Origin of the sequence: Streptomyces sp. NPDC048361 (assembly GCF_040651795.1) — a bacterium.
Lineage (GTDB): Bacteria > Actinomycetota > Actinomycetes > Streptomycetales > Streptomycetaceae > Streptomyces.
Genome location: NZ_JBEZKW010000008.1, coordinates 1 through 114,350, shown reverse-complemented (window position 1 = coordinate 114,350; position 114,350 = coordinate 1). Strand labels below are relative to the sequence as shown.

96 protein-coding genes, 2 tRNA genes and 4 pseudogenes (1 of these 102 running past the window's edge) are annotated in these 114,350 nt (G+C 70.6%); 44 read left to right on the top strand and 58 right to left on the bottom strand.

The genetic code is table 11. The annotated features are described in order from the left end of the window. Window positions 1-2,553: the 5' portion of an AAA domain-containing protein gene (locus AB0D31_RS07030; RefSeq protein ID WP_362718128.1), read on the bottom strand. Its footprint begins 3,264 nt before the window's first position; the window shows 2,553 of its 5,817 coding nt (coding positions 1-2,553); its start codon is at window positions 2,551-2,553; its stop codon lies off the left edge, out of view. A gap of 328 nt (window positions 2,554-2,881) precedes the next feature. On the opposite strand from AB0D31_RS07030, the gene AB0D31_RS07025 reads away from it, so the two are divergent. The 4 genes from AB0D31_RS07025 to AB0D31_RS07010 all read left to right on the top strand — a co-directional run bounded on the left by AB0D31_RS07025 (window position 2,882) and on the right by AB0D31_RS07010 (window position 10,153). Beyond that, complete coding sequence (locus AB0D31_RS07025) at window positions 2,882-5,428, top strand: DUF262 domain-containing protein (protein WP_362718125.1); 2,547 nt, start codon at window positions 2,882-2,884, stop codon at window positions 5,426-5,428. A gap of 76 nt (window positions 5,429-5,504) precedes the next feature. Further along, complete coding sequence (locus AB0D31_RS07020) at window positions 5,505-6,596, top strand: MerR family transcriptional regulator (protein ID WP_362718122.1); 1,092 nt, start codon at window positions 5,505-5,507, stop codon at window positions 6,594-6,596. Between the two features lie 258 nt (window positions 6,597-6,854). Continuing rightward, window positions 6,855-8,816, top strand: coding sequence for an N-6 DNA methylase (locus tag AB0D31_RS07015; protein ID WP_362718119.1), 1,962 nt, complete (start codon window positions 6,855-6,857; stop codon window positions 8,814-8,816). Beyond that, window positions 8,813-10,153, top strand: coding sequence for a type ISP restriction/modification enzyme (locus AB0D31_RS07010; protein WP_362718116.1), 1,341 nt, complete (start codon window positions 8,813-8,815; stop codon window positions 10,151-10,153). The genes AB0D31_RS07015 and AB0D31_RS07010 overlap by 4 nt, the downstream gene beginning before the upstream one ends. On the opposite strand, the gene AB0D31_RS07005 is transcribed toward AB0D31_RS07010, so the two are convergent. From AB0D31_RS07005 to AB0D31_RS06995, 3 genes are all read right to left on the bottom strand, one after another. Next, on the bottom strand, window positions 10,148-10,570 hold the full coding sequence (locus tag AB0D31_RS07005) for a hypothetical protein (protein WP_362718113.1): 423 nt from the start codon (window positions 10,568-10,570) through the stop codon (window positions 10,148-10,150). The genes AB0D31_RS07010 and AB0D31_RS07005 overlap by 6 nt on opposite strands. A 163-nt stretch (window positions 10,571-10,733) precedes the next feature. Next, on the bottom strand, window positions 10,734-11,993 hold the full coding sequence (locus AB0D31_RS07000) for a hypothetical protein (RefSeq protein ID WP_362718110.1): 1,260 nt from the start codon (window positions 11,991-11,993) through the stop codon (window positions 10,734-10,736). A 171-nt stretch (window positions 11,994-12,164) separates the two neighbouring features. Further along, window positions 12,165-12,608 (bottom strand): ATP-binding protein, encoded by a 444-nt coding sequence (locus AB0D31_RS06995; RefSeq protein WP_362718107.1) that lies wholly within the window; start codon window positions 12,606-12,608, stop codon window positions 12,165-12,167. Between the two features lie 324 nt (window positions 12,609-12,932). Between AB0D31_RS06995 and AB0D31_RS06990 the strand changes: the two genes are divergently transcribed. From AB0D31_RS06990 to AB0D31_RS06980, 3 genes are all read left to right on the top strand, one after another. Continuing rightward, window positions 12,933-13,700, top strand: a complete 768-nt coding sequence (locus AB0D31_RS06990) for a helix-turn-helix transcriptional regulator (protein ID WP_362718104.1) — start codon at window positions 12,933-12,935, stop codon at window positions 13,698-13,700. Next, window positions 13,697-13,903, top strand: a complete 207-nt coding sequence (locus AB0D31_RS06985) for a DUF397 domain-containing protein (RefSeq protein WP_362718101.1) — start codon at window positions 13,697-13,699, stop codon at window positions 13,901-13,903. Before AB0D31_RS06990 ends, AB0D31_RS06985 begins: the two co-directional genes overlap by 4 nt. 432 nt (window positions 13,904-14,335) lie before the next feature. Next, the gene (locus AB0D31_RS06980; protein WP_362718098.1) at window positions 14,336-16,321 is read left to right on the top strand and encodes an N-6 DNA methylase; all 1,986 of its coding nucleotides are present in this window, start codon (window positions 14,336-14,338) and stop codon (window positions 16,319-16,321) included. Between the two features lie 60 nt (window positions 16,322-16,381). On the opposite strand, the gene AB0D31_RS06975 is transcribed toward AB0D31_RS06980, so the two are convergent. From AB0D31_RS06975 to AB0D31_RS06955, 5 genes are all read right to left on the bottom strand, one after another. Further along, window positions 16,382-17,935, bottom strand: a complete 1,554-nt coding sequence (locus AB0D31_RS06975) for a GMC family oxidoreductase N-terminal domain-containing protein (RefSeq protein WP_362718095.1) — start codon at window positions 17,933-17,935, stop codon at window positions 16,382-16,384. Between the two features lie 58 nt (window positions 17,936-17,993). Beyond that, a complete protein-coding gene (locus AB0D31_RS06970; protein ID WP_362718093.1) occupies window positions 17,994-19,556 on the bottom strand; it encodes an APC family permease in 1,563 nt (520 codons plus the stop codon). A gap of 67 nt (window positions 19,557-19,623) precedes the next feature. Continuing rightward, complete coding sequence (locus AB0D31_RS06965) at window positions 19,624-21,093, bottom strand: aldehyde dehydrogenase family protein (RefSeq protein ID WP_362718090.1); 1,470 nt, start codon at window positions 21,091-21,093, stop codon at window positions 19,624-19,626. Window positions 21,094-21,451: 358 nt separating this feature from the next. Then, complete coding sequence (locus AB0D31_RS06960; RefSeq protein ID WP_362718087.1) at window positions 21,452-21,745, bottom strand: hypothetical protein; 294 nt, start codon at window positions 21,743-21,745, stop codon at window positions 21,452-21,454. A 151-nt stretch (window positions 21,746-21,896) separates the two neighbouring features. Further along, window positions 21,897-22,112, bottom strand: coding sequence for a hypothetical protein (locus AB0D31_RS06955; protein WP_362718084.1), 216 nt, complete (start codon window positions 22,110-22,112; stop codon window positions 21,897-21,899). 271 nt (window positions 22,113-22,383) lie between these two features. Between AB0D31_RS06955 and AB0D31_RS06950 the strand changes: the two genes are divergently transcribed. Both AB0D31_RS06950 and AB0D31_RS06945 read left to right on the top strand, forming a co-directional pair. Beyond that, a complete protein-coding gene (locus tag AB0D31_RS06950) occupies window positions 22,384-23,439 on the top strand; it encodes an ABC transporter substrate-binding protein (protein WP_362718081.1) in 1,056 nt (351 codons plus the stop codon). Window positions 23,440-23,711: 272 nt separating this feature from the next. Continuing rightward, complete coding sequence (locus AB0D31_RS06945) at window positions 23,712-25,085, top strand: histidine-type phosphatase (protein WP_362718079.1); 1,374 nt, start codon at window positions 23,712-23,714, stop codon at window positions 25,083-25,085. 60 nt (window positions 25,086-25,145) lie between these two features. Here the strand turns inward: AB0D31_RS06945 and AB0D31_RS06940 are convergent, their stop codons facing one another. From AB0D31_RS06940 to AB0D31_RS06925, 4 genes and pseudogenes are all read right to left on the bottom strand, one after another. Then, window positions 25,146-26,324, bottom strand: a complete 1,179-nt coding sequence (locus AB0D31_RS06940) for a cytochrome P450 (RefSeq protein ID WP_362718076.1) — start codon at window positions 26,322-26,324, stop codon at window positions 25,146-25,148. Window positions 26,325-26,600: 276 nt separating this feature from the next. Beyond that, the gene (locus AB0D31_RS06935; RefSeq protein WP_362718073.1) at window positions 26,601-27,131 is read right to left on the bottom strand and encodes a DoxX family protein; all 531 of its coding nucleotides are present in this window, start codon (window positions 27,129-27,131) and stop codon (window positions 26,601-26,603) included. Between the two features lie 66 nt (window positions 27,132-27,197). After that, window positions 27,198-28,199, bottom strand: coding sequence for a M56 family metallopeptidase (locus tag AB0D31_RS06930; protein ID WP_362718070.1), 1,002 nt, complete (start codon window positions 28,197-28,199; stop codon window positions 27,198-27,200). Window positions 28,200-28,402: 203 nt separating this feature from the next. After that, window positions 28,403-28,777: pseudogene (locus AB0D31_RS06925) on the bottom strand (BlaI/MecI/CopY family transcriptional regulator); the annotation flags it as partial. A gap of 122 nt (window positions 28,778-28,899) precedes the next feature. On the opposite strand from AB0D31_RS06925, the gene AB0D31_RS06920 reads away from it, so the two are divergent. Beyond that, complete coding sequence (locus AB0D31_RS06920) at window positions 28,900-29,574, top strand: DedA family protein (RefSeq protein ID WP_362718067.1); 675 nt, start codon at window positions 28,900-28,902, stop codon at window positions 29,572-29,574. Window positions 29,575-29,713: 139 nt separating this feature from the next. Then, window positions 29,714-30,433: a phosphatase PAP2 family protein gene (locus AB0D31_RS06915; protein WP_362718064.1), complete on the top strand. Its 720-nt coding sequence runs from the start codon at window positions 29,714-29,716 to the stop codon at window positions 30,431-30,433. Window positions 30,434-30,572: 139 nt separating this feature from the next. Here the strand turns inward: AB0D31_RS06915 and AB0D31_RS06910 are convergent, their stop codons facing one another. Next, entirely contained in the window at window positions 30,573-30,773 is a 201-nt protein-coding gene (locus AB0D31_RS06910) for a hypothetical protein (protein WP_362718061.1), read from the bottom strand. A gap of 323 nt (window positions 30,774-31,096) precedes the next feature. Further along, entirely contained in the window at window positions 31,097-32,329 is a 1,233-nt protein-coding gene (locus tag AB0D31_RS06905; protein WP_362718058.1) for a hypothetical protein, read from the bottom strand. A 308-nt stretch (window positions 32,330-32,637) separates the two neighbouring features. Here AB0D31_RS06905 and AB0D31_RS06900 point away from each other — a divergent pair, with 308 nt between their 5' ends. The 3 genes from AB0D31_RS06900 to AB0D31_RS06890 all read left to right on the top strand — a co-directional run bounded on the left by AB0D31_RS06900 (window position 32,638) and on the right by AB0D31_RS06890 (window position 34,928). Next, entirely contained in the window at window positions 32,638-33,642 is a 1,005-nt protein-coding gene (locus AB0D31_RS06900; protein ID WP_362718055.1) for an SPFH domain-containing protein, read from the top strand. Continuing rightward, window positions 33,639-34,538, top strand: coding sequence for a hypothetical protein (locus AB0D31_RS06895; protein ID WP_362718052.1), 900 nt, complete (start codon window positions 33,639-33,641; stop codon window positions 34,536-34,538). Before AB0D31_RS06900 ends, AB0D31_RS06895 begins: the two co-directional genes overlap by 4 nt. 132 nt (window positions 34,539-34,670) lie before the next feature. Continuing rightward, complete coding sequence (locus tag AB0D31_RS06890; RefSeq protein ID WP_362718050.1) at window positions 34,671-34,928, top strand: hypothetical protein; 258 nt, start codon at window positions 34,671-34,673, stop codon at window positions 34,926-34,928. A gap of 45 nt (window positions 34,929-34,973) precedes the next feature. Here the strand turns inward: AB0D31_RS06890 and AB0D31_RS06885 are convergent, their stop codons facing one another. The 3 genes from AB0D31_RS06885 to AB0D31_RS06875 form a co-directional block, all read right to left on the bottom strand. Continuing rightward, window positions 34,974-35,798: an SAM-dependent methyltransferase gene (locus AB0D31_RS06885; RefSeq protein ID WP_362718047.1), complete on the bottom strand. Its 825-nt coding sequence runs from the start codon at window positions 35,796-35,798 to the stop codon at window positions 34,974-34,976. Window positions 35,799-35,924: 126 nt separating this feature from the next. Next, on the bottom strand, window positions 35,925-36,809 hold the full coding sequence (locus tag AB0D31_RS06880; RefSeq protein ID WP_362718044.1) for an ABC transporter substrate-binding protein: 885 nt from the start codon (window positions 36,807-36,809) through the stop codon (window positions 35,925-35,927). A gap of 266 nt (window positions 36,810-37,075) precedes the next feature. Beyond that, window positions 37,076-37,783, bottom strand: a complete 708-nt coding sequence (locus AB0D31_RS06875; protein WP_362718041.1) for a chaplin — start codon at window positions 37,781-37,783, stop codon at window positions 37,076-37,078. A gap of 336 nt (window positions 37,784-38,119) precedes the next feature. On the opposite strand from AB0D31_RS06875, the gene AB0D31_RS06870 reads away from it, so the two are divergent. Next, on the top strand, window positions 38,120-38,932 hold the full coding sequence (locus AB0D31_RS06870) for a hypothetical protein (RefSeq protein WP_362718038.1): 813 nt from the start codon (window positions 38,120-38,122) through the stop codon (window positions 38,930-38,932). A gap of 9 nt (window positions 38,933-38,941) precedes the next feature. Here AB0D31_RS06870 and AB0D31_RS06865 read toward each other — a convergent pair whose 3' ends face one another. The 7 genes from AB0D31_RS06865 to AB0D31_RS06835 all read right to left on the bottom strand — a co-directional run bounded on the left by AB0D31_RS06865 (window position 38,942) and on the right by AB0D31_RS06835 (window position 47,092). Further along, window positions 38,942-39,661: an MgtC/SapB family protein gene (locus tag AB0D31_RS06865; protein WP_362718035.1), complete on the bottom strand. Its 720-nt coding sequence runs from the start codon at window positions 39,659-39,661 to the stop codon at window positions 38,942-38,944. A gap of 132 nt (window positions 39,662-39,793) precedes the next feature. Next, a complete protein-coding gene (locus tag AB0D31_RS06860) occupies window positions 39,794-41,314 on the bottom strand; it encodes a helix-turn-helix domain-containing protein (RefSeq protein ID WP_362718033.1) in 1,521 nt (506 codons plus the stop codon). A gap of 403 nt (window positions 41,315-41,717) precedes the next feature. Next, window positions 41,718-43,883 (bottom strand): xanthine dehydrogenase family protein molybdopterin-binding subunit, encoded by a 2,166-nt coding sequence (locus AB0D31_RS06855; RefSeq protein WP_362718031.1) that lies wholly within the window; start codon window positions 43,881-43,883, stop codon window positions 41,718-41,720. 188 nt (window positions 43,884-44,071) lie between these two features. After that, the gene (locus tag AB0D31_RS06850) at window positions 44,072-45,058 is read right to left on the bottom strand and encodes a xanthine dehydrogenase family protein subunit M (protein WP_362718028.1); all 987 of its coding nucleotides are present in this window, start codon (window positions 45,056-45,058) and stop codon (window positions 44,072-44,074) included. Continuing rightward, window positions 45,055-45,669 (bottom strand): 2Fe-2S iron-sulfur cluster-binding protein, encoded by a 615-nt coding sequence (locus AB0D31_RS06845; RefSeq protein ID WP_362718025.1) that lies wholly within the window; start codon window positions 45,667-45,669, stop codon window positions 45,055-45,057. The genes AB0D31_RS06850 and AB0D31_RS06845 overlap by 4 nt, the downstream gene beginning before the upstream one ends. Before the next feature lie 338 nt (window positions 45,670-46,007). Beyond that, on the bottom strand, window positions 46,008-46,478 hold the full coding sequence (locus AB0D31_RS06840) for a DNA starvation/stationary phase protection protein (protein WP_362718022.1): 471 nt from the start codon (window positions 46,476-46,478) through the stop codon (window positions 46,008-46,010). A gap of 263 nt (window positions 46,479-46,741) precedes the next feature. After that, window positions 46,742-47,092, bottom strand: a complete 351-nt coding sequence (locus AB0D31_RS06835; protein WP_362718019.1) for a PRC-barrel domain-containing protein — start codon at window positions 47,090-47,092, stop codon at window positions 46,742-46,744. Between the two features lie 504 nt (window positions 47,093-47,596). On the opposite strand from AB0D31_RS06835, the gene AB0D31_RS06830 reads away from it, so the two are divergent. The 5 genes from AB0D31_RS06830 (at window position 47,597) to AB0D31_RS06810 (ending at window position 51,269) form a co-directional block, all read left to right on the top strand. Continuing rightward, the gene (locus tag AB0D31_RS06830; RefSeq protein ID WP_362718017.1) at window positions 47,597-48,118 is read left to right on the top strand and encodes an STAS domain-containing protein; all 522 of its coding nucleotides are present in this window, start codon (window positions 47,597-47,599) and stop codon (window positions 48,116-48,118) included. A gap of 32 nt (window positions 48,119-48,150) precedes the next feature. Beyond that, the gene (locus tag AB0D31_RS06825; protein WP_362718014.1) at window positions 48,151-48,807 is read left to right on the top strand and encodes a response regulator transcription factor; all 657 of its coding nucleotides are present in this window, start codon (window positions 48,151-48,153) and stop codon (window positions 48,805-48,807) included. 131 nt (window positions 48,808-48,938) lie between these two features. Further along, entirely contained in the window at window positions 48,939-50,039 is a 1,101-nt protein-coding gene (locus AB0D31_RS06820; protein WP_362718011.1) for a PAS domain S-box protein, read from the top strand. An 86-nt stretch (window positions 50,040-50,125) separates the two neighbouring features. Next, entirely contained in the window at window positions 50,126-50,482 is a 357-nt protein-coding gene (locus AB0D31_RS06815) for a response regulator transcription factor (protein ID WP_362718009.1), read from the top strand. A 229-nt stretch (window positions 50,483-50,711) separates the two neighbouring features. Then, the gene (locus tag AB0D31_RS06810; RefSeq protein WP_362718006.1) at window positions 50,712-51,269 is read left to right on the top strand and encodes a DUF3291 domain-containing protein; all 558 of its coding nucleotides are present in this window, start codon (window positions 50,712-50,714) and stop codon (window positions 51,267-51,269) included. 104 nt (window positions 51,270-51,373) lie between these two features. Here the strand turns inward: AB0D31_RS06810 and AB0D31_RS06805 are convergent. Beyond that, a tRNA-Pro gene (locus AB0D31_RS06805) sits at window positions 51,374-51,447 on the bottom strand. Between the two features lie 93 nt (window positions 51,448-51,540). On the opposite strand from AB0D31_RS06805, the gene AB0D31_RS06800 reads away from it, so the two are divergent. Further along, entirely contained in the window at window positions 51,541-52,026 is a 486-nt protein-coding gene (locus tag AB0D31_RS06800) for a DUF309 domain-containing protein (protein ID WP_362718003.1), read from the top strand. Window positions 52,027-52,122: 96 nt separating this feature from the next. Here the strand turns inward: AB0D31_RS06800 and AB0D31_RS06795 are convergent, their stop codons facing one another. From AB0D31_RS06795 to AB0D31_RS06770, 6 genes are all read right to left on the bottom strand, one after another. Then, a complete protein-coding gene (locus tag AB0D31_RS06795) occupies window positions 52,123-52,755 on the bottom strand; it encodes an LUD domain-containing protein (protein WP_362718001.1) in 633 nt (210 codons plus the stop codon). Then, entirely contained in the window at window positions 52,752-54,176 is a 1,425-nt protein-coding gene (locus tag AB0D31_RS06790; RefSeq protein WP_362717998.1) for a LutB/LldF family L-lactate oxidation iron-sulfur protein, read from the bottom strand. The genes AB0D31_RS06795 and AB0D31_RS06790 overlap by 4 nt, the downstream gene beginning before the upstream one ends. Further along, window positions 54,173-54,958, bottom strand: coding sequence for a (Fe-S)-binding protein (locus AB0D31_RS06785; RefSeq protein ID WP_362717996.1), 786 nt, complete (start codon window positions 54,956-54,958; stop codon window positions 54,173-54,175). Before AB0D31_RS06785 ends, AB0D31_RS06790 begins: the two co-directional genes overlap by 4 nt. Before the next feature lie 43 nt (window positions 54,959-55,001). Beyond that, a complete protein-coding gene (locus AB0D31_RS06780) occupies window positions 55,002-56,231 on the bottom strand; it encodes a cytochrome P450 (protein WP_362717994.1) in 1,230 nt (409 codons plus the stop codon). A 175-nt stretch (window positions 56,232-56,406) separates the two neighbouring features. Beyond that, window positions 56,407-57,264 carry a class II fructose-bisphosphate aldolase gene (locus AB0D31_RS06775; protein WP_362717992.1) on the bottom strand — a complete coding sequence of 286 codons (858 nt, stop codon included), beginning with the start codon at window positions 57,262-57,264 and terminating at the stop codon, window positions 56,407-56,409. Window positions 57,265-57,420: 156 nt separating this feature from the next. Beyond that, window positions 57,421-58,305 carry an SIS domain-containing protein gene (locus AB0D31_RS06770; protein ID WP_362717989.1) on the bottom strand — a complete coding sequence of 295 codons (885 nt, stop codon included), beginning with the start codon at window positions 58,303-58,305 and terminating at the stop codon, window positions 57,421-57,423. A 157-nt stretch (window positions 58,306-58,462) separates the two neighbouring features. Here AB0D31_RS06770 and AB0D31_RS06765 point away from each other — a divergent pair, with 157 nt between their 5' ends. Further along, complete coding sequence (locus AB0D31_RS06765; protein WP_362718237.1) at window positions 58,463-59,242, top strand: DeoR/GlpR family DNA-binding transcription regulator; 780 nt, start codon at window positions 58,463-58,465, stop codon at window positions 59,240-59,242. 112 nt (window positions 59,243-59,354) lie between these two features. Here the strand turns inward: AB0D31_RS06765 and AB0D31_RS06760 are convergent, their stop codons facing one another. Continuing rightward, on the bottom strand, window positions 59,355-59,954 hold the full coding sequence (locus AB0D31_RS06760) for a TetR/AcrR family transcriptional regulator (protein WP_362717986.1): 600 nt from the start codon (window positions 59,952-59,954) through the stop codon (window positions 59,355-59,357). A gap of 171 nt (window positions 59,955-60,125) precedes the next feature. On the opposite strand from AB0D31_RS06760, the gene AB0D31_RS06755 reads away from it, so the two are divergent. Next, window positions 60,126-61,157, top strand: a complete 1,032-nt coding sequence (locus AB0D31_RS06755; RefSeq protein WP_362717984.1) for a phosphatase PAP2 family protein — start codon at window positions 60,126-60,128, stop codon at window positions 61,155-61,157. Then, window positions 61,154-62,137: a DMT family transporter gene (locus AB0D31_RS06750; protein WP_362717981.1), complete on the top strand. Its 984-nt coding sequence runs from the start codon at window positions 61,154-61,156 to the stop codon at window positions 62,135-62,137. Before AB0D31_RS06755 ends, AB0D31_RS06750 begins: the two co-directional genes overlap by 4 nt. Before the next feature lie 100 nt (window positions 62,138-62,237). Here the strand turns inward: AB0D31_RS06750 and AB0D31_RS06745 are convergent, their stop codons facing one another. Continuing rightward, a complete protein-coding gene (locus AB0D31_RS06745) occupies window positions 62,238-63,347 on the bottom strand; it encodes an FAD-dependent monooxygenase (protein WP_362717978.1) in 1,110 nt (369 codons plus the stop codon). A 213-nt stretch (window positions 63,348-63,560) separates the two neighbouring features. Between AB0D31_RS06745 and AB0D31_RS06740 the strand changes: the two genes are divergently transcribed. Continuing rightward, window positions 63,561-64,646, top strand: coding sequence for a TetR/AcrR family transcriptional regulator C-terminal domain-containing protein (locus AB0D31_RS06740; RefSeq protein ID WP_362717975.1), 1,086 nt, complete (start codon window positions 63,561-63,563; stop codon window positions 64,644-64,646). Here the strand turns inward: AB0D31_RS06740 and AB0D31_RS06735 are convergent. The 3 genes from AB0D31_RS06735 to AB0D31_RS06725 all read right to left on the bottom strand — a co-directional run bounded on the left by AB0D31_RS06735 (window position 64,636) and on the right by AB0D31_RS06725 (window position 69,400). After that, the gene (locus tag AB0D31_RS06735) at window positions 64,636-65,625 is read right to left on the bottom strand and encodes an MDR family oxidoreductase (protein ID WP_362717973.1); all 990 of its coding nucleotides are present in this window, start codon (window positions 65,623-65,625) and stop codon (window positions 64,636-64,638) included. The genes AB0D31_RS06740 and AB0D31_RS06735 overlap by 11 nt on opposite strands. A gap of 193 nt (window positions 65,626-65,818) precedes the next feature. After that, window positions 65,819-68,428: a TIM-barrel domain-containing protein gene (locus tag AB0D31_RS06730; RefSeq protein WP_362717970.1), complete on the bottom strand. Its 2,610-nt coding sequence runs from the start codon at window positions 68,426-68,428 to the stop codon at window positions 65,819-65,821. A gap of 594 nt (window positions 68,429-69,022) precedes the next feature. Next, complete coding sequence (locus tag AB0D31_RS06725; RefSeq protein ID WP_362717967.1) at window positions 69,023-69,400, bottom strand: hypothetical protein; 378 nt, start codon at window positions 69,398-69,400, stop codon at window positions 69,023-69,025. A 687-nt stretch (window positions 69,401-70,087) separates the two neighbouring features. On the opposite strand from AB0D31_RS06725, the gene AB0D31_RS06720 reads away from it, so the two are divergent. The 3 genes from AB0D31_RS06720 (at window position 70,088) to AB0D31_RS06710 (ending at window position 73,169) form a co-directional block, all read left to right on the top strand. Further along, window positions 70,088-70,531 (top strand): NUDIX domain-containing protein, encoded by a 444-nt coding sequence (locus AB0D31_RS06720; protein WP_362717964.1) that lies wholly within the window; start codon window positions 70,088-70,090, stop codon window positions 70,529-70,531. Further along, on the top strand, window positions 70,528-71,067 hold the full coding sequence (locus AB0D31_RS06715) for an NUDIX hydrolase (RefSeq protein ID WP_362717962.1): 540 nt from the start codon (window positions 70,528-70,530) through the stop codon (window positions 71,065-71,067). Before AB0D31_RS06720 ends, AB0D31_RS06715 begins: the two co-directional genes overlap by 4 nt. A 149-nt stretch (window positions 71,068-71,216) precedes the next feature. After that, entirely contained in the window at window positions 71,217-73,169 is a 1,953-nt protein-coding gene (locus tag AB0D31_RS06710) for an ABC transporter ATP-binding protein (RefSeq protein WP_362718234.1), read from the top strand. A gap of 109 nt (window positions 73,170-73,278) precedes the next feature. Here AB0D31_RS06710 and rph read toward each other — a convergent pair whose 3' ends face one another. Next, window positions 73,279-75,921 (bottom strand): rifamycin-inactivating phosphotransferase, encoded by a 2,643-nt coding sequence (rph, locus tag AB0D31_RS06705; RefSeq protein WP_362718231.1) that lies wholly within the window; start codon window positions 75,919-75,921, stop codon window positions 73,279-73,281. A 629-nt stretch (window positions 75,922-76,550) separates the two neighbouring features. On the opposite strand from rph, the gene AB0D31_RS06700 reads away from it, so the two are divergent. After that, window positions 76,551-77,987 (top strand): aminopeptidase P family protein, encoded by a 1,437-nt coding sequence (locus AB0D31_RS06700; protein ID WP_362717959.1) that lies wholly within the window; start codon window positions 76,551-76,553, stop codon window positions 77,985-77,987. Window positions 77,988-78,108: 121 nt separating this feature from the next. Beyond that, window positions 78,109-79,551 carry an aminopeptidase P family protein gene (locus AB0D31_RS06695; RefSeq protein WP_362717956.1) on the top strand — a complete coding sequence of 481 codons (1,443 nt, stop codon included), beginning with the start codon at window positions 78,109-78,111 and terminating at the stop codon, window positions 79,549-79,551. Between the two features lie 235 nt (window positions 79,552-79,786). Here the strand turns inward: AB0D31_RS06695 and AB0D31_RS06690 are convergent, their stop codons facing one another. The 4 genes and pseudogenes from AB0D31_RS06690 to AB0D31_RS06675 all read right to left on the bottom strand — a co-directional run. Next, entirely contained in the window at window positions 79,787-80,587 is an 801-nt protein-coding gene (locus tag AB0D31_RS06690) for a DUF1206 domain-containing protein (RefSeq protein ID WP_362717954.1), read from the bottom strand. Window positions 80,588-80,859: 272 nt separating this feature from the next. Continuing rightward, window positions 80,860-81,507 carry an endonuclease gene (locus tag AB0D31_RS06685; RefSeq protein WP_362717951.1) on the bottom strand — a complete coding sequence of 216 codons (648 nt, stop codon included), beginning with the start codon at window positions 81,505-81,507 and terminating at the stop codon, window positions 80,860-80,862. Between the two features lie 37 nt (window positions 81,508-81,544). Continuing rightward, window positions 81,545-82,222, bottom strand: a complete 678-nt coding sequence (locus tag AB0D31_RS06680; protein ID WP_362717948.1) for a DNA polymerase ligase N-terminal domain-containing protein — start codon at window positions 82,220-82,222, stop codon at window positions 81,545-81,547. Between the two features lie 324 nt (window positions 82,223-82,546). Continuing rightward, window positions 82,547-82,948: pseudogene (locus tag AB0D31_RS06675) on the bottom strand (cytochrome b N-terminal domain-containing protein); the annotation flags it as partial. Window positions 82,949-83,534: 586 nt separating this feature from the next. Between AB0D31_RS06675 and AB0D31_RS06670 the strand changes: the two are divergent. Together AB0D31_RS06670 and AB0D31_RS06665 are read left to right on the top strand one after the other, a co-directional pair. Then, window positions 83,535-84,588, top strand: a pseudogene (locus tag AB0D31_RS06670) (N-acetylmuramoyl-L-alanine amidase); the annotation flags it as partial. A gap of 39 nt (window positions 84,589-84,627) precedes the next feature. Beyond that, window positions 84,628-86,175, top strand: coding sequence for a VCBS repeat-containing protein (locus tag AB0D31_RS06665; RefSeq protein ID WP_362718229.1), 1,548 nt, complete (start codon window positions 84,628-84,630; stop codon window positions 86,173-86,175). Window positions 86,176-86,407: 232 nt separating this feature from the next. Here the strand turns inward: AB0D31_RS06665 and AB0D31_RS06660 are convergent, their stop codons facing one another. Then, window positions 86,408-87,253: a glycoside hydrolase domain-containing protein gene (locus tag AB0D31_RS06660; RefSeq protein WP_362717946.1), complete on the bottom strand. Its 846-nt coding sequence runs from the start codon at window positions 87,251-87,253 to the stop codon at window positions 86,408-86,410. A gap of 326 nt (window positions 87,254-87,579) precedes the next feature. Here AB0D31_RS06660 and AB0D31_RS06655 point away from each other — a divergent pair, with 326 nt between their 5' ends. Then, the gene (locus tag AB0D31_RS06655) at window positions 87,580-88,023 is read left to right on the top strand and encodes a SpoIIE family protein phosphatase (protein ID WP_362717943.1); all 444 of its coding nucleotides are present in this window, start codon (window positions 87,580-87,582) and stop codon (window positions 88,021-88,023) included. 80 nt (window positions 88,024-88,103) lie between these two features. Here AB0D31_RS06655 and AB0D31_RS06650 read toward each other — a convergent pair whose 3' ends face one another. From AB0D31_RS06650 to AB0D31_RS06630, 5 genes are all read right to left on the bottom strand, one after another. Then, window positions 88,104-88,577, bottom strand: coding sequence for a MarR family winged helix-turn-helix transcriptional regulator (locus AB0D31_RS06650; RefSeq protein ID WP_362717940.1), 474 nt, complete (start codon window positions 88,575-88,577; stop codon window positions 88,104-88,106). Between the two features lie 201 nt (window positions 88,578-88,778). After that, window positions 88,779-89,642: an RNA polymerase sigma factor SigF gene (locus AB0D31_RS06645; RefSeq protein ID WP_362717938.1), complete on the bottom strand. Its 864-nt coding sequence runs from the start codon at window positions 89,640-89,642 to the stop codon at window positions 88,779-88,781. A gap of 259 nt (window positions 89,643-89,901) precedes the next feature. Continuing rightward, on the bottom strand, window positions 89,902-90,315 hold the full coding sequence (locus AB0D31_RS06640; RefSeq protein WP_362717935.1) for an ATP-binding protein: 414 nt from the start codon (window positions 90,313-90,315) through the stop codon (window positions 89,902-89,904). A 133-nt stretch (window positions 90,316-90,448) separates the two neighbouring features. Continuing rightward, complete coding sequence (locus AB0D31_RS06635) at window positions 90,449-91,342, bottom strand: SpoIIE family protein phosphatase (protein WP_362717933.1); 894 nt, start codon at window positions 91,340-91,342, stop codon at window positions 90,449-90,451. Between the two features lie 379 nt (window positions 91,343-91,721). Then, a complete protein-coding gene (locus AB0D31_RS06630; protein ID WP_362717931.1) occupies window positions 91,722-92,897 on the bottom strand; it encodes a PP2C family protein-serine/threonine phosphatase in 1,176 nt (391 codons plus the stop codon). 90 nt (window positions 92,898-92,987) lie between these two features. On the opposite strand from AB0D31_RS06630, the gene AB0D31_RS06625 reads away from it, so the two are divergent. Next, window positions 92,988-93,503, top strand: coding sequence for a MarR family transcriptional regulator (locus AB0D31_RS06625; RefSeq protein WP_362717929.1), 516 nt, complete (start codon window positions 92,988-92,990; stop codon window positions 93,501-93,503). 314 nt (window positions 93,504-93,817) lie between these two features. Here the strand turns inward: AB0D31_RS06625 and AB0D31_RS06620 are convergent, their stop codons facing one another. Beyond that, window positions 93,818-94,024 (bottom strand): hypothetical protein, encoded by a 207-nt coding sequence (locus AB0D31_RS06620; protein ID WP_362717927.1) that lies wholly within the window; start codon window positions 94,022-94,024, stop codon window positions 93,818-93,820. A 516-nt stretch (window positions 94,025-94,540) separates the two neighbouring features. Between AB0D31_RS06620 and AB0D31_RS06615 the strand changes: the two genes are divergently transcribed. The 5 genes from AB0D31_RS06615 to AB0D31_RS06595 are packed head-to-tail and all read left to right on the top strand — an operon-like array spanning window position 94,541 to window position 98,537. Next, complete coding sequence (locus AB0D31_RS06615) at window positions 94,541-95,416, top strand: STAS domain-containing protein (RefSeq protein WP_362717924.1); 876 nt, start codon at window positions 94,541-94,543, stop codon at window positions 95,414-95,416. Then, window positions 95,413-95,823, top strand: a complete 411-nt coding sequence (locus AB0D31_RS06610; protein ID WP_362717922.1) for an STAS domain-containing protein — start codon at window positions 95,413-95,415, stop codon at window positions 95,821-95,823. Before AB0D31_RS06615 ends, AB0D31_RS06610 begins: the two co-directional genes overlap by 4 nt. Next, entirely contained in the window at window positions 95,807-96,262 is a 456-nt protein-coding gene (locus AB0D31_RS06605) for an ATP-binding protein (RefSeq protein WP_362717920.1), read from the top strand. Before AB0D31_RS06610 ends, AB0D31_RS06605 begins: the two co-directional genes overlap by 17 nt. Further along, a complete protein-coding gene (locus AB0D31_RS06600; protein ID WP_362717917.1) occupies window positions 96,247-97,269 on the top strand; it encodes a SpoIIE family protein phosphatase in 1,023 nt (340 codons plus the stop codon). Before AB0D31_RS06605 ends, AB0D31_RS06600 begins: the two co-directional genes overlap by 16 nt. Further along, on the top strand, window positions 97,266-98,537 hold the full coding sequence (locus tag AB0D31_RS06595; protein ID WP_362717914.1) for a PP2C family protein-serine/threonine phosphatase: 1,272 nt from the start codon (window positions 97,266-97,268) through the stop codon (window positions 98,535-98,537). Before AB0D31_RS06600 ends, AB0D31_RS06595 begins: the two co-directional genes overlap by 4 nt. A 378-nt stretch (window positions 98,538-98,915) precedes the next feature. On the opposite strand, the gene AB0D31_RS06590 is transcribed toward AB0D31_RS06595, so the two are convergent. The 3 genes from AB0D31_RS06590 to AB0D31_RS06580 form a co-directional block, all read right to left on the bottom strand. Then, window positions 98,916-99,533, bottom strand: coding sequence for an HtaA domain-containing protein (locus tag AB0D31_RS06590; RefSeq protein ID WP_362717912.1), 618 nt, complete (start codon window positions 99,531-99,533; stop codon window positions 98,916-98,918). 144 nt (window positions 99,534-99,677) lie between these two features. Then, on the bottom strand, window positions 99,678-100,652 hold the full coding sequence (locus AB0D31_RS06585) for an SDR family oxidoreductase (protein ID WP_362717909.1): 975 nt from the start codon (window positions 100,650-100,652) through the stop codon (window positions 99,678-99,680). Between the two features lie 58 nt (window positions 100,653-100,710). After that, window positions 100,711-101,823, bottom strand: a complete 1,113-nt coding sequence (locus tag AB0D31_RS06580; RefSeq protein ID WP_362717906.1) for a wax ester/triacylglycerol synthase domain-containing protein — start codon at window positions 101,821-101,823, stop codon at window positions 100,711-100,713. 569 nt (window positions 101,824-102,392) lie between these two features. On the opposite strand from AB0D31_RS06580, the gene AB0D31_RS06575 reads away from it, so the two are divergent. Genes AB0D31_RS06575 through AB0D31_RS06565 form a run of 3 tightly spaced genes read left to right on the top strand, consistent with a single transcriptional unit; the run spans window position 102,393 to window position 105,961 of the window. Then, window positions 102,393-104,225: a fatty acyl-AMP ligase gene (locus AB0D31_RS06575; RefSeq protein ID WP_362717903.1), complete on the top strand. Its 1,833-nt coding sequence runs from the start codon at window positions 102,393-102,395 to the stop codon at window positions 104,223-104,225. Then, on the top strand, window positions 104,222-104,737 hold the full coding sequence (locus tag AB0D31_RS06570; protein ID WP_362717900.1) for an acyl carrier protein: 516 nt from the start codon (window positions 104,222-104,224) through the stop codon (window positions 104,735-104,737). Before AB0D31_RS06575 ends, AB0D31_RS06570 begins: the two co-directional genes overlap by 4 nt. A gap of 3 nt (window positions 104,738-104,740) precedes the next feature. Then, the gene (locus AB0D31_RS06565) at window positions 104,741-105,961 is read left to right on the top strand and encodes a beta-ketoacyl-[acyl-carrier-protein] synthase family protein (RefSeq protein WP_362717897.1); all 1,221 of its coding nucleotides are present in this window, start codon (window positions 104,741-104,743) and stop codon (window positions 105,959-105,961) included. Window positions 105,962-105,981: 20 nt separating this feature from the next. Here the strand turns inward: AB0D31_RS06565 and AB0D31_RS06560 are convergent, their stop codons facing one another. The 4 genes from AB0D31_RS06560 to AB0D31_RS06545 all read right to left on the bottom strand — a co-directional run bounded on the left by AB0D31_RS06560 (window position 105,982) and on the right by AB0D31_RS06545 (window position 110,993). Beyond that, the gene (locus AB0D31_RS06560; protein ID WP_362717894.1) at window positions 105,982-107,418 is read right to left on the bottom strand and encodes an NAD-binding protein; all 1,437 of its coding nucleotides are present in this window, start codon (window positions 107,416-107,418) and stop codon (window positions 105,982-105,984) included. Beyond that, window positions 107,415-108,239: a methyltransferase domain-containing protein gene (locus tag AB0D31_RS06555; RefSeq protein WP_362717892.1), complete on the bottom strand. Its 825-nt coding sequence runs from the start codon at window positions 108,237-108,239 to the stop codon at window positions 107,415-107,417. Before AB0D31_RS06555 ends, AB0D31_RS06560 begins: the two co-directional genes overlap by 4 nt. Before the next feature lie 52 nt (window positions 108,240-108,291). Further along, a complete protein-coding gene (locus AB0D31_RS06550) occupies window positions 108,292-109,737 on the bottom strand; it encodes a prenyltransferase/squalene oxidase repeat-containing protein (protein WP_362717890.1) in 1,446 nt (481 codons plus the stop codon). A gap of 299 nt (window positions 109,738-110,036) precedes the next feature. Further along, window positions 110,037-110,993 (bottom strand): terpene synthase family protein, encoded by a 957-nt coding sequence (locus AB0D31_RS06545; RefSeq protein WP_362717887.1) that lies wholly within the window; start codon window positions 110,991-110,993, stop codon window positions 110,037-110,039. Window positions 110,994-111,484: 491 nt separating this feature from the next. Between AB0D31_RS06545 and AB0D31_RS06540 the strand changes: the two genes are divergently transcribed. After that, window positions 111,485-111,979: a hypothetical protein gene (locus AB0D31_RS06540; protein WP_362717884.1), complete on the top strand. Its 495-nt coding sequence runs from the start codon at window positions 111,485-111,487 to the stop codon at window positions 111,977-111,979. Between the two features lie 62 nt (window positions 111,980-112,041). After that, window positions 112,042-112,410 (top strand): annotated as a pseudogene (locus AB0D31_RS06535) (hypothetical protein); the annotation flags it as partial. A 378-nt stretch (window positions 112,411-112,788) separates the two neighbouring features. On the opposite strand, the gene AB0D31_RS06530 reads toward AB0D31_RS06535, so the two are convergent. Both AB0D31_RS06530 and AB0D31_RS06525 read right to left on the bottom strand, forming a co-directional pair. Next, window positions 112,789-112,862, bottom strand: a tRNA-Pro gene (locus tag AB0D31_RS06530). A gap of 69 nt (window positions 112,863-112,931) precedes the next feature. Beyond that, on the bottom strand, window positions 112,932-114,197 hold the full coding sequence (locus AB0D31_RS06525; protein ID WP_362717881.1) for a Gfo/Idh/MocA family oxidoreductase: 1,266 nt from the start codon (window positions 114,195-114,197) through the stop codon (window positions 112,932-112,934). Window positions 114,198-114,350 lie beyond the last annotated feature (153 nt).

Below are 114,350 nucleotides of genomic sequence, written 5' to 3'. Positions count from 1 at the left end.
GGCGCGGGCCGTGGTGAAGGCGTCGAGCGCCGAGGACAGCCGCCGCTGTTCCTCCTCGCCCAGGCTCCTCACCGCCATGTCGTACTCCGCGCACCGCGGGTCCTGACGCGCCGCCGCGTGTGCTTCCTCGGCCGACCGTACGACGCGAACGGCCTCCTCGAAGTCGCCGGCGCCCGGCAGTTCGGAGGGCCCCGGCACGTCGGCCGCGAGGGACTGATGGTGCGGGGTATACGCACGCGTGGTGTGCAGCAGACGCAGCGCTTCGCCGGGGCTCAGTGCGGGCTGTTCCTGGGGAACGGTTCCCAGCCAGTCGTACGATCCCGCTTCCGCGGTGAGCCGTTCGGCGACCTCCTGGAGGCTGCCGCTGTAGTCACCGATCTCCGCGTCGAAGCGGTGCGTCTCCTGTTCGCGCAGGACGGCGAGGTCGCGCAGCATGGCCTGCTGAGCGGCGCGGGCCTTGGCCAGGCGGCCCTGGAGGGTGCGGATCTGGTTCCGGGAAAATCCCTCGTCGTAGCTCGCGTACTCGCCGAGGATCCGCTGTACGGAGGCCTCCAGCTCCCGCTGGGCGGCGGCGCCGTCCTCGGTGCGGCTCACGCACAGGTCGCGGACGGACTCCGGGAGCTTGTCGCGCAGCACCCGCAGAGCCCGCGGGGTGTGGCTGGTGATGAGCACGCGCTTGCCCTGGGCGAGCAGGTCGGTGACCAGGTTCGCGATGGTGTGCGTCTTGCCGGTGCCGGGCGGCCCCTGGACGACCACGAGCCGGTTGGTGCGCAGGCGTTCGGCGATCGTGCGCTGCTCTTCGTTGGCGGGCAGCGCGAAGTACATCTCGTCGCCGCCCGGGGCCGTCCCGTCGTCCTGCGCTGCCGCGAGGTCCGCGGCGGTCAGCGCACCGTCCCGGCCGGCGATGTAGCGGAGCAGGGCGGTGGGCGGCGTGCCCGCGTCGACCTGCCGGGCGATGGCTTTCAGCGCGTCCATGGTGGAGCGGCGACTGCGCTCCCGCAGGACGAGTGCGGGGGCGAGTCCCACCTGCGGGACGTCGAGGCTGCGCGGCTTGGCGCGCTCGACGGTCGGTGCGTAACTCCCGGCGCTGTGCGCGGCGTTGACCCAGCTTCGCAGTGCGGTGTGGACCGCGCCGAGGTGCTCGGGGTCGGTCACGTCCAAGGCGTCTTCCAGCACCTCGACGATCGACTCGCGCACGGCGCCCGGCACGTGCTGGGCGCCTTCGAGCATGCCCTCTTCGAGTTCCAGGCCCGCACCGGTGGGGTCGGGTGCGGCGGTGAGCGTGCCGGTGAACGGGTCGAGGCGGAGAGTGGCGCGGTGTGTGACCAGGTGCCGTTCCACCCTTTGTCCGGTGCTCGTCTGCCAGGTGAGCCGGCCCAGTCCGAGGACGAGTTCGTACGCCTCTCCGAGGCCCGCGGCGTCCTCGTGCATCTTGTGCAGCCGGTCGTACAGCCTGACCAGGGGGTCGATCGCGCGCCGCCGTTGGGCCCAGGCGAGCCACTCCTGTTCCCAGGCGGTGTAGAGCTTCTCGATCTTCTCCCGCTCGGGGTGTTCGTCCAGCTCGTGGTAGGTCTTCTCGAGCGGGATGCCCCGGGACCAGTCGGGGAATTCGGGCTCCACGCGCCTGCGCAGGTGCGGGGCGCGGGTTGCCTTGAAGTCCCGGATACGGGTCTGGTCCACCCAGGGGGCCAGCAGCGGCTCGGGGTGCGGCGCGTCCTCGCGTTCGGGGCGGGCGACCGTCAGCCAGGCCGGGTCGTCGCCCTGGAGAGCGCCGTCGATCATCACCGCTACGCCGTCGCCGTCCGGCAGTTCGTCGAACCACACGGCGCCGGCCGCGCCTTCGAGTGTCCGCACGGGGCGCGATTTCGACTCTTCGGCCTCGGCGAGGAAGCGGAAGATCTGGCGGACCCGAGCGGCGTCCAGACCGTCGGCGACGGCTTCCGGATCCCGTGGTCGGGGGCTCTCCCGCTCGGGCTCCGGGTCCGGCTCCCACTCGGGCTCCGGGTCGGGTTCCGGGTCGGGTTCCGCGAACAACGAGGGCTGTCGCTCACCGAACAGCACGGACTGGTCGAACGCGATCGGCGCCGGGCGCCGGGCGGCCTCCGTGGCCGCGACCGGCGCCGTGCCGAACGTGACACTTCCCCGGTCGCCCGCGGGGAAGCGGACCTCGATGTCCAGGTCACCGGCGGTTCCGGCCGGAATGCTGTACGCCCACGTGGCGGAGACCTTGCGCCCGGCGCGCAGGGTGCCCTCCAGCACGTCGTCGATGACACCGCTGCGGAAGTCCTGCACCTGACGGGCCGTCTTGCCGTACGGCCCTCCCCGCACCAACAGCGTGATCCCGTCGAGCGGGAGGGACTTTCCGGTTCCGTTGCTCAGGGACAGGGTGCAGCGCACCAGGTCGTCACCCTGCCGCTGCCCGTGACAGTCCCCCGCGTCCGCCGGCGCGTGGGGCACGACGTCGCCCACCCGCACATACAGGCCGTCGGCGTACTGGTAGACAGAATCAACGGGCCGCAGCCCGTCGCTCAGCCCGCGCTCATCCTGACTCACACGCCCACCCCACCACTGCTCCTGAGGGCCATCCGGTGACCCGCCCCGTCATCCCGCTCCGACCACCACGAGCCGATCGCAAGGCGCCCCCCGGCGCGCGAACCCGAGTGTGAACTGAGCACACACCGCGAGCGTAGCAGCAAACGCGGGCCATCGACCGGCCAACAAGGTCCTGGGCGGCGCATCCCCCTCTCCGTCCCGGCCATCGGCGGACGCCGACCCCCGGGACGGCATAGATTTAGCGGTCAACTGGCTCGGGTCCGCGGGGGTTTGTACATGAGCGGGCCGGACCTCGCACCCGCCGGGGGTGCCGTAGGAAAGGAGGCGCATGCGCGCCCAGGAGATCACCTTCCTGAAACTCGTCCAGGGGGACAAGCAGTTCCAGGTGCCGCTCTATCAGCGTACGTACAGCTGGCGTGAGGAGCAGCTCCAGCGCTTGTGGGAGGACATCGGGGAACTCGTCGACCAGCATCTGTCCGGGGAGTCGGCCGCGCCGCACTTCCTCGGCTCCGTGGTGCTCGCGCCCGGCCAGATGCAGGCGGGCGGGGTGCAGAGGTGGCTGGTGGTCGACGGACAGCAGCGGTTGACCACGCTGATGCTGGCGTTCACCGCCCTGCGCGACCACCTGAAGGAAGCGGGTGACGCGCGGGGAGTGGACCGGGTGCACCGGCAGCTCCTGGTCAACGAGTTCCACGAGGGCGCGGACCACTACCGGTTGCTGCCCACGCAGGCGGACCGGGACGCGTACACCGCGTGTGTGCAGTCCCGCGCGGACGCCGGGGGAAGCGACAACGTCGGGGCCGCCTACCGCTTCTTCCGTGGCGCGCTCGCCCAGGGCCACGAGGCCGGAGACGCGCGATGGGCCGCCGCGGTGGAGACGGCGCTCAAGGACCTGCTCTCCATCGTGGAGATCACCGCCGAGCCGGGCGACAACGTGTACCGGATCTTCGAGTCGATCAACAACACGGGCGTCGGGCTCAGTCAGAGCGACCTGTTGCGCAACTACGTGTTCATGCTGCTGCCCAAGCGGGGCGAGCGGATCTACCAGGAGCTGTGGCTGCCCATGCAGCAGAGCCTGGGCCCGAGGAACCTCGAACTCCTGGTCTGGCTCGACCTGGTGGTCCGCGGTCACTACAAGACCAAGCAGAGCGAGATCTACCGCGAGCAGCAGAAACGGCTCCAGCCGCTGGCCGGCGACGAGGAGGCGCTGCAGCACGAGGTCGAGCAACTGGCCGAGCGGGCCGGGCGATTCCTGCGCGTCATCGATCCGGCGCGGGAGGCCTCCCCCGCCCTCCGGGACGTCCTGGAGCGGCTCGGTGCCTGGGGTGGCCAGACCCACTATCCCCTGACGTTGCATCTGCTGGACCTTGTGGACGCCGGCAGGACGACGGCGGACGACGCGGCGGAGGCGCTGGGGTACGTCGAGTCCTATCTGGTGCGGCGACTGATCTGTCAGACGCCGACCAACAACCTCAACCGCATCTTCATGGAAGCGCCGAAGGAACTCGAGACCGACCGGCCCGCCGCCGAGGCGGTGCGGCGGTTCCTGTCCGGCCGGCGGCGGCGTTGGCCCAGTGACGAGGAACTGCGCACCGCGATCCGCACCAAACCGTTCTACTGGTCCGGGCGTCCGCCACAGCGCAGCTACATCCTGCGCCGCCTGGAAGAGAGTTACCGCGCTTCCGAGCCCGTGGACTTCGCCAAGGCGTCCCTCAGCGTGGAACACGTGCTGCCGCAGCGCCCCGCTCCCGCGTGGTTCGAGCTGCTCGCCGAGGAGACCGAGCCGAACCAGACCCCGCAGGAACTGCACGACCTGTTGGTGCACACGCTCGGCAACCTGACGCTGACCGGGGACAACGCCAAGCTCTCCAACCATCCCTTCGAGCGCAAGCAGCAGATTCTCGACTCCAGCGCCCTGCGCATGAACCTGGAGATCTCCTCGGCTCCGCGCTGGGGCAGGACGCAGATCCTGGAACGTGCCGAGCGTCTGGCCGACCGCGCCACCGAACTCTGGCCCGGCCCGATCAGCGGGGCCAAGCCGACCGGTGAGGAAGCACCGGGCCGGCTCGAGCTGCGGGCCGCTCTGGTGGCGATGCCGAGCGGTACCTGGACGACGTACGGGGATGTCGCCGAGCTGATCGGCAGCCGCCCGGATTCCGTCCAGGCCGTTCTGGACGCCCACGCGGGTGTGATGGGCGCCCACCGCGTCCTCACCACGGAGGGCAGGGTCTCTCCCTCGTTCCGCTGGGCGGAGGGCGGTGACCGGCCGCCTCCGCAGGAGCTGCTGGCGAGCGAGGGTGTGCGCTTCGACTCGCTCGGGCGGGCTCACCCCGCTCAGCGGCTGTCCGCCGCCGAGCTGGCCACCCTGCTGGGCCGGGACGTGACGCAGCCCTCCGCGCACGATCCGCTGCCCGAGGAGCAGGACACGGCGGCAGCCGAGCGCTTCCGTGCGCAGCTGCGGGAGAACTGGCCCGCCGCATACCCGGGGGTCGAGACGGCCCTCGGGTTCTGGCGCCGTCAGGGCGGCCATGTGACGTACGGCCGCCATGACGAGACGAGCTGTTTCCCCATGCTGGACGTCGGCACCAGCCGGCACCCGCTCCTGATGTGGCCGGTCGGGATCTATCCCGTCACCGGTACGGTCGAGGTGGCCTTCCAGTACCTGAAGACCCGCAGCCCCTTCGACGCCACGGAGCAGCGCCGGGAACTCCTGAACCGTCTCAACAAGATCGACGGCGTGGACCTGCCCGAGGCGAAGCTGGAGCTGCGCCCCTCCTTCTCGATCGGGGTCTTCGCGGAGCACGCCGACGAGATCTGCTCCGTGCTGGACTGGTTCGTCGGGGTGGCCGCGCTGGATCTGGCGCAGCGGGGTTGAGGTGACGTCTTCGGACGGTGGTCGGGGTTGACCCTCGACCTTGTCGAGGGCTCAGAGTCCGGGTGTGGAGAACGACATGCGCAGTATCGGGGAGATGGCCCGGGACGGCGGACTGAGCGTGAGCGCGCTGCGGTTCTACGACCGGGCCGGTGTGCTGGTCCCTGCCTGGGTGGACCCGGTCAGCGGCTACCGCTGGTACGAGCCCGGCCAGCTGGAAGAGGCCCACCTGCTGGCCCGGTTGCGCCGGGCGGGCATGCCGCTGGCCGACATCCGACTGGTGCTGGCCGGGTGGGCCGGCGCCGACACGGAGCTGGTGCGCGGTCTGCTTCAAGCGCATCTGCGCCGTCTCGAGCTGGGGCTGTCCGATGCCCGCAGCGAGTTCTCCACGCTCCGAGCGCTACTCGACCACAGGGAGACAGACCCCATGACCTCGCACCACACCGCCACCGCCATCGCCCGGTTGACCCTGCCTGCGCCGGAACTGGCCGCCGCGCTGGACGCCGTCCGGTTCGCCGCCAGTACCGACACCGAGCTGCCGATGCTCGGCGGAGTCCTGTTCGACGTCGAGGGCGACGGCCTTCATCTCGTGGCCACCGACCGCTACCGGATGGCCGTCGCGCAAGCGTCCACGACCGGCCACGGCGGCCACCGTACGCAGACCGTCGTGCCGCTCCCGCTCGTCGACGCGATGCGGGCGCTGCTGGCCGGTGAGGCGCCCGTCCATCTCACGCTGGACGGCGACCGCGTGACATTGGAGGCCGGTGACCGGCAGACAGCCGGCCGGAGCATCGGCCACGAGTTCCCCGACTACCGTCGCCTCGTGGCCCTCCCGACCGGCCGGAAGGCCCGTGTCGATGCGGCGGAGTTCCGGCGCGCCCTGGAAACCGGCCAGGTCCGCGCGAGCGAGACACGCGAGCAGGACGGCGAGCCGCACGACCTGAGTGTGCTCAGGGTGACGGAGAACGGAACCGTGGTCGTGTGCGACGACGGTGACGACGACCAGGACAACGTGGCCGTCAACCGCGAGTTCCTCCTGGACGCCGTCGCCGCTGGTGCGTGCGGCGAGCTGATCCTGGAACTGGGCGCGCCCACGGCGCCGCTCGCCATCCGACGGCCCGACGACGAGAGCGCCTACTCGCTCCTCATGCCGGTCCGGCTGGAGAACTAGGGGCCGGTCCGGCTGGAGAACTAGGGGCCGGTCCGGCTGGAGGGCTTGGGCCGGTCCGGTTGGAGAATCAGAGCCGGTCCGCTTGGGGAAACCGGAGCCGGTCCGACAGAGCAGCCCCCGGGAACGGCCGGGGGGCGCACCGCCACCTCGGCCCAACTCCCGCACACCCCTGCCCACTTGGGGTGGTGTTGTCCCATACTTCGCCAGTAGGGGCTGGTCCCGTATCTCGTCCGGGGCCGCGGGGATGGGGGACGATCGATGGCCGACGCACGTCTTCAGTGGCTCCAGGAAGCTGTGTCCGAATTCGGCGGCGCCTGCAAGCGGAACCTGCTGGGCCCGGGTGACCGTGAGGCGGCGATCCGCGGCCCGCTGGAGCAGCTGTTCCGGACGATCGCCGTGCACCATGCCCGCCCGGAGATCGGCTGGTACCCCGAGACACGCATCCCGCACCTGGGGGTGCGACCCGACTACGCCGTACGCGTCAACCAGGACGTGATCGGCTACATCGAGGTGAAGCGGCCCGAAAAGAGCATCGATCCCGCATCCTTCACCGGTCACGACAAGAGGCAGTGGGAACGCCTGCGCGACCTCCCCAACCTGCTCTACACCAACGGCACCCACTGGCGGGTGTTCCAGTACGGCGTGCAGATCGGTGCGGAGGTCGTGCTGGCGGGGGCCTTGAAGAGCGCCGGGAAGAAGCTGACAGCCGGTGACCTCGGAGCCTTCGACGCCCTGGCACAGACCGTGCTCTGCTGGGACCCGCCGCGGATCCGTCGTGTCTCGGCGCTCGTCCAGCACATCGCCCCGCTGTGCCGTCTGTTGCGTGAGGCCGTACGGGAACAGTTGCGGGCCGAGACCGGGTCGACCACGGCTGACTCCGCGGCCGACCGCCCTTTCACCGGCCTCCGAAGCGACTGGCGCCGGCTCCCCTTCCCCACCGCGGACGACGCGACGTTCGCCGACGGCTACGCCCAGACGGTCACCTTCGCGCTGCTGCTCGCCCGCACCGAGCACATCCCCGTCACCGACACGAGCTTCCACGAGATCGGCCGCCGGCTCAACGCGGGCCACGCGTTGATGGGCAAGGCCCTCCAACTGCTCACCGACAACGTCAACGAGCGGTTCGACGTGACTTTGAACCTTCTCGCCCGTACCGTCGCGGCCGTCGACTGGGAGACCGTCCGGCAGGGCAACCGGGACGCCTATCTGCACCTGTACGAGTCGTTCCTGTCGGTGTACGACGACAGCCTGCGTCAGCGCAGCGGCTCCTACTACACCCCGCACCAAGTCGTCGAGGAGATGGTCCGGCTCGCCGAGGAGGTACTGCGTACCCGCTTGGGCAAGGCACGCGGCTACGGCGACGAGAGCGTGCACATCGTCGACCCCGCGATGGGCACGGGCACGTATCTGCACACCGTCATCGAGCGGGTGGCGCGCCAGGCGGCGGAGCGACACGGCTACGCCATGGCACCGGACGCGATCGGCCGGCTTGCCCGGCGCCTCTACGGGTTCGAGCTGCAGATGGGCCCGTTCGCCGTCGCCGAACTCCGCGCGGCCGACCTGCTGAAGAAGCACGGCGCCCCGCTCCCGCCGGGCGGGCTCAACCTCCACGTCACGGACACGCTCGACGATCCCTACGTCCAGGAGGAGCAACTCGCCTCGACGTACGCGACCCTCTCCCTGTCACGCGCCCGCGCCAACCACGTCAAGGCCAACGTCCCGGTGACCGTGGTCATCTCCAATCCGCCGTACGACGACAAGGCGGAGAACCGCGGCGGCTGGATCGAGAAACGCGTGAAGGGGCAGGGCCGCCCTCCCCTGGACGACTTCCGGTATCCGGGCAACGGCCGGTACGAGCACGCGCTGAAGAATCTGTACGTCTACTTCTGGCGCTGGGCGACGTGGAAGGTGTTCGACGCCCACGGAGACGACCGGCACGGCGTCGTCTGCTTCATCCGTCCGCGTTCGCCACCGGTCCCGCCGGGCGGGGCATGCGCGACTATCTGCGCAGGACGTGCGACGAGGGCTGGATCATCAACGTGTCGCCGGAGGGGCAGCGCTCGGACGTCGCCACCCGGGTGTTCCCCCATGTCGCCCAGCCGCTGTCGATCTGCGTGTTCGTCCGGCGGGCCGACCACGACCCGGAACGTCCCGCGCGCGTCCACTACCGGGCTCTCCACGGCAAACGGTCGGACAAGTTCGCCCAGCTTCGGGAAGTGAGCCTGGACGACGGGGGCTGGCGGGACGCGCATGCGGGTGGGGTGCGGCCGTTCACTCCGGCGACCTTGTCGGGGTGGGACGACTATCCGGCACTGGATGAGGTCTTCCCGTGGGGGACCCTGGGAATCACGTCGAACAGGTCCTGGGTGCATTCGCCGTCCGCATCGGTTCTGCAGCAGCGTTCGTCCCGTCTGCAGGCAGAGGAGGACCCGGAAGCCAAAGCCCTGCTGTTCAAGGAAACAAGAGACCGCCACCTCGGCAAACGCGTCGTCGGACTGCCAGGATTCCCGCATCCCGACCGAGGCATCGGCGAAGATCCCCGAACCCGCCCGCCGCGTCTGCGAATTGCCCGGCGCAGCTTCGACCGCCAATGGCTCATCGCCGACAACCGGGTCCTCGACTTTCCCCGGCCCGACCTGTGGGAGTCGTTACAGCCGGGGCAGGTGTTTCTCAACCAGCAGAGCAGCCACGAGATCAGCAGCGGTCCCGCGCTGATGGCGACCGCCCTCTTACCGGACACGCATCACTTCAACGGCCGGGGCGGCCGTGTGCACCCCGTCCTCCATCCCGACGGCAGCGCCAACGTTCCCACCGGGTTGCTGCGGTACCTGGCCCGTGCCCTCGGCCTGGACGAGCTGACCGCGCACGATCTCGCCGCCTACGCCGTGGCGATCGCCGGGCACAGCGGCTTCACGGAGCGCTTCACCGAGGAACTGCTCACTCCTGGCGTCCGGTTACCGCTCACCCGCGATCCCGCGCTGTGGAGCGAGGCGGTCCGCGTGGGCCGCGCGTTCCTGTGGGCGGCGACCTACGGCGACGCCGGCGCTCCTCCCGCCGAGCACGGATCCGGGCGGCCGAGCGTAGCCTTTCCTGCGGGAGACCCACGGCAGGTGCGGTACGAAACGGGGATCGGATCCTGCGTTCCCGACACGCTCGGTTACGACGCGGAGACCGCGACCCTGCGGGTGGGTCCGGGAGCCTTCACCGGTGTCCCGCCCGACGTCTGGAACTTCGAAGTCGGCGGCATGAACGTGATCAAGAAGTGGTTCGGCTACCGCAAGGCCTCGCCCGCCAGCCGGAAGACGAGCCCGCTCGACGACATCCACGTCACGTCCTGGCCGAGCGAGTGGACGGAGGAGCTGATCGATCTGCTCTCCGTCCTGCGGCGGCTGGTCGACCTCGCTCCCGCGCAACAGGCGCTCACGACGAAAATCGTGGGAGCACCGGTCGTCACCGTCGCCGACCTCACCTCGGCGGGCGTGCTCCCGCCCCAGCCGGCGGCATCTCGCGCACGGCGTCGTGTCGCCCTGCAATTCGGCGAGCCGGACGCGTCATGAGCGGTCGGCACCCAACTCCTCCGTCGTACAGACGGAGGCCTTCGCCTGTTCCAGGGTCCATGTTCCCTCCGCGAGCCGCCTCAGGGCGAGGCCGGCGAGGCGGGGCGGCACGCCTGCGGCCACCGTGTCGGCAAAAGCGGCCACGGCGCTCAGGCGAGCCGTCAACTCGCCGCATTCCGCGGCGTGCAGGGCCGCCGAGCCGAGCGCAGTGAGCGCGAAGCCGCCCCGATCGTCGCCCTGTCTCTCCACCAGGCCGGACCACACCAGGGCGGGCAGGGCCTCCCGGGTCTCTTCGACGTCGAGGTCGCGGGCGAGGTAGGTCTCCGGTGCCCTTTCGGGAGCCGGGAGGTCACAGAGATCCAGTTCCTGCAACAGGTGTTGTTGAAGCGGCGAGAGCTGACCGCTGGGAACGAGCATGCCTCCAGTATGGCCCGCGTCGTGTGCGACGAGGGGGGCGATCGCCGGAACCGCGCCTGTTCGGCGGGAAGGGGGAGGGGCCCCGCTTCACGCGGATGCCGGGCCCGGGGGCTTGCGGTCACGGACGCGGTCGGGCTCGGGAGGCGTGGCTGACTGCCGACGCTCACTCGGCCTTGTCCGCTGCTCCCTCCTCGCCCCCGCGCAGACGACGCGCTCGCTCTGCGATGCCGTCGGCGAGTCTGCCCTTGACCGTGCCGGCGCGGTCGAGGGTCAGCTTGCCGCGGCTTCTGGCGGCGTCGACGCCCTTGGCCCCAGTCACGAGCGCCTTGTCCCGCACGTCGGTGGCCGCTTCCACCCACCGCCTCGCCTCCGACGACCGCCGGCCGGACTCGATCCCGAGCCGCTCGTGGAAGTCATGAACGCCGATGGCCATCTGGTTACTCGATGCGACCACAGCCGGGGACTTGGCCGGGTGCAGCAGCACCTTGGCGTTGGCCGTGCCGACGACCGCATCCATCCGCGCCACCAACCGCTCGGTACTCCGTGCGATGAGGTCCCGCCGATCCTGCCGTGCCGCCTTCAGTCCGAGACGGTGAGCGTCCAGCTCCTCGGGGGACGCGTCCAGCACCCGGTCGAGTTCGAGTACGGCGATCGCGTCCTGAAGCTGGAAGCACCGAGCCAGCACGGCGAGCCACTCCTGAACCGGGGACTCCGCTTCCCGGACCGTCGAGGCGAGATCACCGATCTTGGACTGCCGCTCCATCTTCTCGGCGATCGCGTCGAGTTGACGCAAGGCGTACACCTGGGTCTCCGCGATCGTGGTCGGCGCGTCCTGCACCTTCGACCACATGATCTCGTCGACCCTGTCCCGCATTTCGCGGATGGTCATGGTCTCGTCGATGACGACGCCCACGCCGATCATGCGGGACAGCACCGTGTCCTTCTGCGCGCGCAGCACGTCGTCGACCTTCGCGTCGATCGTGGCGAGGTAGTCGGTGATCTCGTCCATGCTCTGCTGCATCGCCACCTGCGACATGAGCTTCGCGGCATTGGCGAGGGCCGCCGGGTTGGTCAGAAACGATCGAGGCCCCTTCACAAACTCCACGAAGCCCCTGATCTGGCCCTTCTGCCCCTTCACCACACCGGTGCCGTACCCGCTCTTCGAGCTTTCCCGCAGCCCGTACTTCTTGACAAGCCGCGCCGACTTCGGAGTCAGCTTCACCCAGCGACCGGAGTTCTCAGCCATCTCCGCACCTGCCTGCGCTGCCGCGGCTCCGGCCCCGAGGGCGGACTTGAGCCATTGCGGTCCGAGCTCCCTCGACGACGTCACTCCCTCCGAGACGAGGAAGCGGTCGACATCCGCGGCATTCCCGATGACCACCAGTCCGTCGTCGTCACTGATCAGCTGAATCTCGACGTCCATGGTCCGCTCCTGAGGCGTTTCTCGCAGTTGTGGGTGGTCGGGGTGGGTCGAGGCCGTTCGACGAAGGGAGTGCGGAGTGAGGTGCCGGCCGGGCGAGAGGGCGGGCGGCAGTTGGTCGCCATCAGTATGAGACCCATGCACTCAGTTCACAAGCTCATCGGACATCGGACGTCACTGCCCACTCCGCCCACACGGTCTTCGTGTACGGGTCTCGGACCGTGCTTCCCAGCGGTCGGAGCAGGCCTGAACGAGCAGCAGTCCGCGCCCCGTTGTGTCATCGGCGGGCTGCGCGGGCACGGCCGGTGGCAGGCGTTCCGGGCGGGTGTCGGTCACTTCGACGCGGAAGCGGTCGGGCGCAAGGAGCAGCGCCAGGCGGAAGTCCCGGCCGGGGAGGCTGCCGTGACGGACCGCGTTGGACGCCAGCTCGGCGGTGACGAGAGCTACGGCATGGACTGGGTCGGCGTCGTACGGGAGGCCCGTCCACTCGATGAGTTGCTGGACGGCGAGTTGGCGGGCGAGGCGAGCACCGCGTCTGGTTCCGCTGAAGCGCAGGGCGAGGTGGCGGGTGGGGATGCGTGAAGGCTGTGCCTGCTCGGTGAGGTGATGGTGGGTCACGGTGTCATCGTGCGGGGCGTGCGCCTCGCTGACCAGGCACGACGGCCGTACGTCCCTCTTGTCGTACGGAGTGGGCGAGCCGCCGTGGGTTGGGTTGTACGGGGCTTGTACGGGCGTTGTACGGGTCCGGCGCGTATCCCGGTTCGCGAGCCTCGCGTTGGACATGAACCGGTGGCGAGCGCGGCCGTGGCGGGGAGCCGAGCGGGATGGGAAGGGCGTGGGACTGTGAGGGCGGTACGGGACGCACGAGAAGCGCGGACGGTACGGGGCACGAAGGCCAAGAACGAGGCAGCCGAGCTGCCGGGGGTGTGGTCGGCGTACGGCGTGCTGTTGCAGTACCTGCGCAAGCGGGCGGGGTTGAGCCAGCAGCAATTGGGTGAAGCCATTGGCTACTCACTGGAGCAGGTCGCCTCGGTCGAGCAGGGGCGGCGGCCGGCGAAGGCGGCGTTCACGGCGGCGGCGGAGCGGGTGCTGGAGGCGGGCGGCGTGCTGGACGCGCTTCAGGGAGAGGTGGATCGGGCGAAGTTGCCCAAGTTCTTCCGTAACTTCGCGTTGATCGAGGCGGAGGTGGCGAGTCGGTTCGAGTACGAACCACTGCTGGTGTCGGGCCTGTTGCAGACGGAGGCGTACGCACGGGCTCTGTTCGCCGGGCACTGCCCGCCGCTGAACGAGGACATCGTCGACCAGCACACGGAAGCGCGGCTGAGTCGGCAGAAACTACTGACGCGAGTGCCGCTCGCGGAGCTGTCGTTCATCATCGGTGAGGAGGCACTGCGGAATCCGGTTGGCGACAGCGACGTTATGCGCGGACAATGGCAACGCCTCTTGCAAGTAGGGGCGTTGCGCAACGTGGATGTCCAGGTCATGCCTACCGCGTGTGGGGTCCACTCCGGTTTGAACGGCTCGTTTGTCGTGCTGGAGACCATGGAGCACCAGCACCTCGGTTACATCGAGTCTCAGGATGTCGGGTGCGTCGTGCATGATCCGGCAGAGGTCAGTGCCTTCGGGTTGCGGTATGGCAAGCTGCGGTCGCAGGCTTTGAACGGCGTCGAGTCTGCGCGGCTCATCGAACGGCTGGCGGGAGAGATATGAGCGTGGAGCAGGTATCCGAGAACGTGGACGAGCTGCGCTGGTTCAAGAGCAGCTACAGCGGCTCGGGAGGTGGCAACTGCGTGGAGGTGGCCGCCGGCCTGGGCGCCGTGTACGTACGGGACTCGAAGGTCGCGGGCGGCGGGCCCGTGCTGCGGGTCGGCCGGGGCGAGTGGGCGGCGTTCGTGGCGCTTGCGGTGGAGTAGGTCCGCGTACGGAACTTGAGCGCAACGACGGGCTCGCTCACGGCACTTGGGGTGGCGTGAGCGAGCCCGTTGTCATGTCGACGGCTCAGAACAGGGCGCCCTCGACGCCCGAGCGCCGCCTCCCTGCCGCTCGTCACGGCCGGCAGCTCCGTGGCGACGGTCTTCACCGCGACGGGCCGGTCGAGAGAGACGTCGCGCCCCCGCCATACCTGCCCCATCACCCCGCGGCCCAGCACGCACTCCAGCCGATAGCGGTCATGGATCACCATTCCGGGGGCGAGACTCCGCATACCTGCCTACCTCCACATTCCCTGCACAACAAGGGAACGGACACGCTGTGAACAAAGTCAATGAGGGTAGTAGCCTTCCAAGCATGAACGGCCGCTGGGAAAGCCGACCAGCCCAGCCGCCAAGTATCTCGGAGACAGAACCATGAGCACCCATGAAGCCGTCCCCGTCAGCCTGGCCGAAATCGCCCGGATCGCCGGCGTCGGCCGTGCCGCCGTGAGCAACTGGCGCCGTCGCCACGACTCCTTCCCCACGCGCATCGGGGGCACCGACGTCAGCCCCCAGTTCTCACTGGCCGAAGTCGAGCAGTGGCTGCGGAGCAACGGCAAGCTCGGGGAGATCGGCGGCCGGGAACTCCTCTGGCCGCGTTTCGAGGCGCTCGGCAGCCGGAACGAGTCGGGGCTCGCCGTCGCCGAGGCGGCACGCCGCATGCGTTCCCCCAAGGCGCGGACCGGCCGCACCCAGCTCTCCGCGCCAGCACGCGCCCTGGTCGCCGAGGCAGCCAGGGTGGGACGGGACGAAGGACCGCGCGAGACCTTCGAATTCCTGCTGCAGCGTTGGCTGGAAACGCATGTGCGGCAGCTCAGCACCACGCCGCCTCAGCTCGCCGCTCTGATGGCCCGTACCGCCCTCGCCGTCCGTCTCGGTCCGGCACGGGGCAGGCTGACCCTCCTCGATCCGGCGTGCGGCACCGGACACCTGGTCGCCGCGGCCGTGCAGGAGTACGACGGCGCCGGATGGGAGGTACTCGCGAGCGAAAGCGATCCGGCGCTGGCCGCGCTGACGGCCGTCCGGCTCGACTTCCTCGCGGAGGACCACGCCATCCGGACCCGGACCATCACCGCCGACGCGTTGCGGGACCACCCGTTCTCCGAGGCGGAGGCCGACATCGCCCTGTGCAACCCGCCGTTCAACGAACGCGACTGGGGCTACGAGGAGCTCGCCACCGACCAGCGCTGGACGCACGGTCTGCCACCGCGCACCGAGCCCGAACTGGCCTGGGTGCAGCATGTGCTGTCCCATCTCAAGCCCGGCGGGGCCGCCGTGGTCGTCCTTCCTCCGGCGGTGGCGTCACGCAAAGCAGGCCGCCGCATCCGCGGCTCCCTGCTGCGCACCGGAGCACTGCGCGCGGTCGTCTCCCTGCCACCCGGCAGCGCCCAACCGCACAGCGTCGCGCTCCAGTTGTGGGTCCTGCGCGCGGCCCAGGTGGGTCCCGCGGCCGCACCCCCGAGCCAGGACGCCCTCCTCGTGGACGCCACCCAGTTCGCGAGGCCGGGGACGCGCGAACCCAGCCCCGACTGGGACAGTCTCGGTTCCTACGTACTCACCGCGATCGCCGCCCTCGACCAGCCGAAAAGGAAGCTGCCGCAAGGCTCCGTCCGCGTGCCCCTGCTCGACCTGCTCGACGACGAGGTGGACGTCACGCCAGGCCGCTACACGGCGGTGACGGCCGAACCATCCCGGCAGGAACTCGCCGCGCAGTGGGGCGAGTTCGCGTCCCTGGTGACCGATCTGGCCGATCAGGCCCGGCACCTGTCCGGGCTCGGCTTCGAGACCGGAACGGCACAGACCACGACGACGGTGGGAGACCTCGTCAAAGCCGGCGCGCTGACCCTGCGTGCCGGCCAGCAGCCCCCGGACGCAGCCGCACCGGCTCGGGGAGCCTCCGTTCCCCTCCTCACCGTCGCCGATCTCCTGCACGACGGCACTCCCAGCGGGTCGGTCCCCGCCGGTGCGGCCCCGGCCATCGCCGAGGAGGGCGACGTCGTGGTCACCGGAGTGGCCCGTGCGTTCAAGGCGTGGGTGCATGAGGGGCCGCCCATGGCCGTCGGCCCCCAGCTCTACGTCCTGCGCGTGGACGCGGAGAAACTGGAAGGCCATTTCCTCGCCGGCTGCCTGTGCGCGCCGGCCAACGGGCGACAGGCCGGCACCCACGCCTCCAGCTCGTCCAGGGTCGACATCCGGCGCCTCCAGGTGCTCCAGCTCCCCCTGGAGAAGCAGACGGTGTATGCCGAAACCTTCCGTCGCCTGCGGACCTTCGAGGGGCTGCTCACCGCGGCCGACGGTTCGGGCAAGGGGTTGGTGCGGGACATGCGCGACCGGCTCGCGGCAGGCGGACTCACCACCTGACGCGTCCCCTCCGGTCCCGGGGCCGCGGCGCCGAGCCGGCCACCCGCCAGCCGTTACCCGTCACCGCCCCGCATCCTCCTTCACCATGTCCGCGCACTTCTCCCCGATCATCATCGTCGTGATGCACGGATTGACGGTGACGAGGTCCGGCATCGCGGAGCCGTCGGCGACGCGCAGGGACTGGATGCCCTTGACGCGCAGGCGGGCGTCGAGGGGGGCGGTCGGGTCGTCGTTCGCGCCCATTTTCACGGTGCAGGACGGGTGGTAGACGGTGTTGTGCGTCGTGGCGATGTAGTCGAGCAGTTCGGCGTCGGTCGTCACGTCGGGCCCCGGCGCGAGTTCGGCGCCCGCCCAGGGTGCGAGGGCGGGCTGGGCGGCGATCTCGCGGGCCAGCCGCAGCCCGTACGTCATCACCCGCACATCGTGCTCGTCCGTGAAGTACCGCGGGTCGACGCGCGGCTTGTCGCGGAAGTCGCGGGTGCGCAGCCGTACGGTGCCGCGGGAGCGGGCCCGGGTGACGTTGGGAGTCAGGCAGAACGCGTTCTCGCTGGTCGGGTAGCCACGCCGGTAGGTGTTCATGTCGAACGGCATGGAGCCAAAGTGGAACATCAGGTCGGGGCGGTCCAGGCCCGGGCGGGTGTCGACGAAGATGCCGATCTCCCACCATTGCTGGGACGTGGTCACCATGGGCCGCTTGGCCTCCCACATGATGACGCCCTCCGGGTGGTCCTGGAGGTTCTCCCCCACGCCGGGTGCGTCGAGGACCACGTCCACGCCCACGTCCCGCAGATGATCGGCCGGCCCGATGCCCGAGAGCATCAGCAGCTTCGGGGTGTCGATCGCGCCGCAGCTGACGATCGTCTCGCGGCGCGCGGTGACCGTACGGGAGTGGACCAGATCCGGATCGAGGTAGGCGGCGCCCGTGCAGCGCCGGTCGGCGTCGATCAGCAGATGCTTGGCTCGGACCCCGGTGCGTACCTCGAGGTTCGGGCGGTTGCCGAGCACGGGGTGCAGATAGGCGACGGAGGCCGACTGGCGCATGTTGCTCTCGTCGGAGTTGATCTGGAACCAGCCGGCGCCGCGCACCACCGTCGTGCCGGTGTTGAAGGCGGTGGTGGGGATGGCGGCCTCGGCGCACGCCTCCAACAGGGCGGCTCCACAAGGGTCGTTGGGCTGTACGGTGCGGATCGTGACCGGGCCGGTGCGGCCGTGGTGGTCGCCGGGCCCGTCGTTGGTCTCCAGGCGCCGGTAGAGCGGGAAGGTGTCGGCCGCGCCCCAGCCCGAACAGCCCGCAGCTTCCCAGGCGTCGAGGTCCTCGGCCGGCGCCCAGAAGGCGATGCAGGAGTTGTGCGAGGAGCAGCCGCCGAGGACGCGGGCGCGGGCATGCCGCATGTAACTGTTGCCGTGCTCCTGCGGTTCGACGGGGTAGTCCCAGTCGTAGCCGGACTCCAGGAGCCCCATCCAGCGCTCCAGGCGCAGCACGTTGTCGTCGCCGACATCGCTCGGCCCCGCTTCCAGGAGGCAGACCGTGACGGAGGGGTCCTCACTCAGCCGGGCGGCGACGACGCAGCCGGCGGTGCCGCCGCCGACCACCACATAGTCGAACTCGTCCACGTCTGCTCCTTAGCTGCGTATGCCCGGGTAAGCCTGCGTGCGTATCGGCCGGGTGCTCCTACGGTGCGCCGTGAGCCATGGGTTCCGAGGGACCTTCGGAGGAGTGCTCGGCGAGCACACCGGTCTGCTTGCGCTGGACGAACCAGTAGTAGAGGAAGCCGCCGACCCCGACGACGCCGACGAACAGGACGCCGCCCCAGCGCAGATACCAGTGCTGCGGCCCGGTCGCGTTGTAGACCTCCGCGCGCGGCCACAGCAGGTTGACGGTCATGGCGGCGCCCCACAGCACGGCCAGGATGTTGATGGGGACCCCGAAACGGCCGAGCGAGAAACGGCCGGGCGTCCAGCGGCCGCGCAGGCGCTGGATCAGGAGCGGGAGCGTCACCAGCAGATAGGCGATGTAGATCATCACGATGGCGATGCTGGTGACGACGGAGAAGATCTGCGGCTGGTTGATGTTGACGACCAGGATGGCGATGGCCACGACCCCGATCAGGCAGGTGGCGAGGACCGGCGTCTGGAACCTCGGGCTGAGCCGGGCCAGTTTCGAGCCGCCCGGCAGGTTGTTGTCGCGGGCCATCGCGAACGCGAGCCGCAGCCCGGCCGTCTGCACGGACAGGGCGCACACGGTGATGGCGATGACGACGCACCACAGCACGACCACGCCGATGGTGTGGCCGAGTGCGGCCTTCACCACGTACTGCAGGCCGTCCACGGACAGCTCCTTCGCGTGCAGATCCGGGGCGGCGAGCAGCGCGAAGAGCAGGATCAGGCCGCCGAGGAGGAAGGAGGCGATGAGGGCGCGCAGGATGGCGCGCGGCGCGTTGCGGGCGGGGTCGATGGACTCCTCGCCGAGCGAGGAGGCGGTGTCGAAGCCGTACATCACGTACGCCGATGCGAGCGAGGCGGTGAGGAACGCGCCGAGGTAGCCGAGCGACTGCCCCTGTCCGTATCCGTCGGTCTGCACGATGGCGCTCGGACCGCGGGTGATGTGCGCGGCGAGCAGCGCGACGAGGACGACGGCCGCGACGAGTTCGATGAAGACACCGGCGGAGTTGATGGTGGCCATCAGCTTGACGCCGAACGCGTTCACGAGGGTGGTGAACAGGATGAGGATGGTGCCGAGCAGCACCGCGTTGGCGGCCTTGTCGTACTTGCCGGTGCCGTCGCCGATGACCTGGAAGAAGCTGGAGATCTGAGGGAGCGTCAGCTGATAGGCGAGGGCGACGGCGGCGAGCGACACCATCGTCGCGACCGTCATCATCCAGCCCGCGAGCCAGCCGACGTGCGGTCCGCCCGAGTGCTTCGACCAGTTGTAGACGGAGCCCGCGACGGGGAAGCGGGCGGCGAGCTCGCAGAAGCACAGGGCCACCATCAGCTGGCCGAGGAAGACCATCGGCCACGACCACCAGTAGGTGGGCCCGCCGAAGCTGACACCGAAGTAGAACAGCTGAAAGGTGCCGGTCAGGATGGAGATGTAGCTGATGCCGGCGGCGAAGGTGTGGAAGTTGCCGAGCGTCCGCTTCAGACCCGGCTTGTAGCCGAGTTCGGTGAGCGCCGCGTCTTGGTCGGAGGACGCGTTGCTGGCCGGTTGGTCCGGGCCGGGCGGGGTGTCCGCCATGACAGTCTCCTCGTTCCGAACGGGCTGGGGCACAGGGCGGTGGCTGAGGGCGGTGGCTGGACTGAGGTCAGTCGAACCAGCGCTGCGGCTCGGCCGCGGTGTTGCGCCAGACGTGCTTGGCCTCGGTGTATTCGGCGAGCCCCGCGGGGCCCAGTTCGCGGCCCACTCCGGACTGCTTCATGCCGCCCCATTCGGCCTGCGGGACATAGGGGTGGAAGTCGTTGATCCAAACGGTGCCGACCCGCAGGCCCGCGGCCACCCGGTGCGCCCGGCCCTCGTCCGTCGTCCACACGGCGCCGGCGAGGCCGTAGACCGTGTCGTTGGCGAGCGCCAGCGCCTCGGCCTCGCCGCGGAACCGCTCGACCGTCACCACCGGGCCGAACGACTCGTCCTGCACGACGGACATCTGCGGGGTGCACTCGTCGAGGATCGTCGGCGGGTAGTAGAAGCCGTTCGCGAGCGCCGGATCGTCGGGCCGGGCACCACCGAGCCGCAGGACGGCGCCTTCGGCGACACCGGCGGCGACATACGCCTCGACCTTGTCGCGGTGCGCGGCCGAGATGAGGGGGCCGGTGCGCGCGTGCTCGTCGAACGGGCCGCCCATGCGGATCCGCCCGGCGCGTGCGGCGAGTTCGTCGACGAACCGGTCGTGCAGCTCGTCCTCGACCAGGAGGCGGGCGCCGGCCGAGCAGACCTGTCCCGAATGCAGGAAGACGGCCATGAGCGCGTAGTCGACGGCGGTGTCGAAGTCCGCGTCGGCGAAGACGATGTTGGGGTTCTTGCCGCCGAGTTCGAGGGCGATCTTCTTCACGGTGGGAGCGGCGGCCGCCATGATGCTCCGGCCGGTGGCGAGACCGCCGGTGAAGGAGACCAGATCGACCCGCTCGTCCGTGGTCAGCGGCGCGCCGACGACGGCTCCGGACCCCAGAATCAAGTTGGCCGCCCCATCCGGAAGTCCGGCCTCCTGGAGGAGCCTCATCAGCATGATCGCGGTGTGCGGTGTCAGCTCGCTCGGCTTGAGGACGAAGGTGTTGCCCGCCGCGAGCGCGGGCGCGACCTTCCACGCGGTCTGAAGGAGCGGGTAGTTCCAGGGGGTGATCAGGGAGCAGACACCGACCGGCTCATGGACGACGCGGCTGTCGACCGTCGGAGTGCCGGTGTCGACGATCCGGTCCGCGCCACCGGCCGCGACGAGATTGCCGAAGTAGCGGAAACAGTTCGCGATGTCGTCCATGTCGTACTCCGACTCGACCAGGCGCTTGCCCGTGTCGAGCGACTCCGCCCGCGCGAAATCGGCTTTGTCGCGTACGAGGAGGTCGGCGACCCGGAGCAGCAGCGCGGCCCGGTCCATGACCGCGGTGCGCGGCCACGGGCCACGGTCGAACGCGTCGCGGGCGGCGGCCACGGCGGCGGCCGCGTCCTGCGGGCCTGCCTCGTCCACCTGGGCGACCAGGGTGCCGTCGGCGGGACATCTGATCTCCCGCTTGTGCCCCTCCGCAGCCGCCGTCCACCGGCCGGCGATGAACAGCTCGGGCATGGCAATCCTCCAGGTCAGGCCCTGCGGCACAGCCGGCATGGGGATGCCGTCCACTGCGGCACGGCCCGTCTTCACGACGGACGGTTGACCTGTCAGACGTAACACGGCCCAGAGCGGCGCGCACGGCGGCCGTAGGGCGGGCCCGGCGGCCCGACTGGAGTGGGCGGCGGCCCGCACTGGCGTGCGCGGGGCCGGGCTGGGGTGCGCGGCGGCCCGCACCGAAGCGCCCGGCAGCCCGCACCGGGGTCACACCGCTTCTCCCGGGCGGGCCGCCATGAGGCCGCGGGGCCCTGGCGCGCGTCAGGCACGCATGGGGGTGGCCCTGGCACACGCCTCAGGCGTGGCCCTGGCACACGGCTCAGGCGTGGGCGTGGCCCGGCGTGGCGGGCCTGCGGGTGTGGGCGTGGTGTGCGACGCCCGACGGGCCGCGGGCCTGGAGGCGCTGGAGCCACAGGGACGCCAGGCCCAGCAGGGCGCTGAAGATGGCCAGGAGCAGGGCCGACACCCACATCTGCCGGCTGCCCGGAGACTCCCACGCCGTCCAGGCGGTCGACGCCGCCCACAGAGCGAGGCCCAGGGCGTAGAAGGCACGGACCTGGCGCAGTTGCCGCACGGCCCGCAGGGACACGACGAGTTCGGTCTTGGATGCCATGCCGGCCCGTGTACCCCGGCGAGCACCGTTCAATATGCGCCGGCTTCGTGTCGCCATGCACCGGTTTCTCGCCATGCGCCGGTTTCGTACCGCCATGCACCGGTTTACGCATCATTGGCGCGGCTGTCCGGTTAACGGCGCGGTTATCCGGTCAATGGTGCACCTGTCCGGGCCCCTGCCGGTCACCGAGCCCTTCGACGGTGCGACGGGCCGCCGCGCCCTCGCCGTTGGCCAGCCCGTCGTCGGCGGGCAGGCCCAGCGCGGCGCCGCAGTGCCGGCACAGGCGGCCGTCCTCGGCGGGTGTGCCGCACGCCTTGCAGAAGCGGTTGCCGGTGTCGTTCTGTGTCTGCTCAGCCTGCTCAGCCATGAGACCTCCTAGGGGATGGGAACTCCGTCCGGTGCGGAGTACCCCCTTCCACCGATGGTGAACGGGGGGCCGGCACCGCGCAGAGGACGGCGTCGGACGAGGCCATGACATCCGCGAGGTCGCCTCGGCCCCACGCCGAGCGGGCACAGGGCCCAGGGCCCGGGCCTGGTCGACGGCGCCGTACTCCGCGTCACCCGCCTGGTCCGACGTCACATCGTTCCCGGGTGATATTCGCTTGCTTGCCGCCCTGAGCGGCGATGCAATGGGCCGCATGATCATCCATACGATGGGCGCGCTCGTCCCGCTGTCCCCGCCCGGCTGGGTCGAGGCGGGTCAACACCTGCTCGCCGGGCTTGAGTTGGGGGTTCGGGACGTCAACGCGGGCGGCGGGATCGCGGGCCGGCCGCTCGTGCTTGAGGTCCGGGACACGGCCGCCGATCCACACCGGGCCGCGGCGGCCGTGACGGAACTGGCCGGGCTCGGCGTGGCCGCGGTGACGGGCGAGTTCCACAGCGTCGCCGCACGGGCCGCCGCCGAGCGGGCCGACGCACTTGGTGTGCCGTACCTCTGCTCGTCGGCGGTGCTCGACGCGCTCACCGAGCAGCCGAGCGACCGGATCGCGCGCCTTGCCCCCGCCCAGTCCCACGGCTGGCGGATCTACGGTGACTTCCTCCTCGCCGCGGGCCACCGCCGCATCGCCGTGGCGACCCAGCCGAGCATCTACTGGGCCTCCGGCACCCGCATCCTGCGGGAGCATCTCGCTCCGCACGGCGCCACCGTCGTCGAACTCGACACGGGCGCGCTCTCCCCCGAGGCGCTGTGCGCCGAACTCGTCGAGGACCGGGCTAGCGCGCTTCTGCTCCTGGTCGGCCACCCGGAACCGGCGGTCCCCATCGTCAGGTCCATACGCCGCGACCCGCGTCTCGCCGGTCTCCTGATCGGCGCTCCGGCCGGCCAGCCGGAGCTGCCGCAATGGGCGGAGCTGCTAGGGGGCGAGGGCGCCGCCGTCCCGTTCCTGCGCTATCTGCCCGAGCGGCCGACCCCGCTCGGTACGCACGTCGAGGCGGCCCTGCGCGAACGCCTGTGCCAGACGCCGTCCTTCGTCGCGTTCGAGGGATACGACGCGATCGTCGTCCTCGCCGAAGCCCTGCGCACACACGGCGCAGTCGGCTCCTGGCCGGATGTCGCCGTCGAGGGCACCCGCGGCCAGATCCGCTTCTCCCGGATGCCGGGCATCGGCGTCTGGCAGTGGGCCTGGCCCCCGGTGCAGGTCGCAGACCGGGACCCGGCCGACCTCACCCGTTTCCGGGTTCTCCACTCCGGCTGAGGCCGTGCGGTACGCGTCGAGGCGTCGACTGTGCGATGGGCGCTGAGGCGCGGCGAGTGGGCGGGCCCGGGCCGTCCAGGCCCGAGTTGGGTTGAGTCGGCCTCCCCGGTGTGCTTCGCCCGAGTTGGTTCCAGCCGGCCCGAGTCGTCACCTCGGCGTCGTACCCGCAACACCCCTCGTTCCGACTTCCCTGCGAACCTGCGGGCCGTCGCCCCTCGCGAGCCGCCGCCTCGCGGGACTCCGAGAGGCCCCCCTCTCCGGAAGGTCTCTCAGTGAAGCGCAGTGCATCCCTGGCCGCCGCCCTGGCCGTGTCCCTGGCCGTGTCCCTGGCCGCCTCCGTGCTCGTCTCCAGCGCCGCCTCCGCACACGACCGGGCCGAGGGGCCCCGCGCGGTCCGGGGGCTGTACGGGACGAAGGCCCCGTACGCGCCGCAGCAGTCGGCCTCGCGGTATCAGCCGGTGCCCAACGGGTTCACGGCGGTGTTCACCGAGAACGTGGCCCGGCACGGTTCGCGCGCCATGACGGACAGCGGGGACGGCGACGCGGTACTCGCCGTTCTTCAGCGCGCCCAGGAGCAGAACGCGCTGACCGGACTCGGCACACGGCTCGCTCCGCAGGTGCGGGCGCTGCTGAGCGCCGCGGCCGGACTCGGTTACGGCAACCTGTCCGGCCGGGGTGTCCAGGAGGAGCGGGGGATCGCCGAGCGGATGGAGCAGCGGGAGCCGCGGCTGTTCCGTACCATCGCCGCCGGGCGGGAGCCGATCGAGGTCGAGACGTCGGGAGTGGCACGCGCCGTGGCCAGCGCGCGTGCCTTCACCGCAGGCCTCGCGGCCGCCGACCCCGCCGTGGGCGGCCTGATCAGGGATCCGGTCACCGACAAGGATCTGCTGTACTTCCACAAACAGCCGCAGAACGCCGACTACCAGGCCTATCTCTCCGGCGACCCTCAACTGGCCGCCGTACTGGGGCAGATCAACGACGCGCCCCGCACCGCGAGTACGGCAGGCCACGTCGTGTCGCGGCTGTTCCGTGCCGACTTCGCCGCCTCGATGTCCGCCGACGACCGCATCGCCTTCGCCCGCTCCCTCTACCAACTCTTCAGCGCGGCACCCGACTTGGCGGTCGAAGCGCCGAGCGTCGACCTTGGTCCGTTTCTGACGCGCGCCGACGCGCAGTGGTTCGCCTACCTCGACGACGCCGAGGAGTTCTACCAGAAGGGTCCCGCGTTCGCCGGGCGCACCATCACCTACAAGATGGCCGATGGGCTCCTGGACGACCTCCTTGCGCGGGCCGAGGCCAAGGCGGCCGGTACGAGCAGCACCGGCGCGGTGCTCCGGTTCACCCACGCCGAGGAGATCGAGCCGCTCGCCGCCCTGCTGGGTCTGCCGGGCAGCACCCGCCCCGCGCCGCCGGGCACCCCGTACACCTACGCCACCAATCCCTGGCGCGGCGCCCGGGTGGCACCGATGGCCGCCAACATCCAATGGGATCTGTACGCGAACACCCCACAGGAGGGCAAGCCCGCCAGGTTCCTGGTCCGCATGGTCTACAACGAGAAGGAGGCGGCCTTCAAGCCCGCCTGCGAACCCATCGCAAAGGGCAGCTACTTCTACGACCTGACGACATTGCGGAACTGCCTCAAGTAGCTGCCGCAAGTAGCCGTCTCAAGTCTCAAGTGGCCTCCCCACGTGGCGTCTTCGGGGCTGCTACGTCAGGACGGGCAGCGACGCCAGGCCGCGGACCAGCCGGGTGTGCCGCCATGGGAGCCGGTCCGGCGGCACCGCGAGGCGGAGACCGGGGAAGCGGGCGAGGAGCGCGCGCAGGACGATCTCCCCTTCCGCCTTGGCGAGCGGAGCGCCGACGCACCGGTGGATGCCGTGGCCGAAACCGAGGTGGGCGGCGGCGTCCCGGTCCCAGTCGAGCCGGTCGGGCGCGGCGAACCGCTCCGGGTCGCGGTTGGCGGCGCCGAGGGCGATGGCCACCGGGGCGCCCGCCGGGATTTCGGCGCTGCCCAGGGTGAAGGCCTCCGTCGCGTACCGGAAGGTCGCTGTGCTGACGGGGGAATCGAAGCGCAGCAGTTCGTCCAGGGCGGCCGGCACGCGGTCGGGGTCTTCGCGCAGGACGGCGAGGGCGTCGGGGTGCAGGAGCAGGGCGAGGACGGCGTTGCCCAGGAAGTTGGTCGTGGTCTCGTGCCCGGCGATCAGGAGCAGCACGGCGAGGGAGACCAGTTCCTCCTCGCTGAGCCGGTCGTCACCGTCGCGCGCCGCGATGAGCTGGTCGAGGAGCGAACGGCCCGGCCGTGCGCGCTTGGCCGCGATGAGGCCGGTCATGTACGCCGCCATGGAGTGCGAGGCGGCGTCGATGAGGTCCGAATTCCCCGCGGCGAACAGCTCGCCGGACCAGCGCTGTACGGCGGGACGCTCGGCCTCCGGTACGCCCAGTAGCTCGCAGATCACGATCACGGGTAGCGGGACCGCCAGCGTGCCGACGAAATCGGTCTGTTCACCGGCGGGCCACCGGTCGAGCAAGTCGTCGGTGACCCGGGCGATGAACGGACGCATCCGGGCGACGGCTCCGGTGGTGAACGCCTTGGTCACGAGCTTGCGCAGGCGGGTGTGGCGGGGTGGGTCGGTGGCCAGCATGGTGTGCGCCACCGCGGGGTGCAGTCGCCGTCGTGACTCCTTGCCGGCGAAGAACGCGGCCGTGTCCTTGGAGAGCCGGGGATCGGCGAGCGCCTCCCTGGCCTGCGCGTAGCCGGTGACCAGGTAGCCCGCGTGCGTTTCTGCCCCGATCGCCATGGGCTGCACGGGGCAGGTGCGGCGCAGGGCGGCGTAGGCGGGGTACGGGTTACGGAGGAACAGGGGGTCTCGCGTCGGATCGGTCACCCCGCCAGGCTCCGGCCGGGCCGGGCCGGGACCCGTCAGCGACACGCCCAACGGGGCATGGCGGGGCTGGCAGTTGGCCTCGCTCTGGTGTTGGTGACCTGCTCAATCGGCATGGGTGGGGATAAGTCGGTTGTGAGCTCGGGCAGTTCGGAGCGTCGCCGGTTGGGGTCTCTGTCGGCCCGTGCCAGAGACTTGCGCGGTTCCCCGCGGGGCTGGCGGTGCCGGTGCCGCCGGTGCTGGCCCGCATGGGCGATTACAGCTCGCCCGCTGACGCTCTCAGTCGAAGGAGTCGCTCTCCGGCTTCGCTCGGTCCTTGGCTCGGCGGCCGACGACCGCTGCTGCCGCCACCGCGCTGCCGAGGAAGGCGAGGGCAACGGTCCAGGGCTGGTCGACGACATGGTCCGTGGCGTGGTCCAGCGAGTAGCGGCCGGCTCCGGTGAGGCCGATCGCGGCGGCGGAGAAGCCGAGGAACGCCGGGTACTCGAACCCGCCGGCCTGGGCGAAGAAACCGGCCGGCGCGTGCACTGAGACCGCGCCCGCCATGGCACCGGCCGCGGCGGCCCCGGCGGCGGGGGTGGCGAGGCCGAGGGCCAGTAGCGCGCCGCCGCCCATCTCGCCGAGCCCGGCGGCGATCGCGCTCTGCTTGCCGGGGCGGAAGCCCATGTGCTCCATGGCGGCGGCGGTGCCGTCGAGCCCGGCGCCGCCGAAGCAGCCGAAGAGTTTCTGGGCGCCGTGCGCCATGAGGACCACGCCGGTGCCGGTCCGCAGCACGAGCAGTCCCAGGTCGCGTCGGTTGAGGCAGGTCATGGCGTCTCCAGAAGCGTGGGGCCGATGGGCTCGACTCCCACTCTCGGGTGCCGGTGAAGCCGACCCTCAGCGTTGCTGGGCCGTACGGGTCACGACGCCCGGGGTTGCAGGGCCCGCGCGGCCCGTCGCACGCCAGTGGTGGCCGGTCTCGCCCTGGGCCGTTTCGATCCCGCCGTGCAGATCGGCCGCCGCGTCGATCGCCGAGCCGGCCGAGACGCACAGGCAGCCCAACAGGACGGCGGCTATCAGCCGGGCCCCGGCCGAGCGCGCGAGCCCCGCCGCGGGGTGGCGGTCGAGCAGGGCGGCGACGCGACGCGGCACCGGCCCCGCGGTCGCGGCGAGCACCGCGCGGGGCCGGGAGGGGACGGCGCGGGAGGCGAGGGCGGCGCGGCCGATCGCGCGTGCGGCGAGCCTGCGGTCACCGACGGCCGCCGCGGCGTACTCGTCGGCCGAGCGCTCCAGGGCGAACGCCAGCGGCGCGCGCAGCGGACGCAGGCCCGGATGACAGTGTCCGGCGAGCTCGGCGGCGGCAAGGAACAGATGGTGTCGGCCGAGGAGATGGGCCCGCTCATGGGCGAACAGGGCTTCCCGCTCGGCGGGTTCGAGGGTGCGCAGCATGCCGGTGGTGACGACGATCCGTCCCGGGCGGCCGGGCAGTGCGTACGCGTCGGGGTTGGGGTCCCGCAGTACGGCGAGCTCGCTCCCCGCGGGCCTCAACCGGGCGCGGGCAGCGCGCAGTTCGGCGAGATGACGGCGTACCGTGCGGATCACGGCGGCCGCCGAGAGGGTGACGAGCGCGGCGGCGGTGGCCGCGGCGGGGAAGGCGAGCCACGCGGGCAGCGTGTCCAGCGGGGCCGTCAGGTTGCCCAGTGCGGCGACGAAGGGCAGCCGGAGCGCTCCGGCCAGCGCGATCAGGCCGAGCGCCGCCGTCGAGCAGAGGGCGAGGCCGGTCGCCGCGGCGGCGAGCAGCCAGCCGGCCGGGCGGGGCGGCAGCGCATCGGCGAGCCGGCGTGCCGCGGGGACCGCGAGGAAGGGGACGAGGAGCGGGATCCACACCGAGAAGATCATCCGCCGTCGCCCCCGGACTCCCTCAACAGGCCCCCGGCCCCTTCCAGGCCACCGCGCCCGGCGAGCCCTCCCGGGTCACCGCTTCCGGGCACGTCCAAGTCAGCGCTTTCGGACCTCTCCAGCACACCCCCGGCCCCTTCCAGGCCACCGCGCCCAGACCTCCCCAGCACACCATCCGGCACCTCCAGGTCACCGCCCCCGGATCCTTCCAGCAGGGAGCGCAGGAGCCGCTCGTCCTCGTCGCTGAGCTGCGAGACGAAGCGGGCCAGGACCGTGGAGCGGTCCTCCTCCTTGGCCAGCTCGGTGTGCATACGGCGGGCGGTGAGGCCCGGTGCGTCCTCCGTGGGTGTGTACGTGTAGCCGCGCCCGGCGCGGCGCCGGGTGACCGCTCCCTTGTCGTGGAGCCGGCTCAGGATCGTGGTGACGGTGGTGCGGGCGAGACCGCCGCCGAGCTGCGCCTGGACCTCGCCCGGCGTGAGCGGCGCCTCCGCGGCCCAGAGCGCCGCGAGGACCCCGGCCTCCAGCTCGCCCGCCGGCCGTCTCGGCTCCCCGTGCCCGACGCCTCCCCTGGCAGTCATGGGACACTCCTCCCGCTCGTTCGTCTACAGTGCTGTAGACCGTCTTCATCACTGTAGTCAGCCGGGCCACGCTCGTTCCCCCGACGACCGGCCCGACCACCATTATGGGAGGGCCCTCTGACATGTCAGCCGTACCCCTGCTCGCCGCCTCGGCCCCCCAGGCCGTGAACATCCTCGACGCGGGCTCGCTGCTGTCCGCGTTCGGCGCCCTGGGCGTCGCCGTGGTGCTCTTCGCCGAGACCGGCCTGCTCGTGGGCTTTCTCCTGCCGGGCGACTCCCTGCTGTTCACCGCGGGGCTGCTCAGTGTGCCCGGTGGCGACGGGCCCGTCACGCTGTCGCTCCCCCAGGTTCTGGTCTGCTCGGTGGCCGGCGCCCTGGTCGGTGCCCAGGTGGGGTACTGGATCGGCCGCCGCGGTGGCCGGGCCCTGCTGGCCCGCAGCAAGTCCCGCAAACTGCACGAGGGAGCGGCCCGCGCCGAGGAGCTGCTCGCCAAGTACGGGCACGCGAAGGCGATCGTCCTGGCGCGCTTCGTGCCGATCGTGCGCACGGTCCTGAACCCGCTCGCGGGCGCCCTCGGCGTACCGGCCCGCGTCTTCACCCTCTGGCAGGTCGCGGGCGGGCTCGTCTGGACCTGCGCGCTGGTGCTCGGCGGCTACGCGCTCGGCTCGTCCGTGCCGAACATCGACCACTATCTGCTGCCCCTCGTCGCCCTGGTCGTGGCGGTGTCGCTCACGCCGGTCGCCCTGGAGGTGCTGCGCGCCCGCCGTGCGCGTACGGCCGCCGAGGAGAGCCGCTGATGCACGCCGCCCGGTGGCCGTCGCACGCCGGTACCCGTCATCGCAGCGGTGTCCGCCATCACGGCGGCCGGCCCGGCGATGGCGACCGGCGTGGGTCGCGGTGACCGGGACAGGCGGTGCGGTCGGCGGTGACCGCCCGATGAAAGCCGGCGGTGACCGCCCGGCGAGGACGGCCCGGCGCACCGGTATGGCCGCCGCCCTCCTGCTCGCGCTGTTCGTCCTGCTCACCGTGGCCGTCACCGTCCGGCATGGCGCCCCGCTCCCCGGCGACCTCGCCCTGCACCGTTGGCCCCTCAGTCACCGTCCCCCGGTCGCCGTGGCCACCGCGCGCGCCGTCACGGCGACCGGCAGCGGGGCCGTGCCCTATGTCCTTGCCGTCGTCGCGGGTCTGCTGGCGGGCCGCGGTGGCAAAGGGCGCCGGTACGCGGTGGCCGGGGCGCTCGTGGTGCTCGTCCTCGGCCAGCTGGTGCGGTACGGCGTGATGCTTGCGGTCGCCCGCCCCCGCCCTGCCCCGTTCGACTGGGTGACCACGGCGTCCGGGTTCTCCTTTCCCTCGGGGCACACCACCACCAGCGCCCTCACCGCGGGGCTGCTCGCCTGGGCGGTGCTGAGCCGTTGCACCCTCGCGGCCGCCCGCCCGGCCATCGCCGTACTCTGCCTGTGGGCGGTGGCCGTCGGGCTCTCCCGGGTCTACCTCGGAGTGCACTGGGCGAGCGACGTCCTGGGCGGCTGGCTCTTCGCCTCGCTCTGGCTCTGCCTCGCGGCCCTGGCCACCGCGCCCCGGGGACGCTTCGCGTTCCGGCGCCCGACCGGCCATGTCGGCGCGCCCCTGGAGTCGCGCCCACCGAGCGGTTCATGACGCCTCGACAGACGCTTTTTCAGGGTAGTTGGACACCTCGTCGTCCGAATCCGGACGATCATCGACCGCATCCGGATCAGCAGCGCGTCGGCACCGCACCCGCATCCGGATCAGCAGCGAGTCCGCAGCCGCATCCGGGTCAGCAGGCGGCCATGCAGTCTCCGCAGTAGCGGTCCGCTTCGGTGAGTTCCGGTCGGGCCGGCCGTGCCGCCGCCGCCTTTTCGAGGCTGCGGCCGCACAGGGTGGTGGGGTCCTGGTCGCTCATGACGTGCCACAGGAGTGCGGCGCGGCTCTGTGCGTCCATCCCGTCGAGAACCGCTTCCGCTCGCAGTTCGTGCATGGTGTGCTCCCTCCGCCCCGGGCTTGCGCCGGGGCCGCTGGCGGCTCCGGGTCCCGGGCCGCCGGTGCGTGCGGCCACGCCGCCCGGCCGGGACCCGCTTCCGTTCTTCGAGGGGACCCCGGGCTCCGCGTGTCCGCCTCTCGGCGCAGTCGCGAGGCGGCCGCGAAATCGGGCGTGGCGCCCCCGACGGCATACATCACCGCAGGGTGCGCCGGTCGGGTCAGCTTCGGGCAAAGCGGGGAGCGCGACACCCGATCGAGTGATCTTTGGCGGAGCGGCCCTTCAACTGGGCGCCTTCGGCACCGCCTTGCGGCGCGGCCGTCTCAGGCGGCCTTGAAGTAGGCGTTCCAGCCGCCCGGAGGGGCCTGCCCCACTTCGAGTGAGCGCAGTCGGTCGAGAACCTTCGGGTCCTGCTCGTCGAGCCAGTCCACGAACTGGCGGAACGACACCAGGCGTACGTCCGGCTTGCCCGCCATCGCCTTCAGCGCCTCCTCGACGGCGTCCATGTAGATGCCGCCGTTCCACTCCTCGAAGTGGTTGCCGATGTAGAAGGGCGCGCGATTGGTCTCGTACGCCCGCTTGAAGCCCGCCAGGTACGAGGCGGTGGCCTGGGCCCGCCAGCCCGGGTAGCGCGACGTCATGCCCTTGGTGGAGTTCTTCGACTGGTTGGCGAGGATGTTGTAGTCCATCGACAGGACCTCGAAGGAGTGCCCGGGGAAGGGGATGCCCTGGAGCGGCAGGTCCCATACGCCGTGGCGTTTGTCGGGCCACTTCTGACGGCCGCCGGGCGACGAGGCGTCATAGCGCCAGCCCCGGTCCTGTACGGCGGGCAGCAGGTTGTCCTGGCCCAGCAGACACGGCGTACGGCCGCCGACGAGTTCCCTGTGGTAGTCGAACGGTAGTGGGTCCTCCTCGCCCCAGCCCGTGTTGGTGCGCCATTCGGTGACGAAGGAGACGGCCTGGTCGATCTCGCTGTTCCACTGGGCGGGCGTCCAGTTGGCGACCGATCCGGAGCCGCCGCAGAAGTGGCCGTTGAAGTGGGTGCCGATCTCGTGGCCGTCCAGCCAGGCCTGGCGGGTGTACTTCAGCGTCTCCCTGACGTGGGCGTCGCTGAGGTAGCCGATGTCGGAGGCGCCGACGGGGTTGTTCGGCGGGCGGTAGAGGCTCCGCTTGGACTCGGGGAGCAGATAGAGGCCGGAGAGGAAGAACGTCATGCCGGCGCCGTGGTCCCTCGCCAGGTCGAGGAAGCGCGGGAAGAGCCCGTTGCCGACCTCGCCCGCCCCGTCCCAGGAGAAGATCACGAACTGCGGCGGAGTCTCGCCGGGTTCGAGCCGAACGGGCTTGCCGGGCTGGTTGGGCTGCCTTCCGGTGTCCGCCGTCGAACCGTCACCGATCAGTCTGGCCTGCGTCTTCGCCTTCCCCGGCCCTTGCCCGAGACCGGGCCGGCCCGGCTGGCCGGCGCTCCCGCCCCCCGAGCCACCGCACCCGGCGAGCCCCGCCGCGGCGACCGCTCCAAGTCCCGCGCCCAGCAATCCCCTTCGACTGATGTCTGGCATGCCTGCTCCCGTCACTGATCCCACGGACGCCTGATGTGTAGACCAAAGACGGCTGAATTAACCCGATTTCCACCTAATGTGAGCCGCTCGCCCCCTCCTGTGAGCCCAGTGGCCGACGGCCCCGCCCGAGTCCGCCACACCTCTCCACGGGGCAGGCAAAGCGGAGTTAAAGCACTGGCCATGTCGACCCCATCGCCCGGCCACCCCAACTCGCTTCGGCCGAGCCCCCTTTCCGCTCATTGATGTCACCTTGACGATAAGGGAGTCGGCCGCCTATCGTCATGCTGACGAAAAGAAAGGGGCTTCCCATGGCCGACATCTCCCGGCGCTTCGGACGGCGCCATCTGCGGTCCGCGCCCACCTCGCACATCCGCCACCACAGGAACGGAAGCCTCGCCCACGACGGGACCGGTCTGAGCTTCTGGTTCCGGCCGCTGAGCGCCGCGCTCTCCGAAGTGCCGGTCAACGACCGGGAGCTGGCCATGGCCTTCCACGCGCGCACCGCCGACTTCCAGGACGTCACTGTGCAGGCGACCGTGACCTACCGGATCAGCGAGCCGGGCACCGCCGCCGACCGGCTCGACTTCTCGATCGACCCGGACACCGGGATCTGGCGGGGCGATCCGCTGGAGCAGCTGTCGACGCTGCTGACCGAGACGGCACAGCAGCACGCCCTCGACGTGCTGGCGCGCACCGAGCTCGCGGCCGCGCTCGCCGACGGGGTCGCCGCGGTACGGGAGCGGATCGCGGCCGGGCTCGCGGCGGAGCCCCGGCTGCCCGCGACCGGCATCGAGGTCGTGGCGACGCGGGTCGTCGCGATCCGCCCCGAGCCCGAGGTGGAGCGCGCGCTGCGCACCCCGGCGCGCGAGCGGATCCAGCAGGAGGCGGACCGCGCGACGTACGAACGGCGGGCGGTGGCCGTCGAGCGGGAGCGGACCATCGCCGAGAACGAACTCGCCAGCCGCATCGAACTGGCCCGCCGGGAGGAGGAGTTGGTGGAGCAGCACGGCACCAACACCCGGCGCGAGGCCGAGGAGGCAGCGGCGGCGGACGCGGTGCGCACCGAAGCGGAGGCCGCCCGCACGGTACGGCTGGCCGAAGCCCAGGCACAGGCGGCCCGCGTGTCGGGCGAGGCCCGGGCCGGGGCGCAGGGCGCCTGGCTCCGGGTGCACGGCGAGGCGGACCCGGCCACGCTGCACGCTCTGGCCGCGACCCGGCTCGCCGAGAACCTGCCGCGCATCGAGAGCCTCACTCTCTCCCCCGACCTGCTCACCGACGTGCTGGTCCGGCTCGGCCGAGGGGGGCGGGCATGAGTCTGGCCCCGCGGGCGGTGCTCGTCCATCGCGCCTCGGAGTACGAGGAGTTGCTGGCCCGGCACGGCACGCACGGCCAGGCCGACTTCTTCCTCTCCTCGCGGGGCCGGTCCATCCGCGAGGGGGCCGACCGCCATCACCGGGCGGCGCGTGCCGTGGCCGACGTGGCGGCGGCCGTGCCCCCGACGTGGCGCCAGGCCCGGGTGGAGCGCGGCGACCTCGACCGCTTCCTGTTCGCCCCGGAGGACGTGATCGTGGTGGTCGGCCAGGACGGCCTCGTCGCCAACGCCGCGAAGTACCTGTCGGGGCAGCCGGTCATCGGCATCGATCCGGAGCCGGGACGCAACCCCGGCGTCCTGGTGCGCCATCGGCCCTCCTCCGCTGCCGCGCTCCTGGCCGCGGCGGCCGCACCCGGGCGCACGGTCGAGGAACTCACCATGGTGGAGGCGCTCACCGAGGACCGCGAGCGTCTGCTCGCGCTCAACGAGGTCTACCTCGGCGCCCCGGGCCATCAGACGGCCCGTTACCGCATCGGCTCCGACGACCCGTCCGCCACCATGGAGGCGCAGGCGTCCTCCGGCGTCCTGGTCGGCACGGGTACGGGTGCCACCGGATGGCTGGGTTCGCTGGGGCGGCTGCGCGCCGACGCGCCGGCGCTGCCGGGCCGCACCGATCGCCGCCTGGTGTGGTTCGTGCGCGAGGCGTGGGCCTCGCCCGTGACCGGCACCGCGTTCGTCGACGGAGAGCTGCGCCGCTCCCAACGGCTGCGTGTCACCGTCGAGTCGGACCGCCTGGTCGCGTTCGGGGACGGCATGGAGAGCGACGCGCTGGACCTGACGTGGGGTCAGTCGGTGAGCGTCGGCATCGCGGAGACGGCGCTGCGCCTGGTGGATTGAGCGGCCGGGCGCGGGTGCCGCCGCCGGGCCCCGGGGGCCCGAACTCCGCGCGTCAGCGGGCCGTGACCGGCGATTGTCAGTGGCGTACGGCATCGTGAACGGTGAGCCCGTACTGCCGAGGGAAGGCCGCCGATGACCACCACCATTGTGATGACATCCCATGAACGCTCCGCCGCACAGGCCTATCTGCGTCTGCTGAGCACCGTCCGCGCGGCTCTCGACTCCCCTGCCGAGCGCCCCCTGGCCCCGCTCGCGCTCGAAGGAGTCATCGCCGAGGCGGACGACGCGCTCGCGCGGGCGGGGCTCGCGGGCAACGAGGCCGCGCTGTTCACGCTCGTGGGCAGCCTGCACACCGGCGGGGCGCCCGCGCCCGGGCAGGCCGGGCCGTGAGCACCCCGGTGTGGGGCGGCAGGGCCCCGGTGCGGGGCGGCGGGGTCAGCGCTTGTGCCCGACACCGCCGTACATGGCCACCTCGTCGGGGAGCGTGCCGGCCTCCTCGGGGCGCCAGCGCGAGCACGACACCACACCGGGTTCCAGCAGGTCGAGCCCCTCGAAGAACCGGGCCACCTGCTCCGGTGTGCGTTGGGTCAGCTTCGGCGTGCCGTGCTGGTTCCAGAACGCCACGGCGTCGTCGACGTCGGGCATCGCCGGACTGGTGATGGTGTGCGAGAGCACGAGGTAGCTGCCGGGGGCGAGTTCCTTCATCAGGTTGTTCACGAGCGCGCGTGCTTCGGCCTCGTCCGGGATGAAGATGACGACTCCGAGCAGCATGAGGGCGACCGGCCGGCTCAGGTCGAGCGTCTTGGCCGCGTGCTCCAGGATGCTCGCGCTGTCCCGCAGGTCGGCGTCGAGGTAGTCCGTGCGCCCCTCGGGGGTGCTGGTGAGCAGGGCGCGGGCGTGGGCGAGGACCAGCGGGTCGTTGTCCACGTAGACGATCCGCGCATCGGGCGCCAGCCGCTGCGCCACCTCGTGGGTGTTGTCGGCGGTGGGAAGCCCGGTGCCCACGTCGAGGAACTGGCGTACGCCCCGGTCGGCCACCAGGTGGCGCACGGCCCGCCCGAGGAAGAGCCGGTCGGCCTGCGCGTAGTCGCCGATGCCGGGGTGCAGCGCCCGGATCTGGTCACCGGTCTCCCGGTCGACGGGGTAGTTGTCCTTGCCGCCGAGCCAGTAGTTCCAGATCCGTGCGGTGTGCGGCTGTGCGGTGTTGATGCGGTCGCGCACATGGTCGGGCGTCGAGGAGGGTGCGGGGTTCTCGGTCACGGGTGTGTCTCCTGGAGATACGTCGCTGCGTCAACCGCCAATGTAGATACTCCCGTTGCGAACTGTCACAGAGATCGTGCCGTATATCGGAGGTGTCTCCGTACCCGCCGGGCCTCCCTCGTCCGCTCACGCCTCTTCGGTTGCCCCGGCGTACTCCTCGATCGCTCCCGCGACCTGCGCGAAGAAGGCGGCGTGGGCAGCGGCACCGCAGGGCGCTTCGGGGTTCCACGCCAGGATGCGCGCCCCGCTCTCCAGGGCGCGCCACGCGGCGTCGGACCGCAGGGTGTCGATCGGCGCCGCGTTGGACCGGATGTCCACGAGGACGATGTCGGGGCGCAGTTCGGCCGCCGTGGTCCACTCGGTGGTGGACCAGCCGGCTCCTGGTCCCTCCCCCGGTTCGACCACGTTCACGCCGTGCCCGGTCAGCTCCCGCAGTTCGGGCCAGGCCTGCGGCCGGGCGAGGTGGACCTGGCCGGGACCGGCCGGGGACAGTGCGAGGACGCGGGGCCGCGGGGCCCGGCCGGCTGCCGAACGCAGCCGCTCCTCGGCCGCGGACAGGGCGGTGGCGTCCTGCGCGGGAGCGCCCAACGCCCGTGCCAGCTCGGCGAACCGGCTCCTTATTCGCGCCAGGGTGGGCGCCTGTCCCACCTCCAGGACGACCACCGCGACCCTCTCCTCCAGATGCTTGGCGGTCTCCGGGTCGAGCCCGTACACCTGGCCGCCGCCGTAGCTGACGGCGACGACGAGGTCGGGTGCGACGGCGAGCAGCGCGTCCACATCCAGGTCGCCGCCCGCCCCCAGGTATCCGACCTCGCCCACGGGGAGCGCGCCGCGCTTGGCCGGGTCGGGTTCCGGCCCGTCGTGGAAGGAGCCGAACACCGCCACCGGGCGGACACCCAGCTCCTCCAGGGTGGCCCCGGCTTGGATGTAGGCCACCACGCGGGACGGCGGGGCCGCCGCCGTCGACAGCTGTCCACGGTCGTCCGAGAATCGCCAGGCCGTCTGCTCCATGACGTCATCCGCCCCCAATGCGGTCAAGTCGCCGGCCCGGGACGGGCCGGTCCCCCGCTTGCCTGCCCAACACCGGGGACCATCAAGCAAGTTGTGTACGCCGCCCACTCCGGAGGCACGGCACCCCCGGCACGGCAAAGGTCCGGCCCCGATGACGTCACCGGGGCCGGACCACTGAGGGTGCTGCGGGTATTGCCTGCGTTGCATGTTTTGCCTGTGTTGCGGATGTTTCAGGTGTTGCGCGTGTTGCGGGTTTTCCGGGTGCGCTAACGCGTGACGCTCCGGAACCTGCGGTACAGGGCGCCGCCGCTCACGAGCAGCGCCGCGGAGGCGGGGATCGCGAAGCCGAGTCCGTCGGACCCGGTGTGGGCGAGCGTGGCCGCCTGCGGCAGCTCCCGCGGCTCGGGGGACGCGGGAGTCGCGGGCGGGGCCGGAACGGGCTTGGGCGGCGCCGGGGCCGGCGGCGGCGCGGGGAGGTGCCGTACCGGCGGCGTGGAGTGGTTCACCGAGGTGTTGCCGATGGACGGGTTGCCCACGCCGACGACGCTCACCGAGTTGCCGGTGATGTTGACCGGGAGATCGATCGGCAGCTCGAGGCCGTTGCCGGAGAGGACCCCGGGGGAGCCGTTCTCCGCTCCGGCGGCGGAGGCGCCCCCGCCGTTGCCCGAGTGTGACGCGCCACCCGTGCCGGAGTGCCTCGCGCCCGGCCGTCCGCCGTCGCGGTGGGCGCCACGCGAAGCGTTGGCGCAGGTGTTGCCGGCGGCCGGATTGAGCAGCCCGAGCACGTCGACGGTGTTTCCGCACGCGTTGACGGGGAGGTGCACCGGCAGCTGGACCGCGTTGCCCGCCAGCACCCCCGGCGAGGAGATGGCGCTCCCGTCGGCGCTGGAGTCCGCGTAGGCGTAGCCGGTCGCTGCCAGCACACCGCCCGTGGCCACCACCGTGACCAGGCCCTTCATGGCGACCCGTCTCATTGGTTTCCTGCCTTCCGGAGTTGGTCGCGGACCACTCGCCCGCACCTCCCTCAACGGGAACAGGGCCAGATGGGTTATGGCTAATACGCCTTTCACCCCATCGAGTGTCCTGATTTTCGATTTACTTGAGACGGTCACCTTTTGCCACGTTCCGCCCCATATGCCGGGGGGAGTTGTTCGGTGCTGTCCATGGGGTCCATGAGACCTGTGGGGCTCATGAGGCTCAAGGGGGCCTGGGGGCGGCCCCGGCCTCGTGCGTCTGCCGTGACAAGATCGTCCGGAGGCCGGCGGGTAGTCCCTGGCCGGGGCCGGTCTTGGGGGTTGATGGTGCGCGGGGTGACGGAAACCCGGGCGCGGACGGCAGGGCCCGACCCAGCCCTCCCCCTGGACGGGCGCCTGCCCGCCGCCCCTCTGACCGCATCGCACGGTACGGCCGAATGCGATCCCGAACGGTTCGTACGTGTCGTCGGACGGACCGTCGGACGGAACCTGCGCCGCGAGTTCCGCTCCATCGTCGTGGAACCGGTCCGGGCGCTCGTACGGCGCGGCCTGTCCGGAGTGCTCCTCGCGGTCTTCGTGTCGGCGGCCGTGCTGCTGCTGCACGCGGTGGACCAGACACGGACCGGCGCCACCCTGGTGCGGCTCACCTCGCACGTCCGGGGTGACATCCCGCTTCCGCTCGTGCTGCTCCGTACGCCGCTCTCCCTGTTCGTGCCCGCACGCGACCTGCCGGCGCTTCCGGGCATCCCCGTCCTGTTCACCTGCTTCGCACTGGCGCAGCTGGTGCTCGGCCGCACCCGGACGCTGGTGGTGGCGTACGCCGCCTCCTTCGCGGGCACGCTCGGCGCACGCGTCATGCTCGCGGTGGGCCCCCGCTGGTGGGGGCTGCCGCCGGAGGCGGCCCAAGTGATCGACGCCGGGGCGTCGGCCGCGGTGGTCGGCCTCTTCGCCCACATCGCCGCCCTGAAGCGGGCTCCGGTGCTGTTCGTCTGCGCCGTCGTACCGACGGTGATCCGGTCGGTCGAGAAGCCCAATCTGGCGGGGCGCGAACACCTCGTCGCCATCACGGTCGCCGCGGCGCTCGGCCTTCTCGCCGGCCGCGAGCGCGGGAGGACGAGGGTGCCTCACGTGGAGCCGTCGGCCGTCTGAGGGCCCCGCTCACTCGTCCTCGTTGCCGTCGCGGCTGCACGCCACCACACCGGCGACATCCGCGAACCGGACGGTGAGCGCGCTCGGATCGCCCCGGCCGACCGCCGAGATCAGCACCTCCGTCGCGCCACCTGCACCGCCCGCCGCCGTCACCTGGAACGCCTCCACGGTGAATCCGGCACGCTCGCACTGCTTCATGAGCTCTTGCGGCAGCCCCGGCCGCCGCTCGTACGCGATCCGGAAGGTCGAGGCCACCGAGCGCATCGCGGGCAGCCGGTGGATGAGGGGGCGTACGGCGTAGGCGGCGACGAAGTACGCGGCGGCCGCCAGGATCGACAGCAGCGGCAGCCCCGCCGCGGCGGCCGCGCCCACGGCGGCCGTCAGCCAGATCGTCGCCGCGGTGGTGAGGCCCTGGACCGAGCCCCGGTGCACGAAGATGACCCCGGCGCCGATGAAGCCCACCCCGGACACGATCTGCGCCGCGACACGCGACGGATCGAGCTCGATGGTCCCGGTGTGCAGCACGTCGCCGAACCCGTACTTACTGACCAGGGTGAACAGCGCCGCGCCGACGCCCACCGTGGTGTAGGTGCGCAGTCCTGCCGCCTTCTGGCGGATCTCCCGCTCCAGGCCGATGGCAGCCGACAGCAGGAACGCCAGGCCGAACTCGCCGGCCTGCAGCCAGCCCTGCCCCGTGGCTTCGACCGCCGCGACCGCCGGCATCACCATCGCGTGCACCCCTTCCCCGTCGACTTCCCCGACGACTCGCTCCACCCCGCGTGGGCCGCGGGAACAGGCTCTCCCTACCCATGGAGCCACATTTCATGGCGCGCCGCCCGCACGAACGGGCCGGTCAGGACGTCAGCGGCAGTGCAGGGCGGCGTACAGGTCCAGCTTGTGCTCCAGGAGCGAGAGGTCGCGACCGGTCAGCACCTCGATGCGCTGGACGCGGTAGTGGACCGTGTTGACGTGCAGATGCAGGGCTTCGGCGGTGCGTGCCCAGGAGCCGTTGTGGGCGAGGAAGGTCTCCAGGGTCTCCCTGAGCATCTGCGCGGAGGAGTGGGAGTCGTCGGCGAGAGGCCCCAGGACGTGTTCGTGGTAGGCGGCGCGTACGTCGGCGGGTATCCCGGCGAGCAGCCCTTCCAGACTGGTGAGGTCGTTCATGGCGGCCACCCGTGCCCCGCCGGGGTCCTGCGCGTGCGCGGTGGCGCGGGCGTAACGGGCCCCGGACAGGGCGGCGTTCAGCCGGGCCGGTGTGGCCGCGGGGCCGATGCCGCCGTGGAGCGGGACCAGCGGCGCGCAGGAGTGCACCTCGGACCACAACTCCCGCAGTCCGCGCGCCACTTCGGAGCCGCCCTCGACCACGGCCACCGCCTCGCCGTGCGGGAGCCGGTCGAGGGCGAAGGGCCGGCCGGGCGGGTGGCGCAGCGCCTCGGCGAGGGCGTCGGCCGCCGCGCCCTGCTCGCCGTCCCCCCGCGTGGCCGCGCTGACCACCTGGAACGGCCCGTCGGCCGAGAGCCCGCAGGCGCTGAGGGCGGCGGCGAGCGCCGCGGGGTCGGCGGGCTGCGCCTCGATGGTCCTGATCAGCTCGCCGGCCCGCTGCCTGCTCTCGTCCCTGAGCCGGTTCCGGTCGTAGCGGTGGTCGGCGAGGACGTCCGCCGTTTCGTGCAGGAGCCGGGGCGGGGCGGCACCCGCGTCGATGAGGTACAGATGCCAGCCGTCGTACGCCGAACTGTCGGTGCCGATCCGCAGGGTGATGCCGTCGGGGGCGCGGCGCAGGAGTTCCCTGGCGCGCTGCGGGGGCAGCGCGGGGGCCTTGGAGGTGCGGGCCACGGTGCGCCCGGTGGACGTCAGAACGTAGCAGGGGGGCGCGCCGAGGTGGCCGAGCGCGCGGTCCAGCAGGACGTCGGGGGCCACGCCCGCGCGGACCAGTTCGCTCAGCTCGTTGCGGACGTTCTCGGGCAGTGCGTAGCGGTGCGAGGTCGGCCGTCGGCTGAGGTCTCCCCACTGGCGCAGATAGACGGCCTCGGTGATGGCGCGGAAGTTGGTGCGCGACGGCACGGCGATGAGGGCGATGCCGCTCTGCCGGCACGACCGGGTCAGCGCTTCAGGTACGGAGCCGTGTGTCTCCTCGCCGGCCAGCAGCGCCGCGGCTCCGGCACCGGCGAGCGCGGAGACGAAGCGGCTGACCTTCTCGGTGCCGTTGGCGCGGCTCCACCACACGAGTCCGCTGAGCACGACCTCGCCCGGCCGCACGAAGCGGGTCGGGTCCTCCAGATCGGTGGCGGTCACCCCGGTGATCTCCCGGTCGAGCTGCTGCTGCTCGCCCCAGAGCAGTTCCAGGTCGAGCGATTCGAGACGCAGGAGGTCTTCGACGTGCATGAGTGGCTCCTTGGTGCGGGCCGGGCCGATGGCACCGGATCTCGCATTCACCAGGTGAATATGAGTTTATGCATCGTAGATGCAAGGCGAGAGGGCCGATACTCCTCTTGGTTGATCATCCAGTCGGCTCACTCCGCCCTGGTGGTTTTCCGTGCGGCCCACCAGTCGAACCGCGCCGCGCACAGGTGCTTGACTCGTGGTCGGGGGACCGGCCCGGCCGAGCCGACCCCCGGCCGGGCATGCCGGCGAGCCCGGCCCCGCGCCCACTCGAATGGGTACGGGTCCGGGCTCGCGGGGGTGCCCCTTCAGGGAGGCGGGAGCCTTCTTTATGGCGCCTCGCATGGCGGTGCCTTATATGCGGGCGGCCTCTTACAGGCGCGCCGAGGGCTTGGTGCCCCTGGGGCTACAGCCCGCCGCGCGGTGACGGCCCGCCGCGCGGTGCCGGCCCGCCGTGCTGTGACAGCCCGTCACGCTGTGACAACCCGTCATGTACGCGGTCGGGCGTGAGCGGGAGTTCCCGGTGGCGGACGCCCGTGGCGTGGTGGACGGCGTTGCCGATCGCCGCGGCGGTGCCGACGATGCCGATCTCGCCGATCCCCTTGCTGCCCATCGGGTTGAGGTGGTCGTCCCGCTCGTCGATCCAGTGCGCCTCGATGGCGGGCACGTCCGCATGCGCGGGCACGTGGTAGCCCGCGAGGTCGCTGCCGATGAAGGCGCCGGACGCCGCGTCCACGCTGCCGCGCTCGGTGAGGGCCATGCCGAGTCCCATCACCATGCCGCCGATGAACTGGGACCTGGCGGTCCGCTCGTTGAGGATGCGCCCGGCCGCGTACACGCCGAGCAGCCGGCGCACCCGTACCTCACCGGTGTCGGCGTCGACCGCCACCTCCGCGAAGTGGGCGCCGAAGGCGTGCCGGGAGTACGGGGACTCCTCGTCCGCGGAGCCCTTGGTGTCCGCGGAGGCGGTGAGGCCTTCGGCGGGCAACGGGCCGGTGCGCTCTTGGAGTTGACGGGAGAGCGAGCGGCACGCCTCGTGCACGGCCCAGCCCCACGACGCGGTGCCGGAGGAGCCGCCGGCGAGCGGCGCCCTGGGCAGCCCGGTGGTGCCGATCTCGGTACGGACCGCCTCCACGCCGACATCAAGCGCCTCGGCGGCGACCTGCGCGAGCACCGTACGGGCGCCGGTGCCGATGTCGGTGGCGTTCACCCGCACCACGTACAGCCCGTCGGGGTGGGCGGTGACGGTGGCGCGGCTGGGCGAGACGAGTACCGGGTAGGTGGCGGCGGCGACCCCGGTGCCCAAAAGCCAGGGCCCCGAACGCCGGGTTCCCGGCCGGGGGTCGCGGTCGGACCAGCCGAAGCGCCGCGCTCCCTCGCGCAGGCACTCGACGACGTGGCGGCTGCTGAACGGCCGCCCGCTGTCGGGCTCTTCACGCGGTTCGTTGTGAGCCCTGAACTCGATGGGGTCCATGCCGAGGGCGTACGCGAGCTCGTCGACGGCGGATTCGAGGGCGTACATGCCGGGTGCCTCACCCGGTGCGCGCATCCAGGACGGCGTGGGCACGTCCAGGGCGGCGACCCGGTGGGTGGTGAGCATGTTCCCGGCGGCGTACATGACACGGGCGGGGACCGCCGCCTGCTCGACGAACTCCTTGATCCGCGAGGTGTGGGTGGTGACCTCGTGCATCACCGAGAGGAGGGTGCCGTCCGGGTCGGCGCCGAGCCGCAGCCGGTGGTCGGTCGGCGCGCGGTGGCCGACCAGTTCCGACAACTGCCGCCTGGTCAGGGCGAGTTTGACGGGGCGCCCGGTGTGCAGCGCGGCCATCGCCGCGAGGACGACATGCGGCCGGGGCGTGCCCTTGGACCCGAACCCTCCGCCCACGTGCTCGGAGACGACCGTGACACTGTCCTCGGGAAGCTGGAACAGCTCGGCGAGGGCGGCGCGCACCGCGTCGGCGCCCTGACTGGTGTCGTACGCCGTCAGCCGCCCGTCGCGCCAGAGCGCGGTCGCCCCGTGCGGCTCCATCGGGTGGTTGAAGAGCGGCGGCAGCCGGTACCGCACGTCGACCGTCACCGGTGCGGCGGCGAAGGCGGCCTCCGGGTCGCCCTGACGTCGTTCCGCGGGGTGGCCGCCATTGGCCTCCTCGGGGCGGTAGGCGTCGGCCAGGTTCTCGTCGAGGATCGAGGCGTGCGGCTCGGTCTCGTACGTCACGTGCACGGCCGAGGCGGCGGCGCGCGCCGCCTCCAGGGTCTCGGCGACCGCGAGGGCTACGGGCCAGCCGTGGTGCGGGATCCGGGGGTCCTGGAGGAGGGCGAGGGTGGGGTCGTCCGTCTCGGCGAGCCGGGGCGCCGAATCGGGCGTGATGACGGCGAGCACACCGGGCAGGCCGAGCGCGGCGGCGGTGTCGAACGAGGTGACGCGGCCGCGCGGCACGGTGGCCGTCACCGGCCATGCGTATACGCAGCCCGGTGGCGTGTACTCGGTGGCGTACAGGGCGCTGCCCGTCACCTTCGCTCGGCCCTCACGGCGTTCGATGGGTGCGCCGAGCGCGTTCGCTTGCGAGGCCATGGCGGGTCTCCTCCCGGGGCGGGTCAGGGGCGGCGGGCCTCGTCGGAGGCGGGGGTCGGCGGGGGTCGGCGGGGGTCGGCGGGCAGCCGGGGGTCGGCAGGTCGGCCCGGGGTATCCGGGCGGGTCGGTCTACCCGGGGAGGTCTCCCCCGGGGATGGGGTCGGACCGCTCCGACCGGCCGGGGCTGGTCAGCCCGATGCGGCAAGGGAGCCCAGCACCTGTGTGGCCAGATCCTGGGCGAGTGACACCTTGTAGGCGTTGTCGCGCAGCGGTACGGCCTCGTCGAGTTCGGCCCGTACCGCCTGGGTGAGCGCTTCGGGGCTCGGCCGGGTGCCGAGCAGGGCGGCCTCCGTGCGCCGGGCGCGCCAGGGGCGGTGGGCCAGGCCGCCGAAGGCGACGGCGACGTGCCGGATCTCGCCGTCGGCGACGTGGAGCACGGCGGCCACCGAGGCGAGCGCGAAGGAGTACGACGCGCGTTCGCGCACCTTGCGGTAGTGGCTGACCGCTCCGGGGGGCGCGGGCGGCAGCACCACGCCGGTGATCAGTTCGCCGGGGCGGATCACGGTGTCCAGGTCGGGCCGGTCACCGGGCAGGCGGTGGAACTCCGTCACCGGTACGCTCCGGCCGCCTCCCGGGCCGGCGAGTTCCACGACGGCGTCGAGCGCCGAGAGCGCCACGGAGAGGTCGGAGGGATTGGTCGCCACACAGTGCGGTGAGTGGCCGAGCACCGCGTGATCGTGATTGACGCCTTCGAGCGCCGCACAGCCACTGCCGGGGACCCGCTTGTTGCACGGCTTCGACAGATCCTGGAAGTAGGCGCAGCGAGTGCGCTGAAGGAGGTTCCCGCCGGTGGTCGCCGTGTTGCGCAGCTGGCCCGATGCGCCACTCAGGACGGCCTGCGAGAGCAGGGGGTGCCGCTCGCGGATCAGGGGGTGCGCGGCGAGGTCGCTGTTGCGTACGGTCGCCCCGGCCCACACCGAGCCGTCGGGCCGCTCCTCCACCTGGTCGAGCGGCAGGCGGGAGATGTCGACGAGGACCTCCGGGCGCTCCACGCCGAGCTTCATGAGGTCGACCAGGTTGGTGCCGCCGCCCAGGTAGCGGGCCTCGGCACGGCCTCCGTGCGCGGCGGCGGCCTCTTCGACGCTGCGGGCGCGCAGATACGACACGGGTTTCACGCGATCACGTCCCGCACGGCGTCCACGATGTGCGGATAGGCCCCGCACCGGCACAGGTTCCCGCTGAGCCGTTCGCGGATCTCGTCGTCGGTCAGCGGCACCGGGCCGCCCCGCCCCTCCTGAGGGCCGGTGACCACGGAGGGCTCGCCGGATCTGGCCTCGGACAGCATGCCGACCGCCGAGCACAGCTGGCCCGGGGTGCAGTAGCCGCACTGGAAGGCGTCGCGCTCAAGGAAGGCACGTTGCAGCGGATGGAGGTCGCCGTCCGCGCCGTCCAGGTCCGCGAGGCCCTCCACGGTCACGATGTCGCAGTCGTCCATCGCGATCGCCAGGAGCAGACAGCTGTTGCTTCGCCGGCCGTCGACGAGGACCGTGCAGGCTCCGCACTGGCCGTGGTCACAGCCCTTCTTGGAGCCCGTCAGGGCGAGCCGCTCGCGCAACAGGTCGAGCAGGGTGGTGCGGTGGTCGACCTCGACCGCGTGGGCGGAGCCGTTGACGCGCAGGGTGACCTGCGACGTGGTGGGGCCGGGGGGAGAGTCCTTGGGGCGGGGCCAGGGCGCGTAGCGCTCCACCGTCCCGGAGCCGCTATGGGGCCCCTCGCTGCGTTCCATCGTTCCTCTGCCTCTCGATCCGAACGGCCCGCGCCGCCCGCATCACCAGCCTCGTACAGCTCGCCCGCTCCGGCATCCCGACGACGGCCGACGGGCGGGTGACGGCCCCGCTCTTCGGCTTCTCCTCCGGGTCGGTGTCGCGCCCGGTGCAGCGCCCGGTGCAGTGCCCGGTATCCCGCTCGATGGCGCGCCCCGGCGTCGCGATCGAGCGGCGCGCTCGGCGTCGCGCGCCCAGCGTCACGCGCTCGGCGTCGCGTCCGGCCTCACGCCCGGCGTCGCGCCCGACCTCGCGCTCAATGGCGTGCTCGGCGTTGCGACCGAGCGGGCACTCGCTCGCGTCAGCGGGTCTCGGCCTGGAACATCCAGGCGTGCTTCTCCAGCTCGGCCGTCAGCGCGATCAGCAGGTCCTGGCTGACCGGGTCGGGCTCGTCGGTCGCCGCGATACGCTCCCGCATCCGCTCCACGACCTTGCCGAGCGCCACGACCAGGATCTCCACCGCCTCGGAGTCCTTGATCCAGCCCTCCGGCACCGTACCCACCGCGCTGTCCCCGGCCACCGTCGCCGCACGCCCGTCCGGGTTCACACCCAGCGCCGCGGCACGCTCCGCCACCGTGTCCGAGTACTGCCGGGCCGTCGTCACCACATCGTCCAGCTGAAGATGCACGGAACGGAACCGCGGACCGACCACGTTCCAGTGCACCTGCTTGGCCGCGAGCGACAGATCGACCAGATCGACCAGCGCGCCCTGAAGGGCCGGACCGACGATCTTCAGCTGTGCATCGGACAGCGAACTCTTCACGACAGTCACCGTTTCACTCCATTTCACATGACCGCTGTCCGCCCGCAACGCTCGGCGTTACGCAGCCCATTACGGAGCGGACTGTTTACGGGGCCGTTGACGGGCCCGATATGTCGCGTTCCTCGAAAAGCGGGGCTCAAACGGGGGCGAGCAAAAAAGAAGGTGGCCCGCCGGATGTCCGGCGGGCCACCAAGCAAGCGGCGGTAGGCGTGAATTCGCGGGAGAGCCGCGCAGAAGCCAGAGGGAGCCTTGGTCTTCAGGCCTTCAGCCCTTCACAGAAGAGGTGCACCGTAGTACTGCCCGACCAGGTCGCGGTAGGCAGGGTCGTCGAGGTGGGTGGCCGGTTCGAACTCCGGCGAGTCCTTGACCTGCTCCCGGGTGAGCGCGACGTGGATCCTGTTGTCGTCCGGGTCGAGCCTGGTCACAGTACCGGCGGGCAGCAGGACACGCTTGCCGAAGATCCACGGCCCCGTGTCCACCACGAGGTGCGCCGAGCCCACCTCGTCGGAGTGGGTGTCGACCTTGCCGATGGACCCGTCGGCCGCCTCGACCTTCCAGCCGCGCAGATCCACCCCGGCGAGATGGCCGCTGGTGTCCTTGAAACCCCACAGGTTCTCGTTCATCGGAGGGTGTCCCTTCCCTTGCGGTATCACATTCGCGGAGCGCCACTCAGCCGGCGGCCCAAATCCGGTGGACCGCCGCCGAAGCGTCAGCCGAAGAGTCGACCGAAGAGTCAATTGCTCGCGCGTTCAGCGTGACGTCTGGCCGATCCGACGGAATTCAAACGGGTCGCGACTCCACCCACCGACTCCACCTACCTACGTCACTCCCGGACTTCACGCACAGACTTCACATACGGGCTTCACGTACGGACTTTTCGCACGGACTTGACGCACGGACTTGACGCACGCGTCGCCGCACACGGACGCCGGTCGCCCGCACCTCGGCCGGGTGGCCCGCACCGCTGGGCGTCAACGCCGGTGGACCCGTGTTGACTTCCACGTCTAGTGCAGATTCACTAGAGCCACCCTGATGTCAGCGCACTATGAACCGTTGGTGCGACCGTGGCAGCAGGCGGCCCGTCCGCGGGGCGGGTGCCAGAACCGCGCGGCGTAGGGCCGCACCGCATGGGAGCCCGGAAGGTGGGAGACGTCGTGGCCGTCTGCCCGTTCACGTCGCATGCCGTTGTCCATGCGGGTGTCGCACGCGTGACGCTCGCGGGCGAGCTCGACCTCGACACCGCGCCGCTGGTCCGCGACGCCGTCGTCGCCTGCCTGGCCGAGCAGCCGGCAAGCCTCTGCCTCGATCTGACCGATCTCTCCTTCTGCGACTGCGCCGGCCTCGGAGTCCTGCTGAGGGCGCGAATGTCGGCCCTCCAGGCGGGCGTACCCCTCGTGGTGGAAGGAATGGGGACACAGCCGGCGCGGCTGCTCGCGCTGATCGGAGGCGAAGACATCTTCACCCAGCGCACCCCGGAGAGAGAATCCACCCCGGAGACGGATATGGAGCCGGGCTGGGAGACGGGTGCGGAGCCGCATAAGGAGCCGGACCCGGGTCCGGCGGACGGGCTCTCGACCACGGACTCCGAGCACCTCGACGCGGAGGCGGAAGCCACCTTGTGGCCGCCGGTCCGAGACCTTCTGGCATGATCGTGTGGGCCGCCACCAGCAAGGATGCGCCGATGTCTTCACCTCCCCCGCACGGTCGACCGGTCAGGATCCTGCTCGTCGAGGACCACGACATGGTGGCCGAGGCGATATGTCTCGCGCTTGAGCGCTCACCCGATCTGCAGGTTGTGGGGCGTGCGGCATCGGTGGCCTCGGCCCTGGCCGACGCGCGGCGCTGTGCGCCCGACGTCGTCCTGATGGACCGGCGGCTGCCGGACGGCGACGGGATCGCCGCCATCACCGACCTCCTGGCCCTCGTTCCGGACGCGCGCGTTCTGGTCCTGGCCGGCGAGGGCACCGCGTCGGTGGCCGCGCGCGTCGCGCAGACGGGCGGCGTCGGCCTGATCCTCAAGGAGCGCGGCCTGAGCGAGCTGGAGGACGCCGTTCGCCGGGTGGCGTCCGGCGAGGCGGTCTTCAGCCAGGAACTCCTCGGCGACGTACTGGGCCGGCTGACCGGCCGGGTGCCGGGCCTGGGCGCGAACCTGACCCCGCGGGAGCGCGAGGTGCTCCACCTGCTCGGGGAGGGCCGCACCACCGCGGAGATCAGCGATCAGCTGGGCGTCGCCGTCAACACGGGACGCAATCACGTCCAGCGGGTGCTCGAAAAGCTGGGAGCCCGATCCCAGCTCGAAGCCGTGGCGATCGCGCGCCGCGAAGGGCTCCTCAAGTGATCGGGGCGCGCGAGCGAACCGGCTCCTCGAATGATCGGACCCCTCAGGTGAAGGGGCGCGCAAATGAACGGGTTGTCCAAGTGATCGGGCCCCTCAAATGAAGGGGCTGCTCAAGTGAACGGGTTGCTCAAGTGACGCGGGACCCAGGACCAAGGCCGCCGCGCAAGCCCGCGGCCCCGCTGTCGGAAACGGCCTTCACGCTGCTGGTGCAGGGGGTGCTCGACTACGGCATCTTCATGCTCGACCCCCACGGCCACATCATCAGCTGGAACGCCGGGGCGGAGCGGATCAAGGGGTATCGGGCCTCCGACATCCTCGGACAGCACTTCTCGGTCTTCTACCCGCCCGAGGACCAGGCGTCGGGCAAGCCGCAGTGGGAGCTGGAGACCGCCGTGACCGACGGCCGTCTGGAGGACGAGGGCTGGCGCGTCCGCAAAGACGGCTCCCGCTTCTGGGCCAACGTGGTCATCACCGCCCTGTGGGACGAAAAGGGCGTTCTGCAGGGGTTCGGCAAGGTCACCCGCGACATGTCGGAACGCCGGGCGGCCCAGCATGCCCTCAGCGAGCGTAGACGCCTCTTCGACCACCTGGTCCAGGCGCAGGAGACGGAACGGCGCCGGATCGCCTGGGACGTCCACGACGATTCGATCCAGGCCATGGTCGCCGTCGGGATGCGCCTCGAACTCCTGGCCGACCAGATGCCCGATGTGCACGCGGCCGAACTGCGGCGCCTCGACGCGTCGGTGCGCGACGCCATCACACGGCTGCGCAGTCTGACGTTCCGGCTGCACCCGCCGGGGCTCGACCGGCACGGCCTGGTCGAAGGGCTCTCCAGCCACCTGGACGACGTCGTGGGCTCGGCGTGGGGAATGCCGTACACCTTCGATCACGACCTGGACCGGAACCCCACCCCGGAAACGGCCGTCACGATCTTCCGTATCGTCCAGGAGGCGCTGCTGAACGTGCACAAGCACGCGCGGGCCACCCGGGTCGACGTGCGCATGCACTCCGGAGACGGGGGCATCACGACACGTGTGATGGACGACGGGACGGGCGCCCCCATGGCGCAGGCCGGCGCTCGCGACCACTTCGGAGTCATCGAGATGCGCGAGCGGGCCGAGACAGCGGGAGGATGGTGGTCCATGCATTCCCGACCGGGACAGGGCACGACGGTCGAGTTCTGGGTGCCGAACCCGCTGCCCGTCACGGACTCGGCGGACGAGGCGCCGTGACCAGCGCGCCATCCCCCGTCCCACCCGATACACCAGACGCACCGGGCACACCAGACGCACCGGGCAAGCCGGATACGCCGCTCAGCGTGCTGCTCTGCGACGACAACGCGCTGCTCCTCGAAACCCTGACCGAGGTCGTGCGAGCCCAGCCCGATCTGGAGGTCGTGGGCACCGCGCGCGACGACGAGCAGGCACTGCTCCTGGCACGCCGTCACCAACCGGACCTCGTGGTCCTCGACGTCCGTTTCCCCGGCGGCGGCCACCACGTCGCCAGGAACATCGCGGAGTGCTCCCCGGGCAGCCGCATAGTGGCGTTCTCCGCCTACGACGACAAGGCATCCGTCGAGCAGATGCGGAGCGCCGGCGTCCACGCGTACGTACTCAAAGGCGCGAGCAATCGCGAACTCGTCGAGGCCCTGCGCCGAGCAGTCGGCCCGCGCTGAAGACGATCCCAGGTCGCCCGGCTCTCTCCCGGCCGCGGTCCGGAGCACGCGCGACCGGGCCGAAATCGCCGGTGCACGAGGGCACTTGGGCGGGGAAAACGCAACGTCGACATCGCCCACGGAAGCAGCTACCTTCACCTGGTCCTCGGTGATCACCCACGGGGTTCATCCCCCACATGCAGGTCACCGAGTCGGTTTCCCACCAGCACCCCCAACCAGGGAGAGACGCTTGCCGCTGCTTGCTCTGTACACCTTCGGCGTCCTGAAGTCACCGCTCGCCGACCCCGCACCCGTCTCGCGCGCGTTCCACGACAGCGCCGAGCCCATTTACCGGACGATCAGCCGGCACCCCGGATATCTCGCTCACGCCGTAGCGGCGGAGGGCGAGCGGGGGTCCCACTTCGACGTGGACTGGGGTACGTGGGGCGAGTTCACCGTGCCGGCCTGGTACGGCAAGGGCCGAACGGTCGAGACGATCGCCCTGGCCGCGTCCCTCTCCCTCTGGACCGACCTGAGCCCCGCCTTCGAAGCCATCTACACCGGGCTGCACCGTACGGCGCTGAACAGGCGTTACGACTGGTTCGACAGGACAGGTCACCCGAGTCACGCGCTCTGGTGGATCTCCGACGGCGCGCTACCCACCTGGCAGGACGGGGTTTCCCGGCTGGAGCACCTCCACGACCACGGCTCCGCGCCGCGCGCCTTCACCTTCCACCACGCGTTCGCCCCGGACGCAACTCCGGCCAAGATCAGCGGCGTAGAGCCGAAGGGCGAGCAGGTTCACTGACGACGAAGCCTGAATTACGGCGTGCACCGTCAAGCGCTTCGGCAACGGCCAAGGGCCGGTGTCGGATGGTTCCGATACCGGCCCTGACCTGCGACTGTCTCCAGTCGGGACGACAGGATTTGAACCTGCGACCCCTTGACCCCCAGTCAAGTGCGCTACCAAGCTGCGCCACGTCCCGATGCCCGTCTGACCTGGGGTTTCCCCCGGCCGTTCGTGCATGAGAACCATACCGCACTCTGGGGCCGCGCCAGGAACGGGGCACAATCGGCCCATGGAGAGTTCTGCACCCCGGGATCGTGACGCCGAGGGCCGGGCGCGCAACGCCAGGCCCAGGGACGGGCTCGGGCGGCCGCTGCCGTACGGCGCCGAGGGCGTGGCCCGGCAGCCGGAGGGCGTGCCGCGGGCACCGCGGGAGACGGTGCGCGAGGCGCAGCGGCTGCTGGCGGCGGGGATGCCGTTCCACGCCCATGAGGTGTTCGAGGACGCGTGGAAGGCGGGCCCGGAGCAGGAGGAGCCGCTGTGGCGCGGATTGGCGCAGCTCGCCGTGGGCCTCACGCACGCCGCACGCGGCAACGCGAAGGGCGCCTCGTCGCTCCTTGAGCGCGGCACCGGGTCGCTCGCCCGGTACGCGGCGCAGGCCGGCGTACCGGCGTACGGCATCGATCTGGACGGGCTCGCCGCATGGGCGCGAAAGCTGGCGGGCCGGCTGCCGGGCCCCGTCGACGCGGCGGCTGACGCGCCCCGGCTCACGGGCTGAGAAGCGCCACGTCGACGCATCCCGGCTCATGGGCTCGCACCGCCGGCCCGCCCCCGGCTTACGTGCCTGCAGCGCACCCGTCGGCCCGCCCCCGGCTCACGGGCCGAGGAGCACCACGTCGAGGGTACGGGGGCCGTGTACGCCTTCCACCCGGTCGAGCTCGATGTCGCTGGTCGCGGAGGGGCCCGAGATCCATGTCAGCGGGCGGCGGGGGTCGAGGCGGTCCATGGCTTGCGGAACGGAGGCGACCACCTGGCCGGGAACGCGTACGACGCAGATGTGGTGGTCGGGGACGAGGGTGATCCGGCGCCGGCCCTGGGCCGGTCCGGCGTCCAGGATGATGGTGCCGGTCTCCGCGACGGCCAGCGCGCAACCGGTGATCACGCTGTCCACGGCGTCGAGTTCGGCTGCCGTGGACTCCTCGGTGTCCTCCACGACGCGTACACGGCCGGTGTCCATGAGCCAGGTGTCCGGCACCCCCGTCGGCACCAGGACGCTCGTGGCCCCGCGTGCGGCGAGCAGCCCGGCGATGAGCGGGGCCACGCCTGCGCCGTCCGTGCGGTGCACCCGGGCGCGGTAGTCGGCGAGGTTGTGGTGCAGCAGGTCGAGTACGGCCGCCGGGTCGTCGGGGGTGTGGCTGTGCAGGTACGAGCGGGCGGGGGCGGGGGCCTCGGGCGCACCGTCCACGGCGGCACGGACGCGGGCCAGGATGCGGTCGCGTGAGCTCACGTGCGGTTCTTCCTCCACCAGTCACGGAACGGTTCTGCGGGCAGTTGCGGCAGGTCGCGGCTGTCGGTCCAGGCGCTCGCGCCGGGTGGCCGCTTGGGGTGCAGCGCGCGGGTCCGCGCCGTGAGCCGCTCCCCCGCCGCCATCGCCGCCGGATGGTCCATGGCCCACGCGGCCGCCTTCATCGCGGCCTTCTCCCAGGGGTGGCCGCCCTGGCCCGCGACCTTCTCGCGGAGGTGGACCAGCACCTCCGGGATGTCGATGGCGACCGGACAGACCTCGTAGCAGGCGCCGCACAGGGAGGACGCGTACGGGAGCGAGGCGTCGATCTCGCTTGCCGTTCCCCGTAGTTGGGGGGTGAGGATGGCGCCGATGGGGCCGGGGTAGACCGAGCCGTAGGCGTGGCCGCCGGCCCGTTCGTAGACCGGGCACACATTGAGGCAGGCCGAGCAGCGGATGCAGCGCAGGGCCTGGCGGCCGACGTCGTCCGCGAGGGCGTCGGTGCGGCCGTTGTCGAGCAGGACGAGGTGGAAGGTGCGCGGGCCGTCGCCGTCGGCGGTGCCGGTCCACATGCTGGTGTAAGGGTTCATCCGCTCGGCCGTCGAGGAGCGCGGCAGGGTCTGCAGGAAGACTTCCAGGTCCCGCCAGGTGGGGATCGTCTTCTCGATGCCGACGACGGAGATCAGCGTGTCGGGCAGGGTCAGGCACATGCGGCCGTTGCCCTCGGACTCGAAGACGACCAGGGTGCCGGTCTCGGCGATCATGAAGTTGGCACCGGAGATCCCGACTTTGGCCCGCAGGAACTTCTCGCGCAGATGCAGCCGGGCCGCTTCGGCGAGGTCGGCCGGCTCGTCGGTGAGGCCGTCCGGGGCCGGCCTGCCCCAACTTCCCATCCGCTCACGGAAGATGGCCCGGATCTCGCCACGGTTGCGGTGGATCGCGGGGACCAGGATGTGCGAGGGCCGGTCGTCGCCGAGCTGGACGATGAGTTCGGCGAGGTCGGTCTCGTAGGCGTGGATGCCTTCGGCGGCGAGCGCCTCGTTGAGGCCGATCTCCTGCGTCGCCATCGACTTGACCTTCACCACCTCGCTCTCACCGGTGGCCTTGACGAGATCGGTGACGATCCGGTTGGCCTCCGTGGCGTCGGCGGCCCAGTGCACGATGCCGCCTGCGGCGGTGACCGATTCCTCCAACTGCTCCAGGTAGTGGTCGAGATGGCGCAGCGTGTGGTCCTTGATCTGTTTGCCGGCCTCCCGCAGCTCCTGCCAGTCGGCGAGTTCGGCGACGGCCTTGGCGCGCTTGTCGCGGATGGTGTGGGTGGCGTGCCTCAGGTTGTCGCGCAGGGTGGTGTCGCGCACGGCGTCGCGTGCGGCCCGCGGGAAGGCGGGCATGCCGATGAAGGTGCCGCTCGTGCCCGGGTTCATACGTAGGGCTCCGCTTCCGTGCTGGAGAGGATCTCGGCGATGTGCAGGGGTCGCATCGGGGAGTTCTGACGGTGCAGGATGCCGCCGATGTGCATCAGGCAGGAGTTGTCGGCGCCGCACAGCACGCCGGCGCCAGTGGAGACGGCGTTGCGTACCTTGTCGGTGCCCATGGCCGCCGACACGTCGGGGTTCTTCAGCGCGAACGTGCCGCCGAAGCCGCAGCACTCCTCGGCGCCCGGCAGTTCACGCAGGCCGATGCCGTTGACGGCGGCGAGGAGCCGGCGTGGCCGGTCGCCGAGGCCGAGCAGGCGTACGCCGTGGCACGAAGGGTGGTAGGTGACGGTGTGCGGGAAGTACGCGCCGACGTCGGTCACGCCGAGTACGTCGACGATGAACTCGGTCAGCTCGTACACGCGCGGCGCCAGCGTCTCGGCCGCCTCGGTCAGCTCCGCGCCGTCGCCTTCCGCGCCCCTGCCGCGGTCGCTCCCGCCTTCGGCAACCGCTTTGCGGGCGATGCGCGGATAGTTGTCGCGGATCATCGCGGCGCAGGAGCCGGACGGGGTGACGATGTGATCGTAGCCCGCGAAGACCCGGGCCATGCGGCGGACCAGGGGCTCGGTCTCGTGGCGGTAGCCGGTGTTGAACTGGGGCTGCCCGCAGCAGGTCTGGCCGGGCGGGAAGGCGACCTCGACCCCCAGCCGTTCGAGCAGCTTCACCGTCGCGATGCCGGTGGCGGGATACACCGCGTCGTTGACGCAGGTGACGAAGAGTGCGACGCGCATGGTCGGAGGATATGCCGGGTGGCGGCCCCGGATCGAGCAAGCCTCACCAGGTCAGCGGGAGTTCCTCCGGTGACCGGTGGATCATCGTCGGCCGCATGACGACGGGTCTGTCCTCGGCGAGGCGCAGCCCGGGCAGCCGCGCCGTGAGGAGTTCCAGCGTGATCCTCAGCTGTTCGCGGGCCAACTGGGAGCCCGGACAGCCGTGTACGCCGTATCCGAAGGCGAGGTGGCGGGCGGGCGGCCGGGTGATGTCGAAGACGTCGGGACGTTCATGGCGGCTGGGGTCGCGGTTGGCGGAGCCGTATGCGACGAACACCACGGCGCCGGTGGGGAGTTCGGTGCCGGACAGGACGACCGGGCGGGTCGTGATGCGGCGGAAGCCCTGGATCGGACTGTCGTAGCGGGCTGCTTCCTCGACGGCGGCCGGAATCAACTCGGGCTTCTCACACAGCAGTTCCCACTGGGCGCGGTGGTGCATCAGATGGAGCAGCAGGGATCCGGTCAGGGCGCTCGTGGTGAGGTGTCCGGCGAGCAGGAAGTTCTGCAGGTGGGCGACCATCTCGTGGCGTTCGTCGAGGGTGAGCTCGTCACCGGCCGACTCGCCGCGCGCGGTGAGCGCCGCGATCAGCGAGGAGCACAGGTCGTCGCGGGGGTGGGCGTGCCGTTCCCGTACGTAGGTGTCGAGGAGGTGTTGCATCTCGACGATGTCGCGGGCGGCGGCGAGCTGGTCCGCCTCCTCCATCGGCCGGAACAGCAGCTGCTCGGCGCGGTAGCCGCCGTGCACGGCGAGCGGGACGTCCGCGGGGTCGAGGCCGATCAGGTGCCCGATGACCTGGCCGGGGAGTTTCAGGGCGTACTCGGCCATGAGGTCGGCCGAGCCGCGGGCCGCGAAGCCGTCGATCAGCTCGGCGGCCCGTTCGGCGGCGTACGGCACGACGGCGGCGACGCGCGAGGGAGAGAGGCCCTGCACGACGGGGGCGCGCAGCCGTTGGTGCAGAGCGCCGTCGGAGCTGACCACGACGGGGCGGCCGCCGAAACCCCGGCCCATCTCGGCGAGCACGGTGGGGCCGGGCAGGACGTCGGGGCGCAGCGCGTTGGCGGAGGAGAACGCCTCAGGGCGGCGCAGCACTTCGCGTACGTCGGCGTCGCGGGCCACCAGCCACGCGTCGAGCTCCGGCACGAACGTCAGTCCTTCGGCGTTCCGGGCCCGCGCGTAGTGCGGATACGGGTCGCGCTGCAGCGCGTCGAGCCGGGCGTGCTCATGCCTGTCCACAGGCCCATCGTCTACGACCCGTGGCCACATCGGAAGAGCGCCGCCACGGCGGAACGCGGCGGTTTCGCCGCCGGGGCCGTGCGGGGGTCCCGGCGCCGGGTGCCGACGGCTGTACGGAGGCTCGGCGGCAGCCGCGGAGGGCCGCTCAGGAGCCCCGGCGGCAGCCGCGGACGGCTCAGGAGGTCCGGTCGAGTACCCCGATCAGGCGGGTGACGGTGGCCGCCATCGCCTGGCGTCCGACGGTCAGATAGGTGCGGGCGTCGACCGCCTCGGGGTGGGCGGCGAGGTAGGAGCGGATGGCGTCGGTCATCGCCAGGTTCAGCGCGGTGCCGATGTTGACCTTGGCGATGCCGCCGGCGACGGCGGCCGCGAGCGCGTCGTCAGGGACACCCGACGAGCCGTGCAGCACGAGCGGCACGCGCAGCACGGCGTCGAGGCGGCCCAGCAGGGCGTGGTCGAGTTCGGCGGTGCGGGAGGTCATGGCGTGGCTGCTGCCGATGGCGACGGCGAGCGCGTCGACGCCCGACTCGGCGACGAACTGCCGTGCCTGTTCTGGGTCGGTGCGCGCGCCGGGCGCGTGGGCATCGAGCGGCGCCTTGCCGTCCTTGCCGCCGACCTCCCCCAACTCGGCCTCGATCCACAGCCCTTGGGTATGCGCCCAGTCGGCGGCGGCCCGCGTGGCGGCCAGGTTCTCCTCGTACGGCAGATGGGCGGCGTCGTACATCGCGGAGCTGAAGCCGGCGTCGGCCGCCTGGCGCAGGAGTTCGTCCTGCTTGACGTGGTCGAGGTGGAGCGCCACCGGCACGGAGGCGGCTTCGGCGGCGGCGGCCGCCGCGCGGGCCAGCGGCAGGACCCGGCCGTAGCGGAACTTGACGGCGTTCTCGCTGATCTGGAGGACCACCGGCGACTTGGCCGCCTCGGCGCCGGCGATCACGGCCTCGGCGTGTTCGAGCGTGATGATGTTGAAGGCCGCGACGGCGCGGCGTTTGACGGCGGCCTCGGCGACGAGCGTGCCGGTCCGTGCGATGGGCATCAGTACTTCCCCTTCACCTGTGTCACGTTTTCACCTGCGGCGTGCGTGCACCTGAAGCGCGCACGCACCTGTCTCGCCCATGCACCGGGTCGCGCATGCACCTGGGGCGCGCATGTACCGGGGTCGCGCCGTTCGGTCTCGGGCGGCGGCGCGCGCTCAGGCGCCGTCGAGGATCACCGAACGGGTGAGGTGGCGCGGCCGGTCCGGGTCGAGGCCGCGGGCGGCTGCGACGGCGACGGCGAGGCGCTGGGCGCGGACGAGTTCGGCGAGCGGGTCGAGGCGGCCCTCGATCCACAGCGCGCCGGTGGCGGCCACCTGGCCGGCGAGACCTTCGGGGGCTTCGCCGAACATCCAGGTGGCCGTCGTGGTGGTGGAGATGCTGATGGGGCCGTGGCGGTACTCCATCGCCGGGTAGGCCTCGGTCCAGGACAGTGACGCCTCGCGCATTTTCAGCGCGGCCTCCTGGGCGAGGCCGTTGGTCCAGCCGCGGCCGAGGAAGCTGAACTGGGTTGCCTCCACCAGCCGTTGGGGCAGCGGATCGGCCAGGGCGGTGCGGGCGTCGGCGACGGCCTGTTCGGTGTGCAGCCCGAGGTGGGCGCGGAGCAGGGTGAAGGCGGTGGTCGCGAAGCGGGTCTGGACGACGGACTCCTCGTCCGCGAAGTCAAGGACGACGATGTCGTCGGCGGCCCGCATCACGGGCGTGGCGGGGTCGGCCGTGATGGCGGTGGTACGGGTGCGGTCGCGCACCTGGGCCAGCAGGTCGAGGACTTCGGTGGTGGTGCCGGAGCGGGTGAGGGCCACGACGCGGTCGTAGGTGCGGGCGGCGGGGAATTCGGAGGCGGCGAAGGCGTCGGTCTCGCCCAGACCCGCGCTCTCGCGGAGCGCCGCGACGGCCTGCGCCATGAAGAAGGAGGTTCCGCAGCCGACGACGGCGACGCGTTCGCCGGCGGCCGGCAGGGCGTCCTTGTGCTGGACCGCAGCGTCGGCCGCCCGCTTCCAGCATTCGGGCTGGCTGCTCAGTTCGTTCTCGACATGGCTCATGCCGGGCTCCCACCCTCTGAATGTTGCGGGCCTCTGAATGGTGCGCACCGTAGTGCTTGTTTCTGCAAAATATAGCTTGATTTCGAGCACGATCAAGCATTTTGGCGTGCGCTAAGGTCATTACGGACGGTTACCGGTACGAAGAACGGGGATGCGGATGTCGCGTGACGCCCGCTGGCAGACGCTTCTGGTGCTGCTCGTGGAGCAGGGCCGCCTCGACGTCGACGAGGCGGCGACCGCCCTCGGGGTATCGGCCGCGACGATCCGCCGCGACTTCGACCAGCTCGCCGAGCAGCAGATGCTCGTACGCACCCGGGGTGGCGCCCTGGTGCACGGCGTCTCCTACGAGTTGCCGCTGCGCTACAAGACGGCGCGGCAGGCGTCCGAGAAGCAGCGGATCGCGAAGGCCGTGGCGGATCTGATCGCTCCCGGCGAGGCGGTCGGCCTGACCGGCGGCACCACGACCACCGAGGTCGCCCGGGCACTCGCCGTGCGCCCCGAACTGTCGCACGGCTCACCGGCGTTGACGATCGTGACGAACGCGCTCAACATCGCGAACGAGCTCGCGGTGCGGCCGCAGTTCAAGATCGTGGTGACGGGCGGGGTGGCCCGCCCGCAGTCCTACGAACTCACGGGGCCGCTCGCGGGCGGGGTCCTGAACCAGATCACGATGGATGTGGCGGTGCTCGGCGTCGGCGCCTTCGACGTGACGCACGGGGCTTCGGCGCACGACGAGGACGAGGCCGGCATCAACCGGCTGCTGTGCGAACGGGCGGACCGGGTCGTGGTGGCGGCGGACTCGACGAAGCTGGGGAAGCGGACCTTCGCCAGGATCTGCGCGACATCGCTGGTGGGCACGCTGGTGACGGACACATCCGTGTCGGACGAGATGGCGGCCCGGTTCACCGAGGCCGGGGTGACGGTCGTCGCGGTCTGATCCGCCGTCAACCGCCTTTCGGACGCGGGCGGTTGAGTTGTCAGCGCCGCCGGTTGAGCGGGGGGGGGGCCGGTTGAGCCCGGGGGCCGGTTGAGCCGGGGGTTGGCCCGGGTCAGCCGATGCTCAGCGCCGGGAAGATCACCGACTCCAGGAGTCCCAGCAAGGTGTCCTCACCGCGGAATCGGTCCTCGAAGAGCCGCTCGACGCGCAGCATGCCCATGATCATGGGGGCGACGTAACCGAGTGCCGGATGACCGGCCGCGACCTCGCCGCGCTCGACGCCGCGCGCGAGCATCGCGTCGAGTGCGGCGATCTCTGGGTTGAGGACCGTCTCGCGCAGGGCTTCACGCAGGTCGGGGTGTTTGATGTAGGCCTGCCCGACGGCCTCCATCAGCTCGGTGTCACGCCCCTCACGCCGGCCGACCGCACGGGCCGCCTCGCGCAGATCACCGGCGAGCGTCCCGGTGTCGATGCCGGAGAAGAACGAGCAGCGGCTCGCGCTGAGCGCCGCCGTGACCAGGAGCGGCTTGCTCTTCCACTGCCGGTACAGCGTCGCCTTGCCGCATTTGGTGCGCGCGGCGACGCCCTCCATGGTCACGGAGTCGTAGCCGCCCTCTCTGAGCAGGTCGAGCACCGCGTCGTACAGCTCCAGCTCCCGCTCGGGGCTGATCTTGCTGCGGCGGGCAGCGGCCGTGGCGGCCTGTGTCGACATCGTTCCCTCCGGAGAAAAACAAGCGGCACTCCTGCACGTACGAGAGTAGGCTCCGCTCAATCGAGACGCAAACGTATCGAGACGTTTGCGTCTCGATGAGTTTGGATCTAGCCTTCCTACGTTTGCTTATGTTTTTCCCACGTATCGATCCAGGTTCAAAGGGGCCGGAGAATGTTTGCCGGTATAACCACGGGGGCGCGTCGCCAGACCCGTCCCGCCGGACCGGAGACGACCGCTTCCCGGCCGCCCCTGGTGCGCGAGCTGCTGCTCGTGACCGCGCTCTTCCTCGTGTACAAGTTCGGCCGTCAGCTGGCCAACGGACACGAGGCGAGCGCCTTCGACAACGCCGACCGCGTGTGGAGCTGGGAGCGCGCGCTGCATCTGCCCGGCGAGGGGTCCGTACAGCATCTGCTGCTGCACGGCGACACCCTGGTGAAGGTCGCCAACACCTTCTACGCGACGGTGCACTTCCCCGCCACGGTGGCCTTCCTCGTCTATCTGTACCTGCGCCGCCCCGGCCACTATCTGTGGTCGCGCCGGGTGCTCGCCGGGCTGACCGCCGCCGCCCTGGTGCTGCACATCACGGTCCCGCTCGCGCCGCCTCGCATGCTGACCACTGCCGGGCTCGTCGACACCGCGCAGGTCTACGGCCCCTCGGTGTACGCGGCGACGCCGGACACCGACGCCATGGCCAACCAGTTCGCGGCGATGCCCTCGCTGCACTTCGGCTGGGCGCTGATGGTCGCCATCGGACTGATCACGGCGACCCGGAGCCGCTGGCGCTGGCTGTGGCTGCTGCACCCGCTGCTCACGCTGCTCGTGGTCGTCGGCACCGCCAACCACTACTGGCTGGACGCGATCGTGGCCACCGCTCTGCTGAGTGCGGTGCTGTACTTCGTGCCGGCGCCGAAGCGGCTCACACAGTTGCCTGCGGCATCCAAGCGGTTCCGCCGTACAACGCCCCCGCAGGCCGCCCATGCAGCCGCCGCAGCCGTCCCGCAGGCCGCCTATACAGCTGCCGCAGCCGCCGCATCCACCCTCCAGGCCGTCCAGGTCCCCGCGCGCATGCCGCTGCCCGAGCGAGCACCCGCGTTCCAGGCCGCGCCCCTCGCGCCGACCGCAGAGGAGTCTCCGCAGGCGTCCGCTTCCCCGCGCACACCCGCACCCCGGCTCTCCCCTCAGCTCTCCGAGGCCGTTCGATGAACCAGTCCGCACTGCTCGCCATCCTGCTTTCGCTCGCCTCGGCCGCCGGCTACGCGCTGGCCGCCGTCGCCCAGTCCCGGCTGGCCGCCCAAGGGGGCGGCGGTGTCGGCCAGCTGCTCGCCCGGCCGCTGTGGTGGTGGGCGGTCGGCCTCAACGCCGCGGGCGCCCTCATGCACGTGGCCGCCCTGCACTACGGCCCGCTCACTCTCGTCCAGCCGCTGGGCGCGCTCACCCTTGTCGCCGCGCTGCCGCTCTCCGCGTACTACGAGCGGCGCCGGGTCACACGGCGTGAGTGGCGGGGCGCGGCCTGGACGCTGGCCGGGCTCACCGGCCTGATCGCGGTCACCGGGCCCGCAAGCCCCGGCGACGCGCTCAGCCTGAGCGAGGCCCTCGCCATCACGGCGGCGACCGCGCTGCTCCTCGCCTTCCTGGTACGGAGCGGCGCGCACTCCGCGCACGGCGGCCGCCTCGGCTTCGCCACCGCGTCCGGCGTCGCCTCGGCGGTGGCCTCCGCGCTGACCCAGACGGTCACCGCCTCGCTCGCCACGGAGCTGCCGTCCGGTCCCCTCACCTGGTGGCAGACCACTGTGCTCACGGTGCTCGTGGCGACCTTCGCGGTCGGCGGTCTGCTGCTCTCGCAGGCGGCCTACCGCGGCGGGCTCGCCGCCCCGCTGGCCGTCGTCAACCTCGCCAACCCGGCGGCGGCCTCGGTGATCGGGGTCGCGCTGCTCGGTGAGAGCTTCCACGGTGGCCCGCTCGGCTGGCTGACCGCCGCCGCGGCGGCGGGAGTGGCGGCCCGCGGCGTCATCATGCTGACCGGCGCGACGCCGGCCGCGCCCGGCGCGGAGCGCCCGACGACGGTGCCCACGACGCTGCCCGTGACGGTCGCCGCGGACCTCCCTCTGCCGACGGCAGACCTCTCCCTGCCGCGGCCCGCGGACCTCCCCTCCCCGGAGCCCGCCGTGCACATCACGGCCTGACCGCCCAGATCCCGTCGGGCCGCGGCCCCGGAGCCGCCCTCACCCCGCCCCCGCCGGGGACGCCGGGGACGCCGGGGACGCCGGGTGCGCCGGGTGCGCCTCAGTCCGCAAGCGTGAACGCGTTCTTGGCGCGCTCCACCGATGCCTCACTCGCCGGCCCGCCCGGATTCTCCGTGGCCAGAGCCTGGTTGAGCGCCGCGAAGGGCCGCAGCCGCGCCTCGTACCGCGCGAAGGCCGGCCCGTGGTCACCGCCCGCGCGGCCGAGCGCGTCCGCGAGTTCGTACGCACCCACGAGTGCGAGGCTCGTGCCCTGGCCCGAGAGCGGCGAGGCACAGTACCCGGCGTCCCCGAGCAGCACGACCCTCCCCCGTGACCAGGGGGCGACGTGGACCTGGGCCATCGCGTCGGCGTAGAAGTCGGGCGCGGCCCACAGCGCCTTGAGCAGCCGGGTCCGCTCCCAGCGCAACGCGCCCATCCTCTCGGCGACCTGCCGCCTCAGGGCCTCGGGGTGCCGGGCCCCGGGGTCGAGCGGGCCCGACGCGAAGCCGAAGGTGATCCTCAACTCGGCGTTGCCGCGCACCGGATGGATCCCGTATCCCGCGTCGCCGTCGCGCTGCCACAGCTGCCAGTCGTCGAGGCCGAGGAAGTTCTCCGCGCTGAAGATCGCCAGACGCATGCCGAGGTGGTGCGAGAACCTCTCCTCCGGTCCGAAGACGAGGGCGCGCACCGCCGAGTGCAGTCCGTCGGCCCCCACCACGAGATCGAAGGGGCGAGACGGGCCGTGCTCGAAGTCGACCCGGACGCCGTGCTCGTCCTGAGCGAGCGCCGTGACACGATCGCCGTACATGAACTCGGCTTCACCGGACGCCAGTTGCTCCAGCATTCCCACCAGATCCTCGCGCAACAGCTCGATGTCTCCGCTGTCGAGGCGGCCGCTGCTGAAGGTGGCCTCCGTGGTCCGGTGGAGTTCGTTGCCGTCCGCGTCGAGCACGGACATGCCCCGCATCCGGGTGGCCGCCTCGCGCACCCGGCCGAGCAGCCCCATCCGCTCCACGACGTCGAGCGCCACTCCCCTGACGTCGACCGCCTGTCCACCGGGCCGCACCCCGCAAGCGCGCTCCACGACGGTCACCTCGAAGCCCCGCCGGCGCAGCCAGTACGCGAGAGCGCAGCCGGCCACGCCCGCGCCGGAGATGAGGACGGTCTTCATGGCTGACTCCTTCGTCGGACGAGACGACGGGAAAACCCCGTACACAGCCTGAATGTACGGCGTATTTTCAGCGCCACCAACGGCCAACTTGCCCTGTCTGCACTAGGACACGGTGGGGGAAGACCTCGTACGCGCTGCTAGCCTCTGCACTAGTACAGGCAGAGAGGCCGCGGGAGAAAAATTTCCGATGCCCCGGAGGGAAGGGCGAACGGCATGGCAAGGGAAGACGAGCCGCCCTATCGGCGCATCGCCGACGAGATCCGGCGGCGGATCACCAGCGGTGAACTCGCGCCGGGCGACCGGGTGCCCTCGACCCGGGGGATCGTCAAGGAGTGGGGGGTGGCGCTCGCGACCGCCACCAAGGTGCTGACCACCCTGCGTCTCGAAGGGGTCGTGGAGACGATCCCCCGGGTCGGCACCGTGGTGAGCGAGCGCGACGCCGCCCCACGGAGGCAACCGCCGCCGCGCGTCGGCGCCGAGCATGAGCTGACCCGGGAGCGGATCGTGCGGGCCGCCCTGGAGATCGCTGACGCCGAGGGCATCGGCGCGCTGTCCATGCGCGGGGTCGCCGCCCGGCTCGGGGTCGCCGCGATGGCGCCGTACCGGTACGTGCGCGGCAAGGACGACCTGGTGCTCCTGATGGCGGACACCGCGTTCGGCGAGGCGGGGTATCCGGCCGTGCCGCCGGACGGCTGGCGGGCCCGGCTCGAACTGGGCGGCCGGACCCTGTGGTCACTGTTCCGCAAGCACCCCTGGCTCGCCCAACTCGCCCCGCTCACACGCCCGTTGCTGCTCCCCAATCTGATGGTGCACGCCGAGTGGGCGCTGGCCGCGCTCGACGGGCACGGCCTCGAACCGGCCACCGTGATGGACGTCCATGTGCTCCTGTACGGCTATGTGCAGGGGCTCGCCGCCGGACTGGAGCAGGAGAGCCACGCCGCGGCCGCCACGGGAGTCAGCGAAGAGGGGTGGATGGAGCAGCAGGCCGCCGCACTCGACGCGCTGGTGAGGTCCGGCAGGTACCCGGTGTTCAGCCGGGTCACCGCGGCCCTCGCCGACGGGTACGAACTCCGCTTCGACGCGCTCTTCGAGTTCGGACTCGGCCCGCTGCTCGACGGCTTCGCGGGGATCGTCGAGGGCGGCGGACCAGGCGCCACCGGACCGCAGGTCGGCGGCGGACCAGGCGCCACCGGACCGCAGGTCGGCGGCGGACCAGGCGCCACCGGGCCCCAGGGCAGCGGCGGACCCGACGCCGCCGGACCGCGGCCCGCCGCCCCCGCGCCCCAGGTCAGGCGTTGACGTCCACGACGGTGCGCCCGCGGACCTGTCCGGCGAGGATGCGTTCCGCGACGCCGGGCACCTCGCCGAGGCCGACGAGCGTGGTCATCGCCTCCAGGCGCGCCATGTCGAGATCCCGGACGAGCCGCTCGTACGCCCTGATGCGGCGCTCCATCGGGGCCTGCACGGAGTCGATGCCCGCCAGCGTCACCCCGCGCAGGATGAAGGGAAGTACCGTGCCCGGCAGGCCGGTGCCCTGGGCGAGGCCGCAGCTGGTGACGGTGCCGCCGTACCGGGTGCCGGCAAGGACGTTGACGAGGGTGTGGCTGCCGACCGAGTCGACGGCGCCGGCCCAGCGCTCCTTTCCGAGCGGGCGGCCCGGCGCGGAGAGTTCGGCGCGGTCGATGATCTCGGCGGCGCCGAGTTCGCGCAGGTAGTCGCCCTCGGCGGGCCGGCCGGTGGAGGCGAGCACCCGGTACCCGAGTCCGGCGAGGAGCGTCACGGCCACCGAGCCGACACCGCCCGCCGCGCCGGTCACGAGCACGTCCCCGCTGCCCGGGGTGACGCCCGCGTCCTCCAGGGCGAGCACGCTGAGCATGGCGGTGTATCCGGCGGTGCCGATCGCGGCCGCCTGCCGGGTGGTCAGCCCGGCGGGCAGCGGGACCAGCCAGTCGCCGCTCACCCGGGCCTTCTGCGCGAACCCGCCGTCGTGGGCCTCGCCGACGCCGTAGCCGTTGAGCACCACCTTGTCGCCGGGCACGAACGACGCGTGCGTGGACGACTCGACGGTGCCCGCGAAGTCGATGCCCGGCACCAGCGGATAGCTCCGCACGATGCCCTTGCCGTGGGCGAGCGCGAGGCCGTCCTTGTAGTTGACGGTCGAGTAGTCCACGGCGACGGTCACATCGCCTTCGTGGAGGTCGTTCTCCTCCAGGGTGACGGTCTCGGCGTGGTGGCCCTGCTCGTCGTCCTTGCTCACACGGATGGCGCGGAATGACATCGAATCGCTCTCCTGGCAGTCGGGTGCCTGTTCAGCCGTACGCCGATCTTGCCCCAGCCCGCGTCGCACGCGTGCGGAGGGGCCGCACCGGACGGCTCACGGTACGGCCCCCGACCAGGTGACGGACGTCAGGACCTCAGGACCTCAGGACCTCAGGACGCGCTGATGGTCGCGCTCAAGCGTCACGTCACGCTCACGCGATCTGCACGGAGAAGGCGTGACCGGTCGGCTGCGACGGCGTCTTCACCTCCGTCGCGCCGGTCGCGGGGTCGAAGTACCACCCCGAGCCCGCCGAGGCGAGCTCCGCCGCGGAGCCGTACCGGTGCAGCCGCTTCCCGCCGAGCGCGACGACCCCGGGGGCCGCCTTGCCGTGGACGGTGAGACGGTAGGCTCGGGTGGCCGGCTTGCCCTGGTAACTGCCCGTGCTGGCACCGACGTTGATGACCGAGGCACGTCCGGCCGAGGTGACCTCGACCCGCTGGGTGGCCGACGCGCCCTTGCTGAACTGCCGGGTGACGCCGTCGTCCTCGTACAGCGTGTAGGAGGAGCTGCCGAGCCGCGGGTAGATGTCGTAGTCCAGCTCGCCCTTGTTCCGGGTCTGCCAGGACGTCGTGCCCTTGGGCCACATCGGCACGATCGAGCCGCTCTTCACGAAGAGCGGAAGGGTGTCGAGCGGGGCGGCGTAGTGGTCGATGGTCGTCGGGCCCTGGTAGGTCTTGCCCGTCCAGTAGTCGGTCCAGGTGCCCTTGGGCAGGTAGATGCCGTCACGGACGCTGGTGTCGCTGTAGACGGGCGCCACCAGGAAGTCCGGGCCTGCGAGGAACTCGTACTTGGCGTTGGCGCCCAGGGTGTTGGGGTCGTCCGGGTACTCCAGGGAGAGCGGGCGGACCGCGCCGACGCCGGTCTGCGTGGCGTCCTTGGAGAGCCCGTACATGTACGGGATGAGCCGCTCCTTCAGCTGGAGGTACTTGCGGTTGATGGAGGCGTACGGCTCGCCGTCGAGCCAGGGCTGCTGATCGGCGGCCTTGCCGGTGGTGAGGTCCTTGGCCCAGCCGTCCATCGTCATGATGGCGGGCAGGAACGCCTTCCACTGCAGGTCACGGGTGTACATCTTGGGGTCGTGGCCGAAGATGCTGCCGACGTCGCCGGTGTTGTACGCGATGCCGGAGAGCGTGGCGCCCGCGTACGTGGGGATCTGCCAGCGCAGGTAGTCCCAGCTGAGCTTCTGGTCGCCGCTCCACAGCACGCCGCAGCGCTGGGCGCCGGCCCAGGAGACGGGCAGCCACACGAAGCCGCGGGCATCGCTGTTGTCCTCGATGCCGGCCTTCGCCTGGTCGCAGGCGTTCAGGGCGAAGCCGTAGCCGTTGCCGACCCAGGCGACGTCCAGTTTCGCGACGCGCTGGCCGGCTTTGACCTGGTCGGCGAGCTTGTCGAGGCCGTCCTGGGTCCAGAGCCCCAGCTGGGCGTTGTGGGCCTGGAGGCCCTTGCCGGTCTCGGCGAGGTTCTCGTAGCCGCAGCCGTAGCCGTCGTTGACGAGCATCCAGCCGAGCGGCATCTGGTTCTGGGTGTAGCCGTCGGCCACCTTCAGCGCGTCCAAGGTGTGGCGCTCGCCGCGGTTGGCGTTGTGCAGGTAGCAGTCGGAGTCGCCGGGTTCGAGCCCGTACACCGGCGGCATGAACGGCTTGCCCACCAGGGAGGTGTACTTGCCGATGACCGACTTCACGTCACCGGTGAAGTAGTAGGCGTCCAGGCGCCGTTCCTGCTGGCCGGTGCGCACGCGGGGGCCGAAGTCGTACACGCCCGGGGTGAAGGTGTTGCGGAACACGCCGTACCCGGCGGAGGAGATGTAGAAGGGCTGGGAGTTGTTCCAGCCGCCTTCGTTCCAGTTGGTGTTGTTGCCCACGTTCATGACCTGGTCGCGGTGGGAGAAGCTCCCGTTCTGCTCGCCGCCGCCGAAGAACTGCTCGTCGGCGCCGCGGGTCAGGCTCTGGCGCATGCCGCCGGAGGTCCACCGCAGCGGGTCGGCCTCGGACCAGACGACGGTCCTGTTGTCGCCCTTGTAGAGCGCGAAACGGAGCGGCTTTTTGTACACGCGCAGGACGACGCCTTTGCTGTGGATGCCGTAATAGGCGCCCGTGTCAAAGGAGTTGGTGTTCTTCTGCGGCTTTGGCTGCGTCTGGATCATGTGGCTGCCGGGCGGATCGGTGAAGGTGCCGTCCGGTGCGGCACGCAGCCGCAGGGTGTCGTCGGCGAAGAAGTCCACGCGGGCCTTGAGCGCGCCGGCCGCGATGTCGTACGTGCCGCCCTTGCCGGCGAAGGAGGTGAGGTTCCCGGCGTCGGTCGGCTCGGGCAGGTAGGCGGTGCCGGTGAAGGAGTTGTGGTGCACGTCGTAGGGGACGACGACCACGTGGTACGTCCCCGACGCCTTCGGGATGACGGTGGCCTCGGGGTCGGCGGTGCCGGCGCTGGAGGCGACCTGCTTGCCCGCGTCGTCGTACACGTACAGGTCGAAGTCGTCGGTGGGGGTGCCCCATTGGACCGAGACGGGCACACCGCCCTCCGGGTTGTCGTCCCACTGGCCGGCCGGCGGCTGCACGGTGAGATCGAAGCGGGCGCAGACCGCGCCGTCGGGATCCTGCGCGGGCGGCGGGCACTTGTCGGGCGAGTCGACAGTGCCCTTCTCATAGACGGGGCTCTGCCAGGTAAGGGTCTTCGTCCCGCCGTCCAGCACACCGCCGGGCGGCGCCGCGGCCTCGGCCTGGGCGGCCGCGGGAACGGTCAGGGCAGTGAGGGCGAGTGTCAACGCCGCAAAGACGGCGAGGGCAGGTCGTCGGGGTGGGCGGGGGCTGTGCCAGGGGGTCCGCAAGGGTTCGTTCTCCGTTCGTACCGAGCAACAGCGGGGCGAAGAGTGCGCGTTCATGCTTGGAATCGTGGAGTTTCGAGCATCAAGATTCACCGTGGGGTGGGTACATGTCAACGCCTCGGGCGGAGGGAGGGGAGGGTCGGTCGGCGGATCTGCCGCGCGGGGCGGGGCGCGAGGTGGCGCGCGTGCGTGCGCAGCCCGCGGCGGTTACGCGGCACGGCGAACTGGACCACGCGGGCGGCGCACCGTCCGAGCGGGCGCGTCCCAGGCCGGCGGGACAGGACAAACCAGCCCGAACAGCATGCCGCAGGGCGGACGTTGCCCGGGACCGTCAACGCGGAACGAGCAACTCGGCGCAGCACGCCGCAGGGCGTCGGGCCACTGAGAGGCAACCACGACGGTGACGCCCCAAAGGCCACTCAAGACGGCCAGGCGGTCAGGGCGGTCAGGGCGGTCAGGGTGGTGAGGCCACTCAGGAGGGCCAGGCAGCCAGGACGGTCAGGACGGTCAGGACGGTCAGGACGGTCAGGACGGTCAGGGCAGAACGAACCAGTCCATGCCGAACGCCGCGGCCAGGCCCACCACGAGGAGCCAGGACCCGAGACGCGTACGCCCGTTGCGGCTCAGCTCGATGACCACGCCGCACAGGATGAGAGCGATCCCGTACACACCGACGACGAGTACGGAGGAGCGCGTGGCCAGGCGCACGACGAGGATCACCCCCATCGCCGCCATGAGCACACCGGCGGCGACCATCCGAACCAGCCGCGCCTGCCGAGGCGCCATGCCGCCGGCCAGGGGCTCAGCGGGGCCTGGCGAGTTGGCGGGCGTAGGAGCGTCGGCCGGGGCCGCGTGATCGGGGCCCCGGGAATCTGCTTCTCCGACGCCAGCGGGGTTTACGGGTTCCTCCAAAGCCCCATGCTCCGGGCCCCGGGAATCTGCCTCTCCGACGCCAGCAGGGGTTACGGGCTTCTCCAAAGCCCCATGCCCGGGAGCCGCGGGACCTGCCTCCCCGGCGCGAGCCGAGACTACGGACTCCTCCGAAGTCACCGCCCCGCCGAGCCCGGAGCGAGCCGACACCCCAGTCTTGGTCCGGCCGGGTATCGCCCGTTCCTTCGGTCGGGGCGCCTCCGGAGCCGCGTCCGCCACTTGTTCCTGATCCGAGGTGCTCATGAGCCCGGATCGTAATCGCTCTCCCCCGGCCGTGTTCCACCCCGCTGCCGACGGCGACACACCCCCTTCACAACGGGCGCGCGAACGGGTGGGGCGCGCGGGGGACGCGCCGCCCGCGCCGGGCAGCAACGTCGTGGTCCGTCCCCCCTCGGCCACGACGCCCTGCCACCCTTCAGGGGGGTCCGGCCACGCGGACGTCGCGGTGAAAAGCTCCCGGCGGCCACGGAATGACAATCACCGATTCGGGTGGCCGCACCCCCAGGGGTGGATCGAACGCAAGATCACGACGTTCCACCCCACCAGCACGGCCCCGCGAGGTCGCCTGGAACGTTTGAGCGAAGATTCGCCCGCCTCTCACCGTTACGCATGACCCGCCCCGTGAGTTTTCCGAGCACCTGTCCGTACTGATGCCACCGGAGGAGCCCCGTGCGAACCCAACCCACCATCGTCGGCGTACATCTCGTGTTCGAACATCTTGGACGGGTCCTCCTCCAACGGCGCGCCCCGGGCGTCGCGTTCGCGCCGGGCACCTGGCACGTCCCCGCCGGGCATCTGGAGGCCGAGTCGGCGACCGCGTGCGCCGTCCGGGAATCGGGGGACGAGCTCGGCGTGCAGATCGAGGCGCAGGACCTCCGCCTCGTCCACGTGCTCCACTACCGCGGCACCGCCGCCGGCACCCCCCGTATGCAGCTGTTCTTCCGCGTCCTGGCCTATCGCGGAACGCCCAGGATCTGCGCACCCGACCGGCACACCGCACTGGAATGGCACCCCTACGCGGCGCTGCCCGCCCCGCTCGTCGACTACACCGCCGTCGCCCTGACCGCCATCGCCGCGAACCGCCCGTACGCCGCCATGGGGTGGGGTGCATGAGCACACCCAAGTCGGCGCCTGCCATGACCGGTTCGGCCGCGGCCGCTTTCATCCAGCGCGACGACGGCCGCGTCCTCCTCGTGCACCACGCCGGCACCCGGCGCTGGGTCATGCCCGGAGGCAAGGCCGACGACGGCCCGTACGGCGGCGAGACGCCCCGCCAGTGCTGTGAGCGCGAGGGCCGCGAAGAGACCGGTGTGCGGGTCACCGCGGGCCGGCTTCTGGTGGTGCAGTGGCTGTCCATCGGCCGCCACGGCGCCTACGCACCCCAGCCGTTCGCCTGCCATCTCTTCGTCTTCGCCGCCACCATCACTCGCGATGATCACCTCAACATCCGTACGCCAGAAGGGGAGTTGCTCGGCTGGGAGTGGTGGGACCCGGCCGAGGCGACCGGCGCGATGGACGCGGCCAACGGCCGCCTGCTGCGCGCCGCGACCCGCGCCGCGGCGGGTCACGAGGCCGCACCGGCCTATCTGGAAGAGCTGCCCACCGCCGATGCCGCCGCAGATGCCGCCACCGGGGGTGTCCGCCAGTGAAACTCACCCGCAAACAGGGGCAGGTGGCCCAGCCCGCGAGCTCGACCTCCACGCCCACCTCCACGCCCACGCCCACGCCCACTTCCACCTCCGCTTCCACCCCACCCCCTGCCTCCGCCTCCACCCCCACGTCCGCCTCCGAGGAAGCGCTGTTCGGTGGCTCGCTCCGCTACGACCTCGGCTGGAACAAGCACGACGACGCGTTCCTCGAACTGGGCCTGCGAGCCATGCTGTTGCGCCTGCCCCGGCTGGTCGCCCTCACCGTGAAGCTGGCGTGGCAGGCCGACCGGCAGGCGCTGCGCCTGGTCACCGGCGCGGAAATCGGCCGGGGCAGCTGCCAGGCCATCGGCCTGATCGCCGTCAACCAGGCGCTCTCGCACCTGTTGTCCGGCGGCAGCACCGCCCAGCGGCTCACCGCGGCGAGCGGGGCGATCGCCGCGACCGCGGCCACGGCCGGCGTCGGCGCGGTGCTGCGGGCCCTGTCCACCGCGGGGACAGGACGCCTGGAGCCGAAGGTCGAGCGGGTGGCCACCGAGCAGTACCTCACGCACACCGCCGCCGTGGAGCTCGCCGCCATCGAGGACGACGACTTCCACCGCCTCCTCGACAGCGCGTCCTACGGCGCCGGGTCGGCGCGGCGGCTGGTCAAGTACGTCCAGAACATCGTCAGCGGCCTGCTGTCGCTGGCCGCCGCCGCGGGGGTGCTGGCCGTCCTGCACCCCCTGCTGATCGTGCTGCTGATCGCGATGACGGTGCCGAGTTCCTGGGCCGCCCTGAGCGTGGCCCGGCGCCGCTACGCCTCGTTCCAGACCTGGGTGCAGCACTCGCGGGCCGGTCAGCTGATCAGCCGTCTGCTGATGTCGACGGAGGCCGCCGCCGAGATCCGGGTGCACGACGTGGGACCGTATCTGCTGCACCATTTCCGGCAGATGTCGATGGACCAGGAGGCCGAGCAGCGCAGACTCGCCCACCTCGCCGCGCGCACCGGCCTGGTCGCCGCGGGCTGGACGGGGCTCGCGACCGCGGCCGCGTACGCCACTCTGGGCGGCCTGTTGTGGAGCGGGGCAATGGCGCTGTCCGTCGGCGGGACCGCGATCCTCGCCATCCGCGCCGGTTCCTCCAGCCTGTCCAACCTCGTCCTGCAGATCAACTATTGCCACGAGGAGTCCCTGTTCGTCGCCGACCTCCACGAGCTGTGCGCGGAAGCGACCGTGCGCGCGATCCCCGTCGGAGGGCAGGCGCTTCCCGTGAAACCGCGAGAGATCCGTTTCGAGAAGGTGGTGTTCACCTACCCGGGCAAGGAGTCCGGGCCGTCGAAGGACGCCAGGCGCGCGCTGGACGGCGTCGATCTCACCATTCCCACCGGGAAGATCGTCGCCCTGTGCGGGGAGAACGGCTCCGGCAAGTCCACCCTGGTGAAGCTGCTCGCCGGGCTCTACCAACCGGACGCCGGACGCATCCTGTGGGACGACGTCGACACCCGCACCGCCGACCGGCAGGAGCTCGTCTCACGGATCGCCATGGTCGGTCAGGACTTCTACCGCTGGCCGTTCACCGCCGAGGTGAACGTCTGCATCGGGCGCACCGACATCCCGCCGAGCGCCGAACGGCGCGACCGGGCCGCGCGGTACGCCGGAGCCGAGAAGCTCGTCGCCGAACTGCCGCACGGCTGGAACACCCTCCTCGCCCGCGGCTACAAGGACGGCCACAATCCGTCCGGCGGCGAATGGCAGCGGCTCGGCATCGGCCGGGCCCACTACCGGGGCGGGGAGATCCTCATCGTGGACGAACCGACCTCCGCCCTTGACGCCAAGGCCGAGCAGAAGCTGTTCGACAGGTTCCGCAGCCTCGCGGACGAGGGCCAGACGGTCATCCTCATCACCCATCGGCTCGGCTCCGTCCGCACCGCGGACCTCATCCACGTACTCGACCGGGGGCGGGTCGTCGAGAGCGGTACCTTCACCGAGCTGCTGTCGGACGAGGCGCAGGGGGTGTTCAGGAGCCTGTACGAACTCCAGGCCGCCCAGTACCGCCCGACCGGAGCGACGGGCCTACCGCGCCAGGCCACCGGCCCCGCGGCGGCTGAGGGAGCCCCGACCTGACGCGGTTCGGCCCTCCGTAGAAGTGCCTAACTACCCTCCTTCGAAGCCGAGTTGGCCGCCCGGACGGACCCGGCGGCCACCTCGCCTGCGCTCCGGCCCCCGCCGGCCGTCAGGGCAGAAGTTCGACGTATCCGTCGGTCCCGTGCACGCGGATCCGCTGCCCGTCGCGGATCAGCCGGGTGGCCCGCTCCACGCCCACGATGGCCGGGAGCCCGTACTCCCGGGCGATCACCGCGCCATGGGTCATCACCCCGCCGACCTCCGTCACCAGGCCCGCGATCCCGACGAACAGCGGCGACCAGCTGGGGTCCGTGAACGTCGTGACCAGGATGTCGCCCGCTTCGAGGTCGGCGTCGGCCATGTCGAGGACGACGCGGGCCCGCCCCTCGACGGTCCCGGCGGAGACCGGGATGCCGAGGAGGGCCCCGGCCGGCGCGTCGTCGCGCCGGTACGCCCCGGTGAGGGCCTCGCCGTCCGAGGTGAGCACGCGCGGTGGCGTCAGCGCCTCGTACGACCGGAACGCGTCCTCGCGCTCCTTGATGAGGCGTCGGTCCACGTGGTGCGAGCGCACGACGGCGTGGAATTCCTCGACCGTGAGGTAGTAGACGTCCTCCCGATCGTTCAGCACACCGGCCCGCACGAGGCGGTCGGCCTCCGCGAGCAGCGCCCGCTTGTACACGAAGTACCGGCTGATGAGGTTGTACTTGGGGTACTCCCGGTATCCGACGAAGGTCCGCACCCGGTCGATCATCCGCTTGGTCTCGTCGGCCTTGCGGTCCCCGTCCGGCAGGGCCCGCAGGCGCGACAGCACGTCCTGTTCCTTCTGCCACGCCTTCTGCCGGCCCTGCTCGAAGCGGCGTCCGGCGGCGCCCGCCTCGAAGTTCCCGACGTTGTCCAGGATGACGGGGACGAGGGTCGCGGGGCGCTCGCTCCAGCGCGGCCTCGTGATGTCGATCTCTCCGACGCAGCGCATCCCGTACCGGTCGAGATAGGCGACGATGGCGTCGCGGGTCTCGGTCCCGCCCGGGAGCTTCGGCAGTTCGTCCAGGAAACCGTCGCCCTCGACACCCTCCAGGAACGCGACGACCTCGGGATGCGGGCGGACCACGTCGGCGACGTCGAGCAGCGCGAGGCCCATCTCTGACGTGATGTTGTCGGGGGCGGACAGGGTGAGGGTGTCGGCCGCGTTCTTCTCGCCCAGCCACTCCCGCAGCCTGTCGTTGAGCCACCAGGTGGCCTCCATCCCCGCCATGATCGCCTGCATGCTCAGCGGATCGCTCAGGACCCGCTTGTGCTCCTCGAACGCCTCGGCCAGGAAGTCGAACAGCGCCGGCCCCGACTTCGTCCGGATGTCGTTCTTCAACGCGGCGAGCGAGGTCCGGCTGCGCTCGATCAGCTCGGTGACGATGGCCGGATCGGTCTCGATGGGGGTGGGCCGGCCACCGGCCGGAGCTGTACCGGCAGGCGGGCCGCCGGACGACGGCTTGCCGGACGACGGCCTGCCGGTGCCCGGGTCCGGCAGGGTCCGGACGAAGCCGTCGCGTTCCAGGACGGTCTCCAGCGCGTCCCGGGTCAGCGGATCGCCTTTCCCGATGAGATCCAGAAGCGCGGCGCGGCTCGTGGGTGACGCCAGACGCGGGGTGGCGTCGACGAACAGCCTGCCGCCCGCCTCGCACATCGTCGCGATGGCCGTCGACCGCCACACCGAGAGCCCCAGGGGCTTCATGGCGTCGGTCATCATCTGCTGGTGGCCGACGGAGAGGTAGACGTGGTTCTCCTCGTCGCGGCGCTCGGGCACCGGAAACAGCGTCGTGACGGGCCGGCTCTGCACGATGTGGAAGGCATCGTCGGCCAGGCACCACTCGATGTCCTGCGGGCGCCCGAAGTGCGCTTCGATCCGCCTCCCCAGCCGTACGAGCCGCAAGGCCTGCGCATCGGTCAGGGCCGGCTCCTCCTGCCGCTCCGCGTCGACGGCGACTTCGCGCGTACCGCCGGTCGGCAGGGCGTCGACGGCCCGGTGTTTGGCGGCGATCGACCGGGAGACGATCTCGCCGTCGCGCACCGTGAAGACGTCGGGGTTGACCAGCCCGGAGACCAGGGCCTCGCCGAGTCCGAAGCCGGCGTCCACGGTGGCGACCTTGCGGTTGCCGGTGACGGGGTCGGCCGTGAACAGGATGCCCGAAGCTTCGGGGAAGACCATCCGCTGCACGACCACCGCCATGTGCACCGCACGGTGGTCGATGCCGTTGCGCCGGCGGTAGATCACGGCACGCTCGGTGAACAGCGAGGCCCAGCACCGGCTGATGTGCGCGAGGACCGCGGCAGGCCCCAGCACGTTCAGGTAGGTGTCCTGCTGTCCGGCGAAGGACGCGGTGGGCAGGTCCTCCGCCGTCGCGCTGGACCGTACGGCGTACGCGGCCCGCTCACCGAACCGGGCGAGCGCGCGGGCGATCTCCGCCGCGACGTCGTCCGGAACGGAGATCTCCGCCACGGCCCGGCGGAGCTCCGCGCTGAGGATGCCGGTCCCCTCCCGGTCGTCCGGGTCCACGTCCGCCAGCCGATCGAGCAGGGCCTCGACGGACGGCGGCCCAGCCAGGACCCGCCGGAAGGCGTCCGTCGTCACGCAGAAGCCGGCCGGCACGTCGACACCGTCGATCCGCGACAACTCGCCCAGATGCGCGCCCTTGCCGCCCACCAGGGCGACCCGGGTCGCGTCGGCCTTCTGAAGATCCAGCACGTACTGCGCGGTCAAAGCGATACCTCCGAGGGGCGCCATGCCCCGTTGTGTTCCTGTTTTCGCTGACCCGGCCGACCCGAACAGGCCGGCCGACCCGACTGATTCGACGTGCACGCGCAGTCGATGTCCCGACAGCGACACGCTCCCGCCACCTCCCCGTTCACGCAGGTGGGGGCGGAGGTCGACGATTGTGCGCCCAGACCGGGGCCTTGTGGCAAGCCCCCCTGTGCGCTATACGTTGAGAGAGGCAGGGAGAGACATCTCCCTGCCTTTGTCATGTGGTGTCACGTGGCCGCCCGCGCGCATCGAGCCCGACCGCGTGCCGCCCATCGCCACGGCCTTCGGCACCACCTCCACCGGCACGCCCATCGACAGATGACGAAAAACCACCTCCGACCTTTCATACATCTGTACGAAGTGGGGGCGGGGAGCTTCTGCGAGAGTGCCGTTCGCGACAAAGTGCCGTGTCCACAGGGGAGTTGAGCGGCCGGGCGGCGCCGTTGGGTCCGCGATGAGCCGTAGGCGATCCACGCCGTGACCAGGCGTGGAGATTTTTCCGCACGGTATAGCCCACCGACCCACGGGGCGCCGACCGCCGGCGGTCGAGGGGAACTTGAGTGACGCATTCGCTTCAGGAGGCTGTTGTGACGGAAGAAACAGACGAGAACAAGACGCGGAAGAACGGCCTGCACGGGGGCGTGAGCACGGAGCTCACCGAGAACATGCGGCAGGGCTGGGCCGACACCGAACGCCGCCACCTCGAACCCGTCGCGCAGGCACCACACACCGCGCGCCGCCGGGCGGCGATCTCGGGCCGGTTCCCCGGCGAGCTGCTCGTGATCCCGGCCGGCAACCCGAAGGTGCGCTCCAACGACACGGACTACCCCTTCCGCCCGTCGTCGGAGTATGTGTATCTGACGGGAGATCAGTCCCAGGACGCCGTCCTGGTCCTCGAACCCCGCGCAGCCGGCGGGCACGAGGCCGTCGCCTACCTCCTCCCCCGCTCCGACCGCGAGTCCGGCGAGTTCTGGCTCGACTACCACGGTGAACTCTGGGACGGTCGCCGCAACAGCCTCGCCGAGAACGAGCAGCTCCTCGGAGTGCCGTGCCGCGATGTCCGCACCCTGACCGAGCGGCTCGCCGAGGCCACCGGGCCGATCCGTCTGCTGCGCGGGTACGACGCGGGGACCGACGCCGCCCTGCGCGACAAGGTGACCGCCGAGCGGGACATCGAGTTCCGCGTCGCACTGTCCGAACTGCGCCTGATCAAGGACGAGTTCGAGATCGCGGACCTGCGCCACGCCTGCCAGGCCACAGCCCGGGGCTTCGAGGACGTGGTGAAGATCCTCGGCACGGACACCCCGACACCGGAGCGGGCCATCGAGGGCACGTTCTGGATGCGCGCACGGATCGAGGGCAACGACGTGGGCTACGCCTCGGTCTGCGCCGCGGGCCCGCACGCCACGACGCTGCACTGGGTCCGCAACGACGGCGAGGCCCGCCCGGGCGATCTCCTGCTGCTCGACGCCGGCGTGGAGAGCCGCAACCTCTACACCGCCGACGTCACCCGCACCCTGCCCGTCGACGGCCGCTTCACCCCGGTGCAGCGCCAGGTGTACGACGCGGTATACGCGGCCCAGTCGGCCGGCATCGCCGCCGTCAAGCCGGGCGCCAAGTACCGGGACTTCCACCACGCCGCCCAGCGTGTACTGACCGAACACCTCGCCTCCTGGGGCCTGTTCGGTGGCCGTTCGGTGGACGAGGCGTACGAACTCGGGCTGTTCCGGCGCTGGACCCTCGCCGGCACCGGGCACATGATCGGCCTCGACGTCCATGACTGCGCCAAGGCCCGCACCGAGCTGTATGTGGAAGGCACCCTTGAAGCGGGCATGGTGCTCACCGTCGAGCCGGGCCTGTACTTCCAGTCGGACGACCTGACCGTGCCCGAGGAGTTCCGCGGCATCGGCGTCCGCATCGAGGACGACCTCCTGGTCACCGAGGACGGCAACGAGAACCTCTCCGCCGGCCTCCCGCGCTCCGCCGACGACGTGGAGGCCTGGATGGCGCGGCTGCGGAGCTGAGCGCAGCCGAGAACGCCCGCCGCGGCCCGGCCCGCATCGACGGGACGGGGGCCGGGCCACGGCCGGTTGGGTTCTCGGGTTTCTCTGTGAGAACGGACCATCACACGACGGGACGTGAGCGATGCAACAGCAGGACGGCGTGCGTGGATTGCGCAGCCACGATCATCAAATACCGGACGCGGTCGCCGAGGTGTTCCGGCACGGCTGGGCCGATACCGGCCTGTCGCCGCGGCCGCTGCCGGGGGCCGCGTGGGCGGCCAAACGGCGCGCGGCGCTCTCCGAGCGGTTCCCCGGCGAGCGGATCGTCATTCCGTCGGGCGGCATCAAGACCCGCAGCAACGACTTCGACTACGCGTTCCGGCCGCACTCCGCGTACATCCACCTCACCGCCGAGCAGGGCACGCGGGCGGTGCCGGACAGTGTGCTGGTCTTCGAGCCGACGGGCCACGGGCACGAGGTCACCCTGTTCACCCGGCCGCGGTCACCGCGCGACGCCGGGCCGCACGGTGCGGAGCTCTACAGCGACCGCCGGCACGGCGAGTTCTGGGTCGGCCGGCGCCGTACGCTCACGGAGACCGCGGGCGCCCTGGGCGTCGAGGCGGTCTCCCGCGACCACCTGGAGCGTGCGCTGGCCGGCGGGGTGCCGACGCGGGCCGTGCGCGGCGAGGACCCGGTGGTGGACGCCCTGGTGGCGCCGTCCGCGCTCGCCGACACCGAACTGCTCGCCTTCCTCGCGGAGCAGCGGCTCGTCAAGGACGCGTGGGAGATCGAGCAGGTGCGGGCGGCCGTCCAGCACACGGTGGCCGGTTTTCACGACGTCGCCGCCGAACTGCCGTACGCCATGCGTGTCGAGCGGGGTGAGCGCTGGGTGGAGGGGACCTTCAACCGGAGGGCCCGGATGGAGGGTTACGGCCTGGGGTTCGAGACGATCGCCGCGGCCGGCGCGCACGCGTGCGTGCTGCACTGGATGCACAACGACGGTCCGGTGCGCGACGGTGAGCTGCTGCTGCTCGACGCGGGCGTCGAGGCCGACTCGTTCTACACCGGGGACGTCACCCGGACGCTGCCCGTCGGGGGGCGCTTCACGGATGTCCAACGCCGCGTGTACGAGCTGGTGTTCGCCGCCCAGTCGGCGGGCATCGCCGCGCTGCGACCGGGCGCGCCGTACGGCGCGTTCCACGACGCCGCGACGCGCGTCATCGCGGAAGGGCTGGACGCCTGGGGGCTGCGGCCGGGCGGCGACGCCGTCACGCACGAGCCCGCCCTGTACCGCAGGTACACCGTCTGCGGCACGGGCCACATGCTCGGTCTCGACTGCCACGACTGCGCCGCGGCCCGCAGCGAGACATACGCCCAAGGCGTGCTCCAGGAGGGCCATGTGCTCACCGTCGAGCCCGGACTGTACTTCCAGGCCGACGACTTGACGATCCCTCAGGAGTTGCGGGGTATCGGTGTGCGCATCGAGGACGACTTCCTCATCACGGCCGACGGCGCCGAGTGCCTGTCGTCGGGCCTGCCGCGCGGCGCCGACGACATCGAGGCGTGGATGGGCGCGTTGCGGTGAGAGCACCCCGCCCCCTGGTCGACCAGGTCTGCGGACAGCTGCGTAAGGGCGGCGCGGTGGCGGAGGTGGGGCCCACCCGGTTCGGCAACGCGTTTCACCGAGGCGGTCGGCGCTCTCGGTGTGCACGAGGGCCGGGTGCCGTCCCTGTCGCCGGAGTTCCTCGCCAAGTGCGTCGCGGACCTGAGGCTGCACGGTCCGCTCCGACAACCGAGAGCTGGGGGTACGGGGGATTCGGTTACAGACGGCGCCAGCGCGCGGAGGCGAAGGAGAAGACGCCGAAGAGGATCAGGCCGAGGGCGACGGCGAGCAGGAGCCAGGGGCCCATGGGGGTGGCCGCGAGGCTGCGCAGGGTCGCGTCCATGCCCTTGGCCTGATTGGGATCGAAGCGTACGGCGGCCACCAGGACGAAGACCCCGGCCGCGGCGAACACGATGCCGCGCGCCACTCCGCCGCCCACGCCGAGCGCGGTGACCGCCATCTTCGTACGGGAGCTCATCGTGGCCGTGTTCAGCTGGCGCAGGAAGCGCCGCATGGCGGCGCGGACGGCGAGAGTGAGGCCCACACCGATCAGGACGCAGCCCGCCGCGCCCACCAGGAACCGGCCGAAGGAGAGTTTGAGGGCGGTGGCCGTCCAGTCGCGGGACTTGGCGTCGCCGTCGGAGCCGCCGCTGTCACCGGTCGCGAAGGTGGCGGTGGCCCAGCAGACCGAGGCGTAGAACACGGCCCGGCCGGCGTCCAGTACACGCGAACCGGCCTTGCCCTTCCGCCCCCTGGTGAGCACCGCACGGGCACCGCGCCACAGCGCCATGCAGCCGAAGCCGACGACGAGCAGCCACAGCATCACCTTCCCGAAGGGCTGCGCCGCGACCTGGTTGAGGGCGCCCTGCCGGTCGGCCTGCCCGCCGCTGCCGACGGCTATCCGTATCGCCAGCATGCCGATGAGGACGTAGACGACGCCGCGGGCGACGAATCCCGCTCGCCCGGCCGCGCTCAGCGTCTCCTTCTGGGCGTTGCGCCGGGTGAACGTGCGGCTCACGGACGCCAACGCCCTGCTTCCAGCTCCTTGGTGACGTGCGTGGGACGAGCTCACGATGCCCTCCTTCGGGGCCGAACGCGCCATGTGGGACGGCGGGTTGCCTGCCAAGAACACGGTCAGCCGATAGGACGACGACCACGACGGTCACGGGGAGCGGCGCGCCGTGTGCTTGCGGCGGCCCGCCCCGTGTGCACGTCGAGTGTGCCCCCGGCTGCGGTCGTCAACCGGCCGGGCGGTCACTCCGTCCACTGGCAGAGGCGAGCGGGTCCGGCTCAGGCGGCTCGCGCCAGGCAGTCCTCCACCACCTTGCGGTCCAGCGCGGCGCGCACGAGCGCCGCCGCCAGTTCGGCGTGCGGGGTGTCGCCGGCGAGGCGGGCGAGCGCGGTCGGGTCCTCGGGCAGGCCCAGCCGTTCGGCGCCCTCGATGGCCTTCGCGTCCAGGAAGGGCGCGTACTCGGGCCAGACGTCCTGGACTTCACGGAGAAAGATGTTGGCCCCGGCAGGACCGAGGCCCGGGGTCCGGCGCAGGAGGCCGCGCAGCTCGTCCGCGTCGCCGTCCGCCTGCTTCCGCAGGTTGCGCAGGTCGCCGCCCCACTCGTCGAGCAACAGCCGTGCCCCGTCGCCCAGTTGGGTCGCGGTACGTTCGTCGTAGCGCCGGTAGCCACCCTCCCCCAGCACGTCGACGCGCCGCTGCCACGTCGCATCGGCCATACGGCGGGGATCGCGCAGGCCGGCCTCGTACAGCGCCCTGGACGTCGCCACCGCCACGGAGGCCCGGATCCGCGCGCTGAGCAGATCGGCCAGGACCAGCGTCCGGTACAGCGGCTGGGGGGTGTTCTGGAGCCGGATGCCCGCTTCGGCCGCGTAGGTCTGTCCGTACCGCCGCACCAGGGTACGCATCACGTTCGCGCGCTCGGTCATGGCTCGGGGTGCTCCCTTGCGTTGTTTGGCGGCCCGGTCACCGTGGACCACCGCCTTGCGGATTCCAGGTCTGGGCGTCCGGCGCCTCGGCCATCTGCCGCAGGGTGCGGCCGCTGTGCACCGAGCGGGCCCGCCGGGGGTCGGGGGTGCCGCCGTGGGTGGCGGCGCGGCCCGAGCCGGTGCGCACCAGCAGCCACGTCGGCCTGGCGGCCGGGCCGTCGCGCTCTTCCTCGCGCCCGTGGAACCGGGTCAGGGCGTACTGCCCGCGGAGCTTCTCGCCGTGCAGGTCGAACGTGGCGTGTCCATGCTCCAGGGCCTGCCCGAAGGGCACCGGCCGGTGGTGCTTGTCATGGCTGGTGGGCCGGTAAGTACCGCGGTCCCAGACGATGACGGTCCCGCCGCCGTACTCGCCGCGGGGGATCACCCCCTCGAAGTCCAGGTAGTCCAATGGGTGATCCTCGGTGGGGATGGCGAGTCGCTTGTCCCGCGGGTCGGTGGACGGCCCCTTGGGGACCGACCAGGACTTGAGCACCCCGTCGACCTCCAGCCGGAAATCGAAGTGCAGGGAACTCGCATCGTGGATCTGCACCACGAACGAGGGCTCGTCGCGACCGGTGCCCGTGCGGCCGTCCGCGGAGTTCCGGCCGCTCGGTTCGCTCGTCCTGTCGAAGTGCCGCTTCCCGCGGTACGTGCGCAGGTCATCCTTCTCACCCACGGTGTCCTCCTCCTTCCGGGCCCTCGGGCGCGTGGGGCCGGCCGGGCGCACGGGGCCCACCGGGCGCGTGGGGTCCGCCCGTACCCCGGACCCCGCCGGTCATGCACGCCTCGTGTCTCATCATGGCCCGCCGCGGTGTCCGGGGCATCAGCAGCCTTGTTTGCTACGGCGGCGGCTGCTTGAGTGGTGCGATGACCGGCGCACCGTCCCTGTCGGTCACGAAGTCGCGGTGGACCGGCTTCTCGTCCGTCGGCCCGGGACGGTTCGGGCATGCGATGCCGTCGCCGTCGCGGTCGAGTCCGTTGGGGTCGAGTGCGTCCGGAAGAACAGCGATACACCGATCGTCCAGTTGCACTCGCGCGGCCTGCGGAAGGAACCCGTAAAGAAGATCCGCAGCATGTGCACGCTGATCGCGGCCATGAAGACCAACGCCACCCAGTGATGCGTCTGCCGCATCAGCAGGCCGCCGCGAATGTCGAGGGTGATGTTCAGAGTCGAGCTGTACGCCGTCGACATGGGCAGGCCCTGGAGCGGAACGTAACTGCCGTTGTACAGCAGCTCCTTCGTGCCCGGCTCGAAAAACAGGGTCAGCCACGTACCGGTGAGCATCAGGACCACCAGGCTGTACAGCGCCAGTTCCCCCAGAAGGAAGCTCCAGTGGTCGGGAAACGCCTTCCGCAGCAGCGCCTTGGCAGCCTCAGCCAATGGGGAGCGCCGATCCACCATGGTGAATCCGGTCCGTACGGCAGCGCGCGCGGCAATACGGGCGCGCTGTCGCAGCTATGGGGATCACCGCTGAACCGCCGGCGGCTCTCCTGCCCGACAACGGATTCGTTGATCTTCACGCTGCCCACACTTACCGAATCGTTACCTAAGGACGGAAACCAGCCTCGCGGCACACGGATCAGAGAACAATCAGTAGCGAATCGGACACCACGACCGCCGAAACCGACACCCGGCTGCCCGCGGTAGCCACCGGGTGGCCGGCAACCTGGCCTCCACCAGATCGCCTTGATCTCACGTCGTGTTCCCGCTGCTAGCGTCCTGTGTGTCTCAGACGTGACGCATAGGGGGGCGCTGTCATGCGCCGGAAGATCGAGGCAGGTCGTTGACTCGTACACACCGCAGGTCGGGGAAGGCACTTCCGATCGGCATAGCAGCGACGCTCATCGCGGGATCCGTGGCGGCCATCGGAACGTTCGCGCTGGCGGATCCGTCCAGCAGTGCGGCTGCTGCGTTGGATCCGGCCGCGGGACTGCAGCGGGAGTTCGCGGACGCCGCGCAGGAATTCCACGTGCCGCAGAGCATATTGATGGGCGTCTCCTACCACTTGACCCGGTGGGAGACGCACCAGGGGCAGCCCAGCACGGCCGGGAACTACAACGTCATGGGTCTGACCCAGGTGACGGCCAAGGACGTGGAGGAGCCGACGCGGGCGGAGCGGCTGTCGCATCTGAACATGAGCGGCGATCCGGCGCGGATGAAGAAGTTCAACCCGGCAAGGGCCCTTGCGGCCGGCGATGGCCAGACGGACACATCCGATCCCCGGCTGCACACGCTGGACGCGGCAGCCGATCTGACAGGTGAGTCGGCCGACGCGCTGCGCACCGATCGCGCGGAGAGTGTGCGGGGCGGGGCGGCGCTGCTGGCCGCGTACGAGAAGGAGGCCACCGGCTCACTGCCGAAGGACGCGGGCCAGTGGTACGCGGCCGTCGCCCGTTACAGCCAGGCTCCGGACACCAAGGGCGCCCAACTGTTCACACAGCGGGTCTTCCAGACCATCAACCGGGGCAGCAGCCGGGTCACGGCGGACGGGCAGCGGGTCACCCTTCCCGCCGACCGGTCGGTCACCCCCGCCAAGCCGGCGAAGATGAAACTGGCCGCGACGTTCGCCAGTACCGCAGTTGTTCCGACGCCCGAGTGCCCGGCGGGACTGAACTGTGACTTCCGGCCCGCGGCGTTCAAGCAGAACAGCAAGGACCTGGCGGACTACGGCAACTACGACGTCACCAACCGTCCCGCAGACGGCGTCGACATCCGCTACATCGTCATCCACGACACCGAGGGCGGCTACGACAGCTCCCTGAGTGTCTTTCAGGACCCGACGAAGTCCGCCAGCGCGCACTACCTCATCCGCGCCTCCGACGGCCTGGTCACCCAGCTCGTTCCCACCAAGGACACCGCCTGGCAGGCAGGCAGGCAACAAAACCCTCAACATGCACTCGATCGGCATCGAGCACGAGGGTTACGCCATCAAGGCGGGCAGCTGGTACAGCGAGACCCAGTACGAGTCGTCGGCAGCACTGGTGAAATACCTGGCCACCCGATTCAACATTCCACTGGACCGCGAGCACATCATCGGGCACGACGAAGTGCCCGGCCCGATCGACGCCAACGTCGCCGGCATGCACTGGGACCCCGGCCCCTACTGGGACTGGAACCACTACCTCGCCCTGATGGGGGCGCCCACCGGTGACGGCGGTGCGGGCAGTCCGCTCGCAGCCGGCCAGGAAGTCACCATCGCCGCGCCGTTCACCACGGCCAACCAGCCGACGATCGTGTACTGCTCCCCCGCCCCCTGCACGACGCAGGCACCGCACCCGGCGAACTTCCTCTACCTCTACTCCAACGCCTCCACCAGTTCACCGCTGATCGCGGATCCGTATCTGCGCGGCGGTGCCGCGGGCAGCACACAAGGCCCGGACTGGGCCGCCAAGGCCGTCACCGGAGGCCGCTATGTGGTCGCCGCGGTCAAGGGCGACTGGACGGCGATCTGGTACGGGGGCAAGCAGGGCTGGTTCTACAACCCCGGCGGCCAGCGCACCGCCCCCGTCGGCTCCACCGGACAACCGGTCATCACACCGAAGGCCGGGCTCGCCTCCATTCCCGTGTACGGCAGGGCCTACCCACGGACCGCCGACTACACCGGCACCCAGGTGCCCGTCCAGACGGACACCGACAAATCGCTGACGAAGTACGCCATCAAGGCCGGCCAGGCCTACGTGCCGGCCGGGCCGGCCGCGGCCGGGGACTACTTCTACGCGATGAACTACGACAACAGCGCCCCCGGCGACCACAAACTCGTCACCGGAACCACGAAGTTCATCCCGATCCGCTACAACCACCGCCTCGCCTGGGTCCGCGCCGACGATGTGCAGCAGATCTCCAGCACCCGGCCGGCCAACGGTGCGACCCGCTCCGACCTGCTCGCCCGCGACAGCGCCGGCACGCTGTGGCAATACCAGGGCAGCGGCACGGCCGGCGCCCCGTTCCTGTCCCGTTACCGGATCGGGGGCGGTTGGCAGGGCTACAACGCCCTGGTCGACCTGTCCGGATTCCGTGCCAACGCCACCGGCGACCTGCTCGCGCGGGAACCCTCCGGGATCCTCTGGTACTACAAGAGCACCGGGAACATCGCGGCGCCCTTCGCCGCCCGCAGCAAGGTCGGCGCCGGCTGGCAGATCTACAACACGCTCGTCGGCGTGGGCGATGTCTCGGGGGACGGCAAGCCGGACCTGCTCGCCCGCGACACCGCCGGCGCCCTGTGGCTCTACCGCGGCACCGGCAACCCCGCCGCGCCCTTCGCCACCCGCAGCAAGATCGGCGCCGGCTGGCAGATCTACAACACGATGGTCGGCGGGAGCGATCTGACCGGTGATGGCAAGCCGGACCTGCTCGCCCGCGACACCGCCGGCACCCTCTATCTCTATCGCGGCACCGGCAACCCCGCCGCCCCCTTCGCCACCCGCAGCAAGATCGGCGCCGGCTGGCAGATCTACAACTCCCTCACCGGCACCAGCGACCTGACCGGCGACGGCACAGCGGACCTGCTCGCCCGCGACGCCGCAGGCACCCTCTATCTCTATCGCGGCACCGGCAACCCCGCCGCGCCCTTCGCCACCCGCAGCACGGTCGGTACGGGCTGGCAGATCTACAACTCCCTCACCGGCTGACACACCCGCCGGTGACCCGGCACCGCATTCCCTCCGCGCCCGCCACGCGGCACCCGCACACACGGGGCCGCCTGGCGGGCGCCGCCGCGCAACGGACGAGCTGTTCACCGACCTCGTACGCCGGGGACTCTGCGAAAGAAGCCCCTGGAGCGACTAAAAGGCGCGCGCACCTTCGGAGTTGGAACCCCACAGGGCCGTGGCGGGATCCGGCCGCGGCCCTGTGGCGGATTACTCATCCGATGATGGCGACCGGGCCGTCCCACGCGTCGCGGTCGACAGTGATGGTGTAATCGCCGTGCGATTCCTTGCTGTTGACCATGTACTGGTGGCCGCGGCTGTGGTCCGTGTAGAGCGTTTTCGCCCAAGGCCAGTCGCTGGTCGTCGAGTTGACGTTGTCCCACTTCGCGTACCAGAGGTTGCCGGGCAGGTCGGTGCGGTTGGTGGCGGTGGCGATGGCCTGCGCACTGGAGGTGCTGAAGCCGTAGTAACCGGCCCGGTACGTCTTGGCACGCAGGGTCTTGGTGAACGAGCGGACGTAGGAGAGAACCGCGTTGTTGCACGACGTGTTCTTGATGTCGTACGGCTCCATGTCGAGGTAGATCGCGCTGCCCTGCTTCATGCCGAGCGCCGACGCCTTGGCCGCCGCGTCGGCGCCGTCGGTGGCGCCGAGGGAGGACGCGTTGGAAGCCGTCATCTTCTCCGGGCTCTTGCCGGTCTGGCAGGACGGCTGCGCACCCACGTACAGCGGGATGAGCTTCCAGCCCTGGGCTGTGACCGTCTTCACCCAGGACGCGGTGAGGTTCGGCTGGGAACAACCACGGTTCTTGCCGCCGACATAGACGGCCGCAGCACCGTACGGACCGGGCTTCCAGGCCTTCATCGCGGCGGCCGACGGGGCCGCACAGGTGTCGAAGGCGAGGCCCGTGTACGTCTTCTGCGCGGGCCAGGCCGGAGCGGCCGACGCGCTCTGCGCGATCAAGCCACCCCCGGCGGCAACCGCCACACCGGCGGCACCCCACGCGATGTAACGGTTTCTCTTGGAGAGTCGGTGCGCGGGCTTGCGCGGCTTGTCGGACATGTGGTCCCCACCCCTTGATGTGTGCTTCTACTGGCGATGTGCGGCAATTGTCGCCGCTATGCGGGAGGACGCGCGTGACGCGATGTGCTCTCTGACTCCCCGTCTCACGCCCCCCGAGCGCACCAGAGCTTATCCAGCACCTGTCGGGCCGGCAGCCGCCGGTGGTGCCGGACCGTACCCGGTTCATCTGGACCTCCGCCTGAACGGGCGGACGGGGGGCTACGTTCGAGCGGAAATTCTGTTGAAACGGCGAGGTCGGATGACGCCTGCGGTCTCGGTTATCGTCGGTCATTTCAGTTCGCACAAGTAGAGCCAAGCGCAAGAGTGTGCAATACAGAGGACTGCGGCATGCAGGGAGTGCGCGTAACCCTTTGGACTGCGCATCGCACGCGGTGGACGCAGGATCTCCCCAACTGTTCCGTCTTCGCCACGGCACAGTGGAGCAGATTCGACTCGACGCGCAACTCCCGCTGGGGATGTTCGAGGAGACCGAGTATCACGCGGACCAGTTCAGTCTTGATCCCGGAGACCGCCTCGTCATTGTGAGCAGCGGTGTGCACGCTGCCCAGAGGGCCGGTAGCAGCGTCTTTGGTGAACGAGGCCTTCGGGAGACCATCGCCGCCACCCGTAGTGCGTCCGCCCACGAAACGGCGCGCGCCGTAGTTGATGGGCTGGTGCAGTACCACGGCGGGGGAGACCTGCCCACCGATGCGGCTGTCGTCTGTCTGGACTGGAGGGGAAGCCCCTCACTTGGGGGGACACGTGCTTAGAGGCGCCCTGCCGACACTAACCACCTGATCCGATGTCGCTGACGGACACTAACCACCTGATCCGATGTCGCTGACGGACACTAACCACCTGATCCGACGTCGCTGACGGATTCCGCGGCTTCAGCGAACGCCCGCAGGCCCACCAGGAGCGCTTCGCGCTGTGCGGCAGGGACGTGCTGGAGAACGCGGCGGACAGCCAGCAGACGGCTCACGGACAGGGCATCGAGCATCTCGTAACCGTGGGGAGTGAGAGTGAGGCCGATCTCCCGTCGGCTGGTGGTGGCACGGCGCCGGACGAGAAGGCCCGCGGCCTCCAGGCGATCGCAGAGCCTGCTGACCGCCGAAGGCGCAGCCCCTACCTGTTCTGCCATCCGAGTCAAATTGATCCCGGGAGACCGGTAGGTCACCACCAGGGCCTGCAGCTGCAAACTCGACAGGCGGGGCGTAGCTGTCCGTGCGGCCTGACTCCATGCCGTCACCAGGGCTTCTGCATTTTCGGACACCTGCCGGGCAAACGCATCCAGGGAGTCGTCAGCAGATCCCGCACCGTCCATGTGGCCGTCACTCCTATTGAACAGGTGCACATCCCCCTCGGGCGTTCGCCCCACGCGCCGCCTCCCGGACGGTCAACCTTCAATGTGCCCTCTCTGATGAAGTTATCCCTGTTCACGCCATCTTTCACATGCAAACTTTTCGCGTGCGGGGGGGTCGGTCAGGGCTTGCCCCGACCGGCCACAGTCCGGCGGCCGCCCCGGCTATGCGACGGCCAGCTCGTCGAGCATACCGGCGCGGAGCTTGCTGAGGATCTTGGTGAGGATGCGGGAGACCTGCATCTGAGAGATGCCGAGTTCGGCCCCGATCTGGGCCTGCGTCATCTCGTGTCCGAAGCGCATGCTCACGATGCGGCGTTCACGCTCGTCGAGCTGGTTCATGAGGGGCGCGAGCGCGTTGAGGTCCTCGACCTTGTTCATGCCGGGATCTTCCTCACCGATGAAGTCGGCAAGCGTACGTGCCTTGGCGCCGGCTGCCTGGCCGGCGTCTTCGGCGTCAGTTGACATGTCGAGTGAGCCTGCGGTGTAACCGTTGGACGCCACGATGCCCTCGATGACGTCGTCCTCGTCCAGCTTGAGATGCGCGGCCAGTTCCTTCACGGTCGGGTCGCGGTCGAGCTGAAGGGCGAGATGTTCCTTGGCCTTCGCGATCTCGGTGCGCAGCTCCTGGAGGCGGCGCGGGACGTGCACGGCCCAGGTGGTGTCCCGAAAGAAGCGCTTGATCTCGCCGACGATGTACGGGACAGCGAAGGAGGTGAACTCCACTTCGCGGGACAGATCGAAGCGGTCGATGGCCTTGATGAGACCGATCGTGCCCACCTGGACCATGTCCTCCATCTCACCGCTGCCGCGGTTACGGAACCGGCTCGCCGCGAAGCGGACCAAGGACAGGTTCATCTCGATCAGCGTGTTGCGGGTGTACTGGAACTCCGGAGTGCCTTCCTCCAGGACCTGCAACCGGTCGAAGAACACCTTCGACAGCGTACGGGCGTCCTTGGGGGAGACCTTGACCGCTTCCTCCACCCACGGCAGCTCGCTCGCGGCCGCTGTCGCAGAGCCAGGTTCCATCGTGCTGACTGCCGTCCGGCCCAGCTCTTCCAGTCCCGCCACCGCTGCCATCGGGAGCCCTCCCCAACCAATACCGATCTCTATCGGCCACCGCATACCCCGGACTTCGCGGAGCATGCGTGCTACGGCCCGTGTCACACCCGCCGGCAGATCTCACGCTGTGAGGGCACCCCACGCGGTCTCCCGCCGCTCGGACCGGCAGCCAGCCGGCACCTCGCTCGGTGACAGCGCCCCCGGTGCAGTAAGCCAAGCCCCGGCATTACCTGGGGAGCCGCGCACGGATGATTTTTCCCTGCCTGGGGGTGGGGGTGACGCTGATGTCGCTCACGAGGCGACGGATCATGTGCCATCCGAAGCCGCCGGCGCCGCCATGGAGATCCGGGGTGCGTTCGCGAGGAAGCATGGGACTGACGTCACTGACGGCGACGTCCACCCAATCGGCAGTGGCCTGGAGGCGAAGGGTGTAACGCCCACCGCCGTGACGCAGAGCGTTGGTGGTGAGTTCGGAAACCACCAGCGCCAAGGTCTCCCCCTTTTCGGGCTCTGGTGCTGGGATGAGGCCTTCGACAAAGGCGCGGGCGGCGTCGCGGGCGCGCGAAACGCCCGCAAAGGTGTCGTCCGCCAGAACGATACGGTTCGCGATGGGGGGTTGGGTTGTCTCCGTCTCAGTCATGTGCCAATCACCTCGCCTGATCGGTAATGCCGCTGAGGTTTTGTTGAAGGTCTCTTGTGCCCGCCGAGCGCCATTCCAACCAGCAGCGGGGGAGGGATGGGCGGGCGGGGCGCCAAGAGTGGGGGACAGTGCACTAATGCTGCGTCCTGAAGATGATGCTCGTCTTCGCAGCCATCGCCGTGGCTGCAACTTCTCGGAATGGCGATAGGCCGGTTCCCAGGTCAATGCACAGCAGCAGGGTGGGGGCGGAGAGTCTTCCGCCGTACTCTCCGTAGACTGCCTGGTCGGCAAGGAAAGCCTGGTCCACAAGAGAAATGCCGGCTCGGCGGGCGTTGCGGAGTGCGTTGACGGCGAGGTTGGTCAACAGGGCTGCCTGGATTCCGTGGCCCTGTCCATCGGTAACCGTGATGGTCAGCGAGTTGTCGGTGACGGTCCAGTCGAAGTTGTCGCCCCCTACGGCATAGGCAGGCTCCAAGTGGGCGCCGAGTGTGAATTCATCCCGGCTGAAGCCGCGTCCGGGCAGGAGCTGCCACTGCATCTCCGCGGCGAGGGTCAGTCTCCTGCGCCGCCGAGCTTGGACATACAAGTCGGTGTCGCGCTCCGCGACGATCAGTTCGTGCCCCAAGGCCGTTGCAAAGGCCGCAAGCTCCAGCACGCCCGACGCACCTTGGGTTGCCTGCTCGGGCAGACGGACCGACAGGATGCCGAGTCGGTCACCGCGCACGGTGACGGGAAGGTGGACCACTACCATGCCGGGCTCGTCGGTGACTTCCACGACGGGCGCTTCGGCAGTGAAGGCGCGGCCGGCAGCACCGCCTTCGCGGACTTCGGTCGCGACACCGGTGCTGGGGAGCTGTGTCACTGGCTGCAGGACGGTGAGGCCGTAGTCGGCCAGCAAGAGGTCCACGCAGCGGGCGTTGGCGTTATCAGCAAGCAGCGTGCGGGCCGTGGACAAGAGTGCCGTCGGCGGGGCCGCTCGGAGGGCGCTCTCAGCGACGCCCAGCCAGCTCGTCGAATGCATGTTCATGGCCTTCTTTCCGCACCGCCTGGACGGACCCCATGACGTCCGCGCCATTTTTCGCGTCCGCATGACCTTATTTCGTCCGCATGACCCTACTTCGTGGGCACCGGTAGGGCTTGGCGCCATATGACACCAAGCCCCTGAAGAGCTGGAGCTTGCAACATCGTCATGCACCATTCGCGCTCAGTCGCCATCGCACTGTGAGGCTTATCAGCTCTGTAACCAGTCAAAACGTGCACGCATTCAGCCATGGACGCCCGTGCTGAGCAGCCCGCGCAGGGGCCAACCAACCAGGCGTACCTTCCCGGCCACAGCACTGGCGCGGCTGGCGCGCTCTGAGCCAGGAGGCTCAGCGGCTCAGCGGGTGGCAGGTAGCCAAGCGTGGTCACTCTGTTTTCTGGCTGCCACGCCAGTCGAGACAGACGACCATCGCGTCGTCGTCGGCGTCAATGGGGCCGCGGTGGCCGGCGAGTTCCTGCAGGACCGCGCGGGGAACCTGGGAGGCGGGCAGGAGCCTCGTGTTGGTGAGGGCGCGGATCAGCGCCTTCTCGCTGTAGGGCTCACCCGCGGGAGACGCGACGTTGTAGACGCCGTCGCTGACGAACACCAGGCGGTCACCTGGTTCGACCTGGAAGGGTTCGGCTGTATAGAGGGTGTCCTCGAACATGCCGAGTGGCAGCTGGGCCTCCAGCTGGATCTGCTCGGCTTTGCCGTGCCTCAGGCGCCACATGCGGGGAGAGCCGGCATCGACGATCTGCGTCTGACCGGTTTCGACATCGAAGAGCAGCAGGAGCGTCGAGAGGTAGACCTGTCCGTGGTAGTGGCCGTAGACAGCCTGGTCGGCAAGGCAGGCCTGGTCGGCGAGGGAAAGGCCGGCACGGCGGGCGTTGCGCAGGGCGTTGACGGCCAGGTTGGTGAGGAGGGCGGCTTCGATTCCCTCCCCCATGCCGTTGGTGACGACGAGGGTGAGGTGGCTGGCCGAGGCGGACCAGTCGAAGTTGTCGCCGTAGATCGCGTAGGCGGGCTCGAGCTGGGCGCCGATTTCGTACTCCGGACGGGAGCAGGACCGGCCGGGCAGCAGCTGCCACTGCATCTCCGCGGCCAGGGTCAGGCGGTTGGCGCGGCGGGCCTGGAGGTACACGTCGGTGTCGCGTTCGCCCACGACGATCTCGTGTCCGAGTACTTCGGCGACATCCTGGAGCTCGTGCTCCGCTTGGGCGTCGTAGAGGTCGCGGGGCAGCCTTACGGTGAGGACGCCGATGCGGTCTCCGCGCACGCTGATCGGCAGGTGGGCTGTCAGTTGTCCTGTGCGGTCGTCGTTCTCGACGTAGGGTTGTTGGGCACCGAAGGCTCGCCCCGGGGAGCTCTGGTAGACAGAAATCGGTTCGCCGGTGTATGGGAGCGCGCTGACCGGTTGCAGTATGGTCATGGCGTAGTCGGCCATGAGCAGGTCAACGGAGACAGCCCCGTAATGCTGGGTAAGAACGTCTTGCACCGCTTGCAGCAGAGCGTGCGGCGCCGCCTGGCGCAGTGCGCGTTCCGCTGCTGTGAATCTGTCCACTGTTCGGTTACCGCCTGTTCGAGAAGATGAAGACAAAGAGGCGCGGGAGGGCTTTTTGTGTCGCAGCGACTGCCAAGGCGGTTGAAGACCGTGACTGTTGAGAGCGGGCACTCCGACGGCGCTGCCACCGATGGTCGCCGAGCCGCCGCGCTTGCGGCCCGCGAGACTATCGAGGTGCTTGAGGTGTTGTGGAGCAAGAGCGGCGATCTCGCGCCGATCGCTCCAGTGTCGACATCCCAGTTGAAGGTCCTGTACATCCTCGCCGACAATGACGGGATCAACCTGCGCGCCCTGGGTGAGGAATTGGGTTCGACCCCCTCGTCAGTGAGTCGCATGTGCGATCGCCTTCACGCCCTCGGCTTCATTGAAAGGACCCTGAGTTCGGCGAGCCGGCGAGAGGTGGAGCTGCGTCTGACGGGCGTGGGGACCCGTTACCTCAGCGATCTCAGGGCGCGCCGCGAAGCAGCGTTGGCAGAGGTTGTCGCCACGATGGCGCCCGCGGAACAGGCCGCCTTTGCACAGGGGCTGGCCTTCTTCCGGTCGGCAGTGCTGCGCGGAGCGGAGGGTACGGAGACCGTGCGCGGCACGGTGGCAGGCACTGCTTGAGGCGGCCTTCCGGCCGGTGGACCAACGGGTTCACAGTTTGCCAGTCCTCCACGGCAGGCCTTATGCGCACGTCCGACCGTGAGCGGAGTCCAGAGTGCGGCCTCCTGCCACTGTTGTCAAACGGCAAGTATTTCCCTGCGGAAGGTGTAGGGGTTCCCGAAATGGAGTGAGGCTGCCCTGCCATTCCGAACGCTTCTTTGCGTCGCACGCATGGAGCACGCGCCGGACTGGTCAGTACGTGGCCGGCGGCCAGGGAAAACGGCTCCCGGGCCGGCTCTGTACCCGCTGACGCAGTGCTGCCAATTCCGGCGCTGTCAATTCAGGGGGATCGGGCCGGTCAGTTTTTCCAGACGCACCAGGTCGTGAGGGTTGAGGCCGGACCGTTGACAGATGGCATCGACGGCACCCCCTTTGCGCAGAGCAGCTACCGCTTCCAGCTCAACGTCGGCGCGCGCGGCGTCCAGTGCCTCCTGCGCGTCGCGCAGGCGGTGGGCAGCCAGGTCCAGCGAAACCAGTTCCATGGGCGGATGATGGCATGCGTTGGCTCTTTTTCACCGCATGCGTCGGCCGGCCGCCTGCCCCCCGCCGCGATGCCGCCTTCGCGGATGCGCAGGCCGGGGTTCTGCACAGCCATCCGCCTCCGGGAGGGGGAACAGCGGTCCGCTCCGAGGGTTCAGCCGAACAGGCGGATCTCTCAGTGTGGAGTTGACGCGGGTGCCATGACTCGCCAAGCGGGCCATGGATGAACCAGGAATTCCGAGGCTGCCCTCACCCGGCACTGCCCCCTGGCCTCACCACCGGCGACCCAAGCCGCGGAGGTCGCAGATTCGGTCTCCGGCACCGTTGACAGTTGCGTTGAGGCGTGGGAGTGGCCGGCGCCGCCGGATCGGGAAGCGGTAGGGCTTCCATGTCTCCGCAGCACCTGCGTATATTTGCTGCACGACAACAGTTGGCGCGCGGAACTTAATGCGCTTCTCGGCTCATGAGGAGCGTCGTCAGTGCCTGCCGCGGGAGTGGAACTGATGAAGGGTGGATGGGTGAGCATCAGCGAGGCCGCGGTCCGTCAGCGTGTGGCGAAGGCGTTGCAGGACAGTGCTGAGGCGGTAGCCGACCGGTGGGTTGAGCTGCAGCTGGCGCAGGCCGAGCTGAGAGAGGGGGTCGGTGAGCGCGAGCTGCGTGAGGAAGCCGATGCGCTCGTCGCCGCCCTCGCGGCAGGGCTGGCCACGGGTCTGCCCGTGGCCCAAGTAGTCAACGCCCATCAGGAGTTGCGCCAAGCGGTAATCGATCTGTCGCTGCGCAGGGCTCGGGGCGGGGCCACGCCGACCGCGACGTCGCTGGCCGTGCTCGCCCTCAAAGAGGCAGTGTTGGAGACGGTGCAGGCCGCCACTGACGATGCCTCCGAGCTGTTCGGGGCGGCTTTGCTGATCAACCGTCTGCTGGACGCTGCCGGGGCGCTGTCCTTCGACACCTATGTTGAGGGCCGCGAAGAGATCATCCGCAGGCAAGGCAAGCAGTTGCTGGGTCTGTCCACGCCCGTCGTTCGGCTCTGGCAGCACGTTCTGGCGGTTCCGCTGATCGGTACTCTGGACACAGCGCGTACCCAGGTCGTGATGGAGAATCTCCTGCAGGCGATCCAGGAACACGAAGCCCAGGTGGCGATCATCGACATCACGGGTGTACCGACCGTCGACACCGCAGTGGCCCAGCACCTGATGCAGACCGTCACCGCCGTGCGTCTCATGGGAGCGGACTGCGTCATCAGCGGTATCCGTCCCTCGATCGCGCAGACCATCGCGCAGTTGGGCATCGACTTGTCGATGATCCTCACGCGCGCCAGCCTGGCTGACGCGCTGTCCGAGGCCATCAAGCTGACCACCGGTGGCTCCGTCGCCGATTCGCAGGCTCTCCGATGAGAGCGCAGCCAAGCAGGGGCGTTCCGATCCTGCGCCTGGGCGATGTGCTGATTACCGGTCTCCTCAACGAGCTCGACGACAAGAGCGCTCTGGCCTTCACCGACGAGCTCACCGAACGCATAGCGTGTGATCGATCCCGCGGCGTTCTCATCGACATCTCCCGCTTGGAGATGGTCGACTCCTTCGTGGCACGCATGTTGATGGAGATGACGTCCATGGCACGCCTGCTGGGAGCCCGGGTCATCGTGGCGGGCATGCAGCCCGCGGTGGCCATCACTCTGGTCGAACTGGGCCTTGAGCTCGACGGTGTCGAAACCGCCCTGAACGCAGAACAGGGCATCGCCGCACTCGGGTGGTATCAGGCCTCGCGGCCCCCGGAAGGGGCACGAAATGACCCAACTCGCTAACCGCCACACTGTCTCCGCCACACACCCCACTGCCGACGACAGGACCGAACTCCTCGTCCTGCACACCGAGGAGGATCTGCTGTCGGTCCGACATGCCGTGCGCGCGGCTACCGTGAAGGCCGGTTTCGGCATTGTCGATCAGACCCGGGTCGTGACGACGGCCAGCGAACTGGCCCGCAACGCCTACATCCACGGCGGCGGGGGGACCCTGACGATCGAATACCTGAGCCGCGGCAGCAGTTCAGGGCTGCGCCTGACCATAAGTGACACCGGCCCCGGCATCCCCGATCTTGACGCCGCTCTCGCCGACGGGTTCACCACCGGTGTGGGCCTCGGACATGGGCTGGGCGGTGCGCGCCGCCTCATGCACGACTTCGAGGTACGTACCGAAGCGGGGAAGGGGACGACCGTGATCGTCACCCGGTGGGACAGCCGGTGACCTTGGCCGTTACGCCGCCGGCCCACGTCCGTATCGACCACTACAGTGCCGTGCACGTGGCCGCTGCGGCCGCCCGGGCGCTGGGTGCACAGTGCGGACTGCCAGGCGCCATGCCGGATCAGGCGGCGGTGCTCGCCTCCGAGCTGGCCAGCAACATCGACAAGCACGCCAAGGACGGCGCCCTTTACATTCAGCCCCTCCCGCTCAGTGGTGGAGTGGAAATCCTGGCGGCGGACCGCGGTCCGGGCATGCCCGAACTCGAACGCTGTCTGGCAGACGGATACACCACGGTCGGCACGCTGGGCGCGGGCCTGGGCGCCGTCCGCCGGATAGCCACGTGCTTCAGCATCCGGACACAGGTCGGGGCGGGAACGTACGCATCGGCCCGCCTCGTCCGGCCCGAGCAGGCCGACGCAGCCAGGCAGAGTGCCGCGTTGCTGTGCCTGCCTGCCGACCTGGAGGAGCATTGCGGAGACGCCGGCGCGGTCGTCGATACCGGCTGTATCCGAACGGCCGCCGTCATTGATGGGCTCGGACACGGCAGCGAAGCCGCCGAGGCCGCCCAGAGCGCCCTGCGTTCTTTCCGCACAGCTGCCGCGCACCCCCTGCCGGACGTCCTCAACGCTATGCACCGTGCCTTGCGCCATACCCGCGGCGCGGCTGTCGGGCTCCTGCGCCTCGAAGGCGCGCAGGCCCGCTACTGCGGGATCGGCAACGTTCGTGCGGTAGCCCTGTCTCACGAAGGCGTTCACCATCGGCTGACGGGTCAGCCCGGGGTCGTGGGATGGCGGATGCCGACGCCCAAGACCCACTCCATCGCGCTGCCGGCCGGAGCTACAGCACTGCTGCATTCCGACGGCATAGATGCCCGCTGGACCCAGGACCCTTCCTTGTTCGTGTTGCGTCTCCCCCCGGAGCTGCTCACCGCGTCGGTGATGCACCATCACCGCAATGCCCGCGACGACGCGGCGGTCCTGGCCGTACGACCCCACCAGAGGCACCTGTGAACGGCACTTTCTATACGCTGCCGGCCCTGTGTGCGGCCGTGCGCAGCACTGCGCAGCGTTATGGGCTGCCGCCCGAGGTCCGCTCCCGCCTCGTTCTGTCGGTCGCCGATGTGGCGGAAGCAGAGTTCGCCGTCGGCCATCCCGTGAGCTTCGCCGTTGACGTCGAGACGGACAGCGATCGCGGTACGCCCATCATGACCGCCACGTTGAAGGCTCCCCAGGCCCTCGGGCCGCTCTCCTGCGTCGATTTGCCGCTCTCTGCGGCTCCAGCACCGCCAACCTCGGCAGTAACCTGGCACATTCCCCTGGCCGGCGAGAACGGCCCCCGCACCGGCGGGGCCGGCGGGTTCCCGCAGCGCAGCCTCGTACCCCGTGGCCGAGCGGGCACTGTGGATGAGGAACTTCGTGCCGCGCTCGCCGTCACGGATGCTCTCCGGGCCGAGCACCGCCGTCTCAAGCACGAACTGGCCGAGACCAACGGTGGCGTCCTCGCCTTGTACGTCCAACTCGAAGAACGCGACGAACAGCTGCGCAAAGCACACGGTTCCATGCTGCAGGAACTCGAGGATGCCTTGCGGCCCGCCCTGTTGGAGGTCGCAGGGCTGGAACTGGCGGTCCACTACGCACCAGCCGACCCGCACGCCCCCACCGGCGGAGACCTCTACGACTGGTTCAGGCTGCCCGACGGCACCCTCCACATCACCATCGTCGACGCACTCGGCCACGGGGTGGGGAGTACCAGAAGCGCCCTCGACGTGACCCATGCCGTGCGCACCCTCGCTCTCGAAGGCCACCCGCTGCAGTCCATTCTGGGGCGCGCCCATGAACTGCTCACTCCCCTGGCGCCAGGGCTGATGGCCACGGCACTCCTCGCCCGCATCAACCCGACAAGCGGTGTGCTGCAACTGGCCAACGGAAGCCACCCCCCGGCGCTCCTCCTCCCAGCAGATGGCCAGGCCCGCTATCTGCAAGTCCCTGGAAGGGGCGTCGGCTTTCCTCTGCCTGGCAGCGAGCGCCTGCTCCAGACCCGTCTCGACCCCGGCGACCTGCTCATCCTCTATACCGATGGGTTGACGGAGAGCCGGAGAAACCCGTGCGAGGGCGAGGAACGACTCATCGAGGCCGCACGCCGTCATGCCGGAAAGCCCCTGTCGGACATCCCCAGCGCCATCGCCGCCGAGATGCACACGATCGTCCTCCACCCGGACGACACCCTGGCACTGGCCATCCGCGTACCGCAGGAGCCGGAGCTGCGGCAAGGACTCTGAGAAGGCCGACGAAGCAAGCGAGGGGAGACGGCCACCGTCGTCCTACTGCGACCGGCTGGATGACAAACCCGCCTCTACCATTACGCTGCCGAGTCTGCTCGTCCTGTCCCGCTGACCCCGGCAAGGACACCGGTCCCCAACTGGTCCCCAAGGGGCGCCACCTGGCCCTCGGGCCAACCCGCGGCCGTCACAGACGGCTGCCAGAGGAAGAGCGGCTCAGGAAGCGGTGTGGCGTCGCTTCCTTTCGGCTCGGCGTCGCAGGTCGAGGATGACCTCACGCCAACGCCAGGAGCCCTCTCAGTCGTAGGCCTCGTGCCGGTCGCGGATCCGGTAGCGGGGCAGCCCGCCCCTGGACCTCCCCTGCGAGCTGCAGCGTCGCTACGGCTTGGGGATGCCCCCCAGGGGGTTGGTGACCTGAGCGTGTCCGTCGAAGAGGAAGAGCGGGTCGTGGGCTGCGGTCGTGCCCGTACCGAAGGCGTTGGTGAAGGCTGCTGCACCAGGGGCGGTGAGCTTGAGCGGGATGTTCGTGGTGTCCACGGTGGTCGGTGTGAAGGAAACCCGGTCGAGCGAGACCGGGTAGTGGAAGAAGTCGACGTGCGTGGCCGGTGCGCCGTCCTGGGCGACGTCCGCGCTGGTGGAGCCTTCGCCGATCTTGATGTGGATGTGGAGGTTGGTCACATCGAGTCGGTGGTCGGATCCGGTGAAGCGCATGCCTCCCTTGAGGGGCATCTCGCCGCCGGAGAGGTTGGGAGAGAGGTTGCCGGCGCCGGGCAGCGTGACGCACCTGCCGGTGCTCGTGGCGGGGGCGATCGCTTTGAGTGTCACGTTCTGGGCTGTCAGGGTGCGCTCCGCGTTCGGCGAGAGACAGAAGGTGCCGCTGCCGCGCAGGGGGAGGTCAGCGCCGATGGCGCCGGCCTGGACGGCCGCGATGCCGAGGACCGACGTGGCGGCGAGGACGAGGACGACCACGCGCTTCTTGGAATTGAAGATCTTCACGCCCTCGGTAACGAGTGGTTCCTGGGTTGGAACCGCGGGATCGCTCGTGATCACTCGTACGCGTCCGTCGCCGGTCCGAGGGTCGGTGGCGCTTGCACGGGTGGTCACGTTTCCGTCTGCCGGGGCCGGGATGGTCCTACGCATCTATGGGGCGCATAGGCGCACGCTGCGGGCCAGGGCTTCGAGGGCTGCTGGACGCGTCAGCTGCCCAGGCAGCAGGCGGTCCAGATGACTGGGAAGTGCGGGATGTTCAGGGGGCTGGAAGCCGAGTTGGGCGATACGGGCCATCCCGTGGCTGCGCGGTCGCGAAGCCGCGGGCGGGGCGAGGAGCGGGCCGGTGGGGGGCCGTCCCGTCTCGGTGAGGTAGTCCAGGCAGGCGCGTTCGATATCGGCGGCCGTCAGGCGGGCCTGACCGGCGGTGACCCAGTGGAGGGTGGCTGCGCTGCCGTCACCGCTGAGGAGGGCATCTGTCAGGGCCGTGAGGTAGTCGATGAGGAGTTCGATGGGCAGGACGTCGCACCAGTGGTCGGGGTTGACGGGCAGGCCGCCGGCGCGGCCCTGCAGCAGGGCGGTGATCAGTGCGTGGGGGAACTGGTGGAGTGGTGCGGTGGTGGCGTTGCGTGCGGCGAACAGGAGGGCCGGGCGGACGATGGCGACAGGCTGGCTGCAATGGGCGGCCAGTTCTTCCGCGCGGCGCTTCGAGCTGCTGTAGGCGCGCATGCGGCGGGCGGTCAGGTCCTCGCCGGGGACCTGGAAGGCGGCTGCGGCGGAGGAGAGCAGCAGGACGGGTACGCGTGCCTCCTCGGCGAGGTGCAGGATGCTGCGTGTGCCTTCGGCGTTGATGGTGTCGAAGGCGGTGAGGTCGGGCGGGGTCATGCCGGTGAGGCCGGCGCAGTGCACGATGATGTCGATCTTCGCTGCCAGTGCTCGGCGCTCGCTGGTGCTCATGCCCAGGCCTTCGGCGGTGAGGTCGCCTTCCACACATACGGCGGGACCGTCAGGCTTTCGATTGCGAAAGAGTGCGGTGACGTCGTGGCGTGCGGCAAGGGCGGGCAGGAGGCTCGTGCCGATCACTCCCGTGGATCCGGTGAGCAGGACGGTGGAGCGGGACGGGTGCACAAAGCTCCTCGGGTCGTGGCTGAGTACCCGGCGAGTCTGCGCCGCCGGAGCTGGGGTGTCAGGGGCAGGTGGCGGCGGCCAGTTCGGCGACCGCGCTGTGCCACAGGTGGGGCAGGTCGCGTACGTGCTGGTGGTGCTGTTGTGCGGTGAAGGAAACGGTGGCTGAGGTCCGGTGGAGGAACAGGACGCTGGAGAAGAGGTGCCCGGCGGCCAGCGGGGGCGTGGCGATGCCTCCGGTGACGGGTGAGCCGTTGAAGGCGAGTGGTGTGGGGATGCTGAGGAGGGTGGCGCTGGCGAGGGAGTCTCCGGGCGTGAGGGAGGCTGCGATGTGCTTCCACAGCAGGTGGTGCGGCATGCGGTCCAGAAGCCTTCGGGTTCGCTCCCGGGGCCAGTCGGCCGTTCGCTGGACCACTCGCCTCAGCCTGTGTGCGGGGTTTGGCTCGTCGACCGGCAGGAGCAGGCGCGTGTATCCCAGCCGGTTGCCCCGGTCCTGGCGCTCATGGCGCAGGCGCACGCTGAAGGGGACCCGCACGGGGGCCGGCTGGTCACGGTCGGCGGGAGGCAGCCAGGCGCGCAGGGCTCCGGCCAGGGCGGTGAGGTAGATGTCGTTGAGGGAGGCGCCCGTGCCGCGGCTGATGGCGCGCATCGCCTCCATGGGTACATCTGCCGTGGCCAGCAGGCGGCTGTCGGTTCGGGAGAGCGCGGTGGCCGCGTGACCGATGTGCTCGGGGGTTTCACTGCGCGGGAGGGCCCGGGTGCGGGCGTCGAACAGGTGCCTGATGGTGTGCGCGGCCGCGATTCCGTCCTGGGCGGCATGGTGGACACGGTAGGCCAGCACGTACTCGCCCTCGCGCTCGCCGTCCCCGAGCCACATTCCCCAGCGCGGCCGGTCTTCCGGCAACGGCTGATTGGCCAGCATCTGCGCCGGGCGGGTCAGGTCGGCTGCCTGGTCAAGGACATGGACGTGTCGGCAGGCGTCGAAGGCTCGGTCCGGACGCCAGACCTCTGCGCCGACGGGGCCGTCCAGGCACTCCGCGAGTGCGGGCAGGTGAGGCAGGCGGGCTGTCACGAGCTCGGCGATCTGCTCGGCGGTGGGCTTGGGGCCTCGCAGCCTCAGCATGACGCCAATGACGAGGCCGTCATCGGGACGCCGGCGTGACCACTCGAGCATGGCGCGGTCCTGGTGGGGGCTGGACTCTGCGCCTGCGGAGGCGACTTCCGTAGGTGGTGTGGTATTCGCTGCCAAGTCAGTCGGCCCGGGGGCTGCGACAGTGCTGAGCCTCTCATCGTGGCGTTGCGCGGCGGCGCTGGTGCCGGTGTTGGTGGGCGCTTTCACTCATGCTCCGCTCGCGGACGTGCACTCAGGGGTCGGGCGTGCCTTCGATGGAACGATCCCTGGCGCACTTTGGATGCGCGTCCGAGCGTGGACATCGGCTGACGAGCGCGATGGAGAGCGTTGGCGCAACTGCGCGTGCTGGGGGCCTGCCCTTTCGGGGTCACCCGATCAGGGGAAAGCCTCACCCGATTGCAGCAGCGCGCGACTGCTCGGCTTCAGCGGAATCTCGGCTGTGCGGTCAGCTTGCCGAGCCTTTCCCCTCCCGCCGCCGGGGACCCAGCCCGGCGTCTCGGCTCTTGCGGCAGGGGTGGGAGGTACGAGCCGAGCTCCGCTCCACCGGGAGAAGGGAACGCCGGCTCTTCACAGACACCACTCGGCGACACGGTGCAAAGGGGCCTGTTGGTATGCCTGACCTCTCCCGTACGGGACCCGCCTCGACGGTGACCAGTGGTACCCGCTCTACGCCACTGGTGCCGACGGGCGGCTGGACCCCGCTTCCTGCGGTGCTGAACGGTCACGCGGCTCGTCTGAGGGACCGTCCGGCACTCAGCTTCGTCAGCTACGGACACGACGAGGGCGGCCTGTGGCAGAACCTGACGTTCGGCCAGGTGGATCTGCGGGCCCGCGCTCTGGCGGCCGCGCTCGAAGCCGGCTTTCCCCGGGGCTCGCGGGTCGCCGTCCTGTGCCCGCAGGGCAACGAATACAGCCTCGGACTTCTTGCGTGTCTGTACGCCGGGATGACAGCGGTGCCGCTGTTCCCGCCGGAGGACCCCCGGCGCCAGAACCAGCTGGCGGCAGTGCTCGCCGACGCGGACCCGGTATGCCTGCTCACCGTCGGACCGGCCGCGGCAGCATGCCAGGAGCTGACCGACGGGCGGGCTCCCGTGTGGCTGGTGGAAGAGACCGACCCGGGGTGGGCGGCCGGGTGGTCGCGGTACCGGGCAGGGCCGGAGGAGCCGGCGTATCTGCAGTACACCTCCGGTTCCACCGGGCGGCCCGCCGGGGCGGTCATCACGCACGCCAACCTGGTCGCCAGTACCCGGCAGGTCATCGACGGGTGCGGCCTGGGCGCCGAGACCCCCATCGCGAGCTGGCTGCCGCTCTTTCACGACATGGGCCTGTCCATCGGGGTCCTCGCCCCGATGCTCGCCGGGGCCCATCTCGCGCTGATGTCGCCTCTCGCTTTCATCCAGCGGCCCGTTCGGTGGCTGCGGCTCCTGGATGCGCACCGCGCTCACTTCAGTGGCGGTCCGAACTTCGCCTACGACCTGTGCGTACGGAAGGTTCCCGATCCCGCCGGGCTGGACTTGGACCTGAGCTGTGTCCGAGTGCTGACGAACGGGGCCGAGCCCGTGCGCGTCGGCACGCTGCGGCGCTTCAGCGAGGCTTTCGCCGCCTGCGGTCTGGCCGGTGACGCGGTCAAGCCCAGCTACGGCCTGGCGGAGGCGACCGTACTGGTGGCCTGCAATCGCCCGGGGCAGCGGTGGACCGAACTGGCTTTGGACAGCGAGGCACTCTCCGCCGGCCTCGTCCGCGTCGTGAACGACCGTGTAGAGGAACAACCGCCGAAGCGTGTCACAACGGTGGTGGGCTGCGGCCGGCCCGTTGCACAGGAGGTACGGGTAGCCGACCCCGAGACCGGAGTCGAGCGTGAACCGGGACAGGTCGGAGAACTCTGGCTACGCGGCCCCAACATCGCGGCAGGCTACTGGCGCCAGCCTGCGCGCTCCGCCGAGTTGTTCGACCGCACCCTCAAGACCACGGACGGCAGCCGGCCCGGCTGGCTGCGCACCGGCGACCTCGGGTTCCTGCACGGGGGCGAGGTGTTCGTACTCGGCAGACTGAAGGACGTCATCATCCTCCACGGCGCCAACCACGCGCCGAGCGATATCGAGGACACCGTCCGTCGGGCCATCGGCGAAGCCGTACCCGGCGGCGTGGCCGCCTTCGCCGTACCAGGCACCGATGCCGAAGGCGACCGGCTGATCGTCGTGGTCGAACTCGCCGCCGGCGCGGACACCGCCGAGGACGTCGGCCTGCGCCGCCGGGTCCAGACGGCAGTCGCCGAAGGCCACGGCGTACGCCCCCACAACGTGGTCGCCGTCAGACGAGGAACCCTCCCGCGCACTACCAGCGGCAAACTCCGGCGCGGTGACTGCCGTCGCCACTACCTCGCCACCGTGAGCACCACAGACACCCCGCCGCGCGGGACCGAGATCGGGAATGAGGTCACGTGAGCCAGTCCCCGTCCCCCGTGGAGATCCGCCACTGGCTGACAGGGCACATCGCCGCGCTGCTGGAAGTAGCAGCGCAGGACATCGACCCGGACATGCCCTTGGACGCACTCGGCGTCACCTCGATGGAAGAGGTGATCATCACAGCCGACCTGGAATCGAGGTACGGAGTGACGCTGCCCCTCGCAGACATGAGACGCCACCCCAGCATCGAGGCGCTTGCCGCCCACCTCACCACCACAGACCCCTCGGTACCACCCTCCCTTCCGCCAATGGAGACAACCCGCATGTTCGACAGGCTCGTTGCGATGATGTTCGAGATCGGCATCGACACCTCGCACATCAGCCCGCAGACCACCTTCCGCCAGCTGGACATGGACTCACTGTCCCTCACCGAGCTGGTCGTCATGGCAACGGAAGAGACCTACGCCGGCGCCGACAGCATGACCCTGGACACCACCCTGGCAGAGGCCGCAGAACAACTCACGCACGCCGCCCAGCCGCAGCAGGCGTAAACCGTGACACCGCGAATCGCCGTCACCGGGCTCGGCCTGCTCACTCCTGCCGGGATGGGCGTGGAGGCCACCTGGGAAGGCGTCCTGGACGGTAAGTCGACAGCCGCCACCAGCGACCAGCTGGCTGCTCTGCCCGTCGATTTCTGCTGCTCCCTGCCCCACTTCGACGCCGCCGACGTCTTGGGACGCCGTACCGCGCACCGCCTGGACCGCTCCAGCCAACTCGCCGTCATCGCCGCCAAGGAGGCTCTACTGGACGCGGGCCTGGACCCGGCCACCTGGGACGGTGCTCGTGTAGGAGTCGTCATCGGCTGCGGGGTGGGTGCCTCGCACACCTGGGAAACCCAAGGGAGGCGGCTGCACGACTTCGGGCCCCGGCGGGTCTCCCCTTTGCTGCTACCGATGATCGGGCCCAGCACCCCGGCAGGAGAGGTCGCCCTCGCGTGCGGCGCCCGGGGCCCGAGTCTTGCCACGGGGACCGCATGCGCCTCCGGCGCCACCGCCATCGTGATCGCACGCGACCTGCTGACCTCCCGGCAGTGCGATGTCGTCATCGCCGGCGGCACCGAAGCGTGCAACACGCCCCTGATCGTGACCGGTCTCGCCCAGCTCGGCGCCCTCTCCGCCCGCTGTGACGATCCCGCATCCGCATCCCGGCCCTTCGATCAGGCACGCGACGGATTCGTACTGGGCGAGGCCGCCGCCATCCTCATCTTCGAACGCGCCGAAGACACGATCGCCCGTCGGCACCGTCCCCGGGCCCTGCTCGCCGGCTGCGGATCCACCACCGACGCCTACCACCCCACCACACCCCACCCGGAAGGCCGCGGCATCAAACAGGCCATGCTCACCGCCCTCACGGATGCAGGGCTGAGCGGAAGCGACATCGGCTACGTCAACGCTCACGGCACCTCGACCCGCCTCAATGACTCCGTCGAAGCCCACACCCTGCAGGCCGTCCTGCCCCACAACCCGCTGGTGACGTCCACCAAGGGCGTCCTGGGTCACTCCCTGGGCGCCACCGGCGCTGTCGAGGCCGCCCTGACCGTGCTGAGCATCCAGCACTCGCTGATCCCACCCACCGCCAACCTCGAGAATCCGGACCTGGGCATCGACCTCAACCTCGTCACCAAAGCCGCAGTGGAGCAGCGCGTAGCCGCGGCGCTCAGCAACTCCTTCGGGTTCGGCGGCCACAACGTCGTTCTCGCATTCCACACCCCTTAGGCGGGCGGGACGCTCGCCAGCTACTCCGCCTGGCGGCGAGGCACGGTAGGGAGCGAGGCGAGCTGAGCCAGTGCGCGAGGTGTGGCCAGGGTGGTGGGGGCGTCGAGCATGTGCATGCTGCGGGCGAAGCGGAGGAAGAGGGCGGGGTGGTGGGGCAGGCGTGCGGTGAGGGCGGTGAGATAGCGGGTGGCGATGCGGGTACCCAGGGGCGCGGCGTGGGGCTGCCAGGCTCGGTCCGCGGAGGTGTTGAGGAGCCACGGGCCGCGGGTGAGTGCAGCAGCCCGCCGCTGGAATGTTGGGCCCAGGCGATCCAGTGCGCTGCGGGTGCCTGTGGTATGGGTCGTCTGCGCCTGTTGGGCCAGAAGGGCATCGAGGAGTTTGGCCTGCTGGGCGGCGACCGTCATGCCTTGTCCGTAGACGGGGTTGAGGGCGCAGATGCTGTCGCCGAGGGCGATGAGGCGTTCGGGCCAGCGGGGCATGCGGTCGTACCGGTGCCAGCGGTTGGCGGTGGCGTGGGTCTGATGGACCGGGCCGTGGGGTGTGCCGTTCTCGATGATGTGGGTGAAGTCGGGATTATCGAGGGCTGCTGCGTAGGCGCGGAAGCCTTCCTCGTCGGTGGGTGGGGTGTGGCCGGCCGCTCCGATCAGACCGAGTTGCCATAAATCGGGGCCAATGCGCGCGGCGACGGCGCCTCGCGGTGAGCGGGGGGCGAGCGTGGGCTGGTAGGAGGCGACCCAGTCCTGGGTAGCGTCCGGTCTGAGGGTGTAGATGCGGGAGGCGTAGGTGACTTTGCCATCGACCACCACGCTGTCGGGGACCGGGTAGCCGGCGTCGGCGAGCCAGCGCGGCAGCCTGGTCCCGCGGCCCGTCGCCTCGACCACCAGATCCGCTTCGATCACCTCCTGTACGTCGCCCTCTCGTGGGCGGACCACCACTGCGGGCGGGCCGAGGTGTGCGGGACCGGGCAGGAGGAGGTTCTCGGCGTGCAGGCCGTAGCGGATGGCCACTGGTGCCAGGGCGGTGACGCGTTTACGCAGAACGTCTTCAAGGACGGCGCGCGCCGTGAGCTGCACGTCGAAGCCGACCGGGGTGCGCGGTGCCCAGCCGGTCGGGAACAGTATGCGAGTGGCCGCAGCAAAATCCTCGACCGGGCACCCCCGGGCAATGAGCTCGTCGCGTAGACCTGGGAACAGTTCTTCCACGAGTTCGGCCCCGCGGGCCAGAAGGGCATGGGGGTGGCGGGCCTGGGGAACGCCCGGGCGGGTCGCGGGCTCGCCGGGTACAGGGGGCGGGTCGCGCTCGATGACAGTGACCTGTTGGAAGTAGCCGGTCAGGACACGGGCGGCGAGCAGTCCCGCATAGCCGCCACCAAGCACCACGGCCTTGTCCCAGCCCGCGGCGATACCCGGATCGCGTTCGCTGTCGCCGGAACGCGGCCCGGAAGCCTGTGCGGTCACGGGGCGCTCGCCGTGAGGATCACGTAACCGGCCTGGGGCAGGACGCCATATGCCTGGACGCTGCCGACGAAGGCGTCGAAGGCTTCGGCTCCGATGCAGGCGGTGAAGTCGGCGCGAGCGGCGTTCAGGTCGCCGACGACCTTCGCGAAGGACGGGCGGGCGTGATCGCTGACGTCGGTGATCTCCAGCAGCTGGAGTCCGGTGCCTTCGAGGAGGCCCGGGTACTGGTCGATCTGAAGGAGGGAGGCGACCTGGCTGGTGGCGCGGAAGGCATCCACGACGGGCTGATCGGCGGGGTCGACGGGGCCGCGCAGGGCGAAGTCGGCGATGACCAGGCGGCCTTCGGGCTTAAGGACGCGGGTCATCTCGGCCAGGAAAAGGTCGTGGTCGGGCATGTGGAGCATCGACTCGAACGCCCAGGCGGCGTCGAAGGACGCGTCCGCGTACGGCAGTTTCATCGCGTCCGCGTACTCGAACCGCGCCTCCTCCTGCAGCCCCGCGGCCTGGGCGTTGCTGTTGGCGAGGTTCACCTGGTGGCGGCTGATGGAGATCCCGACCACGTGCGCGCCGCTCCTGCGGGCCAGGCGCAGGGCAGGCTTGCCCGTTCCGCAACCCACGTCCAGGACCGTGTCGCCGGCGCCCGCGCCCAGTCGTGAGATGAGCTGGTCGGTCATCAGGTCGGGAGCCGCAGCCAGGGTGCTGTCGTCGGTGGGGTCCGGGCTGTAGCCCAGGTGGAAGTTACCGTCGTAGGCGGCCGCGATCAGGTCGGTGAGCTGGTCGTAGAACTCCGCGACGGGCTCGGTCAAGGGAGCATCAGACATGGTGGCCTCCGAGGCAGGGGCGGTCAGGGCGTGCGGCTGCGGTGTGCTGGGTTCATGCGTCGGCCGTAAGGCGGCCGGGGCGAGCAGGTGGGCGCGGCAGGCAGTAGGATCCGGCAGCCGCCGCTGTCGTCATCCCTCCCAGTGCCACGGGCTTCGCGGGGGTGATCCGGTGGGTGAGGTGGCCCAGGGCCAGGAGCGTGAAGACGTCGGCCAGAGCGGGGATGGTGAAGCCGAAGGGGCGGGGGCCGATGGAGTCAGGCACGCTGGCGATCGACCCGTCGGGGCGCTGCTGGGTGAGCAGGTAAGCGCTTGCCCGGGTGGCGGCCGCGAGCGTTTCACGTCCGTCGCCCACTGCTGTCAGGGTGATCAGGGCGTACGCGGTGCTCAGTGCGTCGCTGGGCGCACCGTCTTGCTGGCCCCAGCCTCCGTCCGGTTCCTGCGTGTCGAGGACCAGGCTCCGGCACCGCCGGAGGATCCGCTCCCCGTGACTGCCGGGGCCGCCCGCGTCCACAGAGGCCGCGAGGGCCGCGCGGAAGACGGTGTGGTGACGACTGCTGGACCAGTCCGGGGGAAACGTTCCGTCTTCGTGCTGCCGGGAGGAGAGGTAGGCCAGAGCCTGATTCACCACACCGTGCTGGGCTGCGCCCTGCGTGGCGAGGGCGTTCACGGCGGCCGCAGTCATGCACGCCTCCGACGGTGCGCCGGCGAGATAGGTGGGGAATCCCCCGTCCTGGCCGCGCACGGCGTGCAGGCTGCCGACCGCCTGACGGATCGCGATGTGGTGGGCGGCCGGGTCGGTGAGTTGGAGGACTTCAAGGGCGGCGGAGGTGCAGTCCACGTCGGTGAGCTGGGCGCGCTCGCTGTAAGACCATCCCCCGCTCGGGTCCTGAAGGGAGATAAGATGTCCGGCGATGTTGTTCAGCACCCGCTGGTCGGCGCCGGTGGCGTGCAGGGCGATGCCGGCGGTGGCGGTCACCCACGTGTCCTCCTCGCAGATGAACGGCATCCCGCCGTCCTTGCGCTGGTGCTCCAGCACCGTCTGGATCCCCTGCTCGACCAACTGGTCGAGGCCGCATACGAAAGACAGGGCGTGCAGCACGGACAGGTGTATCAGGAGGTTGCCCTCCCACACTGCCCCCGGATGCTGGGTGGAGCGCAGCAGACTCACGTCCTGGTCCCCGACCTCGTCCATGGCTCCTCGCGCATGAGCCAGGATGATCTTGACTGCGGTGACCTGGACGCGTGCCCAGGGGTGCAGACCGCGCTGGGAGAACGCTTCGGCCGCAGGAGCCTGCGGGGCGGGGCCGACACCGAGGAGATGCAGGACCGCGTCGATCAGGGCGCGCTTACGGGGGCCGGTGAAGTCCGGTGCCTGTCGCAGGAAAGCGTCGACGTCCAACAGCTCAGCCGCATCCGCCTGGTTGCCGAGGGCGGCGCGGGCCAGCAGCCGGTCCAGCGGCTGCGGGCAATGCCGATGGCCGTTCAGGTAGGCGGCCACGCGGTCGCGGGCGGCAGACTCTGTCCGGGCGCGGTCCAGAAGTGCCAGCAGCAGGGCGGACTCTAGGACTCGACTGTGGCACGGTTCGCGCACGGCGCCGTCCGATCCCACCCGGGCCGTGAGGTGGGAGCGCAGCCGGGCGGTGGCAGACCCCAGGCCAGGGGGTAACGAGGTACGCGGCCAGCCGGATCTGGTGGGGGGAACGGGGATTCTCATCGGGGGGTCCGTTTCCAGCGCGGTGTCCGTCGCGTCCGGCCCTGGCGCCGACCGCGTCCGGAGAATGGGGTGCGTATCGAGCGTCAAGGCCGGATCGGCTTACGGGATACAACGGTTGTGGTCGTCTCCGAGGTGAACCGGCCGGTGGTGGACAGCCAGTGCAGCGTCGCGGACATGAACTGCTCCACCAGGTCCAGGTATCGGCCCAGCTCTTCCGCACGGGCCGCCGGCAGAGGCGTAGTCCGCAGGGTCTGCGCCGTCGAGGCGAAGTCACGCCGGCGCTGGTCGAGCATGGCTTGGGCCCGGACACGCGCCAGGTCCGCGGAACAGCCGTCCTGCCGGGCGATGACCGCCACGAGGTTGTCCTGCCCCGCTAGCTCATCGTGCGCGCCCGAGGCCAGGTCGTTGGCCCATCCCGCGATGTCGGCCAGCGCCCACCGAAGATCCCGCACCCGCGAATCCACCCGCGGATCCTCCACCATCAGCGCGTGGCCGGTGCGCTCCAAGACAGTCAGCATCGGCACAAGGGTGATCGTGCGACGGCGCAGCCGCACATAATCCGCCACCGACAAGGCGGCCCCCGCGTGTCGCAGGGCGACCTCCTGCTCCGTGGCGTCAAGGAAGTCCGCGTACTCCCGGGCGAAGCGCTCCCGCCACCGGGCGGGCATCCCCAGCGCGGTCCGCGCCCACAGCCCAGCCAGCACCGATACATGAGGCGACATCACCCTGGCCGACGGGACGGCACCTGGCTGGAGTATCTGCCGCAGTGGCGTTGTGAACAGATCCAACGACCCGGGGGAACCGGCCAGTCCACCGCGATCGATACAGTCGTCCACCCAGCAGATGAACACCGCCCACTGCACCGTGAGCAGCACATCCACCTTGGCCCCATGCGGCAGAGCGCCTCCGGCCAGCACATCCAGGCGCATCGCGGCCAGCCGGCGCTCCCCCGGCACATCCGCCACCAGGCCATGCGCCCGCGCCCACTCCAGCACCTGCCCGAAGTCCAGGCTCCCAGAGTCTGATCTGCCGTCACCCATAATTCGATCTTGTCAGAGCACGCCCACGACGGTAACGGCGTAAAAGAGTCAGGATCCACCGACACAAGCACGCCAGCGCACGGTCAGTGCAACCAGTGCTCTCGCCGTTGAAAGCGGCGCTCCCCGCTGAAGGTGGGCGACCAACCCTTTTCCCCCGCGAAGCACCTGACCTACGCCCTGGACGCCCGCTCTGGACGAGCTCATCGGCTGGGCCACAACCGACCGCTCCCCGGTTAGCCGTCGTTTCATACCTCCTAGGCACCCACATCCGCACCGCGCCGTATTAGCGCGGGCAGGCAAACGGCGACGTATCGGGTGCGACCACAGCAGTCAGCCTGCCTGCACCAAGGGCAGCCATTCAGCGCTCTCTCATCCCCGCAGCCTCAGGAATGGCGAGCGGGGCAAGCCGTCGCACCGCACGGGCAAGCCACCGAAGTGCCTGGACCGAGACTCTCAATGCGTTCCGACTCAGCGAAGTGGACGGACGAATCGTGGGCCGCCGACCTCTGGAACAGGCGGCGACACTCGTCTCGGACCTCAGCAGCGCCATGCTGACCACCGACGGCCTGCGATGGCTCGCGGCTCCTGAGCGGGACAGCAAACTCGTTCGGCAGCTCTACGCGTACCTCGACGATGCCCGCATCGCCTACGACCGGCGCCCCACTGTGGAGCTCCCCCGCGGCGCGCGGGTACGCCCCACCGCGCGCATCAACCTCCCCAAGCGGACCGTCCTGGTTCAGGCCGTCGGCGGCTCGGAGCAGGGACTGGAACACGCTCTCTCGCTCGTGCAACGAATCGAACGCGCGGACTACGCCTTCGATCAGTGCCTCGTCTTGCTGAAGGGCAACCCCCAGACGTGGCCCGCCGACCACCTCGATCTCCTGGCGGACCACACACCAGTCGGGTTCTCCGACCGCATGGACGCGGTCACCCGATTCCTCAAAGAGGGCACGCCGCTGGAACGTCCAGTCCCCTCAGAGCCGTAAACCGCGTCTCCGCTGGTCAACGGCTCGCGGCTGCCGTTCCCCATGGGACGAAGAATCTGCCGGTGGTCTCCGGGACCGCGGCCCTTGGCGCGGCAACAACGGAAACTTGCTGGTCACGGGCTCGTGAGCGGCGCGGTGGTCGCCTGTGGTCGCAGGCTGGAGGAACCCACTTCCCTCCGCCTCCCGGAGGCGATCCCCATGCGTACCAGCACCGGCCGCGGCCGTATCTACCGCCGCTGCGGCACAAACGGCGCCTCGAACACGCAGCGATCCTGACGATCCGTTCGCCGGACTCGTCTTCTGCCGACCCGACGGCCGACCGCTCGGACCTCATCAGGTGCTGGACCGACTTCGCCCGGCTCTCCGCCGAAGCCGGTGTCCCCAGGATCACGGTGCACGACCTGCGTCACCTGGCCGCCACGATCACCATCACCGCCGGCGTGCCGCTCACCGTCGTCTCCAAGACCCTGCGGCACTCCACCCTGTCCACGCCGCCAACCTCTACGCCCATCTCACCCAGCAGGCGGCCCGCGAAGCCGTCGACACCATCGACCGCACCCTCACCGGAGCAGAGAAGGCCAGCAGCACCACGGACCGCACCGAGTGGCTGCGACCACCACGCGACCACATCCGCCGACTCCGCGAAGCCCTCCGCCGGCTCCGCTCCCCCGCCATTGCCGGGTTCAGCGCATCGGCCGACCGGCCGCAGACTCGACGTGCGACCACATTGCGACCACCATGGCTCCGGACGCACGAAAGGCCGCCTTCCCATTTCTGAGAAGACGGCCTCCGACCTGCACAAAGCAAAGTCGGGACGACAGGATTTGAACCTGCGACCCCTTGACCCCCAGTCAAGTGCGCTACCAAGCTGCGCCACGTCCCGATGCCCGTCTGACCTGGGGTTTCCCCCGGCCGTTCGTGCAGGGAAACAATACCGCACTTACCCGGGTGGTCACGAACCCCTTTGCCCGGGCCCCGGGGCCTCCCGCTGGCCACGCTGGAAGTAGGCCGCCAGCTCGGGGTCGAGCGGGGGGACCTGGCGGGGGACGCCGCCGGTGCGCAGGGAGGCCGTGGCTTCGTATCCGGCGGCGACCGCCATCCGGGCCGCGACGGGTGAGGTGTCGGTGGCGCCGCCGTCGCGGGCGAAGCGCAGGAACTCGTCCATGATCAGCGGGTCCGCCCCGGCGTGCCCCGCGTCGCCCCCGTCCCTGTCCCCGTCCCCGCCTCCGCCCCTGTCCCCGTCCCCGTCCCCGTCCTCGTCCCCGGGGATGGTGTACGTCTCGTCGGGCTCCGCCCGGTGACCCGAGCGCCGGGCGTTCCAGACCTTCACCTGGCCGCCGGGGCCGTCGCCGAAGTTCTCCAGGCGGCCCGCGTCACCGATGACCGTGTAGTTGCGCCAGTAGTCCGGGGTGAAATGACATTGCTGGTAGGAGGCGAGCACACCGTTGTCCAGGCGCATGTTGAGCAGGGACACATCCTCGATGTCGATCACCGGGTTCAGCGCGCGCTGGGTGTGCGGCGGCCAGTGGCCGTCCTTGGTGTACCAGTCCTCGGTCTTCGGCTCACCCGGGGAACGGCGGTGCGGGTTGTCGCCGTACACCATGAGATCGCCCATGGCCTGGACGTCGCGCGCATACCCACCGGACAGCCAGTGCACCACGTCGATGTCGTGCGCCGCCTTCTGGAGCAGCAGCCCGGTGGTGTACCGGCGCTCGGCGTGCCAGTCCTTGAAGTACCAGTCACCGCCGTACCCGACGAAGTGGCGCACCCAGACCGTCTTGACCGTGCCGACGGCGCCCCGTTGCACGAGGTCCCGCATCATCCGCACGACGGGCATGTGCCGCAAGTTGTGGCCCACGTACAGGCGGGTGCCGGTGGAGCGCGCGGTGCGCAGGATCTCGTCGCAGCGCTCGACCGTGATGTCCAGAGGCTTCTCGACGAAGACCGGTTTTCCCGCGCGCAGGGCGGCGCAGGCGAGGTCGGCGTGGGTGTGGTCGGGGGTGAGAACGAGCAGGGCGTCGATGTCCGGGGCCTCGATCACCTTGCGGTGGTCGGCGGCGGCCCACGCGCCGGGGAACGCCGCGGCGGCCGCGTCACGTGCCCGGGGGTCGGGGTCGGCGACGGCCGCGACGACACAACCGCGCCCCGGGCGGTGCGCGGTCCGCGCGATGCTGCCGCGCAGGCCGAATCCGATCACGCCGATACGGAGGTCGGTCATGTCAACTTCCTTCTCAAGGAGCGGAGTTGTGTTGTCATCTGCTGCCACCGGCGCGGCTCGGCCCGGGCGTTGGTGCGGGGCCCAGAGGCGTGTCGTACGCCGGCCCGGGCGTTGGTGCGGGGCCCAGAGGCGTGTCGTACGCCGGCCCGGGCG

What these genes read in the sequence shown, in the direction of transcription:
- AB0D31_RS06640 (WP_362717935.1), bottom strand. Translation starts at nt 90,315, where the DNA reads ATGACTGAGACGGAGACAACCCAACCCCCCATCGCGAACCGTATCGTT.
- AB0D31_RS07025 (WP_362718125.1), top strand. Translation starts at nt 2,882, where the DNA reads ATGCGCGCCCAGGAGATCACCTTCCTGAAACTCGTCCAGGGGGACAAG.
- AB0D31_RS06760 (WP_362717986.1), bottom strand. Translation starts at nt 59,954, where the DNA reads ATGTCGACACAGGCCGCCACGGCCGCTGCCCGCCGCAGCAAGATCAGC.
- AB0D31_RS06880 (WP_362718044.1), bottom strand. Translation starts at nt 36,809, where the DNA reads ATGGAGCAGACGGCCTGGCGATTCTCGGACGACCGTGGACAGCTGTCG.
- AB0D31_RS06860 (WP_362718033.1), bottom strand. Translation starts at nt 41,314, where the DNA reads ATGCACGTCGAAGACCTCCTGCGTCTCGAATCGCTCGACCTGGAACTG.
- AB0D31_RS06800 (WP_362718003.1), top strand. Translation starts at nt 51,541, where the DNA reads ATGGAGAGTTCTGCACCCCGGGATCGTGACGCCGAGGGCCGGGCGCGC.
- AB0D31_RS06845 (WP_362718025.1), bottom strand. Translation starts at nt 45,669, where the DNA reads ATGGAACGCAGCGAGGGGCCCCATAGCGGCTCCGGGACGGTGGAGCGC.
- AB0D31_RS06875 (WP_362718041.1), bottom strand. Translation starts at nt 37,783, where the DNA reads ATGAGACGGGTCGCCATGAAGGGCCTGGTCACGGTGGTGGCCACGGGC.
- AB0D31_RS06830 (WP_362718017.1), top strand. Translation starts at nt 47,597, where the DNA reads ATGGGAGCCCGGAAGGTGGGAGACGTCGTGGCCGTCTGCCCGTTCACG.
- AB0D31_RS06825 (WP_362718014.1), top strand. Translation starts at nt 48,151, where the DNA reads ATGTCTTCACCTCCCCCGCACGGTCGACCGGTCAGGATCCTGCTCGTC.
- AB0D31_RS06665 (WP_362718229.1), top strand. Translation starts at nt 84,628, where the DNA reads ATGCACTGGGACCCCGGCCCCTACTGGGACTGGAACCACTACCTCGCC.
- AB0D31_RS06555 (WP_362717892.1), bottom strand. Translation starts at nt 108,239, where the DNA reads ATGTCTGATGCTCCCTTGACCGAGCCCGTCGCGGAGTTCTACGACCAG.
- AB0D31_RS06605 (WP_362717920.1), top strand. Translation starts at nt 95,807, where the DNA reads ATGACCCAACTCGCTAACCGCCACACTGTCTCCGCCACACACCCCACT.
- AB0D31_RS06835 (WP_362718019.1), bottom strand. Translation starts at nt 47,092, where the DNA reads ATGAACGAGAACCTGTGGGGTTTCAAGGACACCAGCGGCCATCTCGCC.
- AB0D31_RS06895 (WP_362718052.1), top strand. Translation starts at nt 33,639, where the DNA reads ATGAGTCTGGCCCCGCGGGCGGTGCTCGTCCATCGCGCCTCGGAGTAC.
- AB0D31_RS06785 (WP_362717996.1), bottom strand. Translation starts at nt 54,958, where the DNA reads ATGCGCGTCGCACTCTTCGTCACCTGCGTCAACGACGCGGTGTATCCC.
- AB0D31_RS06545 (WP_362717887.1), bottom strand. Translation starts at nt 110,993, where the DNA reads ATGGGTGACGGCAGATCAGACTCTGGGAGCCTGGACTTCGGGCAGGTG.
- AB0D31_RS06580 (WP_362717906.1), bottom strand. Translation starts at nt 101,823, where the DNA reads ATGCTCGAGTGGTCACGCCGGCGTCCCGATGACGGCCTCGTCATTGGC.
- AB0D31_RS06855 (WP_362718031.1), bottom strand. Translation starts at nt 43,883, where the DNA reads ATGGCCTCGCAAGCGAACGCGCTCGGCGCACCCATCGAACGCCGTGAG.
- AB0D31_RS06735 (WP_362717973.1), bottom strand. Translation starts at nt 65,625, where the DNA reads ATGTCATTCCGCGCCATCCGTGTGAGCAAGGACGACGAGCAGGGCCAC.
- AB0D31_RS06960 (WP_362718087.1), bottom strand. Translation starts at nt 21,745, where the DNA reads ATGGCATCCAAGACCGAACTCGTCGTGTCCCTGCGGGCCGTGCGGCAA.
- AB0D31_RS06790 (WP_362717998.1), bottom strand. Translation starts at nt 54,176, where the DNA reads ATGAACCCGGGCACGAGCGGCACCTTCATCGGCATGCCCGCCTTCCCG.
- AB0D31_RS06525 (WP_362717881.1), bottom strand. Translation starts at nt 114,197, where the DNA reads ATGACCGACCTCCGTATCGGCGTGATCGGATTCGGCCTGCGCGGCAGC.
- AB0D31_RS06900 (WP_362718055.1), top strand. Translation starts at nt 32,638, where the DNA reads ATGGCCGACATCTCCCGGCGCTTCGGACGGCGCCATCTGCGGTCCGCG.
- AB0D31_RS06970 (WP_362718093.1), bottom strand. Translation starts at nt 19,556, where the DNA reads ATGGCGGACACCCCGCCCGGCCCGGACCAACCGGCCAGCAACGCGTCC.
- AB0D31_RS06905 (WP_362718058.1), bottom strand. Translation starts at nt 32,329, where the DNA reads ATGCCAGACATCAGTCGAAGGGGATTGCTGGGCGCGGGACTTGGAGCG.
- AB0D31_RS06695 (WP_362717956.1), top strand. Translation starts at nt 78,109, where the DNA reads ATGCAACAGCAGGACGGCGTGCGTGGATTGCGCAGCCACGATCATCAA.
- AB0D31_RS06890 (WP_362718050.1), top strand. Translation starts at nt 34,671, where the DNA reads ATGACCACCACCATTGTGATGACATCCCATGAACGCTCCGCCGCACAG.
- AB0D31_RS06685 (WP_362717951.1), bottom strand. Translation starts at nt 81,507, where the DNA reads ATGACCGAGCGCGCGAACGTGATGCGTACCCTGGTGCGGCGGTACGGA.
- AB0D31_RS06620 (WP_362717927.1), bottom strand. Translation starts at nt 94,024, where the DNA reads ATGGAACTGGTTTCGCTGGACCTGGCTGCCCACCGCCTGCGCGACGCG.
- AB0D31_RS07015 (WP_362718119.1), top strand. Translation starts at nt 6,855, where the DNA reads ATGGCCGACGCACGTCTTCAGTGGCTCCAGGAAGCTGTGTCCGAATTC.
- AB0D31_RS07000 (WP_362718110.1), bottom strand. Translation starts at nt 11,993, where the DNA reads ATGGACGTCGAGATTCAGCTGATCAGTGACGACGACGGACTGGTGGTC.
- AB0D31_RS06965 (WP_362718090.1), bottom strand. Translation starts at nt 21,093, where the DNA reads ATGCCCGAGCTGTTCATCGCCGGCCGGTGGACGGCGGCTGCGGAGGGG.
- AB0D31_RS06980 (WP_362718098.1), top strand. Translation starts at nt 14,336, where the DNA reads ATGAGCACCCATGAAGCCGTCCCCGTCAGCCTGGCCGAAATCGCCCGG.
- AB0D31_RS06715 (WP_362717962.1), top strand. Translation starts at nt 70,528, where the DNA reads ATGAGCACACCCAAGTCGGCGCCTGCCATGACCGGTTCGGCCGCGGCC.
- AB0D31_RS06740 (WP_362717975.1), top strand. Translation starts at nt 63,561, where the DNA reads ATGGCAAGGGAAGACGAGCCGCCCTATCGGCGCATCGCCGACGAGATC.
- AB0D31_RS06635 (WP_362717933.1), bottom strand. Translation starts at nt 91,342, where the DNA reads ATGAACATGCATTCGACGAGCTGGCTGGGCGTCGCTGAGAGCGCCCTC.
- AB0D31_RS06750 (WP_362717981.1), top strand. Translation starts at nt 61,154, where the DNA reads ATGAACCAGTCCGCACTGCTCGCCATCCTGCTTTCGCTCGCCTCGGCC.
- AB0D31_RS06575 (WP_362717903.1), top strand. Translation starts at nt 102,393, where the DNA reads ATGCCTGACCTCTCCCGTACGGGACCCGCCTCGACGGTGACCAGTGGT.
- AB0D31_RS06955 (WP_362718084.1), bottom strand. Translation starts at nt 22,112, where the DNA reads ATGGCTGAGCAGGCTGAGCAGACACAGAACGACACCGGCAACCGCTTC.
- AB0D31_RS06755 (WP_362717984.1), top strand. Translation starts at nt 60,126, where the DNA reads ATGTTTGCCGGTATAACCACGGGGGCGCGTCGCCAGACCCGTCCCGCC.
- AB0D31_RS06915 (WP_362718064.1), top strand. Translation starts at nt 29,714, where the DNA reads ATGAAAGCCGGCGGTGACCGCCCGGCGAGGACGGCCCGGCGCACCGGT.
- AB0D31_RS06765 (WP_362718237.1), top strand. Translation starts at nt 58,463, where the DNA reads ATGTCGCGTGACGCCCGCTGGCAGACGCTTCTGGTGCTGCTCGTGGAG.
- AB0D31_RS06745 (WP_362717978.1), bottom strand. Translation starts at nt 63,347, where the DNA reads ATGAAGACCGTCCTCATCTCCGGCGCGGGCGTGGCCGGCTGCGCTCTC.
- AB0D31_RS06660 (WP_362717946.1), bottom strand. Translation starts at nt 87,253, where the DNA reads ATGTCCGACAAGCCGCGCAAGCCCGCGCACCGACTCTCCAAGAGAAAC.
- AB0D31_RS06865 (WP_362718035.1), bottom strand. Translation starts at nt 39,661, where the DNA reads ATGGTGATGCCGGCGGTCGCGGCGGTCGAAGCCACGGGGCAGGGCTGG.
- AB0D31_RS06935 (WP_362718073.1), bottom strand. Translation starts at nt 27,131, where the DNA reads ATGACCTGCCTCAACCGACGCGACCTGGGACTGCTCGTGCTGCGGACC.
- AB0D31_RS06645 (WP_362717938.1), bottom strand. Translation starts at nt 89,642, where the DNA reads ATGGAACCTGGCTCTGCGACAGCGGCCGCGAGCGAGCTGCCGTGGGTG.
- AB0D31_RS06775 (WP_362717992.1), bottom strand. Translation starts at nt 57,264, where the DNA reads ATGCCCATCGCACGGACCGGCACGCTCGTCGCCGAGGCCGCCGTCAAA.
- AB0D31_RS07005 (WP_362718113.1), bottom strand. Translation starts at nt 10,570, where the DNA reads ATGCTCGTTCCCAGCGGTCAGCTCTCGCCGCTTCAACAACACCTGTTG.
- AB0D31_RS06930 (WP_362718070.1), bottom strand. Translation starts at nt 28,199, where the DNA reads ATGATCTTCTCGGTGTGGATCCCGCTCCTCGTCCCCTTCCTCGCGGTC.
- AB0D31_RS06950 (WP_362718081.1), top strand. Translation starts at nt 22,384, where the DNA reads ATGATCATCCATACGATGGGCGCGCTCGTCCCGCTGTCCCCGCCCGGC.
- AB0D31_RS06650 (WP_362717940.1), bottom strand. Translation starts at nt 88,577, where the DNA reads ATGGACGGTGCGGGATCTGCTGACGACTCCCTGGATGCGTTTGCCCGG.
- AB0D31_RS06770 (WP_362717989.1), bottom strand. Translation starts at nt 58,305, where the DNA reads ATGAGCCATGTCGAGAACGAACTGAGCAGCCAGCCCGAATGCTGGAAG.
- AB0D31_RS07020 (WP_362718122.1), top strand. Translation starts at nt 5,505, where the DNA reads ATGCGCAGTATCGGGGAGATGGCCCGGGACGGCGGACTGAGCGTGAGC.
- AB0D31_RS06985 (WP_362718101.1), top strand. Translation starts at nt 13,697, where the DNA reads ATGAGCGTGGAGCAGGTATCCGAGAACGTGGACGAGCTGCGCTGGTTC.
- AB0D31_RS06610 (WP_362717922.1), top strand. Translation starts at nt 95,413, where the DNA reads ATGAGAGCGCAGCCAAGCAGGGGCGTTCCGATCCTGCGCCTGGGCGAT.
- AB0D31_RS06910 (WP_362718061.1), bottom strand. Translation starts at nt 30,773, where the DNA reads ATGCACGAACTGCGAGCGGAAGCGGTTCTCGACGGGATGGACGCACAG.
- AB0D31_RS06920 (WP_362718067.1), top strand. Translation starts at nt 28,900, where the DNA reads ATGTCAGCCGTACCCCTGCTCGCCGCCTCGGCCCCCCAGGCCGTGAAC.